Here is a 115,343-nt window from a genome sequence, read left to right as displayed (position 1 = left end):
GGCTGCGAATGCCGATGCCACAAACATTGTCTACCTCTCTTAAAACCGGCCGGACGCCCTTGAGCGGCCGGCCACGCACGCGAATGGCGCGCTTAGGTGAAGAGGAGGAGCAGAGCGATGAGCAGCGAGAAGATGCCGAGTGCTTCCGTCACGGCGAAGCCGAAGATCAGGCGGCCGAACTGACCGTCTGCTGCCGACGGGTTGCGCAGTGCGCCCGAGAGGTAGCTGCCGAAGATGTTGCCGAGGCCGAGTGCTGCACCAGCCATGCCGAGACAGGCGATACCGGCGCCAATAGCCTTTGCTGCTTCTACTTCCATTTTGAAACTCCTTGTAATCGCGGATTTGCGTGTTTTCTTCAGACTTGGCGGAAGACCGCCGGTGAAACCTGTTTTCCTCTACCCGCCCTTTCAGGGCCGGAACGAAGCCAGTCGTTGGAACCTCTTGATCAGTGGCCGGGATGGACGGCGTCGTTCAGATACATGCAGGTCAGGACGGCAAAGACGTAGGCCTGCATGAAGGCGACGAGGAACTCGAGGCCGGTAATCGCAACCGTCATGATGAGCGGCAGCACGGCACCGGCGGCTCCGGCAACGCCGAACGCACTCAACGAAGTGACGAAGCCGGCGAATACCTTGAGCGTGATGTGACCGGCCAGCATGTTGGCGAACAGACGAACCGAAAGGCTGACGGGGCGCGAAAGGAACGAGACAATCTCGATCAGCACCACCAGCGGAACGACAACAGCGGGAACCCCCTGTGGCACGAACAGCTTGAGGAAGCCGAAACCGTGTTTCAGGAAGCCGTATACGACCACGGTGCCGATCACCAGAAGCGCAAGCGCAAAGGTGACGATGATGTGGCTGGTCACGGTGAAGAAATATGGGAACAGGCCAAGCAGGTTGGCCATCAGGACGAACATGAAGATGGAGAACACGAACGGGAAGAACCGCATCCCGTGCGATCCTGCCGAATCTCTCAACATGGACGCCACGAATTCGTAGGACATCTCCGAGATCGACTGCAGCCGGCCGGGCACCAGGCCGCGGCTGGAGGTCGTCAGGAAGAGAAATGCGCCGGCGGCAACCACCGTCGCAACCATGAAGGCGGAGGAGTTGGTAAAGGAGAAATCCAGTCCGCCGACCTCAATCGGAATCCATTTGGAGATCTGGAACTGATGGATCGGATCGTTGGCCACCTGGACCCCCTCGCTTCTATAATGGCGCTCTTGCGCCGTTCACTTCTTCTCGGGATTCTGCCCGCTCTGCGACGAGCGAACCCCGAATTCAGCAATTTGTCCTGACGAACGCAGGACATTAAGAACCCCTGCCCCAAAACCGAGGAGCAGGAAAATGATAAGCCCCCAGGGCGACGTTCCGGCAAAATGGTCGATGCCCCATCCAAGAGCAGCGCCGACACCAACGCCGGCAATGAACTCGCTGGATAGTCTGAGCGCCTGTCCGACGCCCGCCATATCGCCCTTCGTCTTCCCCTCGTCGCCGTCCCGCGATTCCGGCCGTTTTTCTGCGAGTGCCTTCTCCAGATCCGCGCGCCGGCGTTCCAATTCGTCCGGCTGATCCTTGTTGGCCACCGCAATCTCCGTACCGGGTTTGCTGGTCAGCGGCTATCCGCTTGAAAGTCGCGCGCAACATAGTGAGCGCCCTCGCCCCAGTCAAGCCGCTGTTGCAGCCATTCACAAAGGCGAAAAGGCATTCAAAAACAATGCGATGATTTGCTGCGACAATGCGCGCAGCGCCAAATGGCGCGCTGAGAACGGGAATCGCGGCGGGTCATCGGTAAATTCCGCCCGCCGCGCGACCCCGTTTGAAAGGCCGGATCAGTTCCAGCCGCCGCCATAAGTGCGGTAGAAAATGTGCTGCCCGATCTTTTTCATGCGCTGCATCGCGCCCGCCCAGCGGGGGTGCACATAGGTCGCGTGGTAATGGGTGGAGGAGCCAACCTCCGGCAGCCAGATCTTGCCGGCCGTCGTCGCCATCGCCACGTCCTGCGCGGTCTTGAAGTGGCCCGGGCTCTTCACCCGGTCACGAATGCCGTCGCAGGCGAAGGAAAACTGGCAGCGATTGCGCCATTTCTCGTTCTGATAGACAACGCCACAAATGCTGTTCGGATAGGTGGGATTGCGCACGCGGTTCAAGATGACCTGCGCAACGGCGGCCTGTCCCTCGACCGATTCTCCGCGCGCCTCGAAATAGATGCCGGCAGCCAGACACTGCTGCTCGCGGTCCGAAAACACTTCGGCAGGCAGCGGGCTGCGCGCCCATGGATGATCCTTGGCGCTGACCGGCGGAATGAAGCGGCCACCCTGCGGCTCTTCCTCACGCAGAATGCTGGCGAAGGGCGAGGCCTTCGCATAGTCCGGCTCCGGCGGCGCGTAGGCGGTCGCCAGAATGTCGGCGCGGTCATTGTTGACCAGCGCCGCAATCGCCCGCGGCATGTCCGGATCGGCCTTCCTGTCGCGCTTCATGTAAAAGGCGGAGGCGATGCGCACCTCTTCGCCCTGAATGTCCGGCTTCACGAAGGCCATCAGCTTCTGGTCGGCCTTCGGCTGCTCCAGAAGGAAGCTGGTTTTCTCAAAAATCGTGCCCGCCTCGAACAGGCGCGGCGGCTGAACCGGCATCACCTGCACCAGACGGCCGGTCTTGTCGGCGCGGTTGATGCGCGCCTCGTCCGGCGTCGTGCCGGTGAACCCCTTCTTGCCGCGAAACGCCACCGCGCCAATGCCAGGTGCAGCGATGCCCGAGCCGGAAATACTGCCCGTCTTCAGATCGCCGTCAATGAAAGGCATCTCGGCCTGATGAATGGAACCGGCTACCGATTTCTCCAGATAGGCGGCCCAGCGCGGCGCCGCACTCTCCTCTCCAGAAACCAGCCCGGCTATGTCCTGATGTGCGACCACGCCCGGAAAGCCGATCCAGAACCCTAGCGCCACCACTGCCGGCGCGAGAAGCGAACGTGATTCTCCATCCGCTTTACGCGGTACATTTCCTGTCCGACGAAGCACCCACACTCTCCGCTACGCAACTCGACCCAATTGCAAAAACCATAATTGGTTAACCTTGATCACTGGTTAACGCGGTCGAATGCGTGCCCGCAGGCAGACACAGGCAGCCAAGAAAAAACGGGCCCTGCCATGCAGAGCCCGTTCAAAAACCTTGTGATGTGGCGTCACACCGCTCTCAGCGACGCTTCTTCGCCCGCCCCGCATAGGGGTTGTCGGAGGTGCGCAGCGCCATGCGGATCGGCACGCCATGGAGGTTGAAGGTCTCGCGCAGACCATTCACCAGATAGCGCACATAGGATTGCGGCATCGCCTCTGGACGCGAGCACGAGACCACAAAGCCCGGCGGACGCGTCTTGATCTGCGTGATGTACTTCACCTTCAGGCGGCGGCCTGCAACGGCCGGCGGCGGGTGCTGCGTGGTCGCGCCTTCGAGCCAGCGGTTGAGCCGGCCGGTGGAGATGCGGCTGTTCCAGGTGCGGTGCGTCTTCTCGACGGCTTCCATCAGCTTGTCGAAGCCACGCCCCGTCTCTGCCGAGATCGGCACGGCCTGAAGCCCGCGCACCTGCGGCAACAGCCGCTCGGTCTTTTCGCGCAGTTCGGCCAGCGTTTCCTGCCGGTCCTCGATCAGGTCCCACTTGTTGAACGCGATGACCGGCGCACGGCCCTCACGCATGATCAGGTCGGCGATCTGCAAATCCTGCTTCTCGAAGGGAATGGTCGCGTCGAACACCACGATCACCACTTCGGCGAAGCGCACGGCCCGCAGACCATCAGCGACGGAGAGCTTTTCCAGCTTTTCCTGCACGCGCGCCTTGCGGCGCATGCCTGCCGTATCGAACAGCTTGATCTTGCGGTCGCGCCACTGCCAGTCGACAGAGATCGAATCGCGCGTGATGCCGGCTTCCGGCCCCGTCAGCATGCGATCTTCGCCCAGAAGTGCGTTGATGAGGGTCGACTTGCCCACATTGGGTCGGCCGACAATGGCGATCCGCAGCGGCTTGGAGGTGTCGTAATGCGCCTCCTCTTCCGAATCGGGCTCGATGTCCTCGCCGACCGCAATTTCGTCCGTCGTGACGATGATGTCTTCCGGCTCTTCAGCCAGCGCCACGTCTTCGCCAAGCCCCTCAACGATGGCGTCGCGCAGGTCGGACATGCCCAGACCATGCTCCGCCGAAATCTCGACCGGATCGCCAAGCCCGAGTTCCCAGGAATCGAGAACGCCGCTGCGGGCGGCATTCACGTCCATCTTGTTGGCGACCAGCACCACCGGTTTGCCGCGGCGGCGCAGAAGATTGGCGAAGGTCGCATCGTCCGGCATCACGCCGACGCGCGCATCGATCATGAACAGCGCAATGTCTGCTTCCTCGATCGCCTGCTCCGTCTGAACGCGCATGCGCCCTTCGAGTGTCGGCGCGGCGGCGCTCTCCAGCCCCGCCGTATCGATCACTTCGAAACGAAGATCCTGCAGGCGCGCAGGATGCGAACGCCGGTCGCGCGTGACGCCAGGCGTGTCATCGACAATGGCCAGACGACGCCCGGCGAGCCGGTTGAACAGCGTCGACTTGCCGACATTGGGTCGGCCGATGATTGCAAGCTTGAAAGCCATAGAGTTACACCGGTTACGGCTATTCAGCCGGGCCTGAGCCGAGAATCAGTTCCACCATCATTTCGGCGCGCTGACGCGTGTTGCGCGGCGCGGCTGCATCGCCCGAAATCTGCTGGAAAAGCGTCAGCGCATCGTCGCGCTTGCCTTCCTTCCAGGCTGCCAGACCGAGCGCCTCGCGCGCCGTGTGGCGCAGCGCGTTGCCGTCGGCCGTCAGCGTCTCGACGCGGGCTGCAACATCCGCATAGGAACCATGGTCAACCAGAATCAGGCCGGCCCGCAGCCTTGCCGTATCGGCAATGACGTCGGTCACCGACTTGTCGGCGGCAATCTCGTCGAATGCGGCGACCGCACCATCGGCGTCGCCGTCAGCCGCCAGAACCGTGGCTGCGCGCATGCGCGCCAGAAGCGGATAGGAGCCATAGCCGCTTCCCTCGAGTTCTTCGAATGCGGCCAGCGCCTCTGCGGTTTCACCCTGACGTGCCAGATCGAGCGCCTGCGAGAACGCGTCACCCGATGCATTGGCCTGCGAAGAGGTCCAGCGCTCATAGCCCACATAGCCGGCGGTAGCGACCACGAGCAACACGGCCGCACCAATGGCGACCGGGCCAAATCGACGCCAAAGCGACTTGAACTGATCCTGGCGGAGCTCTTCGTTGACTTCGCGAATAAAACTGTCGTCGGACATATGCGACCCATGTTTAGCGGGATGTCCCGCAATGTTCCCGGTTTCGGGCTTTTTAGACTAAATTTGTCGCCATGGAAGGGGGCGAGCGCGATTCCACCTCATTCTGTTGATTTCCGGCCTTTTCATGGCGTCTTGTTTCAACAGGTCTTTGCCTTCCAAACTCGGCCATATTTGTTCGCTACCGCTGCGTCGACTTTGCATTCTGGATATTGAGATCATGCTCAAATTACTCTGCGCCGGGGCGTCCGCGCTGGCGCTGACAAGCTCTTGTTTCGCCGACGATGCCGCACCAACTGACAAGTCTCAGACCGCCAGGCCGCAATATGTGATCATTTCGTTCGATGGCGCGCTCCATCTGGAGCAGTGGCAGCGCAGCCGCGCAATCGCCGAAAAGACCGGTGCGCGCTTTACCTATTTCCTCTCCTGCGTCTACCTGCTCTCGCCGGAGACCCGCAAAACCTATCAAGCGCCGGGCATGTCACGCGGGCGCTCGAATGTGGGCAGCGGTTACAGCCGTGAGGATGTCGAGGGCCGGCTCGGCCAGATCTGGACCGCGCGTTCCGAGGGGCACGAAATCGCCAGCCATGGCTGCGGACATTTCGACGGCAAGGACTGGAGCGCGGCCGACTGGGGCCAGGAGTTCGACGAATTCAGCAATATCGTCGCCAATGCCTGGAAGCTCAACGAGATCGAAGGCGAGCCGAAAGAGTGGCAGGATTTCGCCCGCAACGAAATCCACGGCTTCCGCGCGCCCTACCTCTCCACCAACAAGGGCCTGTTCCAGACTCTCGCTCAAAAGGGTTTTGCCTATGACGCCAGCACCGTGTCGCGCGGGCCTGCCCTGCCGAAAGCGCGTGGCGGCGTCGTGCGCTTTTCGCTTCCGCTGATCCCGGAGGGGCCACGCGAGAGGCAGGTCATCGCCATGGACTACAATCTTTATGTCCGCCATTCCGGCGGCAAGGAGAAGCCCGAGGCGGCCCCGGCCTTCGAGAAGCGCACCCATGATGCATTCATGGCGTCCTTCAAGAAGGAGTATGATGGACGCCGCACGCCCCTCCAGCTCGGCTTCCACTTCACCCTCATGAATGACGGCGCGTACTGGGATGCACTTGAGCGTTTCGCCGGCGACGTTTGCGGCATGGATGACGTGAAATGCGTGAGCTACCGCGATTATCTGGCGGCCACCCAAAAGGCCGAAGCCCCGCCCGCACAGGGCGGCACCTGATTGCAGAACCAGAAAGGCCCCGGCGCTTGGCGCCGGTGCCTTTTCGTGTCCTTCAGATGCTTACCAAATCAGGCGGCGACGGGCGTTCTGACCTTTTCGTTGCGGATGAAATATCGCGAACCCTCCTTCTTGGAAGACTTGCTAAAGCCAATTTCAACGTCTCGATCGAGTTTCACCATGATCTCCAGAAGCTTCTCCAGGGAGAAGCCTCGCAGCTTTCCGTTCTTGAGTGCGGAGATCTTCGGTTGTGGCAGCCCCAGGAGCTCGGAGGCCTGGACTTGAGTCAGATGGCGATGGAGCAGGATCGAATTGATCTGGCCAACAATGGCGGCTTTCAGCTTCAGCTCGGGTGCATCTTCAAGGCCGAGATCGGCGAAGACGTTGCCACTTCCGACCTCAACCTCCAATGGGGACTGATCTTCGATCATCTCTTTTTCCTTTCCACTTTCTCTGCCGCAGCGAGTTCCTGCTTCACCCTGCTCAGTCTGGCTTTGATCAAATCGATGTCGGGCTTCGGTGTCTTGATCCCGGTCTTCGATTTCTTCTGAAACGAATGCAGGACATAGATGTCCTCTCCAAGCTTCACGGCGTATACGGAACGATAGGTGTCGCCATCATGGTCCGCTACAATCTCGAAAACACCTGCACCCAGTCCGCTCATGGACTTGGTGTAGTCTGCCTTCCGGCCCATCTGCGCCTCGCTCAATGCGTATCCAACCTGCGTTCGAACATCCGTGGGGAAATCGAGCAGGCGCTTCTTCGAGTCGTAGAGCCACTTGATGGATCGTTCCTGCTTCCGCGCCAATCTCCCACCCCTCCATTTATACCAAAATAGGTATACCTTTTTTGTCTGTCAAAACCTTTCTGCGCAACCGCATCCCTTGGATAGAAAACACGTCGACCTGTTTAGCGAGATCATTGGCCACTTCGCCCCAAAAACGAAACCCGGAGTGCTCCTTGTTGCCTCAGCATAAACTGCGGGAAGTTCGAACTTCCTACAGAACGGGGACCCAAATGGATGACCGGACGCGCGCACTACGTCACAAAAAGGCCCCGGCGCTTCGCACCGGGGCCTTCTCTTAAGGCGAAGACCGAAATTTAGTTCCCGGCCGCCCGCTCGCTCATCAGCGCCTTGTAGGTCGCATAAAGCATGACCACGAGCAGGATCGCGAACGGGAAACCGGTCGCAATTGCGCCCGCCTGAAGCGCGGCCAGCCCGCCGCCGAGCAACAGCACGATCGCCACCAGCCCTTCAAACAGCGCCCAGAAGACACGCTGCGCCACCGGCGCGTCGATCTTGCCGCCGGCAGTGATCGTGTCGATCACCAGCGACCCCGAATCCGAAGACGTTACGAAGAAGACGATCACCAGAATGATGCCGATCAGCGAGCTGATGCTGGCCAGCGGCAGATCAGCCAGCATCGCGAACAGCGAAAGCTCCGGCACATAGTCCACCACCGTCTGCTGAACGCCCGTATAGCCTTCTGCAAGAAACTGGTTCATGGCCGTGCCGCCGAACGTGGTCATCCAGAGGATGGAAACCAGTGTCGGAATGATCAGCACGCAGACGATGAACTCACGCACCGTGCGCCCCTTCGAGACGCGGGCGATGAACATGCCCACAAAAGGCGACCAGGAAATCCACCACGCCCAGTAGAACGTGGTCCAGCCATGCATGAAGCCGGTGTCTTCACGGCCGATCCAGTTCGAAAGCTGCGGCAGCTCCTTCACATAGGACCATGTGTTGGAGAAGAAGCCGGTGATGATCGCCAGCGTCGGGCCGAAGATGATGACGAAGCCCAGAAGAAGGATGGCGAGCACCATGTTGATCTCGGAGAGGCGCTTCACGCCCGCATCGAGCCCCGCCACCACGGACACCAGCGCCACGCCGGTAATGCACATTATGAGCAGAACCTTGACCGTGTCGGTGTTGGGAACGCCGTAAAGCTCGTTGAGGCCGGCCAGCGCCTGCGACGCACCGAACCCCAGCGATGTGGCCAGGCCGAACAGCGTGGCGAACACCGCCATAATGTCGATCAGATGCCCCGCCCAGCCGCGCACGCGCTCCCCGAGGATCGGGAAAAAGGCCGAGCGAATGGAGAGCGGCAGACCCTTGTTATAGGCGGCAAGCGAAAGCGAAAGCGCCAGAACCGCGTAGATCGCCCAGGGGTGAAGCCCCCAGTGGAAGATGGTCGCCGCCATGCCCATTTCGCGGGCGGCCGGAACCGCTTCCGCAACCAGCTGTCCGTCGACAACGGGCGGGGTGAGGCCGAGCGGCGGATTGTTGAAATGATACATCGGCTCAAGCACGCCGAAGAACATCAGGCCGATACCCATGCCGGCGGCAAACAGCATCGCGAACCAGCCGGAATAGGAATATTCGGGCACGGCGTCCTTGCCGCCCAGCCTGACCTTTCCGAGCGGCGTCAACGCCACCACAATGCAGAACAGAACAAACAGATTGGCCGACAGCATGAAGACCCAGTCAAAGGTCGAGGTCAGCCAGACCCTGAGACCGCCAAGCGCTTCGCCGGCGATATCGCGGAAAATCAGCGTGACGATCACAAATGCGACGATCAGCACGGCGGAAATGAAGAATACGGGATTGTGAACATCAAGACCAAGCAGACGGACATTGTCTTGCCCCGGCTCGAGTCCGTGGTCCTCCTCAATGACTTGATTTGACATGTTTCACTCCATCTCTGTCCGAGGGCTGGAAGCAAACGACAGTATGGCCGCCCACCACCGGAGCGCTCCTCCACAGGAGAAAATTTGGCCCAAAAGCGCCATCGCACATGGTCTGTATGCGACCTCAACGGTGTGGATTGAGACCAGAATCAGTCAAATAGTCGGCTAGCGGAACACGGCAAGTTCAACAAAAGGGGTGATTCTCGCCCAAATGCCTGTTTCGCCTTCGGAACCACCTCCGTTTGAACGGGGGAATTCACAGAATTAGGATTTAAATCGTCACAAACTATGCTTGTGATACCGAGTTTTGCCGGATTTCATGTGCATGGTATACGGCGATAGGGACATTGTTATATCAGACAGCTTCAAGCGGAACCAAATTGGCTTTCGAAGCTTATGATCAAGAAAAGAGTTGGAGAGGTTTTATGAAAAAGTCACTGCTTATCGTTCCGGCGCTGCTTCTGGGCGTTGCGGCCTGCACCCCCACCCAGCAGGGCGCAGCCTTCGGCGGCGCCAGCGGCGCAGCCATCGGCGCGCTCGCTTCCGGCAACAAGGTTGAAGGCGCGCTCATCGGCGGCGCAGTCGGCACCGTGGCCGGCGCTCTGGTCGGTCGTTCGCAGGAAAACAGAAACGTCTGCGTCTACCGCGACGAGTATGGCCGCCGCTACGAAGCGCGCTGCCCGCAGGGTTACTGATCTGACTGGCAGCGCCCCGCGCTGCCCCTTAAAATCTGCAAAGGCCGGGATGCACATGCATCCCGGCCTTTCTCTTGTCCGGATCACCCGATCCGTCATGCCTGCCCGTCATGACTACAAGACCCGCTTCCCCATGGTTCGCGCTTCTTCCCGGCGACGAATTGACTTTTGTCAATCACCATGAATAATGTCGAAAGGAGGCGCGGAATGGCTTATCGTCCGGCAGAACAGATCATACACAAGGCCGCCTGGCTTTATTACACGCACGGCCTGCGTCAGGACGAGGTTGCGCAGCGGCTGAACATTTCGCGCGCGTCCGTGGCGCTTTATCTGCGCAAGGCGCGCGAAGCCGGCATCGTCAACATCTCCACCTCCACGCATCTCTTCAGCGGCGAGCGTCTTGCCCGCCAGATGGAAGACGCGTTCGGCCTTGAGACCGTCTGGCTCGTCGGCGAGGACGCGCTTTCGCCCTCTCCCGCTTCCGAGATCCCCACGCTTGCTGCCAATGTGTTTCTGGAGATGGTCGAGAACGGCAATCAGGTCTGCGTTGCCTGGGGCCGCACCGTCTACGACATCGCCGATGCGATGAGCTACGCCGACCGTGAGGGCGTCACGGTGGTGGAGATGTGCGGCAATCTCGGCTCGCCCTATGCCTACCGTCCCGACCAGTGCACCATGGAGATTGCCCGCCGGCTGAACGCCAAGGGTCTGAATTTCTACGCCCCGCTGGTGCTCAGCACCGAGGAGCTGGCGCGCGCCCTGCGCGAGGAGCCGGTCATCCGCGAGCAGCTCGACGGGATCAGCGCCTGCGACATGGCGCTCTTCACGGTCGGCGCGCTGGACGCCGACAGCCACGTTATCAAATGCGGCGCGCTCAGCCTTGAAGAGCTTGAACGGCTGAAAACAATGGGCGCGACCGGCGTCATTGCCGGGCAGATCATCACCGCCGACGGCACCCTGCTCGACTGCGATTACAACCGGCGCATGATCTCTGCCGATTTCGACGCCATCCGCGCCATTCCCCGGCGGCTCATGGTGGTGCAGGAGGACGAGAAGTTCGAGCCCCTGCAGGCCGCCATCGCCGGCCGTTTCTTCACCCATCTGGTGACCACGTCATCCATGGCGACGAAGCTTCTGAAGCACCACACCGCCAGTGAACCCACGCCGGCCTGATCAACGCCAGCCTGACCCACCCCGGCCTGATTGACGCCGGCAAGCGCAACCCTTCAAGACACGTACAGGACAGACATGCAGAACCTCTGGAAAGACAGCGAAGCCGAAAAGCTTGTCGAGCACTATGCGCAGAAGGGCGTCGCACGCGACCTGGCGCTGCGCGTCTACACGACCCGTCTTCTGGGCGGCGAGCCACGCCTCGTGCTGCATGGCGGCGGCAACACCTCGCTGAAGAGCCGCGCCACCGACATTCTGGGCCGCGAATATGATGTTCTGTGCGTCAAGGGCAGCGGCTGGGACATGGGCGTGATCGAGCCACAGGGCCTGCCTGCCGTGAAGATGGACGCGCTTCTGGCCGCCCGCGAACTGCCCTCCCTGTCGGATGAAGACATGGTGGCGATGCAGCGTGCAAACCTCATCGATCCGGGTTCTCCCAACCCGTCCATCGAAACGCTTCTGCACGCCTTCCTGCCGCACAAATTCGTCGACCACACCCATTCCACCGCGATCCTCGCACTGGTTGACCAGGAAGATTCCGAAGCGCTCTGCAAGAAGGTCTTCGGCGACCGGCTCGGCTTCGTGCCCTACATCAAGCCGGGCTTCGACCTCGCCAAGGAAGCCGCCGACATCTATGACGCAAACCCGTCCGTCGAGGGCCTGATCCTCGACAAGCACGGCATCTTCACCTTCGCCGAGGACGCCAAGACGGCCTACGATCTCATGATCGAGTTCGTCACCATGGCCGAGGATTATGTCGCCGGGCACGGCAAGACGCCGTTCAACCCGGTGGCGCTGCCGAAGGAACTCGCCACCCCGTCGCAGATCATGCCCTATCTGCGTGGCGCGATCGCCATCGATGAGGGCGAAGGCAAATATGGCCGCATGGTCTGCGACTTCCGCACCTCGCCAAAGATCCTCGACTATGTGAACGCCGACACCGCCGAAGAGCTCGCCACCCGCGGCGTCTCCACGCCGGATCTTTCGATCCGCATCAAGACCGGCCCCATGGTTCTGCCCGCCCCCGAGGCCGGCAAGCTCGACGCCTATGGCAAGATCATCCGCGAAAAGGTCGCCGCGTTCTCGGACCGCTACAAGGACTATTTCGAGACCAACAACGCCGCCAACGATGTGGAGCGCACCATGCTCGACACCATGCCACGCCTGACGCTGGTGCGCGGTCTCGGTCTCATCGGCCATGGCCGCAGCATGAAGGAAGCGAAGATCGCCGCCGATGTGGGCGAAATGCTGGTGGAAGCCGTCACCGGCGCCGAGGCCATCGGCTCTTTCCATCCGCTGGCGCTCTCCGACCTCTTCGAGCTTGAATACTGGTCTCTCGAACAGGCCAAGCTCGCGTCCAACAAGCCCAAGCCGCTGTCCGGCCAGGTCACGCTGGTAACCGGCGGCGCCGGTGCAATCGGCGCAGCCACGGCGAAGCTGTTTGCCTCGCAGGGCGCGCATGTGGTCGTCGTCGACATGCATGCCGACAAGGCCAGGGATGTGGCCAAATCCATTGGCAATGGCGCAATCGGCATCGGCGCGGACGTGACCGACGCGACTGCCGTGCGCGCCGCCTTCGACAGGGCGCGTGATGTGTTCGGCGGCGTCGACATCGTGGTCTCCAACGCGGGTGCGGCCTGGGAAGGCAAGATCGGTGAGCTGGAAGACGCCACGCTGCGCCAGAGCTTTGAGCTCAACTTCTTCGCCCATCAGAGCGTGGCGCAGAACGCGGTGCGCCTCTTCAAACAGCAGGGCACCGGCGGCGTTCTGCTCTTCAACACCTCCAAACAGGCAGTCAATCCGGGAGCGAATTTCGGCGCTTACGGCCTGCCCAAGGCGGCAACGCTGTTCCTTTCGCGGCAATATGCGCTGGATTACGGCTCCATCGGTGTGCGTTCCAACGCGGTCAACGCCGACCGCATCCGCTCCGGCCTCCTCACCAACGAGATGATCGCCAACCGCTCCACCGCGCGCGGCGTCTCGGAGAGGGACTATATGGGCGGCAATCTTCTCGGCCTTGAAGTGCGCGCCGAAGACGTGGCGCAGGCTTTCCTGAACCACGCCCTTGCCGAACGCACCACCGCCGACGTCACCACCGTCGACGGCGGCAACATCGCAGCCGCCCTGCGATAAGGACGCCGGCATACGGGCATTGGCCGTCCCGGCATGGCCCCTCGGGTCAAAGCCCGAGGGTGACGAATGGCAGGAGTGGTGGCGTCAATCGCGGATGCCGACGATCTGCATCCTCCCGCCCCACCCATTCGTCATGCCCGGCCCCCGAGCCGGGTATCCATGCCTGAACGGCAGAACAAGAAGCGCAGCCCAAAAGCCGCGCTTTCCTTCTCCCCGCCAGCGGGGAGAAGGTACCGGCAGGCGGATGAGGGGCGAGCGCCAACGCTCACAACCTCGCACCCGCCATCCCGCCCTCGCCCTTCGACAAGCTCAGGATGAGGGCTTGCGTTGCTGTGTCATCACAAAACATTCCCGCACACTTCAAGCCGCCATACGCCTCCCTGCCCTTTCCCTCATCCTGAGCCTGTCGAAGGGCGTGGGAAAGGGCACGCACCATCATCTCCGCGCAAACAACAATGGCGGCCTGAAAGCCGCCCTCACCGATCCATTCTCGCGCGACATTGGGCCCGCGCAACATCGCACCCGCCCTGCGATAAGGACGCCGGCATACGGGCATTGGCCGTCCCGGCATGGCCCCTCGGGTCAAAGCCCGAGGGTGACGAATGGCAGGAGTGGTGGCGTCAATCTCGGATGCCGACGAGCTGCATCATCCCGCCCCCCATTCGTCATGCCCGGCCCCCGAGCCGGGTATCCATGCCTGAAGGGCAAATCAAAAGGGCAGCCCAAGAGCCGCGCTTTCCTTCTCCCCGCCAGCGGGGAGAAGGTGCCGGCAGGCGGATGAGGGGCGCACGCCAACGCTCACAAGATCGCACCCGCCATCCCGCCCTCGCCCTTCGACGCGCTCAGGATGAGGGCTTGCGTTGTCATATCATCGCGAAATATGCCTCCCGGCTTCCAGCCGCACCCCGTATCCCTGCCCTTTCCCTCATCCTGAGCTTGTCGAAGGGCGAGGGAAAGGGCACGCACCACCATCTCCGCGCAAACAAAAAGGGCGGCCCGCAAGCCGCCCTTTCCATTCCACCCAACGCACTGCCTCAGTCGCGCGCAGGCAGCGGCATCCAGTCCGGCACCGCCACATCGGCATGGGCAAACTGCGGCATCTTCGCCGACAGATCGTCCATGTTCTTGATGTCGCCATCGTTGAGCGCCTGCTGCGTGATCAGCGTCGGCGGAACGATGACGCTCTTGCCCGGCTCCTCGCCGGCCAGAAGCATGGCGAGCGCGCGCACCGAAACCTCGCCCACAACGGCAGGGTTCGTGGCGGCGGTGGCGACCCAGGCGCTGCCCGGCTCACGCATGGCCGAAATATCGGCCGTCGAAACGTCAGCCGAATAGATCTTGATGCCATCGGAAAGGCCGGCCTCGTCTACGGCGATCTTCACGCCCTTGGCGAACTCGTCATAGGGCGCGAACATGACCTGGATGTCCGGATTTGCCGTCACCACCGAGCGCGCCTGGTTGGCGACCGAGTTGGCGATCGGATTGTCGAGCGTGCCGAACTGCGCCACTTCCTCGATGCCCGGATATTTTTCCTTGAATTCGCGCCAGGTCTCGTCGCGGCGATCGAGCGGTGCAATGCCGGCCACATAAACATAGCCTGCCTTCCACGCTTCGCCATTGTCGGCAACGGCCTGCTCAAGCGCCAGACGCGCCAGATCCCGGTCGGACTGCTCGATCTGCGGGATCGCATCATTTTCGACATTCACGTCGAAGGCCACGACCTTGATGCCCGCATCGACGGCGCGCTGGGCAGCCTCCTTCATGGATTCGGTCAGGCCGTGCTGGATGATGATGCCATCAACGCCAAGCGCAATCGCCTGATCCACCATGTCGGCCTGAAGCGCGGCGTCCTGGCGGCTGTCGAGCACGCGCAGGTTCACACCCAGCGCCTCGGACTGCTTTTCCACGCCCGAAAGATAAGCCTGGAAGAAGTCGCCCGTGGAAAGATAGCGCACCAGCGCAATCTCCACATCACCCGGATTGTCGAACGGCGCGGGCTTGTCCTGTGCGCCGGCGGCTGCCGGCAGAAGCATGGTCGCGCCGGCCAGCGCCACGGCCATCTTGCCCAGAAGTCTGCGTGAAATTTCCATACTCTTTCTCCTCCACTGCCTGTTTGCTTTTGAACGGGCGCTACCGGGCATTCCTCCCAAGCAGCGCAAAGGTGAAGATCAGAGCGATGACGAGCACCGCGCCCTTGACGAAATCCTGCGTGTAATACGGCACGTTCATCATGGTGAGCCCCTGCAGGAGCACGCCCACGAACAGCGCCCCGATGGCCGTGCCGAACGCATTCGGCTTGGCTGCACCCAGCACCGCAAAACCGATCAGCGCCGCCGCCACCGCATCCAGAAGCAGATTGTTGCCCGATGCGATGTCGCCGCGCCCAAGGCGCGCGGCCAGAAGAATGCCGCCGATGGAGGCGAAGACGCCCGAGATCACATAGGCCCAGATGCGGTAGGCCTTGACCGGCGCGCCGGCAAACTCCGCAGCGCGCGCATTCGATCCCACCGCATACATCATGCGGCCAAACCGCGTGTATTCGAGGAAGAACCAGATCAGGATCGCCAGCACGATCAGCACCACCACCGAGGCCGGCACGAGGTTCTCCATGAAGAGATCGAACCGGTGCCGCCCGAGCGCCAGAAAGGCCTGGCTGAACGTGCCCTCGGCGGTCGAGCCGTCGGGCAGCGTCATGCCGGTTGCGATGGAGCGCCCTTCGGTCGGAATGCGCTGCAGACCGATCAGCAGGAACATCATGCCGAGCGTCGCCAGAAGATCGGGCACGCGCATATAGCAGATGATCAAACCGTTGATCAGCCCGACCAGCGCGCCGATGGCAAGACACACCAGAACCGCCACCAGTGCGTTCTGCTCCAGCACCACCATCACATAGGCCGCCGCCATCATGGAGCTTGTGGCGATGGAGCCGATGGAAAGGTCGAAACCGCCCACCACCAGCGTCGCCGTCACGCCGAGCGCCAGAATGCCGGTGATCGAAACGGATTGCAGGATGAAGACCGCCGCCTGCGGCGAGGTGAAGCCGCGCGTCGCAAGCGAGAAGAAAATGATCAGCCCCACAAGCAGGCTCAAAAAGCCATAGCGGATTGCCAGCTCGCGCAGCGAGCGGCCGTCTTTCGGCTGCGCCAGCGCCTCAGCCGGGGTTTCAACCGGGGTCTTGTCCGCCGTACGGCTGTCCATTCTCTAAACGCTCCCTGCGGGTTCCAGACGCTGGCCGGCAACTTCGGCCAGCAGTCGGTCCATATCCACGTCGGCATTGCGATGCTCGCCGACAATCGTGTTTTCGGACATGACGAGGATACGGTCCGCCGTCTCCAGCGCCTCGTCCAGTTCGGTCAGAAAGACCAGTGTTGCGCGGTCGCGGGCGCTTTCGCGCAGCTTGGCCGCAATGTCATGGCGCGCGGCAATGTCGACGCCCTGAAACGGCTCGTCCAGGATCAGAAGCCGCGAGGGCTGTGTCAGCCAGCGCGCCACCGTCACCTTCTGCTGGTTGCCGCCCGAAAGGGTCGCAAGATCGTCGCGCTCGGAGCGGCACACGATCTTGAGGTCCGCAATCTGCTCGCGCGCGGTCTGCCGTTCGGCCCGCCGCCGCGTCACGCTCATGTTCGAGAAGCGCGGCAGAAACGGCAGGCTCATATTCTCGTAGATGTTGAATTCCGGCACGATGCCCGTGGAGGCGCGGTCCTTGGCGACAAGAAACACGCCGTCCCTGATCGCGCTGGCCGGCGTTCTGGGCGCATAGGCCCGGCCATCGAGCTGCATGGAGCCGGCAAGCGGTACATGAATGCCGAACAGCGTTTCGGCAAGCCGCGTCTTGCCGACGCCCACAAGCCCCGTTACCGCCACCACCTCGCCCGCGCCCAGTTCCATGGAAAGCGGCTTTGCGCCCGGTGCGATGCGCAGATCGCGGACCGAGAAAACCGGCGCCCCGGCAGCGCGCGCATCAATGCTGTGCAGGCCCAGATTCTGGCCCAGCATCGCATTGACCGCGCCCTCATAGTCGAGCGGCTTTTCATCGAACTGCCCGACAATGGCCCCGTCGCGCAGGCTGACAATCCGGTCGGCCAGACGCCGGATATCCGACATGCGGTGTGAAATGTAGAGAATGGCGACGCCGCGCGCCCTGAGTCGGTCGATCAGCGCAAAGAGCCGTTCTGCCTCATTGCTTGAAAGCGAAGAGGTGGGCTCGTCGAGGATCATCACCTGCGGTTCATGCGCCATGGCGCGCGCAATGGCCACCATCTGGCGGTCGGCGAGCGGCAGGTCGGTCACCTCGGCGCTGAGGTCGATCCCGAGCCCCATGCGATCGGCCACCTCACGCGCTTCGCGCCGCACCTTTCGCGGGTTGAAGAAGAAGCCGCTGCCCGCGCCATTCAACCGGTCGAGCACCAGATTGCTGGCCACGTCGAGCGCACCCACCACACCGTCATTGATGTTTTGATGCACCGTCACCACGCCGGCGCGCATCGCTTCTGCCGGGGTGGCAGGAGAGAAGGGCCTGTCGCCCAGCATCATCACGCCACGGTCGGCGCGGTGAACGCCGCTCATGACCTTCACGAGCGTCGACTTGCCGGCACCGTTGGCGCCCATCAGAACCGTTACCTCGCCGGCGCGCAGGTCGAGCCCCACTCCACGCAACACGGCGTTGGGTCCGAACGCCTTGGTCAGGCCGGCTATGCGAAAAATCGCGGTGTCGCCCATGCTCTCCTCCCAAGGTGACGCTAACAGGTAACAAGCATTTGTCAACATGATTGACAAATGACAGAGCCTTGGTAGCGTGACGTCAGAACCGGTGGTGCAAACATGAAGACCATCGCCCTTCTCGCCCGCGTGCGGGAGAAGGCGCTGGCGGGCGGATGAGGAGCGAACGCCATGATTTGCGCGCACCGGCGCGAACGGGAGGAGACAGAGACATGAAAGAGAACGCCTTTGAGGCCCTGACGGTGGAAACCCTGCCGGCGCGCCTGGGCAGCATCCCGGAAATCGCCGACCGGCTTGGCGGTGCGCCCACGGACTGGGAGGTCCGCGAGGTGGGCGACGGAAATCTCAATCTCGTCTTCATCGTCGAGGGCGGCAGCGAAACGCTCATCATCAAGCAAGCGCTTCCCTATGTGCGGCTCGTCGGCGACAGCTGGCCCCTGCCGCTGAAACGCTCCTTCTTCGAATATCACGCGCTCACCCGCCAGGAGCAGCGCGCGCCCGGCACCGTGCCCGCCATCCATTATTTCGATGAGACGCAGGCGCTGATCGCCATGGAGTTCCTGTCGCCGCACATCATCCTGCGCCGCGCCCTCATCGAAGGCCAGGAGCTGCCGAAGATCGGCCGGGATCTCGGCCTGTTCATGGCCCGCACCCTGTTCCGCGGCTCCGACCTTTCCATGAAGGCATCGGAACGCAAGGCCGACCTCGCGCTCTTCTCCGACAATGTCGAACTCTGCGACATCACCGAAAACCTCGTTTTCTCCGATCCCTATTTCGAAGCGCCGATGAACCGGCACACGCCGGGTCTCGACGCGGTGGTGAAAGAGCTTCGCGCCGACCGCGACCTGAAAGTCGAGGCCCAGCGCATGAAGCACGCCTTCGCCTCGCGGGCGGAGACCATGGTGCATGGCGACCTGCATTCCGGCTCCGTCATGGTGACACCCGACGACACGCGCATCATCGATCCGGAATTCGCCTTTTACGGTCCCATGGCCTTCGACGTGGGCATGCTGATCGCCAATTACTGGATGGCCTATTTCTCGCAGCGCGGGCACGAGCAGAATGGCAGCCGCGCCTCCATGCGCGCCTATCTCCTGCGCGTCATCGACGAGACATGGAACACGTTCCGCGACGAGTTCGCCCATCTCTGGCGCACGGAACGCGGCGGCATGCTTTATCAGGCCGCCCTCTATGAAGATCAGGAGGATGGGCTCGCCGCCGAACAGGCGCTCAACCATGTCATCCACGATCTGTGGACCGACATGCTGGGCTTTGCCGGCATCGAGATGCACCGCCGCATTCTGGGCCTTGCCCACAATGCCGATTTCGAGGACATCGCCGACGAAGATCTGCGCGCCTCCTGCGAGACGGCAGCGCTCAAATTCGGCCGGCACATCGTCGTCAACCGCAACAGAATTCAATCGCTGGCCGAACTTGATCGGCTGGCCGAGGCACTGGACCAGGGGAAACTGTCATGAAGGTCGCAGACAAGCACTACCGCACCATCTGGGTGAACGAGGATGGCTGGTCCGTCGACCTCATCGACCAGCGCTGGCTGCCCCATGAGCTGCGCGTGGAAACCGTCAGCACCGTTGACGGCATCGCCACCGCGATCCGCGACATGTGGGTGCGCGGCGCACCACTGATCGGCGTCACCGCCGCCTATGGCGTCGCCCTGCGCATGCGCGAGGACGCATCCGACGCGGCCCTTGATGCGGTCTGGGAAACGCTGCACGAAACGCGGCCCACGGCCATCAACCTGCGCTGGGCGCTGGACGAGATGCGCGGCCTTCTGGGCAAACTGCCCGAGAGCGAACGCGCTGAAGCCGCCTACAAACGCGCAGCCGAGATCGCCAACGAGGACGTCGAGCTCAACCGCAGCATCGGCCGCCACGGGCTCGAAATCATTCGCGAAATCGCCGCGCGCAAGAAGCCCGGCGAAACGGTCAACATCCTCACCCACTGCAATGCCGGCTGGCTCGCCACCGTCGATTTCGGCACCGCCACCTCGCCCATCTACCACGCGGTGGAAGAAGGCATTCCGGTGCATGTCTATGTGGACGAAACACGCCCGCGCAATCAGGGCGCACAGCTCACCGCCTGGGAGATGGCCGGCCACGGCGTTCCGCACACGCTGGTGGTGGACAATGCCGGCGGACATCTGATGCAGCATGGCATGGTCGACATGGTGATCGTCGGCACCGACCGCACCACCGCCGATGGCGATGTTTGCAACAAGATCGGCACTTATCTGAAGGCGCTGGCGGCAAGCGACAATGGCGTCCCCTTCTATGTCGCGCTGCCCTCGCCCACCATCGACTGGACCGTGCGCGACGGGGTGAAGGAGATCCCCATCGAGGAACGCTCGGGCGACGAAGTCTCGCTTGTCTGGGGCAAGGACGAGAGCGGCCAGGTGCGCCAGGTGCGCATTTCGCCGGACGCGACGCCCGCCGGCAACCCGGCCTTCGACGTGACGCCGGCGCGGCTTGTCAGCGGCCTGATAACCGAGCGCGGCATTGCCGACGCCTCACCCGAAGGGCTCGCCAAACTCTTCCCTGAACGGGCGAATGCAGACGCTGCGTGAATTTCAGAAAACGATTCAGAAATGGCCTGAAATGCGCTGATTTTGAATCGTTTTCCGCCAAACCGGACCAAAACAAACAAAAAGGCTGACCTCACGGTCAGCCCCAGTCTGGCATCAAACGAGCGTACACTCCGTCAGGCCTGCATCTCGCGAATTTTGTAAGCGACCTCGGTTCTGTTGGTCGCGTTCAGCTTCTTCATGATGTTGCGAATGTGCACCTTCACGGTGCTCTCGCAGAGCTGAAGTTCATAGGCGATGATCTTGTTTGCCTTGCCGCGCCGGAGCGCTTCCGCCACTTCGGCTTCGCGGGCAGTGAACAGATTGCCAAGCCCGACAACACGACTGCTGTTCGAGTTGATGACATCGCGCATGGCAAGCACACCGCTCGCCGGCACGAACACACCGCCTGCCCGGGCCAGAAGGATCGCCTCGGCGGCGACATCGACCCCGACATTGCTCGGAATATAGCCTTTCGCGCCGGCTTCCAGCGCCTTGAGGATCTGTCCCAGATCATCCGTATCGGCGATCACGATCACCGGCTGTTCTTCGAATTCCTCGGCCAGGTCATGAATTTCCGCGCAGATCCCCTGTTCGGAAATCTTGCGGCTCCCGACAATCAGGAGAACGGCCTCGGGATGACGTCCTCCGGAGGCCTTGTGCCATTCTTCCGAAGAACCGACTGCAACAATTTCAAGAGAAGGATTTTGAGTTTCCAGGCTGCGGGCCAGGCATTCCCGGTCCAGCACCCGGGGATCGATCAAAAGAACAAGTTCGCGATCAGCGTCCTTGTCCGCTGCGTCCCAGTCCTTTCGTGACGATGCCGCAAGTGCACCGCCGGACGCATTCATGATCCCATGTAAATCACTGCTATGTCCTACCTTTGCCTGTTCCATTTCAAATGCTCCCCAACACTCACTCAAACCAAGCCCCAGTGACATCGGAAAAGCGCTATATTTATTGTTTGCACACCCCGCCCGCCCCGCCGATGAACTATCGGCAGAATGAAACCTCCCCAAGAGGCTTCCATCAGGACTATCACTTGGAGATTTATTATCCTCACAATTGGGGATAATTTGCATTAACATGGATCAATGCATTTAAAGAATCATTCAAAATGATTATACTTGCAGAATAGATACTTAAAGTTGCAATCAGATGATAAATTCGCGAATTTGGTTCTCTTCATTTCATAACCACTGCGCTCCGCACAGGGCATATGGCGCATACATCTGAAGTCTAATACTGATTATATCAAATGCGCTTCGCATTGCGGCAATCACGATTATGGGAGCCGCGCGAATACCCCTTCCGTGAGTGCCCGAGGGGTCAATTATCCACAGGCGCGGCATCCGCATCGGAAAGAGCCAGATAGGCATCGTCGAAGCCGGTGGCCGTGATCAGGCCGGCGCGGTTCTGAAACGTCACCACCCCGCCCCGGAAGGAGACATACCCGCCCTCGCGCAATTTGCGCAGAACGCGATTGACGTGAACCACCGAAAGGCCGAGCGCATCGCCCAGATCGACCTGGGTAAGCGGACAGGCGAAGGAACTGGCTCCCTGCCCCTCATAGAGGCCGACACGGAAGGACAGTTCGAGCAGAAGATGCGCAACCCGCTCGAATGCGCCACGGCGGCTGATATTCACGAAATGCTCGGCCGCACGGGCGTACCGCCGGGCCATTCCCTTGAGAACGAACTCGCGCACATGCCGGGGATAGCTGGAAAGGTTTTCGTAGATCGCACCGGGAAATTCGAACAGCGTCACCGATGTCAGCGCCCGCACTTCCTCACGCGACCACTCGGTTGATCCCACGGTGATCACGTCACCGGTCAGCGAGAAATCGACCACGGTTCTGGAGCCGTCTTCCAGCTCCTTCCCGTTTGCCACCCAGCCCGAAACGACCAGAAGAACGGCGCGCTTTTGCCCATCCATGTCGGCAATCGTGTCGCCACTCGCGTAAAGACGCTTTCGCAGAGCCGAGCCGTTTGCCTTGCCAGCGCCCATTCCAAACAGGCCCCGCGCCGTCTCAGCCTCCAGGTAATGCAGTATTTCTCTATAATTATCGGAGCCCCGAGCCCGCATACTTCCCCGCTCTTTGCGCCACTTCTGGCCACCAGGCTGACCGGTATGTCGACCAGAGGCAGTCATGTGGCTTCTAACCACGAACTAAACGCCCTGTTCGCAAACCCGGTTCCATAAAACTGCTTTCGCAGTCGCAGACCCCGCCCCACGATCAGGAGACACGCGGATAAGTCTCTAATTAACATGGTATTCTGCCCTAATCACAAATATGTCAGCCAGCCCCAATTTCACCGAATAATGATTATTTCTTCGATTGAGGGCCGGATTGACCAATTCGCACGCCGATTTACAGCGAAGCATCACGCTGAAGCGCGATCCGCGGCGGGCGCCGGCATCTTCATGTCGCGCGTGAGTCTGAGGATCGCTCCCCGTGCTCCGGCAACGCAAAGACGGTGTGTTTCTGGGTCGATCCCCTGTTCCAGCGCCGCCAGCACGCGCTTCGCGATGGCTGCTTCATCTTCTTGGTGCGCTGAAACGAAGAAGGGTTCACGGGCGGTGAGCCGGAAGAAGCCCTTCACCTTCTGATCCCATCCAAGCCCCACGGCAGGAATGCCCAGTGCATAGGTCGTGATGCAGGCATGCAGTCGATGGGCCACGAGCCCGTCGAGACTGCCGATAAGGGCAATCAGTTCGTCGGGAGATGATGGCCGCGCGACAACACCGCACCGCCCCGTCATGCGCCCGTCGGTCTCGGGAAGGTCAATCCGGACCCGCTCCAGAAAAGCCTGATCCTCCAGCGCTCCATTGGTGAAGAGCACCACATCGCAGCCCGCGTTCAAAAGTTGCCCGGACAGCGCCCGGTAGCTGGCGACCGAAGCCAGCGGAATGGCGTGCGTCCCGCCGCTTGCATGCCGGTGCAGAACGACCGGATGGGTGACGCACAGGCCGACCAGCGGGCGGACCCGGCGAACATGCCCATGCGCATGTTCCGCCCGCTCCACCGTCAATGCGGGGTCGGGCGCGAGGCTCGCATCCCGCCAGTCGGAAAAATGCGCCTGCCAGTTCTGCAAAGCGCCCGCATCGCGCACCGATGCATGAAAGACCCGGCACTCCCGCAGGCGACCGAACAGCGTCGCCGCGCGCGGCGACCAGTGGCTGCTGACGCCCACGGCAAAGACGCCCACCGGCGTGTCCGTCTCCCGGCAGAGGTCCAGCACCTGCCCGACCTTCAGCGGAAAATTGAGATCGTCGTCCTGAAAGAGATTGCCGCCGCCGATGACAACGAAATCTGCGCTCTCGATCCTGCGTTTCCAGACCGGGCGCAGCGCCGCCAGACGGCGGCCAAGCACGCGCTCCACGACCATGCGGCGCACCGGCCCGGGCATCGCCCCCAACAGGCGCAGAACACCGAAGCGCCGGCTGTCCGCAGCGCCATAAGCGTCGCGCCCGGCAAGATCCACCGTCTCGACCTCAGCGCCAGGCAGGGTCTTTGCAAGCTCGCGCTCAAGGCATTCGGCCAGAATGCCGTCCCCCAGATTGGGGCTGTAGCGCACATTGAAGACCACGACCCTCACGAGACCGTCTCCAGACGGGTCCTGCTGCCGGCTCCGGCCGCCACCGGCTCGCTGCGCAGGGCGGCGGCAGATCCGGCAAGGATGAAGAATAAAAGCCCCAGATCGTAGACGGTGCCTGAAATCATGGCCTCGCAGAGACCGGCAAACACGCCGGCCTTTGCCGCCCGCGTGGCGGCCCGCTCATAGCGCCCGGCATCGCTGCGCAGCATCAGCGTGTTGCCGACAAACAGCGCAAACAGGATCGCGCCGATGAGACCTACATTGGACAGGAGAACCAGCGCATAGCTGGAAGCGCGCGCGCTGCCGAGCCCCGCACCCCAGCCCCAGGTATCGAGGAAGACCTGAAACGCAACCGCATTCCACTGCATGCGCTCCCGCGCCGACTGGCTGCTGAGCTTGGAATAGAGTGTCTCGTCGAGGAACGACTGAACGCCATCGGCAAATCCCGGCGCGAAGACCAGAACAAGCATGAAGCAGAGTGGAACGCTGAGGAGAGCGAGCGCTATCGCCGCCGGTCGACCGGTGACGCCATGGGGTCCGGTTGCCGGCAGCGCGCGCCATGACAGGAAGACCATGACGGCGGCAAGGCTCACCAGCGCCGTGGTCGAGGTCGACAGAAGAAGCGCCAGGAGGAGAAGACCCGCAATGACGCCCGTTGTCATGGAGCGCATGCGGTCGAGCCACAGGCTGGCGGTGAAGGCGAAGAGAACGATGGTGTAGCCCGCAAAGGCCGATGCTTCGGGAAAGGTGCCCGAAATGCGCTTGAAGCCCGCTTTTTCCGAACCGGTCAGGAGCGCGTAATTCGCCGTGCGGATGAAATCAAAGAGATAGGCCGTGCCCGTGCGATAGGTGACGACATCGAGCAGCGCAAAGACGAGATTGGCGACCGCCAGAACCAGCATCGCATTCACCACATCCCGCGCCGTGCCGCCGCGTTTCAGATAGGCATAGGTGAAGGCGAAGCAGAAAAGACCGCCCAGCGCATAGACCGTTTGGGTGATGTTGTTGCTGGAGAACGACAATGGCGTGAGATCGATGATCCGGTGCCCTGCGGAGGAGCGCAGCACGATCATCGTTTCGGTGACGCCCTCAAGAACACGCGGGAAGAAAAGCGCGGAAAAGACACCATAGACCGTGAGCAGAAGCAGCCAGATGCCGGGCGAAGATGAGGAGACGGCTGCGAAGACCGGTCGCTCGCCATGCGCCATGAAGAGACGCAGGCAGAAAAAGGCCAGAAGCAGGCTCGGCACGAGCACCGAAGCGCCGCCCAGACCCGGCACGCCAAAGGCTGCCGCAGCGCCAAAAAGCGTGGAAAGGACGATGACGTAGAATGCCATGCGCGGCGGCGCCAGAAGGACCACCCCACCGAGAACAAGCGACAATAAACCCAGTAATTCGATGCGCATGGCGCGCCTCGCCCTTTAGCCGCACAAGCGGCGTAAACCCGGTTGAGGATACCACGCATGCAATGGAGCGTCCCTGTTTCAGGGATACCTCTTATGGACAGTGGGACCGCGATTGGCTGAATTCCGGGATTGGCAGATGCAGTGATAATCTGCCTTCCGGGAGGTTGCCGCATTGCCGTTTTCCTCAGATACATCACGCGCTTCTGGCGCATCACGGATCTCGGCGAAACGCCGGTTCCTTGTGTTCGGGTTTGCCACGGTCCTCACGCTCGGCATGCTCAAGGCCAGCGCCAATGACGAACCGGGCACAGAAGCCGACCGGCTGGACATTAACGCCATGCGCCTGTCGTTCGACGAGGATTTCACAAGTCTCGACGTTTCGGCCTGGGGACCGGGCACACGCTGGATCGCGCATACGCCCTGGTCGGGCGATTTCGGCGGTGCGCGCTTTGCCGATCCCGGTCAACGCACGCCTTTCAGCATCGAAGACGGGATGCTGAAGATCGAGGCAAAACGCGACCCGGAGGGCGACTGGCAATCCGGCCTGCTCGCCTCGATGGACCCCAAGGGCAACGGCTTTGCCCAGCAATACGGCTATTTCGAAATGCGCGCGCAACTGCCCGACGGCCCCGGCGTGTGGCCGGCCTTCTGGCTGATCGGCAAGGACCGCTCGCAATCCACCGCAGAGATCGACGTGATCGAATTCTACGGCGACAAGCCGGATGGCTATTCATCGGTCGTGCATGTCTGGCACCGCGACGGACGCCATTATTCGCGCTTTCACCGCAACAATGTCTTCGAGGATGCGCGACCGGGCGACTTCCACACCTATGGCGTCAAGATCGACCGCGACTGGATTCGCTTCTATTTCGACCGCACATTCGTCTGGAAGACCGAAACGCAGGAAGAGCATCGCCAGCCGCTCTACATCCTGCTCAATCTGGCTCTGGTCGACGGACCGACGAAGGACGAGGCCCCCGACCCCTCGCACATGATCGTCGACTATGTGCGGGCCTACCGCCTTGATTGACGGGCGGCCAATGCCCTTCCAGAGCCGCCAATGCCCCCTCAGAGCCCCGGAGCTTAATGCTTTGGGATAGGCCTTCCCCCCCTCCCGCAGGACCCATCGCCGAATGACCTAGATGGGTAAAAACCTAAGACCTCCGGTCGGCGCGGGGCTCATCCAGATGGCCATCTGTTTCTTTGGCCGCCCACGTGGAAGTCTTGGCGTTGAAGGCATGAGAACCAATTTTTCTCCCGCGCCACAACTATAAACAGTGAGCATTTCCAGATGCTTGAAATATAGGCGCGGGCTTTTTCGGGCGGGGCGTCTACATGCATCGAAACCAGAACGACACCGAGCTGTCCATTTCCGGAACGGCCGTTTCTTCCACTCCTCATTCAGGGCACGCATCAGAACGCGGGTATGACCGCGACGCAACGGTTCACGAAACCGTGGCGGCGCTGGCGCGCCAGCGCCCCGATGCGATTGCGGTCGGCTTCGACGACGAGCGCCTGACCTATGCGGAACTCGACCGGCTGGCCGCAAAACTCGCCGCCCGCCTCACCGCGATGGGCGTGCGCAGGGGCGACATAGTGGGCCTGCTTCTGCCACGCGCGCTGAAGACGCTGGTTGCCAAGCTGGCGATCCTCAAGGCGGGCGCTGCCTATGCGCCGTTCGATCCGGCCTATCCTCTGGAACACCTTTCCTACATGACGCAGGATTGCGCGCCGCGCGCCCTGATGATCGACGCCGAAAGCGCGGATCTTACAGCCAGACTTCCCATAAGTGCAGAGCGCCTCATCGACATTGACGCGGCCATGGCCGGGCTGGCTGAGGACAATGCGCCGACCGGCAGCGCCGTGGCCGTTTCGGGCGGTGACGCTGCCTATGTCATGTACACGTCGGGCTCGACCGGGCGGCCCAAGGGCGTGGTCATTCCGCATCGCGGCATTGTGCGGCTGGTGCGCGCGCAGAACTATGTCGACTTCCGCCCGGACGATGTGGTGCTGCACACGGCGACGATCTCTTTCGACGCCGCCACATTCGAGATCTGGGGCGCGCTGCTCAACGGGGCGCGGCTCGCCGGCATTGGCGACCGCACGCTTTCCATGCAGCGCATCGCGAAAACGATTGATGACGAGCGCGTCTCGGTGATGCTGCTCACCACGGGGCTGTTCAACCTTCTGGTCGATCATCCGGGCGGCAGGCTCACCTCGCTTCGGCATGTGTTTTTCGGCGGTGAAGTGGCGTCAGCGGATCATGCGCGGCGGTTTCTCGCCGCTCACCCCACATGCCGCCTGACCAACGCCTATGGGCCGACCGAGGTGACCGTCATCGCCTCGACTTTTGAGGTTCCGGCCGAGTTCCGGGACGACGCGATGCCGATCGGCCACTCCATCGCGCATAGCGGCGTTCACATTCTTGATGATGATCTTCGCGCGCTGCCGCCCGGCCAGGAAGGACAGCTTGCGGTTTCCGGCGACGGGCTCGCCATCGGCTATCTGAACCGGCCGGAGCTGACGCAGGAGCGTTTCGTGACGATCCGCACCGCAGACGGCGAAAGCCTGCGCGTCTATCTGACCGGCGACATGGCGGTGATGGAGGCGGACGGGCTCCTGCATTTTCGCGGTCGCCGCGACCGGCAGGTCAAGATCGACGGCAAGCGCATCGAGCTGGACGAGATCGAGACGGCGCTGCGCCGTGACGAACACCTGGCCGACGCCGTGGTGCAGTGTCATCAGGCTGGAACGGCCAAACGGCTGGTCGCCTATCTGCGCCCGCGCCCGGAGGGCGGAGCCATAAACGGTTATGACGAGTTGGGCTTTGCCGCATCGGTTCTCGGGCGGCTGAAGGGCGTCCTTCCGGCCCATATGGTGCCGGGGCGAGCCATCGTACTGAACGAATTCCCCATGAACCGCGCCGGCAAGGTGGATCGCGCGCGCCTGCCGAACCCGGCTGATGCGCCCGCTTCCGCACCGGCTGCGGCAACGCCCCCTGCAGAGGGCATGGAGGCCGTCGTCGCGCGTCACTGGCGCAGCGTTCTTGGAACCGACGCCATCGGCCCGGATCAGAACTTCTTCGACCTCGGAGGCACGTCGATGCAGCTGATGCGCATTCACGCAGCACTCGAACAGGAGCTTGGCCGCAGCATCGATGTGGTGACCCTCTTCGAGCACCCGAAAATCCGCATCCTCGCGCGCTTTCTCGAGAAGCAGGCGGCGGACGGCCCGCAGACCGCCGCCGCCCAGAGCCGCGCCGCGAGGCAGAGACAGGTCATGTCGCAATTCCGCCGGAGCAGAGCATGAACGGGCAGAGCATGAACGAGCACACGACGCCGAACGAACACGCACCGATGGCGGAAGACGATGCGGGCATTGGCAGCATCGCCATCATCGGCATGGCCGGGCGTTTTCCCGGTGCGCCCTCGGTCGATGCGCTGTGGCAGATGGCGCGCGAGGGGCGGCATGCCTTCCGCACCTTTGCGCCCGACGAGATCGAAGACGCCTATGACGACGCCACCCGCGCGTCGCCCGACTATGTGCCCTCGCGGCCCTGTCTGGACGATGTGGGCATGTTCGATGCGGAGTTCTTCGGCATGTATCCGCGCGAAGCGGCGGTGCTCGACCCGCAGTTCCGCCTGTTTCTGGAGCTTTGCTGGGAAGCGCTGGAGAGTGCGGGCTGCGATCCCTTCGCAGCAAAGGACGCCATCGGCGTTTTCGCCGGATCGTCGCTGAGCACCTATCTCATCAACAACATCCTGTCCGACCGAAAGAAGGCGGAGGCCTTCACCTCCGGCTATCAGGTGGACATGTTCAACGAGCTGGTGGGCGCGATCAACGACACGCTGGCGACGCGCGTGGCCTACAAGCTCGACCTGAAAGGGCCTGCTTTCACCATCCAGTCGGCCTGCTCCACATCGCTTCTGGCGGTGACACAGGCCTGCCAGAACCTCCTGACCTATGGATGCGACATGGCGCTGGCCGGTGGCGTGTCGATCTCGGTGCCGCAGAAGCGCGGCTACATCCACATGGAAGGCGGCATGGTTTCGCCGGACGGGTTCTGCCGCCCCTTCGATGCGCAGGCGGGCGGCACGGTGTTCGGCAATGGCGGCGGGGTGGTGCTTCTGAAACGGCTGGAAGACGCCATCGCGGATGGCGACACGATCCACGCCGTCATTCGTGGCTATGGCGCCAACAATGATGGCGCGGACAAGGTGGGCTACACCGCGCCCAGCGTTTCCGGCCAGGCGGAAGCGATTGCGATGGCGCTTGCAAGTGCGGGCGTCGATCCGGCGAGCGTTGGCTATATGGAGTGCCACGGCACCGCCACGCCACTCGGCGATCCCATCGAGTTCAACGGCCTGATGAACGCCTTTGGCAGCGCCGGCCCCGAAGGGCACTGCGCGCTGGGCTCCGTCAAAGGCAATATCGGCCATCTGGATGCGGGCGCGGGCGTGACCGGGCTCATCAAGGCGGCGCTCGTGGTGCGCGATGGTGAAATCCCGCCGGTGGCGAATTTCGTGTCGCCCAACCCCCACATGGCGCTCAAAGGCAGCCCCTTCCGCATCCCGACAGGACTAACGCCATGGAAGGCGCAAGGCGCGACACGCCGCGCCGGCGTCAGCTCCTTCGGGGTTGGCGGCACCAATGCGCATGTGGTTCTGGAACAGGCTCCAGAAACCAGCACGCTGGAAGACCACACCGCCCGGCCGCTCATCCTGCCGCTTTCCGCGCGCAATGAAGCAGCACTCGCCGCCATGCGTCAGAACCTGGCCGATGCGCTGCGCAAAGGCGCACAGCCGCTTGCCGCCGTGGCGCACACGCTTCAGGAAGGAAGGCACGCTTTTGCCCATCGCTCAGCGGTCGTCGCACGCACCCGCGATGAAGCGATTGCCGGGCTGGAGGCCGAACGCCCGATCAGGGGCGAAGCAGCACCGGAAGCCCCGCCCGTGGTCTTCATGTTTCCGGGCCAGGGCGCGCAGCATGTGGGCATGGGCGGCGCGCTCTATGAAAGTGAGCCTGCCTTTGCCGAATGGATCGACCGGGGCGCCGCACTTCTGGAACCGCTGATCGGCTGCGACATCCGCGATTTCATCCGCCTGCCCCAGAACGACACAGCGGAAGGGCTTGCCGAAGCGCTGCGTGACACGCAGATCGCGCAGCCTGCGCTCTTCCTCGTTGAATATGCGACGGCGAAACTCTGGATGAGCCGTGGGCTGATGCCCGACGCCATGATCGGCCATAGCGTTGGCGAATTCGTCGCCGCGACGCTTTCAGGCACGATGCGGTTTGAGGACGCGCTGCGTCTGGTGGCTGCGCGCGGAAGGCTGATGCAGGACCAGCCCAGGGGGGCCATGGTCTCGGTGCGCGCTGACGCCGAAACGGCTGCCGCACATCTGACCGACGGGGTGGAGATCGCCGCCGTCAACGCGCCCAGTCTCAGCGTTATCTCCGGCACGTTCGAGGCCATGGATGAAACATGCGCCGCGCTCGATGCCGCGGGCATTGCCTACAGCCGGCTGCACACCTCGCACGCCTTCCACTCGGCCATGATGGACGAGGCGGCGCAAGCGCTGGAAGAGGAGACGGCGAAGGTTGAATATGGTCCGGCGACCATCCCTTACATTTCCTGCGTCAGTGGCGACTGGCAGACCGATGCGCAGGGCGCGTCACCAGCCTACTGGGCGCGCCACTGCCGCGACGCCGTGCGCTTTGCCGATGGCATTCAGGCCATCGCGCGCGACCGCCAGCCGGTGTTCATCGAAAGCGGCCCCGGCCGTACACTTTCGGTCTTCACTGCGCAGACGCTGAAGCGCGACGCCATTGCCGCCATCATCCAGTCCCTGCCCGAACACGACCGCGCATCCTTCGGTGAAGAAGCCTTCGCCGGGGCGCATGCGCGGTCGTGGATCGCCGGCTGCGCGCTGGACTGGCCGGCCCTGCCGGAAACGGCGCGGCGGAAGATCCCGCTGCCAACCTATCCATTCCAGCGCCAGATGCACTGGATCGACGCACCGAAGCCGGAAAACCGGGCGAGCGCCGCGACCGATGCGCCGCAGGCAGTCCCTCAGCCCGTGGCCCCTCAGCCCGTGGCCCAGACCCAAGCCCCGGCCCAGAGCCAGACAACCATGACAGACGGAACGAGCCCAATGACCGCTGCACCTTCGACAACCGACCGGCCAGCCATGCTGGAAAGCGCCCTGATTGCCCTTCTTGCCGACCTTTCGGGCGAGGAGATGCCTGACGACGCGGCCGGCGCGACCTTCCTCGAGCTTGGCTTCGATTCACTCTTCATCGGCCAGTTCGCGCAGAAGGTGGAGAAGGAATATCGGATCAAGCTCTCCTTCCGCGAATTGCTCGGCAACATTCCGACCATTCATGACTTGGCGCGACACCTGGATGCCGAACTGCCGGCAGATGCCTTGCAGACGGCGTCTCCCCCTCCGGTGAAACAGGTCCCCCCCACGCCGGACGTCGCGCCCGCTGCGCCATCTACCTCGGTGAATGGAACCCCACAGCCGCCTCTCGGGCTCGAGGCGCTGTTCCAGTCTCAGTTGCAGATGGCGCAGCAACTTTTTGCGCAGCAGATGCAGACCATCCAGTCGCTGGGCGGCACGGCGGCAGCGGCAATGCCGCCCCCCGCCGCACAGGAGGCCGCGCCCCCTGCGCCAGCGCCGTCCCCTGCCCCGACACCCGAGACAACCGGTGATGAAAGCGAAATCGGCGGCAGCCGCATCCGTGTCTACAAGCCCGGCGCACAGGCCGGCGATCAGACGCTTTCGCCCGAAAAACGCGCCTTCATCGACGATCTGGTGACGCGTTATTGTAAGAAGAACGCAGGCTCCAGGGCGTTCACGCAAAAGCACCGGCCGCATCTGGCCGATCCGCGCGCAGCCTCGGGCTTCCGCTCCGACTGGAAGGAAATGGTGTTTCCCGTCGTCTCCGACCGGTCAAAGGGATCGCGCATCTGGGACATAGACGGCAACGAATATATCGACCTCGTGAACGGTATGGGCCAGACGGCCTTCGGCCATGCCCCAGATTTCGTGACCGAGGCGATCCGCGCGCAGGTGGACAAAGGCTTTGCCATCGGGCCGCAGACGCCGCTTGCCGGCGAGGTGGCCCATCTCATCAGCGAGCTGACCGGGCACCAGCGCGTGACCTTCTGCAACACCGGTTCCGAAGCGGTGATGGCCGCGATGCGGGTTGCCCGCACGGTGACGGGCCGCGACCGCATCGTCGTATTCGGCAATGATTATCACGGCCAGTTCGACGAGGTTCTGGTGAAGGGGCGCAGCCGCGCGGGACAGCACCGGACGCTGCCGATTGCGGCAGGCATTCCCTCGGATTCGCTCTCGAACATGACCGTTCTGCCCTATGGCGCAGCGGAGAGCCTCGACTGGATCCGCGCCAATGCGGAGGACATCGCCGCCGTCATCATCGAGCCGGTGCAGAGCCGGCATCCCGAATTGCAGCCCGTCGAGTTCGTGCGCGCGCTGCGCGCGGTGGCGACGGAACGCGATTTCGCGCTGGTCTTCGACGAGGTGGTAACCGGCTTCCGCGTCGACCCCGGCGGCATTCAGGCCCTGTGGGGCATTCGCGGAGACCTGGCGACCTATGGCAAAGTGCTGGGCGGCGGCATGCCCATCGGCGTTCTGGCCGGCGACAGCCGCTATATGGATGCGCTGGATGGCGGCCGCTGGGACTATGGCGATGACAGCGTGCCCATGGTCGCGCCGACCTTCTTCGCCGGCACCTTTGTGCGGCATCCGGTGGTGCTGGCTGCAACCCGCGCCGTTTTGCAGCACATCAAGGGCGAAGGCCGCGCGCTTTATGACCGGGTGGCCGGTCGCACGGAGCAGCTGGTCACACAGCTGAACACCCAGCTTTCCGAGCGTGGCATCGCCATGCCGATCCACGGCTACAAGAGCTGGTTCGTGACCGATTTCGGCAATGCCGATCCACTCGGCTCACTGTTCTACCCCCATGCGCGCCTTCAGGGCCTGCATGTGCAGGACGGCTATCCCTGTTTCCTGACGACCGCGCATTCGGAGGAGGATTTTCAGCGCATTGCCGCCGTGTTCGCAAACACGCTCGATGCCATGCAGGGGGCCGGCATTCTTCGTGGTGAAGATGCGCAGAGCGCCCCTCTTTCAAAGCCCGCGCCGGAAGTGACGAAAACGGAAACCCCGCCCGCTCCCGCGCAGGCCCCGCTGACCGAAGCGCAGAAGGAAATCTGGCTTGCCGCGCAGGCGGGCGATCAAGCCTCGTGCTCGTTCAACGAATCCTTCAATCTCATGCTCGACGGCGCGCTGGACGAAGCCGCTTTCCGTCGGGCGCTCGACCTGGTGGTGGCGCGGCACAATGCGCTCCACATCAGATTTGCGCGCACCGGCGAGCATTTCGAGGTGATGCCCGATTTCCGCATTGAAATGCCGCTGACCGGGCTTCCCGATGAAGCGGCGCTGACGGCGATCATGGACCGCGAGGCCCGCACCGCCTTCGACCTGGTCAATGGACCGCTGGCGCGCGCGGAACTCGTGAAGCTTTCGGCAGACCGGCACGTGCTTGTGTTCACCGCACACCACATTGTGTGCGATGGCTGGTCGGTGAATGTGCTGGTGGAAGAACTGGCCGAAGCCTATTCGGCGCTGGTGAAGGGCGCGACGCCCGACCTGCCTCCGGCGCTGGCCTTCTCGGCCTATGCGCAGGACCGGGCGAACCGGCCCGGGGCGAGCAGCGAGACGGAACAGTTCTGGCTTTCGCAGTTTGAGACCGTGCCGGATCTGCCAGACATGCCCACCGACCGGCCACGGCCGGAACGGCGCAGCTTTGCCGGCGGCACCTGCACCGCGCATATCGGTGAGGACACCTACAAGCGGCTGAAGAAGGCCGGTGCAAAGAGCGGCGCGACGCTGTTCTCGACCCTGCTGTCAGCGCTGCAGGTGATGGTGTCGCGCCTTTCCGGCAGCAACGACATCGTGATCGCCGTGCCTTCTGCGGGCCAGAGCCTTGTCGGCGAAGAAACGCTGGTCGGCCATTGCGTGAACCTCTTGCCGCTGCGCCAGACGCTTGACGAGGACCGCGCCTTCTCCGCCCATCTGAAGGACACACAGACGCTCGTTCTGCAGGCCTTCGAGCATCAGGACTACACCTATGGAACGCTGGTGCGGAAACTCGGGCTGAAGCGTGACCCGAGCCGCCTGCCGCTCACCGAAATCCAGTTCAACCTGGAGCGCATGAGCAAGGGGCTCGACTTTGGCGGACTGTCGGCGAACGTGACGCCCAATCCCAAGGCGTTTTCCAATTTCGACATGTTCCTCAACATGATCGAGAGCAGCGACGGTATCCGCATTGATGTCGATTACAATGGCGATGTGTTCGACCCGGAGACCATTGAGCGCTGGCTCGGTCACTTCGCCACGCTGGCGGCGGCGCTGGCCGACGACATCGATGCGCGGATCGAACGCCTGCCGCTTCTCTCGAATGATGAGGCGGCATGGCTGACCCATGGTCTGAACCAGACCGAGACGCCCTGTGAAAGCGAGCGCTTCGCCTTCGAACTTTTCGGCGACCGGGCTGCTGAGACACCTGACGCCATCGCAGCCATGCATGGCGATGAAACGATCACCTATGGCGAACTGGATGCGCGAAGCTGGCAGCTTGCCCGCCTGCTTCAGGAAAAGCTCTTCATCCCCGGCCGTCGCATCGCGGTGGCGCTGGACCGGTCCATCGACATGCTGGTCACGCTGCTGGCGATCATGAAGGCGGATCACATCTATGTGCCGCTCGACACGGATCATCCCGAAGCGCGTCTCAGCCAGACCATGGACGCAGCCCATATCGCCGCCGTGATCTGCCGGGATGAACGCATTGCCGCGCTTGCAGGCCACGATGTGCTGCCGATCCGGCTGGATCAAGAACGTGCGGCCATTGCCGCACAGGATGCCGCGCCGCTTCAGATCCGCGCACATGGCACATCGCAGGCGGCCTATATCATCTTCACATCCGGCTCGACCGGTGTGCCCAAAGGGGTGGAAGTGCCCCACAGCGCGCTGGTGAACTTCCTCACCTCCATGGCGAAGGAACCCGGCTTCACGGCGCAGGATACGCTTCTGGCCGTCACCACCATCTCCTTCGACATTGCTGCACTCGAACTCTATCTGCCGCTCATCTGCGGCGGGCGGGTGGTGATCGCCGACCGGCTGCAGGTGCAGGACGGGTTCCAGCTCGTGCGCCTTCTGAACGCCTGCGGGGCGAGCGTGCTCCAGGCGACGCCGACGCTCTGGCAGATGCTTATCGAGGCGGGGCTTGGCGAACGTCCGGCGCTCAAAATGCTGTGCGGCGGCGAGCCCCTGCCACCGGCGCTGGCGCGCAGCCTGATCGAAACCGGCGGCGAATTGTGGAACATGTACGGGCCGACGGAAACGACGATCTGGTCGTCCGTGGCGCGCATCGATGATGCGGATGCGCCCATCACCATCGGCCATCCGATCGCCAACACGCAGCTTCACATTCTCGATGCGCGTGGCCGGATCGCGCCGGTGGGCGTGACGGGCGAGCTGAACATTGGCGGCGACGGCCTCGCCATCGGCTATTTCGAGAATGGCGAACAGACCCATGCGGCCTTCCGCAACGTCTCCATTGGCGGCGTTCCGCAACGGCTCTATAAAACGGGCGATGTGGGGCGGCGCATGCCAGACGGCTCGCTCCAGCTTCTGGGCCGCCGCGACAACCAGATCAAGCTGCGCGGTTTCCGCATCGAACTTGGCGACATCGAGGCGGTGGTTTCGGCGGCGGAGGGCGTGCGGCAGTGCGCCGTGGCCGCACCCGTGAACCGCAATGGTGATCGGCAGCTTGTCTGTCATGTGGTGCCCGATGATCCAGCGAACCCGCCACGCCCGGATGCGCTGAGCGCGCATGCAAAGGCGCATCTTCCGGGCCACATGGTCCCCGCCTTCTGGGTCGAGGCCGAAGCGCTTCCGCAGACGGCCAATGGCAAACTCGACCGCAAGACGCTGGAACAACAGGGCATTCCGCGTCAGGAAGCGGCCATCATCCGAACCGCGCCGCGCACACCGATGGAGGAAAAGCTCTCGGCCATCTGGCGCGACGTGCTGAACATTCCCGAGATTGGCGTCGAGGAAAACCTCTACGCGCTGGGCGCGGATTCGCTCAGCATCTTCCGCATCGCCGCAAGGATGATCGACGCCGGCCTGCCGCTGGAGGCGCGGCATCTTCTTCAGCACCCGACCATCGGCGAACTGGCGCTGATCGCCGAGGAAGCGGGCGATGAGCCGGTCAATGGTGTGCAGCCGCATGTGCCCTCGCTCAAGGATTTCCGGCATGGCGCACGCCGCCGCATGGAGGCGCACTGATGACCGACACGGAGCACCGCCCGCTTGCCGAGGGGGCAGACGAGATCATCGGCGAATTCCCCTGCACGCAGACGCAATTGCGCTGCTGGTTTCTGGACCGCTTGAGCCCGGGAAACCCGGCGCTCAACGTGGCGGTGCGCTGGGAAATCCGGGGTGATTTCAAGACCGAGAGCATCGAAACGGCCTTTCGGCAGATCATCGACAGGCACGAGATCCTGAGAACGCGCTTTATCGAAATGGGCGGGCAGCCCGTGCAGCAGGTGGTGCGGGCGGTCTCGTTTCGCATGCCGGTGATTGATCTGCGCCATGTGCCGGCCGACCAGCGCGAGGCGCGCGTCCAGTCGATCAGCAGGGAGACGGCGGCGGCACCCTTCGATCTTGGCCAGGCGGGGCTCTTCCGCGTCACGCTTTTGATGGTGGAGAACCGGCGCGGCTTCATCCTGATCACCGCGCATCAGTCCTGCTTCGATGGCTGGTCGATCCGGGTTCTGGGGCGCGAGCTTGGCGAACTGGCTGCCGCCATCGACGCCGGACGCCCGGCGCAGCTGCCGGAACTTGCGCTGCAATATGGCGACTTCGCGCTCTGGCAGGACGAGTACCGCAACAGCTACGGTTTCGAGACCGAGAAGACCTATTGGCGCGAGCAGCTGCGCGATGCGCCCTATTTCGAGATCCCGCCCGACCGGCCGCGCGGACGCGTGAAGACCAGCCGTGGCGAAATCCTCTCCGCCGTGCTTCCGATGGAGCTCGGCGAGCGGATCGAGGCGGCGGCGCGGGCGCAGCATGTTTCGCTGTTCAGCTATGGCGCGGCGGTGATCAGCGCAGCGCTGCATCACTATTCCGGCAGCCGCGAAATCCTGTTCGGAACGCAGATCGCCGGGCGCGAGGATGTGGATCTGGAAAGCCTGATCGGCGTCTTCATCAACAATCTTGTGCTGCGCTTCGACATTGCCGACGATCTGAGCTTCGCCGATCACCTGGCGCGGGTGAGCGCCACGGTGGGGGCCGCGCTCAATCATCAGAAAATGCCGTTCAACAATCTGGTGGAGCTGGTCAATCCGGCACGCGATCCCTCGCGCAATCCGCTGGTTTCGCTGAACTTCAACCAGCAGAAGGCGTTTCTGGAAGACACGCGCTATGGCGATTTCGAGCTGATCAGCGCGCCCTCGCAGTCGCCGGGCGTCATCTACGATCTGAACTTCATCATGATTGGCCGACCGACCGGCTGGCGCATGTCGGTGGAATACAACACCGATCTGTTCGATGAGGCGACGGCGCAGGAACTGCTCGACCTCTGGCAGAAGGCCTATGCCTTCGCGCTGGCCGACCCGCAGGCGAAGATCGGCGACATGAAAGGCCCCGTGCGCGCACCCGCTTCACCGCAGGAGACGCGCGCAGAACCGGCTTCGCGGGTGGAAGCCCTGCTTCTTGCCCATCGTGACGTGGCCGATGCGGCGGTCAGGCGCGATGCCTCCGGTGCGTCTCACGCCTATGCGGCGCCGGCCGCCGGCCTTGCCACACCGCTTGAAACGCTGCCGGCGCATCTCACCGCCTATCTGGCAGAACGGCTGCCTGACGACGATATGCCGGCGGGCATCAGCATTCTGCTTGCCCTGCCGCGCCGGGCTGACGGCGCGCTTGATGATGCAGCACTTCCCATGCCCGACCCCATGCCTGCGCCCGTCGCTCCGCCAGCAGCACGCAAGGTATCGCCACCAGCGGATCGGGAGGCGGAGCTTGGCCGGGTGTGGGCGCGCGTTCTCGCTGTGCCGCAGGTGCAGGGAAGCGATGATTTCTTTGCGCTCGGCGGCCATTCGCTTCTGGCGCTGCGCATGTTCTCGGCAATGCGCGAGACCTTCGGCGTGCAGCCGGACCTGGCGGTGCTTTTCAAGGAGCCGACGCTTTCAGGCTTTGCCCGCGCGGTCTTCGGTGAGGCGGAAGCACCGGTCGCAGACCATGCACCCGCTGCGCCGCCTGATGTGGAAACGGCGGAGCAGAACCCGGCGATCATCGACTGGGAAACCACCATCTACCGGCAGGGCAGCGGCGATTGCGCGATCTACACGCTCAACCATCCTTTCCTCTATTACCGGATGGCCAAAACGCTTCCCGGCCACGCCTCGGTCGTGAACCTGCACATGTTCAACGCCCGGATCGATGCGGAAACGGAAAACCTGTCGCTGGAGCAGATCGCCGGCGATGCGGTGGACGCCATGCAGCTTGGCGACCGGCCCAAAACGGTGGCGCTGGTGGGCCTTTGCGTGAACGGCATTCTGGCGGCGGAGATGACGCGGCAGATCCGCCTCAAAGGCCACGATGTGAGCTTTGTGGCGCTGATCGACAGCTGGGCTCCGGGCTATGTGCGCTCGCAGCCACGCTTCACCCGCTGGCGCTGGAACACCGAGAAACGCGCCAAGCGCCTGCTCTACTTCACCGGCAAGCTGATCCGCGGCCGCATTTCGATGATGACCTATCTGAAAGAGTTCAGCTTTTCGCTGAAGCTGGTGGAGCGCTTTGCGCCAGACCGGGCGCTGAACCCCGAGGAAGAGGCAAACGAGGCGGTTACGCAGTTTCTGGTGCGGGCAGCGCGGCGCTACACCCCGCGCGCGCTCGATGGCGAAACCGTGCTCCTGTTCCGCAGCCAGGCGAACCATCCGCGCGCCAAGCCGCTCCTGTTTGGCTGGCGCGGTTTCGTGCCGGATGATTCACCCGTGTTCGACCTGCGTGGCTGGCATGAGGATTCGCTCAGCGACAGCGGCATCGACAAGCTCTCGACCGTGCTCGGCGAGCGCCTTGAACTGGGAGGCGGCTCTGAACGCTAAGGGAAAACCGGCCAGCAACAGGAAGCCGCAGGCGCGTCCCCTGCGGATCGGGATTGCGCGCGCCATCGGGCAGACCTTCGAAAACTGGGAACTGCTTTTGATCGAGCGCCTGCTCTCGGACCGGCGCTTCAGGCTGGTCGCGTTCCTCACCGATCCCGCTCCACACCATGCGGCCCGACCCGGCCTTCTGGCCAGAACGGTGGCGCGGCTCGACAATTCGCTTTTCGCACGCCAGCCCGCCTATCGCGCACGCCGCTTCGAGCGCGCGCGCAGTTCCATCGTGAGCATTCCGCTGGACGAAACCGGAGAGAACAGCGACCGCCACAGGCTGGAGCTCGATCTGGTGCTGCGCCATTGCGAGGGCGCACTGCCGGAAACGCTGACCGAAAACCTTCGCTTCGGCGTCTGGTCGCTCAGCCATGTCTTCACCCAGTCCGGACCCGTCAACTGGGAGGGCATGGGCGATGTGGCCGAAGGCGCGCCGACGAGCCATCTCTCGCTTTTCGTCGAGACTGCGCGCCAGCCGGAACGGCGTGCAATTGCGGAGGCCGAGTTCAATGTGAAGTTCAGCGCCGCGCGCAACAACGCCTTCATGAAGGAGAAATCGGTTCTGCTTCTGGTTCGGGAACTGCGGCGGCTGGCCGAGACCCGGAAACTGCCGAAACCACTGAAAGCGGCTGACAGTGTTCAACCGGCCCCACCGCCCGGCCTTCTGACGACCGGTCGCTATGCGGCAGCACTTGCGAAGAACGTGACGCAGCGGGCGCTGAAATCCGTGCGCCGCGCCTCCCATCAGGATACGGCCGTGTGGACGCTCTACAGCGGGCGCGGGTCCATTGATGATTTTGATCCGAGCGAGGCTACGGAAATCCCGCCAACGGACACGGCCATCAAGGCCGATCCCTTTCTCTTTCACCATCAGGGAAAGACCTATCTGTTCTACGAGAATTACGGGCGCGGCGACACGAAGGCGCACATCGCGGTCGGCGAGATCACGCGGCGCGGCTTCGAGCCCATCGGCATTGCGCTTGGCGGTGAGGAACACCTCTCGTTTCCCTTCGTTTTCAAGCATGGCGACGAGATTTTCATGATGCCGGAAACGCATCAGCGAAAGCGCATCGAAATCTGGCGCGCGGTCAGCTTTCCGCTGATCTGGGAGCCCTATTCGCGGGCGCTCGAAGGCTGGTCGGCCGCTGACAGCACGCTGTTCCACCATCGCGGCCAGTGGTGGCTTTTCACCAATCTGTCAGAGCATCACGCTTTCGAAGATCATTGCTCGGCGCTCTACGCTTTCCAGGTCGATGGCCCGGAACTCAACCGGCTTGTGTCGCACCGGCGCAACCCGGTGGTGATCGGCAGCGCCACGGCGCGCAATGGTGGCCGCATCTTCTCGCGCCATCGCCGCCTCTACCGGCCCGCGCAATACAATGCCCATGGCATTTACGGATACGGTCTCAACATCATGGAGATCGAGCATCTGGACATGGAAGACTATCGGGAAACCTGCGTGCGGCGCATCCTGCCCGACTTCAAGCCGGGCCTGAGCGGCTGCCACCATTTCGATGCCAGCGGCTCCCGCTACATTCTGGATGCACGCCTCAACGCCTGAGAGCGCTCAAGGCGAGCGCCCGGATGCCAGGCGCCGCGCGTTTCGCGCCCCGGAGCCGGTTGCCGGCGACCGCGATAGTTGAGCGCAACGGCGTTGCCGGCCGTCATCGCGGCCACCGCACCGACATAGCCGCGCGGCAGCGCAAGGTTGGCAAGCCGCCACTGGGCCGGTGCATCGGCAACGCCATCCAGCCTCAGAAGCCGCGGCTGACCTTCCGGGTCGATGGTGACATCGAAGGATTCAAGCGGCAGCGAAAGCCCTGCCCCGTGCGCCTTCACGAAGGCTTCCTTGCGGGTCCAGCAGCGGAAGAACGCTCCCAGATAATCCTGCGAGGGAACGGCGGCGAGCGCCTCGTTCTCTGCCGGCGAAAAGAAATGCGCGGCCAGGTTCTCCCGAAACGGCAGAACCCGCTCGATGTCGATGCCCAGCCGGTAGCGGTCCGATACGGCGAGCACCGCCATGCCACCGCTATGGCTCAGGTTGAAGTGAAGCGGTGGTTCGCCGCGTCCGGCCAGCCGTGGTTTGCCAAAGGCATTGTAACTGAAGGAAAGACGCCTTGCGGGAACACCGAGATACGCCCCCAGAATGGCCCGCAGCCGGCCCCGCCCGGCGATGAAACGCAGGCGGTGTCTCTCATGCACGAAGCGGCCTGCACGTGCGAATTCCGCCTCATCGAGAGCGGAGACGAGCTGCGGCAGCGCATCTAGGGGAACATCGAGCGACCATTGCCAGACATCGATCGTGCTGGCGCCAATACCGATCGGTTTAAGATGCATAGGACAACCGCCTTTCCTGTGAACTCTGGCCAGCCATGCGGCGGGCAAGATAGGCCATGAGCGCCGTCGGATAGTTCTCGCCAAGGCTGATGCGGCAGGTGCGCTTGAGAATGTCGAGCGAGCGGGCGCACATGTCCGGCCCGTAATCCACGCTGGCCTTTGCCCAGCCATAGGGGTTCATGGCCGGATGGAAGGCGCGCTTTTCAAGGATCGGCGTCCAGTGGGTGCAGACATGACGGCTGGAATCGAAGACCCGATACACGCCGCGCCTGTGTTTTGCGGCAAACGTCTTCGCCTCCTCTTCGGTTTCGAAAAGAAGGTGAAGGCCAACCGCATTCTGCGGATCATTGTGCGGCCCCAGCCGGAAGGCGTCGCAGCCCGACAGGATGCGCGCCATGACCTGATGCCGCTGGCGCATCCGCTTCAGCATCGGGTCGAGTTTCGCGAGCTGCACATTCAGCATCGCGCCCTGGATCTGGCTTGCCTTGAAGTTCACGCCAAAGAAACTGGGCTCGTTGTAATTGTCGAGATGGCCGCGAAAGAGCTCGCCCACATCGTGATACATGCGCGCGCGGGCAAAGAAGCGGTCGCTCTGCGAGGCCACCGCCCCGCCCTCGCCGATATTGATGTTCTTGAACTGGTTGAAGCTGAACGCGCCAATGTCGCCAATGGTGCCCACGCGCCGGTCGCGATAGGTGACACCGACCGCCTGGCACGCATCCTCAATGACAAGCAGGCCATGCTTTCGCGCCAGCGCCATGATCGCTTCCATGTCGCAGACCATGTTGGCCATGTGCACGGGCAGGATCGCGCGGGTGCGCGGCGTGATCCGGCGCTCGATGTCGTCGGGGTCCATGGTCAGCGTTTCGTCGATGTCGACAATCACCGGCACGGCCCCAACCGCAAGCACGGCGGCGGCGGTGGCGATCCACGTATAGGCGGGCACCAGAACCTCATCGCCCGGCCCCACGCCTGAAGCTGCAAGGCCGCTGATCAGCGCCCCGGTGCCGCTGCTGACGGTGAGCACATGCCTGATGTCGAACTGTTGCGAAAACGCCTTCTCGAACCGGTCGAGCGGCCCTTCGCCCGGTCCCCCATAACGCGCCAGACGACCAGAGGCGATGACCCTTCCGATGGCCAGCCACTCACGCAAACCAACCTTTGCCATAGTGTTTTCCCGCTTTGCCGGCGGGCGGCTTCATGCCCGGTCTGCGCGGTGCGCAGAAGGGGCACGTCGCTTGCGCCGCGGCGCCCCATTTACGCTTCGAGCCTATGCCGCGCCCAAGGGGTTTTCAAATAATCCAATCATCCGAAACAGGGGCGCTGCGGCCCTACCCGGCCATGGCCAAAACCCTTAGCAAGTAGCCCCTTCTATGCAATTTGGATGAATTCGGCCTGGGCCGTGTTTTTGCTAGCCTTGCTGCGGGGTTTTCACAGCGCGGCAAGCCGTTTTGTCCATGGCTGAGCCGCCCTCTCAGGTGGCAATGTGTCCGATACAGACTTGCGAACCATGCCTTCCGGCACTCAGTTCGAAGCCGATCTCGCCCTTGTGGGCGCGGGACCGGCAGGGCTGGCGATTGCCCGCGAGTTTGCCGACACGCCCGTAAAGGTTCTGCTGATCGAAAGCGGCGGCACGGATTTCGACCCGGACGCGCAGACACTGAACCGGGTGGAAAATGTGGGCGATCCGAATGCGCGGGACGCCATGCCGCTCCAGCGCGGCTATACGGGCGATCTCGCCTGGCTCAACGACATTCCCGCCTTCGAACTGCGCAACCGGCTGGTCGGCGGCAGCACCCACACCTGGGTGGGCAAATGCGCCGCCTTCGATGACATCGATTTCGACATGCGCAAATGGGTTCCCGGCTCCGGCTGGCCCTTTCCGCGCCGCGATCTCGCCGGCGAGCTGGACCGTGCGGCGGAACTGCTCAATCTCGGCCCCAACATCTATGACAGGGCGCTTTATCACCGGCTGGTCTCGCCGCCGGCAGAAATAGATCTGAACGACGATCTGGTGCGCACCTTCTTCTGGCAGTTCAGCCACAGGGCGGGCAGCAGCGAGCCGCTGCGTTTTGCCGACATCGCGGCCAAGCTGACGGCGAAGAACATCGACATTCTCACCCATGCGACGGTCACCCGCATCGGCCTTTCCGAGAATGGGCGGCGGATCGAGACGCTCGACCTGAAGAGTCTTTCGGGCACCGAGGCGAGCGTGCGGGCGCGCAAGGTGGTTCTGTGCTGCGGCGGCATCGAGAATGCGCGGCTTCTGCTTGCCTCGAACGACGTGGCGAAACAGGGCATCGGCAATGAGCGCGACTGCGTGGGGCGGTATCTTGCCGATCATCCGCGCACCGTGATCGCGCGGTTCGGCAGGGACACGCTGCAGGACGTGGCCGAGCATTTCGGCTTTTACGGCCTGACGCACAATCACCGCACGCATTTCTATCTGCGCGGACTGGCGCTGAGCCCGCGTCTTCAGGCCCGCGAAGGGCTGCTCAACTGCGCCACCTATCCGGTACAGATGCTTGCACCGACCGACCCGTGGGTGGCGCTCAAGCGCTTTTATGCAGGCAGGCAGCGGTTTCGGCTCAGCGATCTGCGCACGGCCCTTGCCGCGCCCGGCGGGCTGGCGGCTGGCCTGCACCGCCGGCTCATCATGAAACGCGGCCTGCCGCGCCAGATGACGGAACTGCGCTTCGACGCGATGGTCGAGCAGCGGCCCAACCGCGAAAGCCGGGTGACGCTTTCATCGCGGCGCGATCCGCTTGGCATCCCCATGCCGCGCGTCAACTGGAAGATAGGCTGGGCGGAAACGGCCAGCGTGGCGCGGCTTGCCGAGCTGATCTCGGCGGAGTTCTGGCGGGTGGGCCTGCCGCAGCCAGGTCTTGAACAATGGGTTCTGGACGAAGACTTCAAACACGCGCCCTTTGCCGACATGGCGCATCCCGCCTGCACCACCCGCATGGGCGAAGACCCGTCGTCCAGCGTGGTCGACCGCAATGCGCAAATTCATGGCGTCGAAGGGCTTTATGTGGCGGGTAGCTCCGTCTTTCCAACGCCCGGCCATGCGAACCCGACGCTGATGATCCTCGCGCTGACCCTGCGGCTGGCAGACCACCTGAAAGCACGGCTCTTGCGCTGAAAACCCCTGCCGGGGTTTCCTCTAGCCTTCGGACTTCAGCCAGCCGGTCCATTTCCAGCTTGCATAGAGAACGCTCAGATAGATCAGTGCGCCGACGAGCACCTGAACGGCCATCTGCGAATAGCTGGGCAGATGCGCTTCGGCGGGCCAGTGCGCAAGCGACGAGACACCCACGAACATGACCGCAGCAGCGAGCCCGATCAGACCGCTATTGGCCGCGATGCGGGACCAGTCGAGCCGGCCATAGCGCGCCTGATACCAGATCGAGAGCCCGCCGGCGAAGACAGCCGCCACGCATTGACCGAGCGCCGCATAGACAAGCCCGAAAGGCGCAAGCGCAACCATCATGCCGATGGAGGTGACACTGATCATCAGCGAGAGCGGCCAGAGCCGGCTCACCTCGCCACGCACCGAAAGCAGCGGTTCGGTCACATAACCCTGGAACATGAGCAATTGCCGAACGGCGAGGATCTTCACCACCAGCGCCACCGGCGCCCAGCCGCTGCCAAGCGCGATATCCACCAGATTGGTCGCCACCAGAAGAAGGCCGACATAGACAGGGGCAGCCACGGCGAAAAGCACCGGCAGGAAGACGTTGCCCGCCCGCGTGATCGCATCGTCACCCGTCCCTGCATCCTGATTGCCGGCACGGCGGAAGATCACCCAGGCGAGAAGACGCGCCGGCTCGCCGACGAGTTCGGAAAAGGCAGCGACGATGCGCTCGGCCGCCCGGTAATAGCCAGCATCGGCAAGGCCAAGCAGGCTGCCCACAAGCAGCGTTCCCGAATAGGCGCGGCCGAAAACGATGAGCCGCACGCTCACAATGTAGCGCGCGAAGTGGATCACTTCGGCCAGAACGCTGCGGTCCGGCAAGCGTGGGGCGATCCAGCCCAGCACCCAGATGCCGCCAAGGACATTGAGGAGGTTCGTGACAAGACGACCGATTACCAGCGCGACGATGTTCCAGCCCGCCCAGAGGCCGAACAGCGCCACCACCAGACCGCCCGCCTCGCTGATCATGCGGATGATCGCCTGACGGTTGAGCATATGGCGATGAACGAGCGTGCCATCATAGACCGTGTTGAGCGCGGCGGGCACGAACCACAGTGTGAAGAGCGCGAACAGCCAGGATTGCCACACCGGGAACCAGAGCCCTCCGACGATCAGAACGCTCCAGAGGCCAAGCAGCGTGAAGCCGCTGCCGCTCAGGAGTGCGATTGCCGCAAGCTCGGGAAGCCTTTGCTCGCCATGTTCGGAGCGCATGATGAACTCGGCCCACCCGCCTTCGCTGACCACGACCAGCAGAAACGCGATGGCCGAGACGAAGGCGAAGAGGCCGAATTCGGCCGGTTCCAGCACATGGGCGGCAGCCACGAAAACGGCAAGCTGCGCCACCTGCGCGAACAGCCGGGCCACCATGACCCAGACCCCGCCGCCCAGCAATGTGGAGAGCGGCAGACCGAGAAAGCCGGCGGGCTGTGTGTCATCCTGCCGAGGTTTGTGATCCGGTTTCACCAGCCGTTCCCCCCGCCGCTATTCACCTGCGCGGGCGCATCAGCTACGCTTTCCTTGAAATGACCGATGATTCGCCGTCTCTGGCGGTGCATAAATCGGAAGTGCGGTTGCATGGATTTCGATGCCCGATCTCGGTGCGGCCCGGCGTTGAGACAGGGGCTGCAGATGGTTGCGGTTCCTCGTGAGCGGTTACAGCTTTGGTGCTTTTCGGCGAACAACGAGCAGACAGTGCGAGACGCGAGTAAAGAAGACCAGATGAACCAGGGTTTCCTGGCCCGGCCCTTCAAGGCGATCAGCGCAAAGATCGCCACGCGTTGGATTGTTATTGCCTTCTGTCTTGTCGTCTGGCTGGCCGTTGTCTTTCTCTACCTCCTCTAGAATTCCCGTGTGCGCTCTGCTCTGCGCCAGAGCAATTCCAGGAAAAGCGGGAACCCGTTTTCCGTCCGGAATTGCGCAGGAAACGCCCTAACAACCATTGTGATCGAACAGGAACACGCCGACCGTGCGCCAGACGATCTTGAGATCGAGCCAGGTCGTGCGGTTCTGGAAATAGTGGACATCGAGCCCGACGCGCTGGTCGTAAGACGTGTCGTTGCGCCCTGAAACCTGCCACAGCCCGGTGATGCCCGGCTTCATCAGCAGATAATCATTGATGCGTTCGCCATAGCGCACCATCTCGTCTTCCACGATCGGGCGCGGCCCGACGACGCTCATCTCGCCTTTCAGCACGTTGACGAACTGCGGCAGCTCATCGAGGCTCGAAACCCGAAGGAAACGGCCAATGGGATGGATGCGCGGGTCGTCGCGCAGTTTCTGGCAGGCGCGCCATTCCTGAAGAAGCACCGGATTCTTGTCCAGAAGCTCCTTGAGCAGCCGGTCGGCGTCGCGCCGCATCGTGCGGAACTTGAGACAGTCGAAAACGCGCCCGTCGCGACCGATGCGCTTCTGCCGATAGAAGACCGGCCTTCCGTCGCTGATAAGGATGCACAGGGAGATCGCGGCGAAAGCCGGCAAAAGAAAAAAGAGAACAAGAATACTGAAGACGATGTCGAATGTTCTCTTGAAAACAAAATAGGAGCGGAAATGTCTTACTTTCCGCAGCTCCAATTCCTGTTTTACGGAACTATCGTATGCGTACAGCATGAACCCGCCCCTGGGTGTTGTTCTGTGTGCCTCGCCGTCGATCATTATAAAGCCGCGCAAACCGCGTGATATAACTCCATCGGGGTAGTGGACGGCGCTATTTAGGTGCAATCCACCGAACAATCGGACCATCCCTACCCCCGCAAAGCCGCCGGTCTAATCGGCATCATTTGAGTTGCTGGGCGGCTGGCCAAAAGCATTAGCGCTCCAGACTTGTGCGATGGAGGGAACGCCCTGTTTCGGTTGCGGCGGCCTTTGCACGCGTGGCCCGCAGAATGCGGCGTCCGTGCTCTGCACTGGCGCGCTCCAGCACGCTGCCATAAAGCGCAAGCAGCGCTGAAAGCCATGTCTGCGCCGTGTTGGCGATGAGCGGCGCGACGGCAAGCGCATCGTCGCTCATCGCCGCGACCAGCCCGTCATCATCGGCAAGCCGGCGCAGTGTGGCGGCCAGCGCCTCGATGCCGCCGGTCGGGAAGGTGAAGGCCGCGCCCGCCTGCGTCAGCTCCCGACCCAGAAGCGCGTGGCCGGGCAGCACGACCGGAATGCCGCTGCCCACCGCTTCGAGCGCCGCCAGCCCGAACGGCTCGGGCACACGCGAGGAAATGACCACGCAGCGCGCAGTGCGCATCAGCTCCGCGATGCGGGCGCGGTTGCACCAGCCGTGCAGCGTGACTTCCGGATAGCGGTTTTCAAGAACGGTGCGCCCTGCCCCTTCGCCGATGACGTGAAACGGGACGCCGGCCAGACGGGCAGCCTGTGCCGCGTCTTCAAAGCCCTTTTCCGGTTCCAGCCGCCCGACAAAGAAGAAATCACGCATCGCCTGCGGCCGCGCGCCCGACCGCAGGAAGGGCTCGACCGGGTTGCGGATGGTCACCATGAGGCTGTCGTCGATGCCCGAACGGGCAAAGTAATCCCGCATCGCCTCATGCACGAGAACGATATTGGCCGGCTGGCTGTGAAGCGCGAAGAAGCGTTGCATCATCATATGCCGTGCCGAGCGCCAGGCCTTTTGATGAAAGCCGCGCTTGTCGCATTGCGTGGTCAGGCAGCGCAGCGACATGGGCGCAAGCTTGCATACCGACGCCATCGGGTAGTTGATGAAGCCGCCATTCGGGCAGGCCAGAAAATAGTCATGCGCATGCAGCACGACACGCCCGCGCACCGGCATCAGCGCGCGGAAAATGGAGGGTGACAGGATCTTCGACCACCCATGCACGTGATAGATGGTCGAGGGTCGGTCGTGTGCCTCGATCCAGCCTCTGAGTGCGGCATGGGCGTTGCGGTTGTAGAGCCCGCCGGCAAAGGCCGCGATCCGCCCGCGCTCCACGAGCGGCCTGTCGCCCAGATGCACCGCGTCTGGCTGGCCTGCCTGCGCAGGACTGTCGCCGGCAAAGAAGGTGACCGGCACGCCGGCCTCGCGCAACAGGCGCGCGGACAGGCACGAAAGGTTGGATGCGCCGCCGATCTCGGCTGACCTGTCATTGATGATGACGACACGTCCCGGACGCATGGCTGGCTCCTATTCCAGAACGGTGACGTTTTGCGGCGCAAGCCGGCCACGCACGAGATCCGCCAGCGCGCGCATATTGCCCGAGAGCCGGCCACGCCGGTCCACCCAGGGTTCTGGCCGGAAGATCTTCACCGTGTTGGCGACAAGATTGCGCATGATCTGCGGCGCGGCATGGCGCGGGCTCATGGTCTTCTTGCGCATCAGATAGACAGGGTTGGCGATCTGCGAATAGCCAAGCCGGATGCCCGATGTGCGCCCCGTCTTGGTGCCCAGATGCACCCCGCGCAGCCTTTGTGAGCGCACGATGCGCCCATGGCGCGCAAGCTGCCGGCTGAAATCCACATCCTCCAGCCAGCCATAAAGCGGCAGGTTTTCATCAAACCGCAGCCCGTAGCCACGCACCGTCGACATGCGAACGGCCATGTTGCAGCCATAGCCGTTATAGACCGGCTGCTCGCCGCCGCGCGGCGGCGCGTCCGACCGGGTGCGGATGATCCGCAGCCCGTCTTCCAGCGGGATTCCCGGCCCCAGAATGCCGTCGGCATCCACCGTTCCCGTGCTCATGACCACATCCGGATATTCCCGGAAGATGCGCACAGTCTCTTCCACATAGGAGGGGGCGACGAGGAAATCGTCATCCAGAAAGAGCAGAATGTCGGCCTTACCGACGCATTCAAGAATGCGGTTTCGCTGCCGGCAGAGCCCGCGCTCCGAGAACACCACGCGGGTTCGCCCGGAAAGTGCGCCAAGCGCGCCAAGTGCGGCGGGATCGACGTCATCATCGGCAGCCGCGCAAATGACGATCTCGTCGACCGGCTGCGACTGGTGCAGAAGATGCGGCAGGACAGAATGAAGGATCGGCCGTCGGCCAGTGGTCGCAATGCCCACGGCCACCCGATAGTGCATGTGTCGATGAAACCGTTCAAACGCCATGACGCTCTCCCGCTCCAACCGTGTTTCTGCTGGAAGGTCGCCACCACTGCCCCGATTTGCGCTTGTTGAAGACCACGCCCAGAATGCCGACGCGCGACTTGCCGAAGGTGGAAAGCGCATTCGCAAGCCACTCCACCGTCATGTTGCGGCGATTGCCGAGCACGAGAAGAATGCCGTCGACATAGGCGCTCGCCGCGCGCGCATCGGCAGACGTTGCGAAGGTCGAGAGGTCGACGATGATCACGTCATAGTCGTGCCTGAGCTCTTCCAGCTTCTTCTTCAGCGCCGGCAGATGGCCGAAGCGGTGCCCCGGATGCGCGGCCTTTCGGATCTGATCGACGGTCAGGACGGGAAGGATCGGCGCTTCATCGTGACGGACCTGCTTGTCGCCCTTGCGCTTGCCGTCGGCAGGCGTGTCCAATTCCAGATCGTCGCTAAAGATCGCAAGCCCTGCTTTCGGGCCTGCACTGGCGGCCTGAATGCTGAGATAGGGCTTTTTGAAATTGGCGTCGACCAGCACCACCCGCAGCCCTTCATTGGCGTAGAGCTGGCCGAGATTGGCCGCGATGGTGCTCTTGCCCTCGCCGCCACCGACCGATGTGAGGCCGACGACGATCGGCCCACCTGCAGGAAAGGCCGCGTCAATGGAGCTTTTCACGCCGCGCAGCGCCTCGGAGAAACCCGAATAGGGCGCATCCAGAACGAAGCGCAGCGCGCCCTTGCTGCCGGGGGCCTGGAACCGCGTGAAGGGCACATAGCCGAGCGTGGGCAGGCCCAGTTCGCGCCCCAGCCGCTCGCCGGAGCTGATGCGACGGTCGAGCACGTCGCGCAGCCCCGCAAGCCCCAGCCCGCCGGCAAAGCCAAGCATCAGCGCCATCGGCATGATGAGGGTCGTCTTCGGCCAGTTCTTCGCGAGCGGCGGCGTGGCCGCCGTCACCATGCGCGCATCACCAATCGGGAAGGACTGTTTCTGCAATGTGCTGATGAGCTGCTGGAGAACGCTTTCATACATGCGGCGATAGGTGGTCGCGCGGCTTTCAAGCTCCGTCAGCTCGACCCGTGCGAGGTTCTTTTCCGACACATTGCCCTTGATCGCATCGAGCTGCTTCTGAAGAAGCTGTTCGCGCGCCTCAGCCGTGTCGAGATTGGACTTGTAGACCCCCTGAATGCGCACCAGCTCGGTGGTGATGAGACCTTCAAGACGCGCGATCTCGGCCTTCGCCGCAAGCGTCGGCTCACTTTCTGCGCCATAGCGTGTCTGCTGCGCCTCAAGCCGGGTGCGGGCGGCGCCTAATTCGCTGCGCAGCCGGTTGATCTCGGTGTTGTTCAACGCCTCGCCGACATAGCTGTCCGGCAGTTCACCGGCGAGCATGCGGTTGATCGTGGCAAGCCGCGCGGCCTCACCCGCTTTTGCCGCCTGTGCGGACAGCAACTGGCTGCTGATCTCGGTGAGCTGCTGCTGATCGAGACCGGACGCGCCCACCTGTGCGATGTCGTTGCGGTTTCTGTATTCCTCGGCGCTGAGTGCGGCCTCATGCGCCTGCTGGCCGACCTCGACCAGCCGGTCCTCGATCCATTGCGCGCCCCGCGCGATGATCTGCGATTTCGCGTCGAGGCTCGACTGCATATAGGTGTTGGCAATGGCGTTGGCCGCCCGCGCCGCCTTGACCGGATCGGTGGAGGTGTAGCCGATCTCAAGCACATAGGACTGACCCACACGCCGAACCGAAACGCGCCCGAGGAAACCCGCCATGGTGCGGCGCATGATGTCTTCTTCATCGGGTTCGCCCGCGGCCGCAGCGCCTTCATCCCCCTGATCGAACACCGATAACAGGGAGGAGATCGCACCGCGCACCGCAGACCGCCATGAAGAGCTGGTCTGTATCTCCGGATCTTCGGTCAGGTTGAGCTGCTTGATCACCGAGCGGGCGATGGCCTCCGACTTGACGATCTCCACCTCGCTGGCGATTTCCGCCGTCTCGATGATGATGGTGCCGGTGGAAGCATCCTGCGACGCGATGCGGGCCTGTTCGCGGTCGATCACGATGCGCGCGATGGAGGTGTAGGTGGGCTGGGTCTTGGCGATGTAGAGCGCACCAAGCGCAAGCCCCGCCGCCGAGGCCAGCGCGAGGATGAAGAAATGCCGGCGCAGAAACGCCCATATGTCGCGGAATGAAATGTAGTCCTGTTGCTGCCGGCTTTCCCTGGACGCCATGTCCGTCCCGGTCAGCTTTCTGATTTCCTGCACCACCATGTCCTGTCCCGCCCCGTCTTGTAGCGCCGCCTGAAGGCACGGCGATCTAGCGCGACTGCGCCTGCATGATTCCGTTTTCCAGCGAAGCGCGCGGCGTTGCGGCGCGCAGCAGATCGAGCTGCACGTCAAGAACGTCGCCCGGCTCCAGACGCGTCGTCTCGCTTGCCTCGACCCGCATTGCCTGATCACCGCCACGCAGCACGCTGAAGCGCAGCGGCTGCTGTTCCACCGCGCGCTCACCGCGCCGCAGGAGCGAAGCGCCCGTTGCCTGAAGAAGCTGCTCCGTTACCCCGCGACGCAGTTCCAGATCGTCGATTTCCAGATTGACCTTCTGCAGTTCCGCGCCGATTTCGGTGCGCCGCACGCCTTCAAGGCTGAGCGCGTCGCGCTCGGTCTCGCTCAGCCGCTGCTGCGCGCGCATCGAGGCGACCGCCAGATCAAGGCGGCTTGCCTGCAGATCCGCCACGATGCGTTCAAGCCCGGTTTCGCGCGATTTCGTGACCGTGCCCTTCTTGACGAGCTGGGCCACATTGCCGAGTTCGTCCTGGGCGATCTGGATCTGCCGGTCCTGCGCGACCATCTTCTCGTCGAGGATTTTGATCTCCTCGCGGAAGAGCGTTCCAAGCTCCGAAAGCGAATTGTGTTGACGCTGATAGGCGTTGCGCCGGGCCTCGAAGATGGCCTGCTCGTCCCGCACGAACTGGGCTGCATGACCCGCCAGCGGACGGCCCTGCAACGCCGTCTCGAAATCGACCTCGGCGTTCTCGACCAGCTCCGCCTCAAGGCGCGCACGGCGTGTTGAAAGCTGGAGAAGCTGAAGATCGATGCGGCCGATCTCGCCGGCGTAACGGATCTGTTCAAGCTCCGAATAGCCGCCGGACTGGTCGGATCTGCGCACCCGCCCGCCCGCCATGGCGAGCGCCTGCAGCACGCTGAGCCCCGGTTTGAACTCGAACTCGCCCGGCCGCTCCACGCTGCCGGTGACGAACACGGATGGATACCGCACCACCTCCACCGTGGTGTCGGGCGGCGCGAGAAGACCGGTCTTTTCCTGAAGCGCCGCCGCAATCTCTCCGGCCAGCGCCTGCGGTGTCCGGCCTTCGGCCTCCATCGGACCGACCAGCGGCAGCGCAATGCGGCCCGAAGGCGAAATCGCATATTCGCCATTGAGCGCCGTCCATTCGCGATATTCGCCCTGCGCCTCCACCCACTCGACCACCGCAATCTTCACCCGCGTCTGCGGCAGGAGCCGAAACTCCTCGGAAGCGCGGGAAGGAGTGCCCGGCACGAGAAGCAGAAGGGAAGCGAGGAGAAGCATGAGGGCCGCGATTGTGCGCCCCGACAGATGGTCGGTGGAGACTGTGCACTTGATGCTGCGCTGCTTCATCCTGCCCGTTCCGAATAGATGCGGTTCTGGATTGATACGGTTCCGGGGAAGACGCGAGACCTCCTCCCCCGCCGTCGATCATCGGGCGAAACGGCGTCAGGTAAATTCGGTTGAAATGCTGTGCGGCTAGTTCCTTTCGGCTAGGGCGTCTAAGCCCATTGGGCTTTTGAGGCAGAGCGGGCAGCCTCGCCCCTTTGCAACCGTCCGATCGGATGATGACCTAGCCCGTTTGCGCGTGGCGCTCCCTCGTTCAGACATGCCTTAAACCGTATTGTCGGCGTGCCCGCGCGCGCGCTTTCACAGCAATATCCCGGAAGACAAATCCGGGAGGAGCACCGTGCGCGTCGCCATTGTCCATTACTGGCTGGTCTCCATGCGTGGAGGCGAAAAGGTCGTCGAAGCCCTGTGCGACATGTACCCCGATGCGGACATTTTCACGCTGGTCTATGACGAGAGCCGGGTTTCGGAGAAGATCCGGCGGCACCGGGTCATCCCCTCGTTTTTGCAGAAAATCCCGGGCTCGCGTCGCCACTACCAGTCGCTTCTGCCGCTGATGCCCTTTGCGCTGGAGAGCCTTGATGTGTCCGGCTACGATCTGGTGATTTCCAGTGAATCCGGCCCGGCCAAGGGCATCACGCCGGGGCCGCAGGCTACCCATGTCTGCTATTGTCACTCGCCCATGCGCTATGTGTGGGATCACTATCATTTCTACCGCGCCAATGCCGGGCCGCTGGCCCGCCTCATGATGCCGTGGATCGCGCCGGCGCTGCGCACCTGGGATGTCACCACCGCCGCGCGCGTGGACGCATTTGTCGCCAATTCGCGCCATGTGGCCGACCGGATCGGGAAATACTATCGGCGCCGCGCAACCGTGCTCAATCCACCGGTGAGCGTCGATGATTTCGCGCCGGCTGCAAATCTTGGCGATCACTATCTCGTTGCCGGCCAGCTCGTCGGCTACAAGCGGGTGGATCTGGCCGTGCGCGCCTTCACCACGATGGGGCGCAAGCTCGTCGTCATCGGCGAAGGGCCGGAGACAGAGGCGCTGAAACGGCTTGCCGGTCCCACGATCACATTCCTCGGCCGCGCCCCCTTCCCGCAACTGAAGGAGATGCTGGCGACCTGTCGGGCGCTCGTTTTTCCCGGCACCGAGGATTTCGGCATCGTGCCCGTGGAAGCGATGGCGAGCGGCAGACCCGTGATCGCCCATGCCAGTGGCGGCGTGCTCGATTCCATCGTGCCCGACCGCACCGGCCTTCTGTTCGAAGAACAGTCCGAGGCCGGGCTGATCGACGCCGTGCATCGTTTCGAAGCGATGGAGAGCGCATTCCGGCCAGACCTGATCCGCCAGCATGCCGAACGCTTCAGCGACACGCATTTCAAGGCGCGCCTCCAGCAGATCATCGATGACGAGATCGCACGGCGAAAGCCCGCGCCCGTTTCGCCGATGCCGGCGCGACGCCCGCGCACACCGCTGCACCCAAGGCTTGCCGGCGTGAAGATGCAACGGGACACCCATTTGAGAAACGGAGCGTGACGGGACCATGTTTTCAGCTCTGCGCATACGCAACACAGAGCCCGACCGGGACAGCGATGCGGCGCGGTTCGCGCAGCTTCTTGCAAACCTCGAGGAACTCGAGGCGGCTTTGCGGCACGAGCGACAGGGCCTCAAGGAACGCTGCGAGCGCGTGGCGGCCACTGCCGCCTTTGCGCAGGAGCGTTTCGAGGACCACCCCCGTGAGGCACGGCTCTCCACGCAGATCGATGACATGACCTGCGCTATGAAAACCTACACGCGGCGCATGGCGGCGCTGCAACGCCAGATCGGCCTTGTCGGGCAGCTTCGGCTGATGGCGCAGAGCTTTGTCGCCGACCATGACGAGACACCGTCCTACACGCTGACGCGCCCAGAACTGCGCCACTGAACCGGCGCCAAAGCCATGCCTTTCAAAATGATTAGAGGAGAACCGCCGATACGCTGACAAGATGAAAGGCATAAGACCTAAGCGCAGGGGATTTGCACCAACGTTCTATCTGCACGGCGCGCGCGGGCTTTTATGATTTCAGGCAGTTGCAGGCATTGCACAACACAAGTCATTGGGTGTTAAGCCACCGCCTTCATTGAGGTTTTCAGGGAGGCTTTCAGGCTTGACGCATTAGATAAACGAGGCTCCGGATCGTCACGCCGAGGCAATGGCGAGGGATGTCTCCCGGTTCAAACGGAGAGGAGCGAACCGGGGGAGTGGGAGGATATGCGAAACGATGGCAGTGAGCCGGTGTCGGCCAACCAGGCACCGGACGGCGGACCAGGAAAGGTCGGTGAACCGGGCAGAATTCTCATGACAAGCAGTGGCAGTTCAGAACGCGCAACTCAACAAACCGACACAGCCGACATGCTCGCGCTCATCGAAGAGAACATTCGCACCTTCGAGCTGAGCCTGTCGGGAATGCGCGTTGTGGTTCCCGTCGACAACGGGCTTCTGGCCGCCACCGCCACCATCGCACTCATGGCCGGGGCGAGCGCCGTCACCGCCATCACCCCGCCCGCCACGCGGTTCCAGCCCGCAGAAGAAGCAGCCGACGCAACGCGTGCGCTGGCCGAAGCAGCCGGACTTGCAGACGCCCTCTCCATTGAAGAGCGCATTGACGACGAGACCTGTCGAACCACCAACATTCTGGTGAACGGCCCATCCATTCGCCCCATCACAAGGTCCCTGATCGAGCGCATGCACGAACACTCGGTCGTGGCGCTTCTCCACGAAGCATGGATGACGCTGACCGGCGAGGTGGATGTGGAAGCCTGTCTGGAACACGAGGTGCTCATTTCCGCCGTCAATGAATCCCACCCCCTCGTGGGCGGCAGGGAATACCAGAGCGCGCTTTGCCAGGCGCTTTTCAGGGATGCCGAAATTCCGCTGGAGGATGCGGACATCGTGCTCATCTGTGACAATCCCCTCTCCGACAATCTGGAACAGGGCCTGCGCCGGGCCGGTGCGCAGGTGGCTGTCGTGGCCCACGCCAACCAGATATTCGAACACAGCTGGGACGCCATCCTTCTTGCCAAGCGGCCGCATGACGAACCCCGGCTGGGCATTCAGGATCTCGGCTGGATCGCCAAGAGCGCTCCCAATGCAACGGTGATCCAGTATTGGGGCGATGTGGACCGGAAGGCGGCGCGCTACTTCGAACTGAAGGTCTGGCCGCAGCGCACGCCTGGCAAGGGACAATGGGGCCTGCCGCTTGATACGCTCGGCCCCAGTCCGATGCTGCGGCGCATCACAGGTGGCCTGAAAGCGGCCCAGACCGTGCTCGCCGGCCAACCGATCGCACCGGGTGATCTGGCGCAAACCCTTACATCTACCGACATTTTCAATGGCGATTGACATTCGCCAATCTGCGCCTCACGCCTTCGCAACTGCGAAAAACTGTGTCATATCCCTGTCGCTATCGCACGGATGCGACCCTTTCCGGATCGTCTGGCGAAAGCGAAGGGAGGAGTATATTGAGCGCCACCGCAAGAATTGCGGCTCTCACGCCGCCTGACATTCTGGCGAGAAAGGGGGGCGAACCGCTCGTCTGCCTCACCGCCTACACCACGCCCCTCGCCCGCATCGTGGACCGGCATTGCGACATCGTCCTTGTCGGCGACAGCGTGGGCATGGTTCTTCACGGTCTGCCAAGCACGCTCGGTGTCACTCTCGACATGATGATCATGCACGGGAAGGCCGTGCGGCGGGGCGTGGAACGCGCTCTGCTCGTGGTCGACATGCCCTTCGGCTCCTACGAGGAGTCGCCGGAGCAGGCCTTTCGCAATGCCGCCCGCATCATGGCCGAAACGGGCTGTTCCGCCGTCAAGCTGGAGGGCGGTGAGACGATGGAAAGGACCATCCGCTTCCTCACCCGCCACGGCATTCCCGTCATGGGGCATATCGGCCTGACCCCGCAGGCGGTGAACAGTTTCGGCGGCTACAAGGTGCAGGGGCGCGGCGATGACGCCTTCCACATTCTGCGTGACGCGGAAGCCGTGGCGGACGCCGGCGCGTTTTCCGTGGTGCTGGAGAAGGTCCCGGCCGCACTTGCCGACCGGATCACCGCCACCACCCCCATCCCCACGATCGGTATCGGCGCATCCGCGTCCTGCGACGGCCAGATCCTCGTCGTCGACGACATGCTCGGGATGTTCGATACGTTCCGGCCGAAATTCGTGAAGCGGTTCGCAGAGCTCGGCCAGACGGCGGATGAAGCCATTGCCGACTATGCGCGCGATGTGCGCGCAAGGCGCTTCCCCGCCGCCGAACATGTTTTCTCCGACACCGTCCCGGCGCTCCACAAGGGAAAGACCGAATGAGCCTCAGCATTCTCCGCACCGTTGCCGATCTGCGCGACCGGGTTCAGACGTGGCGGCGCGCCGGCGAGCGCGTAGCGGTGGTGCCCACCATGGGGGCGCTGCACGAAGGCCATCTGAGCCTGGTGCGGGCCGGCAGGGAGCGCGCGGAACGCGTGATCGTGACGCTCTTCGTCAATCCCAAACAGTTCAACAACGCATCGGATCTGGCAGCCTATCCGCGCACCGAGGCTGACGACGCGGCGAAGCTTGCGCCGTTCGGCGTCGATGTTCTGTTCGCGCCCGGCGTTGAGGAAATGTATGGCAACGGCTTCGCCACTACCGTTTCGGTCTCCGGCGTCAGCGAGGGCCTGTGCGGTGCGCACCGCCCCGGACATTTCGACGGCGTCGCCACCGTGGTCAGCAAGCTTCTGCTGCAAAGCGGCGCGGACTGCGCGCTCTTCGGCGAAAAGGATTTTCAGCAGCTTCTGGTGGTGCGCCGGCTTGTCGCCGACCTCAACATCCCGACAGAGATAATCGGCTGCCCGACCGTGCGCGAGGCCGACGGGCTTGCCCTCTCGTCGCGCAATGTGCGCCTGACGCCGGAAGAACGCCGCACGGCCCCCGCCATCGCCAATGTCCTGCGGGAGACCGCCGAACGTCTCGCCTCGGGCATGGCGGCCGCGCCGGTTCTTGAGGAGGCGCGTTCGGCACTGGAAGCTGCCGGTTTCGACCGTGTCGAATATTTCGACCTGAGGGACGCCGAAACCCTGCTTCCGATCGAGCGCGTCGATCAACCCGCAAGGCTGCTCGCCGCCGCCTGGCTGGGTGAAACACGCCTCATCGACAATCTGCCGGTGATACCTCTGGGGAATTGAAGACCGGCTTTTGCTGATACGGATTTTGCAACAGCGATTCCGTCACAGCTGCGTGATTTTCAATCCCAACCACTTGATTTCACAGTGATCGCCCGCCCTGCGATACTCCGCGCTTCGGCAAGCGTAAGATCGCGTCGAAGTCCGTAAAAATCACCATCTACAGGGAGGTCGTTATGAAAACCCTCATTCTGACGGCATTGGCAACGCTGTTTCTCGCCGCACCTTCAGTCGCCGTGGAACCGATCAAGGGAAGCCTGAATTACGAAACCAGCATGTCAACGCTGGACAACACCCCTATCGGCTCGGTGACCTTCAATGACTTCTACAACAGGGGTACCCACTACCGTGAAATCTACATCGTCGGTCCGGACCGTCGCCTGAACCTGGTCAACCGCACGGTGGTCAGCGATTGATGCAACATTGTCTGTTTCCCAGCTAAAACGGCCCTGACATTCAGGGCCGTTTTTTTGTGCGCCTTGCCCGCCTTTTCCTGTCCGCCTCGTCTTCATCCTTGAGACGATGGGAGAGGATGGCGGTGGCGACGGTGGTGGCCGTGGCAACGAAGACACCGAGGCCAATCAGCACATAGACGATGGTGAACATCTTGCCTGCAAAGGTTTGCGGGGAGAAGTCTCCATAGCCCACGGTCGAGATGGTGATGACCGAGAAATAGACTGCATCCAGAAAAGACCAGTCTTCAGCCCAGGAATAGAAGATCGCGGCACACAGAACGATGGTGCATGTGAAAGCCATCAGGCTCAGAACATTCCTGTCGGAAAAGGCCGCACGCACCCCCCGCCAGAGTTCCGCGATCATCCTCATTTTTCTTCGCCGTTTTGCAGCACCGCCTGCACGTCTTCGGCAAGAAGGAGTGCAATCGGCCGCGTGCCCTCGAAGTTTGCCAGAATGATTGCAAACATCGAAGTGAGCGGAATGGCCAGAATGGCGCCCGGAATGCCCCACAGGGACGACCAGAGCGCAAGTGACACAAGCACCACGAAAGGCGACATGTTGATCCGCCGCCCGATCATTCGCGGCTCCAGAGAATTGCCGACCCACATCTGCGCACCCGTGAGCAGGATCGCAACAACAACCGTCGTCTGGATCGAACCGAACTGCGCAAGCGTCAGAAGCACGGGGAAGACCACGCCAAGCAGCGACCCCACATAGGGGATGTAGTTCAAGAGGCCGATAAGCACCGCCCAGAACAGCGCAAAATCGACGCCAAACAGCTTGAGGACCGTAAAGGACATGACGCCCAGAATGACGTTCACAAGCGTTTTGACGGTAAGGTATTCGCCGATATTGCGGTTGATGTCGCGCACCATCATATGCGCCTGGCTGGCCCGCTCCTGAGGCAGGACAGCAGCGATCTTGCGCGCAAAGCCGCCACGCTCGGCCATCAGAAAGGTGGAATAGATCACGGCCATGAAGATCACGCCGGCCAGCGAGCCGACCGAGCCGATGCCGACAGCCGCAATCCGCTGCAGGTTGATCCGCCCCCAGAGCGTCTCGATCAGCGTGCTGAGATTGGGAATTTCTTCAATCTCGAAGCGGGCCGATATGCTCTCCAGCATATCCGTCAGGTTCTTCTGGTAGACGGGCAGGCGCGCCATCACCTGCTCTGCCGTGCCGACCAGAACGCTCGCCAGAAGCAGCAGCACCAGAACGAAAATCGCCAGCACAACGCCCCTGAGCGCCCATTCCGGCAACAGGCCGATCAGCGGCACCCGGGCAAGCGCCGCTGTCGCGGTGAGCAGGACATAGACGGAAATGATCGCGATGAAGATCGGCATCAGAACCGATTTCCCGACCACAAGTATCCACCCGATCAGGACCGCCAGTACGACGGCCATGACCAGTGTGGTGAAGGCACGAAGCGGATCAGCCTTTTGGAGCATGTTGTCTCAGACGCAGCGACAGAAGCACGAGTGCAGCGCCGCTTGCGAGCAGTTCGAGTGCAACGATCAGCCCGAAATTGAGGCTGAGGCCCATGAGCACGATCAGGCCGAGAACGGCCGATACGCCGCCCGCCACAAGCAGCGCGGGGAAAACCGTGTCACCGCGCAGGCTGCGCCCCATCCACACCTTGCCGAGGCCCGACGCGAGCAGGAACACACCCAGCAGGACGCGCAGTATGCTGCCATCGCCAAACGGTCCGAACAGAAGCGACACGCCGAGAAAAAGCGCGGCTGCCGCCAGCAACCCTGCGCCGGTCATCGTGCGAACGTCCTTCGCCTTGTAGGCTGCCCAGCCCTGAAGGGCGCCGACGATGACCAGCGCCCAGCCACCCAGCGTGATCGTCAGGTTCGAGGCCGAGTTCAGGTTGAACAGGGCAGCCAGGCCACCGACCAGCGCCACAACGCCGGCCAGGAGCCACAACATCCAGTGCTTCATTTTATCTCTCTCACACTGCCGGGCTTTTGCGGGAAAGCGCCAGCACAATCAGGGACACGCCATTGGAGATCAGTTCCACGGCGAGGAAAATGCCCAGAACGACCAGCGCCGACTGCGGGAAGTTCGCGAGAATCATGCCACCGAGCACCAGCGAGACGATGCCGGCCAGGATCATGATCCAGCGCAGACGCGAATCCGATGCGCCAATGCCCAGGAAAATGCGCATTACGCCCATGGCCAGAAGCATCGCAGCGACCACGAAGGTCAGCGAGACCATGCCGCCGAGCGGGTTCGCGATCAGGCTCACGCCAACGAAAAGCAGCGCCAGCCCCAGCAGGATGGACAGAAGCCGTCCGCCCCACCCCTGATCGTTGAACACCGACAGGATCGTCAGAATGCCCACAACGATAAACACCCAGCCGGCCAGAAGCTCGGCCGTGAGCGTTGCGGCCAATGGATTGGCCAGCGCGATAAAACCACCGACAAGCGAGATAATGCCCGCGAGCAACCACCAGAACCAGTTCTTCATTTTACTCTCCTTGAGGCCGCCTAGAGCAGCCATTCCACCGGCAACCAGCCGATAACAACTGTAGCAATCTGCTGGAACCATGTAGCGCCAGGTTCTTCCTGATAGATTACCGGATCGCCCTGCCGCTTCTCCTCTACCCAGATCATCTTGTTTTCCGGTGTGAGTTCAGGCTGATAGCTTACCAGATCGAGCGGACCATCAAAGCCGGCGCTCACCTGCTGCGCCATGGACGGACTGTCGATCAGGAAACCCATCTCGCAATTCAGCATCGCCGAGCGCGGATCGAAGTTGAACGACCCGATAAAGATGCGCTCGCCATCCATCGAGAAGGTCTTCGCGTGCAGGCTCGCGCCCGAAAGCCCCAGCGGCTTCAACTGGATCGCCGATTCAGGCGTCACCCCGCCACGCAGCTTCAGCTCATAAAGATTGACGCCGGCCTCCAGAAGCTCGCGCCGGTATTTGGCATAGCCGCTGTGAACGAGAAGCACATCCGTGGTGTTGAGCGCGTTGGTCAGGATGTTCACCTGCCTGTCGGTGCGCGCCAGATCCCCGAAATAGGCGGCCCCGATCTTTCCCGGCACGAAATAGGCCGAGATCAGATCAAGCCGCTCGCGCGTTTCGCCGAGAAGCGCGCCCAGCCGCATGATCATGAGTTGATCGCGCGTGGCGATGCCCTGCCCCTTGACTGGATCGTCGGCCACGAGCTGCACATTGGTCCATTCAAGCGCCTCGCCGCCCCCGGCATAACGCGCCGCACTGCTTTCCAGTTCGGCCAGAACCGCGCGGGCTTCCTCGCTGCCCTCCACCTCCGCGACACGCGTCTCGAAGCCGGCCATGTCGCCCGAACCATTGATGACCGTCTCGACGCCGAACACGGAAGCGCTGTTCCAGTATTGATCGAACACGGCCGCCGTCTGCGGCAGCACATGGCCCGTCGCCAGCACGTCCATGTCCACATAGAAGGCGTCGCCGATCTGGAAATATTCATCGCCGATGTTGCGGCCGCCGATAATCGCCGCCGCACCGTCCGCGATCAGTGCCTTGTTGTGCATGCGCCGGTTCATGCGGAAAAAGTCGAACGTATATCCGAAGAGCTTTGGCCGGCGCACCGTGGAAGGATTGAACAGCCGGATATCGAAATTCGGCAGCGTGTTCAGCGCGGCCATGTAGCCGTCGAGCCCCGGCACGCCATTGTCGTCGAGCAGGAGGCGCACCCGCACACCGCGGTCGGCGGCCTCTTTCAGAGCCGCCAGAAGCAGGATGCCGGACGTATCGTCATGCCAGATGTAATATTGCGCATCGATGGAGACTTCGGCCCGCTCGATCAGCGCGAGCCGGCTCGCCAGCGCATCCTTGCCATCGGCCAGCGGAAGAACGCCGGTTTTGCCGGGGTGGCTTGAGGCCCCCTGCGCCATCAACCGCCCCAGCGGTGTGGCGGGATCGACCGCAATCGTCTTTTCCGGCGCGCGATTGGAAATGTCTGGAAGCGGGAACAGCAGGCGCAGAATGATCACCGCCACGGTGGCCGCGATCGCGATGGAAATCAGCGTGAGTATCACCCGCTTCATGCGCAAGGAGCTCCCGGCCGCGTGGATAGAAGCCCCAATGTATCCCAACTATATGAAGAATTGGCAAGAAACCGGCTTTGCGTGTCGAGAAACGGAATGAAAAAGGGGCTCTCGCCGGTGCGGGAGCCCCTCGTCTTTCTCACCGGTGCGCCTTCGTTCAGGAGGCGAAGGCGGTCTCGTAGATTTCGGGCTTGAAGCCAAGGATGCGCTGATCGCCGAGATCCAGAACCGGGCGCTTGATCATGCTGGGCTGCTCCAGCATCAGCTTGACGGCCTTGTCGGCGTCGAGATCCGCCTTGTCCGCATCGGACAGTTTGCGGAACGTCGTGCCGGCGCGGTTGAGAACCTTTTCCCAGCCCAGCTCGCGGACCCAGGCTTCCAGCCGCTCACGGTCGATGCCGGCGGTCTTGTAGTCGTGAAACGCATGCGCAACGTCATGCGCCTCAAGCCAGGACCGCGCCTTCTTCATCGTGTCGCAGTTCTTGATGCCGTAGATCACGACAGGGTTCGAAGCGTTCATGGCCGGATCACTCCCACTCGATGGTGCCAGGCGGCTTGGACGTCACGTCGTAAACGACGCGGTTGATGCCCTTCACCTCGTTGATGATGCGGGTCGCCGCGCGGCCGAGGAATTCCATGTCGTAATGGTAGAAATCGGCGGTCATGCCGTCGACCGACGTTACCGCGCGCAGCGCGCAGACGAACTCATAGGTGCGTCCATCGCCCATAACGCCCACGGTCTGCACCGGCAGAAGCACGGCAAAAGCCTGCCAGATCGCGTCGTAGAGACCGGCCTTGCGGATTTCGTCCAGATAGATCGCATCGGCGGAGCGCAGGATCTCGAGCTTCTCGCGGGTCACGCCGCCGGGGCAGCGGATGGCGAGGCCCGGTCCCGGGAAGGGATGGCGGCCGATGAAGCTGTCGGGCAGGCCGAGCTCCTTGCCGAGCACGCGCACCTCGTCCTTGAAGAGCTCGCGCAGCGGCTCCACCAGGCTCATGTTCATGCGCTCGGGCAGACCGCCTACATTGTGGTGCGACTTGATGGTGACCGAGGGACCACCGGTGAACGAGACGCTCTCGATCACGTCGGGATAAAGCGTGCCCTGCACCAGGAAGTCGGCGCCGCCGAGCTTCTTGGCCTCTTCCTCGAACACTTCGATGAACAGGCGGCCAATGGTCTTGCGCTTCGTCTCCGGGTCGCTCTCGCCTTCCAGAGCGCCGATGAAGCGGTCGGAGGCGTCCACCAGGATGAGCGGGAGATTGTAGTGCTCGCGGAACATGGCGACGACTTCCGCCGCCTCGTTCTTACGCATCAGACCGTGATCGACCAGAATGCAGGTGAGCTGATCGCCAATGGCTTCATGGGTGAGCAGCGCGGCCACGGAGGAATCGACGCCGCCGGAAAGCGCGCAGATCACCTTGCCGTCGCCAACCTGCTTGCGGATGGCGTCGACGGCCTGCTCGCGATAGGCGGCCATCGTCCAGTCGCCCTGAAGGCCGGCAATGTTGTTCACGAAATTCGAAAGAAGCTTCGCGCCATCCGGCGTGTGCACCACTTCGGGGTGGAACTGCACGCCGTAATATTTGCGCTCCTCATTGGCAATGGCCGCGAAGGGCGCGCCCGTGGAGGTGCCGACAACGCGGAAGCCGGGCGGAATGGCCGTCACGCGGTCGCCATGGCTCATCCAAACCTGATGGCGCGTGCCCTTGGCCCAGATGCCTTCGAACAGCGGGCAATCGTCCTCGATTTCGAGGAAGGCGCGACCGAATTCACGGTGATCGCTGCCTTCGACCTTGCCGCCGAGCTGGGCGCACATGGTCTGCTCGCCATAGCAGATGCCGAGCACCGGAAGACCGGAATCGAAGATCACCTGCGGCGCGCGCGGGCTGCCGATATCGACCGTCGAGGCCGGGCTGCCGGAGAGGATGACCGCCTTGGGCGCAAGGCGCTCAAACGCCTCTTCCGCCGACTGGAACGGTGCGATTTCGCAATAGACTCCGGCTTCGCGCACCCGCCGCGCAATGAGCTGCGTGACCTGGCTGCCGAAATCAACGATGAGAACTGTGTCGGGATGGGATGTCGTTTTCATGGCGAGCCTTTAGAGAAAGATACGGGTGGGCGCAAGCGGGCGGGCAAAGTTTTCCCGGTGCCGAAACGCCGCATCCGGGCCTGAAGCGGCTGGTCTGTTTGTACTGAAAATCATGCAGTGCGCCATCACAAAAGCCCCTTGGTGAGGGCTTCTTCCAACTGATCCACGGCCGATGCGAGCTTCTCGTCGATGACGTGCAGATACTCCGTCCAGTCGGCCACGTGCTGCAGTTCGGCAGCGCCATCGGAGATGCCGCGCAGCGCCACCAGACCGAGACCGAAGCGCTGGCAGGCGCGCAGCGCCGCAAACGTCTCCATGTCCACCATCTCGGCGTCGATGGCGTCATAGGCCGCGCCCGAAACGATATTCGCGCCGGTCGAAAGCGTTGCCTCGCGAATGCCGGGAATGCGATGCGGCAGGGGCATGACCGCCGGATGATCGAGGAACGGCGTCACGCCCTTCTCGAAACCGAGCGGCGAGGCATCCATGTCGCGGTAGGACACGGCGGTCGCCTGATAAACCTCGGTCTGCTCCAGCGAGCGGCTGCCGGCCGAGCCAAGCGACACGAGCAGGTCGGGCAACTGCCCTTCCGCGTCAAGCAGCGCAAGCTCGGCGCCCAGAACAACGCCGGCCTCGACCGGGCCGATGCCGGTCATCAGCGGTGTGAAGCGCTTCTTGAGATGCGGGCCATATTCGGCATCCGCCGCCATCACGAAGAGAACGCGCTTGCCGGAGAGGATGGCCGGTTCCACGGGAGCCCGCGTCATCCTTCCAGCCCTTCCCGTCCGACGATGGTCATCATGGTTCCGGTCATGGTGGCGATCAACTTGGCATCTCCTTCAGAAGAATAGGCATAGGCCTGGCCGTCAGCGACAATGATGGTGCGGCCGGGCTTGGTGACCTCGCCGCGAAACAGAAAGCGCTCTCCGCGCCCCGGCGCAAGCAGATTGACCTTGAATTCGATGGTCAGCACCGCAGCATCCACCGGCATCAGCGAAAAGGCGGCATAACCGCAGGCAGAATCGAGCGCTGTCGAAATCACGCCCGCATGCAGAAAGCCGTGCTGCTGGGTCAGCCCTTCGGCATGAGGCATCTCGATCTCGACAATGCCCGGCGTCACGAGCGTCAGCTCCGCGCCGATGGTCTGCATCATCTTCTGGCGGGCAAAGCTTGCGCGCACCCGCGCTTCGACATCCGTGGGATTGGTCTCGTTGGGATTGGTCCCGTTCATAAGCAGACCTCCTGTGCCGCGGTTCCGGCCTCTCTCAGACGCGCTCCAGAGCGGCGAAGTGGAAACCGTCCGTTGCAGTGCGGTGGGGCGAAAGCGCGATGCCGGTCGCCTGGTCTATTCTTGCCCTGGCCGCCTTGCCGGGGAAGTGCCTTTCCCAGAGCGCCTCATGGTCCACCGGGCGAAACGCCGGATTTGCCTCGATGAAGGCCCGGACCTGATCTTCGTTCTCTTCGGCAAAAACCGAGCATGTAATGTAGGCGAGACGACCGCCGGGACGCACGAAACGCGCGGCCTTGGCGAGAATTTCGGCCTGCTCGGCCTGACGCTGTTCCAGCTGTTTCTCGCCCAGCCGCCATTTAGCGTCGGGCCTGCGCCGCCAGGTGCCGGCCCCGGTGCAGGGCGCATCGACCACGACCAGATCGAGCCGTCCCTCGAAGGGCGCAAGGGCAGCCTCATCCGCCACCGCCTGCACATTGCGGCACCCTGCCCGCTTCAGCCGGTCGATGATGGGGGCAAGCCGTTTCCTGTCTGCATCAAATGCATGGATCTGGCCGGTATTGCCCATGGCTGCGGACATGGCGAGCGACTTGCCGCCAGCGCCGGCGCAGAAATCGAGCACCTGCATGCCCGGCGTCGCATCCGTCAGCTCTGCAACGATCTGCGACCCCTCGTCCTGCACTTCGAACCAGCCATCGCGGAAAGCCTGCTCGGACTGCACATTGGGATGCCGCCCCTGCCCTTCGATGGCCGGAACGCGCAGGCCCTGAGGCGCGAGATCGCAGGGCAGCGCACCGGCGCTGGCAAGCGCCTTTGCAACCTGATCACGCGTCGCCCGGAGCGTGTTGGTTCGCATGTCGAGCGGCGGGCGTTCCGAAAGCGCTGCGGCTTCCGCCACCCAGTCGTCACCCCAGGTGCGTTTCAGAAGCGGCTCGCACCATTCAGGGCTTTCCGCACGCACGCCATCGGGCGCGGCATCAAGCGGGTGATCCGCAATGCGGGCAATTTCATCGGTGGAGAGCAGCGGCGGCGCGAAACTGTCTTCCGCCAGCGCGGCGTTGAGCATGTCCGGCGTGCACTCGCCCTGCAAGAGCAGAGCGCCGAAGGCCAGCGCGCGTGGCGTTTCTTCCTGAAAAATCCAGCCGGCAGAGCGTTTGCGGCGCAGCGCATCGTAAACGATGTTGCCGATGGCGGCGCGATCCTTGGAGCCAGCGAAACGGTGGGACAGTCCCCAGTCTCTCAGCGCATCCGCTGCCGGCCTGTATCGCCGGTCGATATCGTCCAGAATCTCAATGGCCGCAGCCAGCCGTCCGCCAAGTCGCATGTCTTACCTTTGCCGGTTACCCGAATGGCGAACAGCTAGCCGCTACAGGCCATTTGCACAAGTGAAACGGGCGTGGATCGCTCCACGCCCGTCACTTATCCCCGGTACTGATCCGAGCCTTTTGCCGGTTTTCTATTCCGCAGCGTGCTGCGGTGTCTTGCCGGTCACCGGAACCGCATTGGCCTCATAGCCGTGCGCTTCCTTCAGCGCCTTGCGCACGCCGTTCCCGTAATCGGGATGCACCTTGTCGAAATGCGCGAGCTGGCGCTCGATGATTTCGCCTGGCACCCCGCCCATGGCGGCGGCGATGTTGGAGAACAGCCGGTTTTTCTCGCCCTCGTCGAAGAGGTTGAAGAGCGCGCGCGGCTGGCCGTAATCATCATTGCCGATGCGGTGGTTATAGCGATCCGCATCGCCCGAGATCCTGAGCGGCGGCTCCTTCGCAGCCGGGCTTTCCACCGGACCGCCAAAGGAATTGGGCTCATAGAATGCATCCGGATTGCCGGTCTTGATGCCGCCGAACGTGTTCATCTCGCCATCACGGTGATAGTGGTGAACCGGGCATTTCGGCTGGTTTACCGGGATCGTCTCATAATGCGTGCCCAGCCGGTAACGGTGCGCATCGGCGTAGGAGAAGATGCGCGCCTGCAGCATCTTGTCCGGCGAGTAGCTGATACCCGGCACGATGTTGGAGGGCGAGAACGCCGCGTTCTCGATCTCGGTGAAGTAGTTGTCCGGGTTGCGGTTCAGCTCCATCACACCGATGTCGATGGGCGGATAGTCCGCGTGCGGCCATACCTTGGTGAGATCGAACGGATTGTACTCGGTCTTCTCCGCATCGGCCTCGGGCATGATCTGCACCTGCACCTTCCACTTGGGGAATTCGCCGCGCTCAATCGTGCCGAACAGAGCTTCCTGATAGCTTTCGCGGGTCTTCCCGACCACCTCTTCAGCCTCGGCATTGGTGTAATGCTTGTGGCCCTGCATGGTCTTGAAGTGGAATTTCACCCAGAAGCGCTCACCCTTGTCGTTCCACAGCGAATAGGTGTGTGAGCCGTAGCCGTTCATGTACATCGGCGCGACCGGCAGGCCGCGGTCGGACATGAGGATGGTCACCTGATGCAGGCTTTCCGGCGACAGCGACCAGAAATCCCACATCGCCGTGGGCGACCGCAGATTGGTGCGCGGGTGACGCTTCTGCGTGTGAATGAAGTCCGGGAATTTCAGCGCATCGCGGACGAAAAAGACGGGCGTGTTGTTGCCCACCAGATCCCAGTTGCCGTCCTCGGTGTAGAATTTGAGTGCAAAGCCGCGCACGTCGCGCTCGGCGTCGGCTGCGCCCGCCTCGCCCGCAACGGTGGAGAAGCGCGCCAGCATCGGCGTTTCAGCGCCCGGCTGCAGCGCCTTGGCGATGGTGTATTTCGAAATGTCGCCGGTGATCTTCAGCACGCCATGCGCGCCCCAGCCCTTGGCGTGCACCACGCGCTCGGGAATGCGTTCGCGGTTCTGGTGCGCAAGCTTTTCGATGAGCTGGTAGTCCTGAAGGAGAACCGGTCCGCGCTCACCCGCAGTCACGGAATTCTGGTTGTCGCTGACGGGGGCGCCAGCGGACGTGGTCATCGTGGGTTTGTCTGCCATGAAAGATACTCCCTTGCTTGCTCTCCGGTGCCTGACCGGTTGCCGGTTGGACTGCGGCATGGCTTGGAACAAATTGAAGGTAGTCACGCCGCCTCATAAATTCCAATTGTCTTTCATATTCGATGCGATAATCTGAAGTTATGATACGCCTCACCATCAGACAGATGCAGTATTTCGAGCGACTGGCCGAAACGCTTCATTTCGGACGCGCGGCCACGAGCTGCGGCGTGACCCAGCCTGCCCTTTCGGCGCAGATTTCTGAAATGGAGGCGCAGCTCGGTTTCAAGCTGTTCGAACGCGGCAGCGGGGCCGTGCGCCTGACCGCCGAGGCTCATACGCTGCTTCCGCGCGTGGTGCGCATTCTCTCCGAGATCCGGGAGCTGGAGGGCGAGGCCCGGCGCGAGCGCCAGGCGCTTGAAGGCCGTTTCCGCCTTGGTGTCATCCCTACGATTGCGCCTTACCTGCTGCCCGAGCTTCTGCCGCTTCTCAAACAGCGGTTTCCCAAACTGCGGCTGGAGGTGCGCGAGGCGGTTACCGAGACGCTGGCCGAGGACACGGCGACCGGCAGGCTCGATGCCATGATCGCGGCGCGGCCCATCAATGACAACCGGTTGCTGCCCGAAGCGCTTTTTGACGACCCCTTCTATCTCGCCGTGCCGAGCGAAGACGCCGAACGCCTTGCCCCGCCCGTGGCGCAGGAGAGCATGGCGCTCGAACGGCTGATGCTTCTGGAAGACGGGCACTGCATGCGCGGACAGGCGCTGGAAATCTGCGGCAAGGTGAAACCGGTCACCATGGAGACCTTTGGCGCAACCAGCCTGACGACGCTTTTGCACATGGTGTCGCATGGGATGGGCGTGACCCTCATACCGCAAATGGCGCGCGCTTCGGCAAAGCTCCTGCCCTCCGTCAGCGTGCTGCCGTTTCTCGCCCCCGGCCCTTCCCGCAGCATATGCCTGGCCGGGCGAAAGTCCAATCCGCGCAAGGCCGATTTCGCGGCCCTGCACGAGGCGATCCTGCAGGCTCACACGGCGCTTCTCGCGCGCGGCTGAACCTCAGATCGCCAGCCGCAGGGCGAGCAGAAGCCACATTGCGCCAAGCGCGAAAAACCCCAGCACAAACAGCGGCTGGCGGTGGCGTATCCTGTTCGACGTAACATGCACATAAGCATGACCACAGCGCGACAGAACGAAGACCCAGGCCAGCGAGACCGCCGCCACGCCGGCGCCCCCGGTCACGAAAAGCGCCAGGCAGACCGCATAAAAGAGCACCGGCAGCTCGAACTGATTGGCCAGATTGTTGCGCACATAGAGGCTTTCCGCCGGCTCATCGCGGTTTTCGCGAAACTGCGAGACCGTGGCGCTGCCGCTTTCCACCGCCTTCTTCCGCCGCATGCCGATCAGCAGATAAACCGCATAGACCAGCGCCACCTGCGCGATCATCGGCCAGAAAATGGCGGTCTGGGACATGGTCTTCCCCCTGTGTGAACTGTGAATCCTGATTTCCCCATCAGCTCCTAAATCCAGAGCCTTTGCAAGGTTGCCCACATTGCAAGGATCGAATCATGAAAGCTTATGCCGCCGAGTGTTTCGGCACGTTCTGCCTCGTCTTTCTGGGCTGTGCGAGCATCATCGCCGGGGGATTCGGCAATCTTCTGCCGCTGGGCGGCATCGGCATCGCCCTGTCATTCGGCGTTGCCGTCATTGCCATGGCCTATGCCATTGGCCCCGTTTCCGGCGCGCATATGAACCCGGCAGTCACCGCCGGCGTTTTTCTTTCGGGGCGCATGCCGGCCCGCGACGTGCTTCCCTACATTCTGGCGCAGATTGTCGGCGGAACGCTCGCCGCAGCAGCCCTCTGGGGCATTGCGCAGGGCAACAACGCGGTCGCTCCCGTTTCACGCGCCGCAAACGGCTGGGAATCCGCCGGACTTTACCCCACACCCACCGCCTTCGCGCTTGAAGCGCTCGGCACCTTCATTTTCGTGACGGTCATTCTGGGGGTAACCGCGAAGAAACACCGCACCGCGCTTTCCGGCATGGTGATCGGACTGACGCTCGCGGTCCTTCACCTGTGCCTCATCCCGGTGACGGGCACGTCCATCAATCCCGCGCGCTCAATCGGCCCCGCCCTGTTTGCCGGCGCGCGCGAGATGAACCAGCTCTGGCTGTTCATCGCCGCACCGCTTACCGGGGCGATCCTCGCCGGCATTCTGGGAAGAACAGGATACCTGGAGCGCGCCTGACGCAATAAAAAAGGGCCTGAGCGGCCCTTTTCCAAACGCGTAGATGCCTGAAGCGCTCACACGCCGCCCGGATAATTCGGGCTTTCACGGGTGATCGTGACGTCATGCGCGTGGCTTTCACGCAGGCCCGCACCGGAGATGCGCACAAAGGTCGCCTTGCGGCGGAACTCTTCCAGATTGGCCGCGCCGACATAACCCATGGCCGCCTTCAGGCCACCGGTGAGCTGGTGCAGAACACCGCCAGCCGGTCCCTTGTAGGGCACCTGGCCTTCAATACCCTCAGGCACGAGCTTCAGCGTATCACGCACTTCCGCCTGGAAGTAACGATCCGCCGACCCGCGCGCCATCGCGCCAACCGAACCCATGCCGCGATATGCCTTGTAGGAACGGCCCTGGTGCAGATAAACCTCGCCCGGGCTTTCATCCGTGCCGGCGAGCAGCGAACCAACCATTGCCGCCGATGCACCGGCGGCAAGCGCCTTGGCGAGATCGCCGGAGAACTTGATGCCGCCATCGGCGATCAGCGAAACGCCCGCCTTGTCCGCCACTTCCACCGCCGACATGATGGCCGAGAGCTGCGGCACGCCCACACCGGCAACGATGCGCGTGGTGCAGATGGAGCCCGGCCCGATGCCGATCTTCACGCCATCCGCACCGGCGTCGATGAGCGCCTGTGTGCCTTCGGCGGTTGCGACGTTACCGGCAATGATGCGCACATTGCTGGAGAGCTTCTTGGCCCGCGCCACTGCGTCGAGCACGCGCTGGGAGTGGCCGTGGGCGGTGTCGATCACCAGAAGGTCGACGCCGGCATCGATCAGGCGCTCGGCGCGCTCGAAACCATCCTCGCCGACACTGGTTGCGGCGGCGGCGCGAAGGCGGCCCTGCGCATCCTTGGAAGCATGGGGGTTGAGCTGCGACTTCTCGATGTCCTTGACGGTGATGAGGCCGACGCAGTTGGACGCGTCATCAACCACGAGAAGTTTTTCGATGCGGTGCTGGTGGAGAAGGCGCTTGGCCTCGTCCTGAGCCACGCCTTCCTGCACGGTGACGAGATCCTGATGCGTCATCAGCTCGCGCACACGCTGCTCGGGATCGGAAGCGAAACGCACGTCGCGGTTTGTCAGGATACCGGCAAGACGACCCGTTGTGTGACCGCCAGCGCCGCCATTCTCGACAACCGGAATGCCCGAAATTCCATGGGCGCGCATCAGCGCCTGCGCCTCGGCCAGCGTTGCGTCAGGGCCGATTGTGATGGGGTTCACCACCATGCCCGACTCGAACTTCTTGACCTGGCGCACTTCCTCGGCCTGCTCGATGGGCGAGAGGTTGCGGTGAATGACGCCGATGCCGCCGGCCTGCGCCATGGCGATGGCGAGGCGCGCTTCCGTCACCGTGTCCATGGCGGCGGAAAGGATCGGAATGTTGAGATCGATGTCGCCGGCAATGCGCGTGCGCACGTCCGTCTGGCCGGGCATCACTTCCGAGTGGCCGGGCTGCAGGAGCACGTCGTCGAAAGTAAGCGCCTCGGCGCCGGTTGCAGTCTCGATGATTTTAGCCATGGCCGACCCTTTGGAATAAGAGGACACGCGACCTCGCCACTCAAAAGCAAGGCCTCGTCTGTGTGATTCCCTTTCAGGATTGGCGCTGGCTGGTACCACGTCAGCGCCGACTTGAAAAGGTGGTGCTTTGTAAGCGTAACAATTGTTGTCCACATGACATGACAGCACCAACACAGCTCCGCCACTGCCACAGGACAGGCCGCACGCGCCGTGCTAAAGCCTCCAACGCTGATCCGGTCTGCCCACAATTCCCCCTCTCCGCGGCCCCTTCCCGCGACAGACCGGCACAGGAACATAAAGCCTTGAACCGCACACTGCCGCTCATACTCGCCGTCGCGCTCTTCATGGAGCAGATGGATTCCACCGTCATCGCCACCTCGCTGCCGGCCATCGCTGCCGACCTCGACACCAGCCCGGTCACGCTGAAACTCGCGCTGACCAGCTATCTCGTCTCGCTGGCGATTTTCATTCCCATCAGCGGCTTCATGGCCGACCGCTACGGCGCAAAGCGGGTCTTCCGCATCGCCATTGGCGTGTTCGTGATCGGCTCCATCGCCTGCGCCTTTTCCAATTCGCTGGCTTCGTTCGTTATGGCGCGCTTCCTGCAGGGCATGGGCGGCGCAATGATGACGCCCGTCGCACGGCTGGTGCTGGTGCGCGCCGTGCCGCGCGAAAAGCTCGTCAGCGCCATGGCGTGGCTCGCCGCCCCCGCGCTGATCGGCCCCGTGGCCGGCCCGCCGCTGGGCGGCTTCATCACCACCTATTTTTCCTGGCACTGGATCTTTCTGATCAATGTGCCCATCGGCCTTCTGGGCATCTATGTCTCGGGCCGCGTGCTGCCGGAGTTTCCCAAACAGGAGACCGGCCGGCTGGACACGATCGGCTTCATGCTCTCAAGCATCGCCGCCTCCGGTCTGGTGTTCGGCCTTTCGGTCATCAGCCTGCCCGCCCTGCCGCCGATCGTGGGTGTCTGCACCGTGCTCATCGGCGCGCTTGCAGCCGTGCTTTACGTGCGTCATGCACGGCGCACCTCGCATCCGGTTCTCAATCTCGGCCTGTTCGCCAACCGCGCCTTCCGCTCGTCGATCATCGGCGGCTCGCTGTTTCGCATCGGCGTCGGCGCAGTGCCGTTCCTGCTGCCGCTGATGTTCCAGGTCGTGTTCGGGCTCACGCCCTTCCAGTCCGGCCTTTTGACCTTCGCTTCGGCCTTCGGGGCCATTGCCATGAAGTTCATCGCCAGCACGGCGCTGCGCCTTGGCGGCTTCCGCGTCGTTTTGGTCACCGCATCCCTGCTGGGTGCGGCCAGCATCGGCGTCAACGCCTTCTTCACGCCGCAGACATCGCACTGGACCATCATCACGGTTCTGGTGTTTTCAGGCCTTCTGCGCTCGCTCTTCTTCACGTCGTCCAACGCGCTCACATTCTCAGAGCTCGGCGACCGGGAGGCCAGTCAGGCCGCCACGCTTTCTGCGGCTTTCCAGCAGGTGAGCATTGCAATGGGCGTGGCCGTGGGCGGCGGCATTCTTGAGGCAACCGCGCTTGTCACCGGCACCGCTCTGGGCATCGATGCGTTCTTCAACGCCTTCCTGATCGTGGCTGGTCTTTCAGCACTGGCGGCAATTCCGTTCCTCAGCCTCCCGCCAGAGACGGGCAGCAGGGTGTCGGGCCACAAACGCCGCAGGAGCGCCGCATCCGCGACGCCGGCTCCCGCAGCAGAGTAAGGCGTTTTGCGCCTTACGCTTCGTCTTCGGGTTCTTCCTTCTTGCGGCCCTTGAAGCCCTTGGCGAGCAGATAAAGCTCCACCGATTCCGCCCGCGAGGCCTGCGGCTTCACATGATGAACCGACTTGAAGTTGCGCTTCAGCTGATCGAGCAGGCCGGTTTCCGCACCGCCCTGAAAGGCCTTGCACAGGAAGTGGCCGCCGGGCTTGAGCACTGACAGGGCGAAATCCGCCGCCGTCTCGCACAGATGCATGGTGCGCAGATGATCTGTCTGACGGTGCCCGGTTGTCGGCGCGGCCATGTCGGAGATCACCAGATCCGGCTCTGCGCCAAGCGTCTCCATCAGGCGCTCCGGCGCATCATCATCCAGAAAGTCCATTTCCAGAACGATGGCGCCCGGCACCGCATCCATGCCCAGATAATCGATGCCGACCACCAGCGGGTTCTCCGGCGTCGAGTTGACGCGCTCGGCCGCCACCTGACACCAGCCACCGGGAGCCGCCCCCAGGTCGATGACCCGCGCGCCCGGAAACAGGAGCTTGTGGCGGTCATCGATCTCGGTCAGCTTGTAAGCCGCGCGCGAACGCATGCCCTCGGCCTGCGCCTTGTGCACATAGGGATCGTTCAGATGGCGTTCGAGCCAGCGGCGCGACGAATTCTTGAGCTTGGTCTTCTTGATACGCGTCTTGAGCGCGCGTGCGCCACCGCTCTTGCCTGCCGGTTTCTTGGTCATGCACTCCGTCCCGTCCGCCGCCGGCGACGCCAAGCGCCATCGGCCGCCATCATTTCACTCAACATGCCTTCGCGCAGGCCCCGGTCGGCCACTCTCAACCGTTCCGATGGCCAGCGGCGGCGTATCGCCTCAAGGATCGCGCAGCCGCCAAGCACCAGATCCGCCCGGTCCGCACCGATGCAGGGATTGGCCTTGCGCTGCTCGAAATCCCACGAAAGCAGCGTGTCGATCATGCGGTCCACATTGTCCCGCTCCATCCAAAGACCGTCGACCTGACGGCGGTCATAGCGCGCCAGCCCCAGATGAACGCCCGCCAGCGTCGTCACCGTTCCGGACGTGCCGATCAGGTGGAAGCGCCCGCCGGCAGCGACCTGCGCCAGCCGCCCGCCATCATCGAACCGGTCGAGCATCTCGCTCACCGCATCGACCATCGCAGCAAAGCTCTCGGGCGTCACATGGTGTCCGCCAAAGCGTTCGGCAAGCGACACCACGCCCACCGGCAGCGATGTCCAGGCGACGATGTGATCGGCGAGCCGTGGCGTGCGGTGGCGCGAAATGTCCACCAGCGCGATTTCCGACGAGCCTCCGCCAATGTCGAACAGGACCACGCCTTCCGTGCCGCGCTCGACCAGCGTGCTGCAACCGGCCACCGCCAGGCGGGCCTCGGTCTGCCGGTCGATGATTTCGAGCCTGAGCCCGGTTTCCTTCTTCACGCGCTCAATGAAGGCCGCGCCATTCTGCGCCGAGCGACAGGCTTCCGTCGCGATCAGCCGCATGCGCTTGGGCCGGCGATTGCCGAGCTTGTCGGCGCAGACGCTGAGCGCCGAGACCGCGCGATCCATCGCAGCGTCGCTCAGGCGGCCTTCGATCGAAAGCCCCTCGCCCAGGCGAACGATTCGCGAAAAGGCGTCGACGACACGAAAATATCCCGGCCGCGTGGGCGTCGCCACGAGAAGCCGGCAATTGTTCGTGCCCAGATCGAGCGCCGCATAGGAGGCGCGCTGGCTTTCCTGCGATGATTCGCGTCGACGGGCCTGTTGCGGGCGTTTTGCCTTTTTGGGTTCGCTTTGGGGCGCTTCCTGTGCGGCAGCACCTTCCTGCGCATCACGCACGAAAGCCCGGCGTTTCCGCCGTTTTCTGCGCTTCCGCTTGCGCACGGGCTCATCGCCATCGCGCACATCCGCGCTGCCGGATGATGCAGACGCACCATCCCTGCATGCAGAGGGGCCGGCCGACCGATCGTCGAAGCCGAGGGTTGATCCCCCATCCGACGCGGCATCCCGGACGACCCTCTCAACCGGCGAAACATCGCCGTGGTCGTGGTTTTCCACCGCTATTCCTTCGCCGCCGCGCAAGCCTCGGGGGCGCGTCAGGCAGCTTATTTCGTTTAGTTGCCGCCAACGTATCAGCCGGCGTCGATTTCACCAATAGCGGTGTTTGCCTGAAACGCACTGTTCGATGATTACGAAGAAAATTGCGCAATCGCGAAATTGAATACGCATGTGCCCTTGACTATGAAATTCAGCTTGTTAAATAGCGTGTCGAAAGCGGCCACCGCCGCCCGCTGGGGAATAGGTTAACGGTAGACCCACGGACTCTGACTCCGTTAGTCCTGGTTCGAATCCAGGTTCCCCAGCCAAATCTCTCTCTGAAATTTTCAGACATTAGATACGCGCTCTGATTGGCGCAGCGTTTCGGCGACTTGAGAGATCGAGACGATTTCCTCCGCCCAAACCACGGAATGCAGCGTGCATTGCCTCACGAGACAGGCGCAGCTGAGCACGAGCCGGGAAACGGCAGTGCGCGCCCTCTTTTCGTTCACTTGCCGGGTTCCTCTCTTTCCTGAAAACCGGGCATTCATCGGAGCACAAAACCGGGATGCCATATGCAAGGCAGCATGGTGGAACCGCGTGTGGTTTCAGGTGCAGACCTGTGGCATGTAGCAGACATGGAACAACTGCACCGATCAATCAGGCTGCTCTATGCCGGTCGAAGCCAGCGCGCGCAGCGATTTCGCTATGGGCTGATCGTTTTCGATCTGCTGACAATCATCTATTTCATCGTCGCAGAATCTCTGCCAGCAACGCCGGCTCTCGCCGTACTGAACGTCACTCTTGGCGTGCTGATCCTTCTTGACCTCGCCGCCCGGCTATGGATTTCGGAAAACCGGCGCAAGGAGATAATGCGCGTCTACACGCTGGCGGATCTGGTCGTGGTGTCATCCCTGCTGCTGGCGCCGCTTCTCGCCGCCAACCTCGCCTTCCTGCGCGTCCTGCGGGGCCTGCGATTGATTCACGCCTACCACCTCTTGCGTGATCTTCGGCGCGAGAGCCTGTTCTTTCGGCGCCACGAGGACGCAATCCTCGCTGCGGTGAACCTGTTCGTCTTCATTTTCGTGACAACATCGCTCGTCTTCGTGCTGGCCTTCGATGATCAAGCCGGCATTACGGGCTATGTCGATGCACTCTATTTCACGGTTGCGACATTGACCACGACCGGCTTTGGCGACATCACCATGACGACCACAGGCGGAAAGCTGTTGTCCGTCTTCATCATGGTCGTGGGCGTGGCGCTCTTTGTGCAATTGGCACGCGCAATCTTCCAGCCATCAAGGATCAAGTACACCTGTCCGGAATGCGGCCTCAACCGTCACGAACCGGATGCGATCCACTGCAAGCATTGCGGGGAGCTGTTGAAGATCGAGACAGATGGCGCTGTCTGATCACGAACACGGCCGCTCCCGCGCCCTACCCCCGAAGTATCCCCGTATCAACGCCGACCCGCCGATAGGCCGCGCCGGCGACGAAGCCGCCATCGATCAGGAAATCCTCGCCTGTCACGAACCGCGAGGCGTCCGAGGCGAGATAGAGCACGAGCTGCGCAACCTCCTCCGCCTCACCGGAGCGCCCGGCAGGGGTCAGGTCGATCATCGGGCGCAGATGCGGTGACTCGCGGTTCAGTCCCGTCACGATCAGGCCGGGGCAGACCGCATTCACGCGAATGCCATCTGCGGAAAACTCGTTCGCCGCCGACCGTGTCAAGCCGCGAAGCCCCCATTTGCTGGCCGTGTAGGCCGGATCCGCATGGCCGGAGAATGCGGAATTGGAGGAGATGTTGATGATGCTGCCGCCGCCGCTCTCTACCATCAGGGGAGCTGCGGCGCGGATGCCGAGAAACGCGCCCGTCAGGTTCACATCGAGAAGCCTGCGCCAGGCTTCGGGCTCCGTCGACGCGATCAGCGTGCGATTGATGATCCCCGCATTGTTGACGAGGATATCGAGCCTGCCAGCCCAGTCGCGCATCGCCGCGACCGTATTTCCCCAGGCTTCCGCATCGGTCACGTCCAGCTGACGAAAGCACGCGCGCTCGCCGAGCTCTGCCGCCAGCGCCGTTCCTTCATCCACAAGCACATCGCAGATCATGACCTGCGCGCCGCACTCGGCCAGAAGGCGCGCTTCCGCCTCCCCCTGACCGCGCGCGCCCCCGGTGACGATTGCCGCCTTGCCGGAGAGATCCGTCATCTGCGCCCGCCATTCGGCAGCCGTGCTCACGCCTGCACCATCGTCTGACGCTGCTCACCGAGACCGGAAATGCCAAGCCGCACGACCTGCCCTTCCCTCAGGAAGGTTGGCGGCTTCATGCCAAGGCCGACGCCGGGCGGCGTGCCCGACGAGATGACATCGCCCGGCTCCAGCGTCATGAACTGGGAGAGATAGCTGACGAGTTCCGCCACACCGAAAATCATCGTGCTGGTGTTGCCGGTCTGCCGTCGCTCGTCATCGACATCCAGCCACATATCGAGATTCTGCACATCGGCAATCTCGTCCCGCGTCACAAGCCAGGGGCCAATCGGGCCAAACGTGTCGTGGCTCTTGCCCTTCGTCCACTGCCCGCCTCGCTCCGACTGGAAACGGCGCTCGGACAGGTCATTGATGAGACAGAAACCGGCGACATGATCCATCGCCTCGGCTTCGGAGATGTATTTCGCCCGCGAGCCGATCACCACGCCCATCTCGACTTCCCAGTCGGTGCGGTCCGAGCCACGCGGAATTTCGACATCGTCATTGGGTCCGCAGATCGCGGAGACGGCCTTGGCAAAGACAACGGGTTCGCTCGGAGGCTCCTTGCCCGTCTCGCGCGCGTGGTCGGCGAAGTTCAGTCCGATGCAGAGAAACTTGCCGACCCGACCGACGCAGGGGCCAATCCGTGGCGAGCCTTCAACAGGCGGAAGGGAAGCGATATCCAGCGCAGCAATCGCCGCGAGCCCTGCGGGAGAAAGAGCATCGCCGGCAATGTCGGGAACATGTTGCGACAGGTCACGGATCTGACCCTCCGCATCGACCAGACCGGGCTTTTCCTGCCCTTTCGGCCCATAGCGCAGCAACTTCATCTGTGTTTCTCCTCCTTGAACGGGTCGGGCTTGGATGGATCGGGCATTTCGTCGGCGATCACGCTGATCGACGAACTCAGCCCCGATAAACGGGAACGCGGCGCGGACGCGCTGCCGCGATGGGTGCGGTGGCGGCAAATTTGCTGGCGCGCAGAATGCCGTGCTCGATTTCAGACGCGATGTGGCGGATCTCCTGTGCCAGCGCATCACGCTCGAGACTGTTGAAGTGTTCGATGGCCAGGACGAAGACGACGCTTCCCAGAACGCGCTCCTCACCGTCGCGGATCGGCGCGGCTATTCCGACGAGACCGTCGACCACCTCGCCCTGGGTGATCGTCACGCCTGCACTGCGGATTTCCGCCATGCGCGCGAGGAACGCTTCCAGCGTTTCGCCAAGACCACTCTCGCGAATGCGCTCGGCGTTCCACGAATGGATGCTCTTCAGCTGCGAAGGCGAGAGATTGGCCAGAATGACCTTCGCCATAGCACCCTTGAAAATCGGCATGGAACGGCCGGGCTTGTAGATCTCCGGGATGCTGTGGTCGGGCCATGCATTGTCCGCGCAGAGCACCTTGTCGCCATAATAGCTGCACAGCATGATGTTCATGCCCATGCAATCGGCATAGTAGCGAATCAGATAACGTGCCGCGCGCAGGAGCGGATCGTTCTCCCGCTTCAGCATTTCCAGCTCGATCACGCGCGAACCGATCACATAGCTGCCGCCGCTCGCGGGCGTCAGCAGGCCCGACCGCGTCAGCGCCTGCAGATACCGATAGGCGCTTGCACGGGACGAACCCGACAGTTCCGCCGCCTGGGCGACATCGATCATCAGATTGTCTTCGTTGAACCCGTTCAGAACGGACAGCATCTTGTCGAGGCTGTTCATCTTGCCTTCGGTTTCGTCTTCCAACGGAGCCATGACGTGTCCCTAATTTCCAGAAATGAAGTTCGCCGGTACCATAACGATATCGGGGAACAGGATAAGCAGAACAAGCACGGCAATCTGCGCCAGGATAAACGGTCCCACGCCCTGAATGACCCGTGCGAGCGGTATCCGGGCCACGCCGGCCACGACGTTGAGCACGCTGCCGACCGGCGGCGTGAGCAGGCCAACCGCCGCCGCAACCATGAAGATCACTGCAAAATAGACCGGATCGATCCCTGCCGCCTTGATGGTTGGCATCAGGACCGGGACGAGGATCAGGATGATCGGCACCATGTCCATTGCACAGCCAATCACCACGACCAGCCCCACCACTGCCGCCATCAGAAGAATGGGATTGTCGGCAAAGGGCGCAACCAGCGCCGAAATCTGCGCGGTCAGGCCGGCAATCGTGATCATCCAGCTGGAAACCAGAGCGGCAGCCACGAGGAACATGACCATGGAAGTGGTCTTGGCCGCGCCAAGAAACACGTCGAAGAGTTGGGCGACGCTCAGTTCCCGATAGATCACCATTGAGACAAACAGCGCGTAGACGGCGGCGATCACACCGGCCTCGGTCGGCGTGAAGACGCCAAAACGCAGGCCGACGAGAATGATCACGGGCAGCATCAGCGCCCAGATGCCCGACCACGCTTCTTTCATGACAACCGAGAATGGCACGCGCTCACGCGTCACCGTCTCTTCACGCCGCGACACCAGGAACCAGGTCGCCGTCAGCGCAAGCGCCATGACGAGGCCGGGCACGATGCCGGCGATGAAGATGCGCGTGATCGAGATATTGCCCACCACGCCGATCAGAATGAAGCCAATGGACGGCGGAATGACGAGGGCGGAAATGCCCGCCGATGCGATAAGCCCCGCCGAGCGCCCCTGATCGTGCCCCGCCTTCACCATCATCGGCACGAGGATGGCCGCAAGCGCTGCGGCGTCGGCCGCAGCCGAACCAGAGAGACTTGCAAGGATCAGGGCCGCGAGGATTGCCACATAACCAAGCCCGCCGCGCACATGGCCAACGGCTGCAACCGAGAGATTGACGATCCGGCGCGACAGGCCGCCCGCATTCATCACTTCGCCGGCGAGCATGAAGAAGGGAACCGCCATGAGCGGAAAGCTGTCCGCGCCGTTCAAAAGGTTCTGCGCGATCACCTGGGCGTCGAAGAAACCCAGATACCACATCAGCGCGATACCGGTCATGATCAGCGCATAGGCGATGGGCATGCCGATCGCCATGCTGCCGAGCAGGCTGACGAGAAAGACACCAAGCGTCATCTCACTTCACCCCGCTCTGCTGGAGAGCCTGCAGCTCTTCATCGAAGGTCACGACGCGGTCGAGCCTGCCGACAACGATCAGATAGAGCCGCCAGACCAGAATGGCGCCGGTCGACACGCCAAAGATCAGCCCGACGCCCACGAGGAACGAGATCGGCAATCCGGTCGCCGGCGCATAGGTGTGCATGTTGAGAAGAAACTGCGTGTAGCTGCCGGAGATGATCAGCCATGTGGCAAAGATCATCAGCACATGGGCAAGGCCGAGGCAGATCCTGCGGAGCGGGCGCGGCAGGCTGTTGACCACGAATTCCAGCCCCAGATGGCCATTTTCCCGGAGAACGACAATCGCCCCCAGAAACACCATCCAGACGAAGAGCCAGCGCGAGAACTCCTCGGACTCCGTAATGCCCGAGTTGAAGGCGTAGCGCAGCACCACATTGCCGAAAACCAGCAGAACCATGCCCGCAAGGCAAACCACAATCAGTATTTTCAGCAGTCTGAAATAGGCTTCGATCACCTTGGACATTGGTCCTCCCCCTCCAGGATCATGAATGTCACGCGCGCCCCTCTTTCCGGGGGCGCTGCGCTTGGTCGCTTATGCGGGACGACGATAGCCTTCCAGATCGCTGTCGGGAACGTCTGGCAGGTTGACCACGATATTGTCCGGCGTCCGGCAGGTCAGCCAGACCAGCTCCTCGGTCGTGCTCATGTTCACTTCCACATGCGGCATGTGCGGCGGCACGAACACGAAGTCGCCGGGCATCATGTCCACATAGTCGCGGTAGCCTTCGCCGAAATAGATGCGGCCGTGGCCGGAGAGAACGTAGCCGCCCGTCTCTGCTTCGCCATGATGGTGCGGCGGCGAGCGAAAGCCCGGTTCGTTGGAAACCTGGCCAAACCAGATCTTCGTTGCCGGCGTGTGCTGCGGGCTGACCCCCGAGCGGCGAACGCAATCGCCGGACTGGCCGGTCTTGTCGCTCAGCTCATTGGCGCGGGTAACGACGGGGACAACGGGTCCACTCATCACAATCTCCTGTTGGATTGATGTTGAAGTCGGTGAGACGGCAATCGCCGCCTCAGTTCATGTGCATGCCGCCATTCACATCGACGGCAGAGCCGGTCATGTAGGACGACAGGTCGGATGCGAGGAAAAGGCAGGTGTTCGCCACATCCTGCGGCGCTCCAAAGCGACCGATCGGGATCTGCGGCAGAACCCGCGCCGTCTGCACATCATCATAGAAATCACGCGTCATGCTCGACATGATGACGCCGGGGTTCACCGCATTGATACGAATGCCGTCCGGAGAGATTTCGCGCGCGACCGACTTCACAAGCGACAGCACGGCTCCCTTGGAGGCGGCATAGTGAGCGCCGCCCATCAGGCCACCGCCACGCTGGCCGGCAATGGATGCGATGCAGATGATCGATGCGCCGCTTTCCATCATTCCCAGCGCGCCCTGGGTCATCATCACCGTGCCGCGCAGATTGATGTCCATGATGGCGTCGTAATCGGCAGCGGTGATTTCGGTGAATTTGCGCGGCTGGGTGATCCCGGCATTGTTCACCAGAACATCGAGGCGGCCGAAACGCTCGCGCGTCACATCGAAAACTCGCCGGCAGGCTGCCTCGTCACGCAGGTCTGCCGCAACACCGACAGCCCGTTCGCCGAGCGCCTTTACGGCCTGGTCGACGGCTCGCTCGTCACGGTCCACGACCACGACGGATGCACCCTCGGCCACAAAGGTCTGCGCAACGGAAAACCCGATGCCTTCAGGGTTGCCAGCGCCCGTGACCAGCGCAATCTTGTCTTTCAAAAGCAATGACTTCTCCCACGCACGAGAAACGCAGCACAAGGCTGCCCATCCTGCCGCGCGGCCGAGCCACGCGGCAGGACAGCCAATCTCAGTTGGCGCTCTTCGAAGCTTCGATCTCGGCCATGAACTCCGTCACGATCTCCTGATCGAGCTGTGCGCTCACTTCCTCGACCACCGGCTTGACGGCATCGCGGAAGGCCTGAAGGTTCTCGGCCGAGATCGTGTCGATCTGCATGCCCTTCTCCTTCAGGAATTCGAGCGTTTCGCCGCTCGAGGCGTTGATGATCTCACGATTGTAGTCGGAGCTCTCCGCACAGGCGGCGCGGACCGCATCCTGCTGGGACGCATCCAGTCCATCCCAGAACTTCTTGCTGGCATAGACAACCGAGATGGTGGTGAAGTGCTGGGTCTCGGTCAGGTAGTCCTGAACCTCATAGAAAGATGTCGAGCGGGTGACATCGTTGGCGATCTCATTGCCGTCGATCGCGCCGGTCTCCAGAGCCGTAAACGTCTCCGGGAAAGGCAGCGGCGTCGGGTTCATGCCCATGGCTGAAAGCGCGTCGATATAGACCTTGTTCTGGATCGTGCGGATGCGCAGCCCCTGCACATCGTCGAGGCTGGTCACGGGACGCTTGTTGTTGGTGATGTTGCGGAAGCCGTAATCCCAGAAGCACAGACCGACGAGGTTGTTCGGCTCCATCTTGTCCAGAATTTTCTGCGACACCGGGCTGCGGGAAACCTTGTCCAGCTGCTCGTAGCTACCGAACATGAAGGGAAGCTGGAAGACGTTGAATTCCGGCACCATGGCGGCCAGGCCTGCAGTCGTGGTCACCGCCATTTCGACGATGCCGCCCTGCGCCGAGGAGATCGACTGGATCTCGTTACCGATCTGCGCCTGCGGGAACTGGCGCACCGTGACGGCCCCGCCGGTCTTCTCCTCCACAAGCTCTGCAAACTTCGTGACGGTCTGCCCCATCGTGCTGTCCTGGGCGACGGGGTAGCTGAACTTGATCTCTGCGGCGGACACGGCGCCCGCGCTGAGTGCGGCAACCGAAACGGAAAGAGCGGCGGCTTTAAGCAGTTTCATGAATTCCTCCCAAAAAACACATCTTGGCGATGGCGCAATTTTCGTAACATCACCATGCGATACCTGTCAAAGTTTTTTGACCCTTTTTGAATTACAATTCTCACAATATGATTTTTATATGAGCTTTCACCTATACGAGGGACGCTGCTTCAGCGCCGCATCTCCCTTCGCAACCAAAGGGTTGAGCCACAGAACGTCGTTTTCCCCGAAAACCTGAACGACCGACGCCGGGACATGCTTGAGATTGGCGATTGCCGGTGACATGTTCGTGTCCAGAGGAAACGCATTGATCAAAATTCTGCACACCGCCGACATTCACCTCGACTCCCCGCTCAAATCGCTCGCCCTGCGCGATGTGACGCTGCGTGAAAAGGTGGAAACCGCCAGCCGCGCCGCCTTTTCGCGGATCATCGACACCGCGCTCTCGGAAGAGGTTTCGGCGCTGCTGATCTCGGGCGATCTCTTCGATGGCAAGGAGCGCAGTGCGCGCACCGCCGCCTTCCTCACCGGACAGCTCGATCGCCTGCGCGCGGCGGGTGCCCGGGTCTTCTACATCAAGGGCAACCACGATGCCGAAAACCCCATAACCGGTACGCTCGACCTGCCCGATCATGTGCATGTCTTCGACGCACGGGGCGGAAAGGTGCAGCTTGCGGAGAATATCTGGGTGCACGGCGTCAGCTTTGCAGATCGACACGCGCCCGACAGCCTCCTGCCGCGCTTTTCGGCCCCCGTGGCCGGTGCGGTGAACATCGCCATGCTGCACACATCGCTTGCCGGGGCGGCGGGGCATGACACCTACGCCCCCTGCACTGTCAGTGAATTGTCAGGGATGGGCTTCGATTACTGGGCGCTCGGCCATGTCCACAAGAGACAGGTCCATTCGCAGGCGCCATGGGTGGTCATGCCCGGCATCCCGCAGGGGCGTGACATCGGAGAGGCAGGCCCGAAATCGGCGACGCTTCTGAGCGTCAACGACGGTGGCATTCGCGTCGACGAAATCCCCACATCGGCGCTGGAGTTCACCAATTCCGCGCTCGACATCACGGCGGCGCAGAGCGACGAGGCGCTGCGCACCCTCCTGCGCGATCACCTGCGCACGACCGCCGGTGAGCTGACGGCAGATGCCGGCGTTCTGCGCCTCACCCTGCAGGGCGCGCCGGAACGCCACTGGCATTTCCTGCGCGACCGCGATTACTGGGGCGAGCAGATCAGCGAGTTGGCGCGGGAGACCGACCGCCTCTGGATCGAGAAGCTGGACTTCAGCCTCGACGCGCCGGCACAGCACGACGGCGCGCTTAGCGCCACCGACGAGCTGGCCGCAACGATCACCGCAATCCAGGCGGAACAGGGCTTTGCGAGCGCGGCCCAGACCGAAATCGATGAGGTTCTGATGGATCTGCCGCCGGCCATTCGCGCGCGGCTCGTGCCCGATGAGGCCGCAGCGGAAAGGCTCACCCAAAGCCTTGCCGAAGCCGGAAGCGAGCGTGTTCTGGCGCGGCTGAAGGGTGCTGAAAACTGATGCGTCTGCGCAAACTCTCCATGGACCGTTTCGGCCATTTCACGGGCCGTCAGTTCGACTTCGGCGAAGCCGGAGAGAAACCCGATTTCCACATCATCTACGGGCCCAACGAGGCGGGCAAGACGACCACGATGGAGGCGGCGCTGCGCCTCTTCTATGGCTTCCCGAACCGCGAGGGCTACGCCTTCAAACACCAGCGCAGCAATCTGCAGGTGTCCGGGCAACTGGAAATCGACGGCGACCTGCGCTGGTTCACCCGCCTTCCCACACGCAGCGGCGCGCTGGTGGATGAGGCAGGCGCGCCCCTGCCCGAGACCGCCATATCGGCCCTTCTGGCCGGTCTTTCCGAAGAGGATTACCGCCACCTTCTGTGCCTTGACGACGAAACCATCGAGCGCGGCGGCGAAGAAATCGCGCAGGCGCGCGGCGATATCGGGCGGCTTCTCTTCTCCGCAGCCGCCGGCGTGGCGGATCTGAGCACCGTTCTGGACAAGGTGCGTGAAGAAGCGGACGAAATCTGGCGCAAAAGGGCCAGCAAGACGCGCATCGCCATTCTCAAGCGTGAGCTGGCGCAGCTTGAAAAGGACATTCGCGAGCGCGACGTTTCAGCAAGCGCATGGCGCAGCCTCAAGAAAGAGCTGACCGATGCGCGCAAGGCGGAAGGCGAAGCCAGAACCGCGCGCGATGGGCTGCTTGAGAATGCAGCCCGGATTGCCGCCAGACGCCGCGCCGTGCCCATGCTGGCCGAAATCGAGGCGCTCGCAGCCCGCATCGCCCCCTTCACATCCTTTCCCGAAAGGCTGGATTTCGAACCGGAAAGTCTGGTCACACTGCTTGCCGAGGAAAGCCGGACACGGGCGGACATCGAGCGCCTGACCATGGAGATCGAAGAGGCGAGCGCGGCGCGCGATGGCCTGAGCCGCGCGCCGGAACTGGCGGCCCTCTCCGAGACGCTGGACGCACTGGATGATCTGCGCGCGCGTGACGTGACCGCGGGGCTTGATCTTGAACGCCGGCGCGCAAATGTCTTTGAAGCCGAGAGCGCCATGCTGCGCGCAGCCAGAGACCTTGGCGCTGACGAGACCACCGATCCGCGAAGCCTTGTGCTGACGCCCGCCCAGATTGCCAGCCTTGAACGCGCGCGCGATGAATTGCGCAGCGCCGAGCAGACGCTTTTGGCCGAAACCCGGGAGATCGAGGATCTGGCGGCGCGTTTCGAGCAGGCGGAAACGGCACATGAAGCGGCGGCAGCGAAGATCCCGGCCGCGTGCGGGATCGGCGAGATACTCGCCCGCCATGATGTGGAGCGCCTTGTTCCCCTTATCGCACGGGCCGAGCAGGCGATTGATGCGGCGGCCGCTGACGAGCGCCTTGCGCGCGAAGGCCTCACGGTCGGCGCTGTCCGTTTCGAGACACTGCCGGACTGCCCGACAAGCCCCCTGAAGGCGCAGGACTGGGCCGAGGCCCACGCGGAACTTACGCGGCAGATCGCCCAGGCCGAAGAAGCGCTTTCGCAGCATCGTGAGGATTTGGCCGCCCGCCGCGCGCAGGCCGCCCAGCTCGCCTCCGACACAAGCCTTGTTTCAGATGGCGAGGCAAACACCCTCAAGACCGAGCGGGACCGGCTTTGGCAAAAACACCGCGCGGAATTGAACGACGGGACCGCACAGACCTTCGAACATGCGCTTCACGCGCTTGATGCGGCGATGCAGTCGCGCGTCCTGCAGGCGCGCGATCTCGGGCAGCTGCGCCAGATCGAACAGGCCGGTGCTGAGTTGCAGGCGCGCGCCGGTCAGGCACAGGCGCGACTGACAGCGCTTCGCGAAAAACAGGCCGCGCTTGAAAGCACCGTGAACGATGCCGCCGCATCCGTGGGCCTTCCGCGCCCGCTGTCGCCGGCGCAGTGGCTTGACTGGGTGAAACGCCACGAGGCGGCGGCAGAGGCCTCTGTGAGAACCGCGCGCCTGCGCGAAACGCATCGCCCGACGCTGGCGCGGGCGGCGCATCTGCTTGATGCGCTCCTCCCCCATCTGAACCTCGAGAACCCGGATCTGGACAGCGCTCTTGCCACAGCCCGCACTCTGGCCGAGGCGGAAAGCGAGGCGATTGCCGCCGCAGCACAGGCTCATGAGGCGCGCCGCACGATTGACGAAGAGCTGCGCCGCAGAACGAAAAGGCAGGAAGCTGCAAAGGAAAAGGCCACGCAGGCGAAAGCCGCCTGGCGCGATCTGGTCCGCGATCTTTTAAGCAATGCAGTGAATGAGGAGAGCCTTCTGGCGACACTCGATCCGCTGCGGGCTCTGCGCGACGGCGAAGAAAAACGCGCCGACGCCGCGCAGCGCGTCGCGACCATGGAGGCCGATCAGGCGCTTTTCGAAAGCAGGGTCACGGCGCTCGCCGCCACCCACGATATTCCCGTGGCCAAAACCGCAGCTGCAACATTCTCGCTGCTGCGTGAACGCTCCGAAGCGGCGCGCGCTGCGGAATCACGCGCGGCGGAGCTGAGCGCAAATCTCGACCGGGCCAGCACCCGGCTGACGGAGAAAGAGAAGCGGCTGAAAGACATTGACCGCGAGGTCGAAGTGATGGGGCGGATTTTCCCCGAAGACGCGCCGGTCGACACGCTCGACGCCCTGCGCCGCACCGCGACACAGGCCCAACAAGTCATCGCCGAGCGACAGGAAAAGGCCAGGCTTGAACGCACGGTTCTCTCCGAACTGGGCCTGGAAAGCATGAAGTGCGCCCGCGATATGCTGCAAGGCGTCACAGCTGCCGCCCTTGAAGCCGAGGCGGAAAGCCTGAAAGCTGACGCGACGGAGGCCGAACGCCAGTTGACCGCAACGACCGAGAAGCGCGTGACGGCAGAGCAGGCGCTGCTTCGCGTGACCGGCGACGCCGACATTGCCGCCATGACGGAGCGCAAGGCCACGCTTGAATTGGAGTTGGAAGAGGCTGCCCGCGATCATCTGGAGCTTTCGCTGGGCTACCGGCTGGCCGACGAGGCGATCCGCCGCTACCGGGACACCCATCGCAGCGGCATGATGGCCGCCACCGAAAGCTGCTTCTCAACGCTGACGCAGGGCGCTTATGAACGCCTGACGACACAGCCCGATGGCAATGACGAAACGCTTCTGGCGGTCGATCGCGAGGGAACGGCCAAGCGGGTGGCTGAGCTTTCCAAGGGAACACGCTTCCAGCTTTATCTTGCGCTGCGCGCCGCCGCCCACGAGCAGCTCATCGCGCAGGGCACCCGCCTGCCCTTCTTCTGCGACGACATTTTCGAGACGTTCGACGAAAACCGCACCAGCGCCGCGTGCCGGGTGATGGAACAGATCGGCCGCCGCGGCCAGGCCATCTACCTGACCCACCACCGCCACGTGATCGACCTGGCACAAAAAGTCTGCGACACCCCGCCCCGCGTTCATGAGATTTGAGCTTGATCAAGAGGCTCTTCGGCCCGTTTCGGATCGGATCTCAAAATGACTCCCGCGCCACCGCTCGTTGAGAGCGCGCCGCCGGGGTCACGGGATAATTCGCAGCCCAGTAAATCGTTATATCGAGCGGAGGTTGATTTTCGTAAGTTGGATTTGTAACAGTTTTGTGACACTTTTTTGAAACGGAGCTACGCCGTGCGAACCGTGATCACATTCGGAACGTTTGATGTGTTCCACATAGGCCATCTCAATATTCTGAAGCGTGCACGCGATCTCGGAGATAAACTGGTCGTCGGAGTTTCAACGGATGCGTTGAACTTCAAGAAAAAGAACCGCTACCCGATCTACCGGGAAGAGGACAGGCTCGCGATCATAGCTGGACTGAGCTGCGTTGACGGCGTCTTTCGAGAAGAAAGTCTCGAATGGAAAGGCCAGTACATCCGTGAACAAAAAGCGGATATCCTGGTGATGGGAGATGATTGGGCCGGAAAGTTCGACGTCTTCAAAGAACTTTGCGAGGTCGTCTACCTGCCACGTACAGCCGACATCTCCACGACGGAACTTCTGGCCGGAATACGTGCGGCCTCCTGAATGCGACCCATTTCCAAAAGCTACCGCCTTCTGAACTTCTTGAACAGAAGACACTCCGCCCCTGTCAAAGGAACAGTCTCGGGAGCATCTTGGGCGCTCGCTGCGGTGTCCAGCAACTCCTTCACACTTGCCAATCATGTCCGCTCGAAAATTGCTGCCGATGACTTCAAGACGGGGCTGAGGCAGCTCCACTGGATCACAAGGCGAAGCCCGTTTCGGCTTTCGCTTCTGAATGACCGTTTTTTTGACCCTACCGACGGCATGGAGTTGACGGAACTTCAGGCGTTTCATCGCTATCTGGATCGAATAGGCGGCAAGCGTTCCCCGTTTGATGACGCCACGGACAGGCTGTATGCGCTGGCTCGTGAAGCGCACCTGCACCTGACGCAAGGCGACCAAGCCAAGTTTGAGCAGACACTGCAAACCTACCGGCGTTGTTTCAGGGAAGCCGAAGAGCTGCTGAAAGATATCAAACCAGCGCCCAGACAGGGGAAGCCCAAACATGGCGAAAACGAAAACGTTTTCTCCAAATCAGATGCGCGACACGCGCTATCGGATTTTGCTGCTCTTGCGGCTCAGAACGGTTCTCCCTGGTACGTGATATCGGGAACTTTCCTGGGACTGATCCGTGAGGGCGGATGGCTGGATCACGATTACGACGTCGACATCGGGGTGCATGCGGAAGAGTTCGACCTTCAGCAGATGAAAACGGCACTCCAGGAGTGTCCTGCTTTTGAGATACGGAAGATCGACAATCAGATACGCATTGCCCGGCAGGGCGATCGCTATGTGATCGAAAACCTTCCCACCATGATCAAGGTGATCCACAAGAGCGGGATAAACATCGACTTGTTCGTTCACTACCTGGAGGATGGCGTGCGATGGCATGGCTCAATCTTACATCGGTGGGACAACCACGATTTTGAGCTGGTGGATTATGAACTCGATGGTGTTGCCGTGAAAGGTCCGAAGAATGCCGACCAGTATCTAACGGAGAACTACGGCGACTGGAAAACACCTGTGACCGAGTTCAATTGCACAACCGGAACTCCAAACCTGGCGATCGTCAGCAATCTCTTTTCGCCAGCCCTTTTCCTAAAACGCGTAGGCGCACTGTATGAAGAGGGGAATTATGAACAGGCAGAGAAACTCAAGAAAAGTCTCTCGGGGCACCCGCTGATCGAGGGATAATTTCGATCAGCGGAAGAAAACAAAAACGCCTTTTTTTTACTTGCTGCCGTTCGCCCACTCTTCAACGGAAAGCAGGCTCCTCAGCTTCCCCTTTTCCAAATGCAAAACCTTGTTACAGCTCTTCTGGATAAGGTTCTTATTATGGCTGGCCAGCACGATAATTCCCGCCTCTTCCGTAATCTCCTGCATACGTGCCTTGGCCTTTTCCTGGAATTCAGGATCCCCAGCGCCGATCCACTCATCCATCAGCAGGACTTCGGGTTCCGTTGCAGTGGCGACCGCAAAAGCCAAGCGGGCGGCCATCCCCTGACTGTAGGACTTTAGCGGAAGATCAATAAAATCCCCCAGCTCGGAAAACTCGACGATTTCATCAATCCTGTCTGAGATCTGCTCCGGCGTCCACCCGTTGATCAGACAACGAAGTTCGATGTTCCGCCGTCCGCTTGCCCCTGCACGAAACCCCAGACGGATATTGAAGAGCGCATCAACACGCCCCTCCACGTCAACGGTTCCGGAGGTCGGCTCGTAAATCCCGTAGAGCACCTTGAGAAGCGTGGTCTTGCCTGCACCATTGGAACCCACAAGCCCCAGGCGATCCCCCGCCTTCAGCGAAAAACTGATGCCATCCAGAGCCTGCACATAGGCAGAGCCCCCCTCGCGCATGATCGCGCCGCCCGTGGCCTTCGCCTGCTGACGACCAGGGGCAAGTGAAAACCTCTTCTGCAGGCGATACCGCAGCCCGAGATCTTTTACATCAACAGAAACCATTACAAGACAAACACGACTTTCTTGCGAAGACTTCCCAACAGCCACATAGCAACAATCCAGCAGCAAAGACCGATCATCAAGGTGATGTTAAAAGCGACCAAGGGAAAGCCCCCTTCTATGATAGGCGCACGCACGACATGCAGGACCCAAGTGAACGGGTTATACATATAGATGTAATCACGCAGACTATCGCCACCTCCATAACTCCAGAAAATTGGTGTTAAAAAGAGGCCGAGCCTGAGAAGATTTGAAACAATAAACTGCAGATCAGGGAACCAGGCGCCAGCCATTGCCAATACAATAACAACAGCTGGTGTAATTGCAGCGATCAAGGCAATTCCCAAGACCGCATAACCGATATCCATCAGGCTTGGAGAGACATCAGAAAAAAGAAGCAGAAGAAGGCACCCGGCCCCGGAGTAGCAGGCACGGATAAATGCCTGCATGCACAAGCGCATTACGTAGACAGTTATCGGTAATGGGGTTCCGAGAATAAGGCTCTCTTCGCGTTTGAACAGTGTCACGGAGCGCGAAATGAGCTCCGAGCAGTAAAACCAGACAAAAAGCCCGATAGCAACGTAAGCCACGTGATGCCCAACATCTTCACCGCGACCGAAGACGACGATGAAGGCCCCTGCAAGGAGGAGATAGTTCAATAGCATCCACAGCGGGCCAAGGGTGGTTCGACGATGCTGATCATCCAGATCTTCGCGCGCCAAAGCCGCCCAAACGTAATAGCGTTTCAGGCCAGCGCATATATCCGAGACAGCCTCACCGAAAACCGAAGCCAAAGTCGATCGTCCCTTTTACCATTCGTCTGCCCATAGATCGCCCCGACTTGTCCCGTCCGAAATCAGAACAGGCAATCAGGACAACGCTCTATACCGTTTGGATAGACCGAATACCAGAAAAGAGTCTTTCTAGACTGAATGCTTCTTTGAACTGTATCCGCGCACTGGTTCTCGCCCCGCCGCTTCAGGCGCACATGGCCCTGAGGGCGGCTTCGTCGACCACTTCCACCGTGCGCGTGTTGGCCAGGCGGACGAGGCCCTTGCTCTTGAACTTCGAGAAAGTGCGCGAAACCGTTTCGATGGTCAGGCCCAGATAATCGCCAATATCGGTGCGCGACATGGGAAGCTGCACCTCGCGGGCATTGTCCTGGCGCTCCATCATGTCGAGAAGGAAGGCAGCGACGCGTTCGGCGGCGTTCTGCCGGCCGATCACCAGAAGATGCTCCTGCGCACGAACGAGCGCACCCAGAGCGGCGTCCAGCGTCTGACGCCAGTTGCCTTCATTGGCAGGCTGACGGAACACGCGAATGCCGGCCGGGCCAACGGCTTCAGCAAAGAAATGATGATGGCCGTCGGCTTCGAAACCGAACACTTCGCCCGCCACATGGAAGGCGCTGATCTGACGGCGACCGTCCGACAGGAGGCGATAGAGGCGAACCGCACCGAACTCGACCTGATAGAGCGCATTGGCGCGCTCGCCCTGCGCATAGACCTCTTCATTGGCCTCGAAGAAGGCAATCTGGTGCGGCTGGTCGGGAGAAAACGACGCAGGCGCCGGACGCGCCTCGGCAAGACGCTGATGCCCCCGGAAAGGAGCTGTCGGTGCGTGTGCGGTTGCGGCCTGTGCAAACATGGGTGCCTCCGTCGTTTGGATGCTCCATTACTGCCGCAATGCCCGCACGCGCGAAATTCGGTTTTGTCCCTACGGGATTCTACGTAGCGCCTCTCAGATCGCGATGCCGGGCCTGCTCCAGAAGGTCGTGAACCGCGTTGACGACGGCGCTCCCAAGGAGCGGTTTTTCTATGGTTCTTATGTGCCCGGCCTGCGGCATCTCATCCAGCGTATCGGCCAGAAGAACGAGTGGCCCGGCCCCGCCAAGCAGCCGTTCAAGCGGCACCTTCATGTCGGCAAGGACTTCATGATCCACAATCGTGCAGGCAGCCGTGCGGCGCAGCCGTTCAACCTCTTCCAGATTGCGCGGCACGACAACGTCGTACCCCTCCGATTCAAGCATGAATCGCAGTGACAATCGAAAGGCTGAATCGGGCGCCACCACGAGAATCATTGCATGCACATCCCGGCATCTCCTCACTGCCGGGCAACGCAAATCAGTCACCGCAGCAGTGTACAATCTCTGCCGTCGGTCGCCATCGTGCTTTGCGTTGGATCAAAACGCCCAGTGAAAGGCGAAATCAGCCGACCGGATCACCGGCCTGCAGGACCATGCGAACCAGTTCCGGCAGGTTTCTGGCCTGCATCTTGGACATCACATTGGCCCGGTGAACCTCGACCGTGCGCGGGGAAATATCGAGTTCAAAGGCGATCGTCTTGTTGGGCATGCCCGCCACGATCCGGCGCATCACCTGCTGTTCGCGCTCCGAAAGCTGCTCCACCCGGCCCCGCACCAGCGCCGCATCGGCGGCGGCCGGTGGCCGCTTGTCGAGTTCGCAGATCGCGCGGGAAAGCGCCTCCATGAGCGTGTCGTCGGAGAACGGCTTCTCGATGAAGTCGAGCGCGCCCGCCTTCATCGCCTCGACCGCCATCGGCACGTCGCCATGGCCGGTGATGACGATGGCCGGCAGCATGGCGCCGTGCTCGTTCAGCCGCTGCAGAAGCTCGACGCCGCTCATGTCCGGCATTCTCAGATCGGTGATCAGGCAGGCATTCTGCAGCCCGGGCGCAACCTTGAGAAAGGCCGTTGCCGATTCATGCACCCGCGCCACATGCCCGGACATGGTGAGCAGAAAAGCCAGCGATTTGCGCACCGGCTCTTCATCATCAACGATATGGATCACCACATCATCAGGCATTCTGCAATTCCTGCTCTTCCATTGCGGGCAGCGTGAAACGGAATGTCGTCCCCTCGCCCGAACTCACGATCAGTTTCAACATGCCGCCATGGGCCTCGGCAATCCGCTTTGAGATCGCAAGCCCCACGCCCATGCCGCCCCTCTTGGATGAAACGAACGGCTTGAAAAGGTTCTCGGCGATCTCCTCGGGAACTCCCGTTCCCGTATCGGACACGTCAATGTCTATGGCATCGCCTTCCTCGTTGAAAGCCACGGTCACCTTGAGTTCGCGACCGTCACTCTCGCGCATCGCCTCCATGGCATTGCGCATGAGATTGATCAAGATCTGCTGGATCTGCACCCGGTCCACGAAAACCCTGCCAAGCCCGGCTTCGAACTCGAAGACGGTGTGCACGCCGAGCTCGCGTGAGCCCATCAGGGCGAGTGCGGCGGCCTCCTCGACCAGTTTTTGCAGGTCTTCCGGGTGCTTCTCGCTCTCACCACGCGAGACGAATTCACGCAGATGACGGATGATCTGTCCGGCATGAAGCGACTGCCGCGCCGTCTCTTCCAGCGCATCGCGCATGCGCTCGGCCACGGGGTCATCCAGATCGTTCAGGAGCCGCTTGCAGCCCTGCACATAGTTGGAGACGGCCGAAAGCGGCTGATTGAGTTCATGCGCCAGGGTCGAGGCCATTTCCCCCAGCTCGTTGAGGCGGGCAAGACGCGCCAGTTCCGCCTGCACCTCTTCCATCTGCGCTTCGGTTTCCGCACGCTCGGTCAGGTCACGGATGAAACCGGTGAAGAAGGTGCGCCCGCCACTCTTCATCTCGCCAACAGCGAGCTTCATGGGAAAGGTGGAGCCATCCTTGCGCTGACCGACCACCACGCGGTCGATGCCGATGATGCGGCGTTCACCCGTGGTCTTGTAGCGCTCGATATAGCCGTCATGCTGCCCGCGATAGGGCTCGGGCATCAGCATTTTCACATTGTTGCCGCGCGCCTCGTCTTCCGTATAGCCGAACTGGCGCACTGCTGCGCGGTTGAACGACACCATCGTTCCCTTGTGGTCGATGACCACGGTGGCGTCCGGAACCGTGTCGAGAATGGAGTTCAGATGCGCGTCGCGCGCCGCAAGCTGCTGGCGCACCAGCTTTCCCGCATCTTCGGCGTTGAAATAGGCAGCGCCCACATGGGCGATAAGGATGAGAAAGGCGATGAGCGCGGCAAACACGGGAAGCGAGAGCGGCAGCGTGTCCACGACGCCGACCAGCGCCACGGCTCCGGCAACCAGCGCCACCGCGACAATTCCGGCAACACGCCCGCCAAGGATCGCGGCGTAAAGGGCCGTGAGCGATGCAAGGAAAATGATCCAGATGCCGCTGAACGCCGGCCCCATCCACAGGCGGGCGGCCAGAAGGATCAGACTGCCGCCCATGGCAACGACATAGCCCGGCACCCCGGTGCGGCGCGCCGGTTCAGCAATATCGAAATCGTGACCCAAGATTGCCCCTTCCGCAACGGGTTCGTTTGTGGTGCGCATTATTTCCGCACGTGCGTGTCACTGCAAGCCTCGGCCATGGCACAATTGCCAACTGTTTGATCCAGCGCAAAGCGCACTGTATCGTAACGGGTGATAGTCTCCGATTAATGTTTGGAGTCGGAAATGAAACGCTTGTCCCAGAAAATTGAAACGCATGCCAAATTGATGGGCAAGATGATGGACCGCTGCGATGTGGATTTGCAGCGGCTCGCTGCCGATCGCCTTGGCCTGACGCTCGCCTCGGCCGTTCGCACCTGCGCCCGCTGCCGCAATGCCGATTCCTGTCAGGGCTGGCTGGCGGCAACTGCCGGAGAAACAAAACGCCAGCCGCCGTCCTTCTGCCCGAACGCAGTTCTCTTCGATAAAATGACGCGCCTTGAGGAAGAGCCTCAGGACGAACGCCTCGCCCTGAGCAGCGCCGGGCTGTAGAGCAGCGCAAACCCGAGAAACGCGATCATCCAGGCCGTTCCGGAAATGTGAACCCAGGCCAGTCCCGGCTCGAAAGCAGCCCAGACGCGCACGATTGCGGCCACGCAGACAGCACCGAAGATCACGCCTCCCGCCAGTCCGGCCTTCAGCATGCGCCCGGTGTGCCCCAGCGTCGCGCGCATCATGACCGCCAGCGTCATCGCGCCAATGGCGCCGCCGCCGAGCGCATGAAACCCGGCGGCCTGCGGCACGCTCTCGGGCAACAGCGCCGAGAGCGCCAGCAGCCCGAGACCGAAGGGCACGAAGGCATAGGCGATGTGCAGCATGAGCACCAGCGCGTCCCGCACGGTGCGCTCACCGGCCCAGCGCGTCAGGCGAACGGCCTGCGAGACTGCGGCGATTGCAAGCAGAACGCCCGTCAGCAGCGCCTCGGGCAGAAACACCCACAGAGTAAGCGCCGCCGTTGAAACGACGAGCGACGCGACGTCATATTGCCCGAACGGCACGGGTAGACGCCCGGGATTTTCGCGCACCAGCCAGTTGCGGGTGAAGCTCGGAATGATGCGCCCGCCGATGATCATGATCAGGACAATGGCTGCGCCAAGGCCAAGCCGGCGGCTCACATCGGAGATCCCTGCCGTCTGCACCTCGACATGAAACAGGATGTTGGCGAGCAGAAGAACCGCAAGCGGCATCAGCACCTTGAGATTGCGCCAGTTGCGGCCGGCAACGATTTCGCGCACAGCCGCCAGCGTCAGCGCCACGAGAAACGCATTGTCGATGATGGCGGCCTGCCACCATCCAAGCGATGCGGAATAGTAGATGGCCACCCGCCCCGCGATCCACAGCGCGACCAGAACCGCGAGCGGCGTTCCCTGCACGGGCAGCCGCCCGGTCCAGTTGGGAATGGCGGTGAGCAGAAAGCCGGCGACGACAGCCGCCAGAAAGCCGAACAGCATCTCGTGCACATGCCAGTCGACCGGCAGGAAAAGACTGCGCGTTTCAAGAAGCCCCATATAGATGGGCAACCAGGCGAGAATGGAGAGGCCCGAATAGGCTGCGCCCAGAAGGAAGAAGGGCCGAAACCCATAGGACAACACCGCCGGCCCCTCATAGGCCCGCAATCTCGGTACAGCCATCGCCAACTCCTGAAAAGCTAGGGCCGGACGGATGCTTCCCCCATTCCGTCCGGCCGGCTGCTGCGTCGACGCTACCGGACTGGCCGGTGCGCACCGCCGCTGGTTGTCGCAGCAGCATCTCATGAAGAGCCGTTGGATATCCTTTTGGGTGGCTCTCTGAGTGTTTTTCTAGCGGCTTTCGCGCCGCGAGAATTTGCGCTAGCGCAAAGACGGTCTAAAAAAAGCGCGATTTTGAACGCGGAGTTGCAAATGCCGGGCCTCGACCCTTCGCTGATTGCCGATCTGCCCAGCTTTTCGGGGCTGGAGCGCCGGGAGCTGGAGACGCTTCTGGGCTATGCCCAGCCCCTGCGCTATTCCGAAGGCGCGACAGTCTTCGCCCAGGGCGATGAAGCGGAATCGTTTTACGTCCTGCTCGATGGCCACATTCGCGTGGTTCGCTCAACGCCCGAGGGGCAACAGGTGATCGTGCGCTATATCAGCGTCGGCGAACTGTTCGGCATCGCAGCCGCCCTTGGCCGCAGCACCTATCCGGCGTCCGCTGTCGCCGCAGCAGAATGCGTGGCGCTCGCCTGGCCCAACGCGAAATGGGACGAACTGACCGCACGCTTCCCTTCACTTGGCGCGAACACCTACAAGACCGTCGGCGGCCGTCTGCAGGACGCGCATACGCGCGTTGTCGAAATGTCGACCGAGCAGGTCGAGCAGCGGGTGGCCCATGCTCTCCTGCGCCTCGTCAAGCAGACCGGACGCAAGACCGCCGAAGGGGTGGAGATCGACTTTCCGATCACCCGGCAGGACATCGCGGAGATGACCGGCGCGACGCTGCACACGGTCAGCCGCGTCCTTCAGGCATGGGAGAAGGACGGCATCGTTCGCGGTGGCCGCAAGCGCGTCGTGGTGATCAGCCCGCACCGCCTGCTCCTGAAAGCCGAGGCCCGCAAGGAGAGCTAGGGTCCTGACCCTGGGGTCAGAATCCGTCAGCCCTCCGTGATTGCCAGTTCCAGCTCACGCCTGAACGCCTTTTCATCGATGCCATGTTCCTGGCAGGCGTCGCTCACCGAATGAAACGCGGTAATCGGGCACCCCACGCACAGCATGTGATGGCTCAGCATCACCGCGACCGTGTCCGGCCAGCGCTCCATGATCTCCTCAAGCGTCATCCCGGCACGCAAATGCGTCTGTCGCATCGTCGCCTCCTCCAGACCGAAACATCCTCCACTCAGGCATTCAGCTCGATGGCTTCGACACGCAGGATAGCGGCCTTCGGGCCACGGTTCATTGCGCTGACGCAACAAGCCGCGCGTCGGTCACACGGCAGCAGAGTGGCGCGCGCCGCCACGCTTCAGATACTGGTCGAACAGCGCAGCCGTCGAACGCACCAGCGGCCGCGCCTCGTCACGCAGGCTGAAGGTGCCGCCATCTTCCACCAGTCCGGCCTCTTCGTCCGCCTGACGCGCCTCGCTCACGATCCGCCGCCCGCATTCGCCGAATAGCCGGATTGCCTCTTCGCCCGAAAAGGCGAAGTCGCACATGAGCCGCTCGATCACCCAGGCCCGCGCCTGATCCTCTTCGCTGAGCGCGATGCCCCGCGCCGTGGCCAGACCGCCTTCGCTGACGATGCGCTCGTAATTCGCAGTCGCCGGCGTGTTCTGCGCATAGCCCTGCGGCAGGCGCGACACCGATGAAGGCCCGAGCCCGATCAGCGTCCGGCAGGCATCTTCCGTATAGCCCTGGAAATTGCGGAACAGCCGCCCTTCCCGCGCAGCCACCGCCAGCGGATCGTCCGGCTTTGCGAAATGATCGAGCCCGATGGTCTGATATCCCGCCTCGCGGATGATGCGCGCCGTTTCCTGCTGCTGCGCAAAGCGCTCTTCCGGCCCCGGAAGAAACGCCTCGTCGATCATCGTCTGGTGCTTCTTGAACCAGGGCACATGCGCATAGCCGAAAAGCGCGATGCGATCCGGCGAAAGCGTCAGCGCCTGCCTGATCGTATCGGCCACGCTTTCAAGCGTCTGGTGCGGCAGGCCGTAGAGCAGGTCCAGATTGACCGAGTGCACGCCGCGCGCGCGAACGCCATCCACAACGCCCCTGGTCTGTTCAAAGGTCTGCTCGCGATTGATGGCCGTCTGCACCTTCGGGTCGAAATCCTGCACGCCAAGGCTGGCGCGCGTCATGCCGATTGCCGCAAACGCGTCGAACCGCGCATCGTCCATATCGTTGGGATCGAGTTCGACACTGATCTCCGCATCATCGGCGAAGTTGAAGGCGTCTTTCAGCGCCGCGCCCAGCCGCAGCACGTCTTCGGGCCGGAGCATGGTAGGCGAGCCGCCGCCGAAATGGAGCGCGCGGATGCGCCCATTGCCATCCAGCACGTTTCCCACAGTCTTTATTTCACTAAGGAGCGCGTCCAGAAACGCCGCGACCGGCTCGTAACGGCGGGTCATTTTCGTGTGGCAGGCGCAGAACCAGCACAGCCGATCACAAAAAGGGATGTGTACATAGAGCGACACGTCGTCGCTGCTGCCCGTCTGTTGCAGCCATCCACGGAAGGTTTCTGCGCCGATTCCTGCATGGAAATGCGGGGCCGTCGGATAGCTCGTATAGCGCGGAACCGCTTCTGAATAACGGGTTGCCGGCACTGTCCCGGTGATCTGTTCGCCTGCGCGCTGCATGTTGACCATCCCTCATAATGAACGGAAACTGTTTTTCATGGCTGGGGGCGCGCAGCTTTGACGCAGATCAAGGCAGTTCGGTTCCCGTTAAGAGATGCGTTGAATGTGGGAATCGGGGAACGGATTCCCGCGAGCTTTTCTGGATTGGGGAAACAGCAATGAGATTTGGCACCGAGATCGTATTGGTCGGCCTGGCTGCTTTTGCAGCTCTGGCCGCTGCGGGTCTGGCGCAGGATTCAGCTTTTCAGGCCCATATGTGGGTTCTGTTCTTTGTCCTGCTGGGATCGGCGATCGTGTTGATGCGCAACACCAGCTTTGCGCCCGAGGGCGCGGCATCGATACCGCTCAAGGCCGACACCGACGGCTATATGGACGGTCCGATACGGTACGGCGTCATCGCAACGACATTCTGGGGCGTTGTCGGCTTTCTGGTTGGCGTCATCGTGGCGCTCCAGCTTGCCTACCCGGATTTGAACATCGAACCGTGGTTCAACTTCGGCCGCACCCGGCCGCTGCACACCTCGGCCGTTATCTTCGCCTTCGGCGGCAACGCGCTGATCGCCACCTCGTTCTACGTGGTGCAGCGCACGAGCCGGGCGCGCCTGTTTGGCGGCAACCTGGCCTGGTTCGTGTTCTGGGGCTATCAGCTCTTCATCGTCATGGCGGCAACCGGCTATCTTCTGGGCATCACCCAGAGCCGTGAATACGCCGAGCCGGAATGGTATGTGGACCTGTTCCTCACCATTGTCTGGGTGGCGTATTTCATCGTCTTCTTCGGCACGATCATGAGGCGCAAGGAGCCACATATCTATGTGGCCAACTGGTTCTACCTGTCCTTCATCGTGACCATCGCGATGCTGCACATCGTGAACAACCTTGCTGTTCCCGTTTCGCCCTTCGGTTCCAAGAGCTACTCGCTCTTTGCCGGCGTTCAGGACGCACTGACCCAGTGGTGGTACGGCCACAACGCGGTGGGCTTCTTCCTGACCGCCGGCTTCCTCGGCATGATGTATTACTTCATTCCGAAGCAGGCCGACCGTCCGGTTTACTCCTACCGTCTGTCGATCATTCACTTCTGGGCGCTGATCTTCCTGTACATCTGGGCCGGTCCGCACCACCTGCACTACACCGCCCTGCCCGACTGGGCGCAGACGCTGGGCATGGTCTTCTCGATCATGCTGTGGATGCCGTCCTGGGGTGGCATGATCAACGGTCTGATGACGCTTTCGGGCGCATGGGACAAGCTGCGCACCGACCCGATCATCCGCATGATGGTTCTGGCCGTTGCCTTCTACGGCATGTCCACCTTCGAAGGTCCGCTGATGTCCATCAAGGCCGTCAACTCGCTGTCGCACTACACTGACTGGACCATCGGTCACGTGCATTCCGGTGCGCTCGGCTGGGTCGGCATGATCACCTTCGGCGCACTCTACTATCTGGTTCCGAAGCTGTGGCACCGCGAGCGTCTCTACTCGCTGCGGCTCGTCACCTGGCACTTCTGGCTCGCCACCCTCGGCATCGTGGTCTATGCGGCCGTGATGTGGGTCTCCGGCATCCAGCAGGGTCTGATGTGGCGCGAGTACGACTCTCAGGGCTTCCTGGTCTACTCCTTCGCCGAAACCGTGGCTGCAATGCACCCCTACTACGTGCTGCGCGCACTCGGCGGCGTGCTCTTCCTGCTCGGTGGCATCGTCATGGCCTACAACCTGGCCATGACCATCCTCGGCCACCAGCGCGAGGAAGAGCCGATCGGCGGCACTGTCGTACAGCCCGCAGCCACCATTCAAAACGCCGGTTAAGGAGCCCACACGATGGCATTGCTGGACAAACACAAGATCATCGAAAAGAACGCCACACTGCTCCTGGTGGGATCGTTCCTCGTGGTTACCGTCGGCGGCATCGTCGAGATCGTGCCTCTCTTCTATCTGGAGAACACGATCGAGAAGGTGGAGGGCATGCGCCCTTACTCGCCGCTGGAGCTGGCCGGACGCAACATCTATGTCCGTGAAGGGTGCTACACCTGTCACAGCCAGATGATCCGTCCGTTCCGCGACGAGGTGGAGCGTTACGGCCATTACAGCCTGGCGGCGGAATCGATGTACGATCACTCCTTCCAGTGGGGATCGAAGCGCACGGGCCCGGATCTGGCCCGTGTGGGTGGCCGCTACTCCAACGAGTGGCACGTCGACCATCTGATCGAGCCGCGCTCCGTGGTGCCGGAATCGATCATGCCGAGCTACGCCTTCCTCAAGGACACCCCGCTCGAGATCAACGATTTCTCGACCGAGCTCATCGCCAATCAGCGCGTGGGTGTGCCCTACACGGAAGAAATGGTGCTCAACGCCAATGCGGACATTCGCGCCCAGGCTGATCCGAATGCGGATACGTCCGGGCTCGAAGAACGCTATCCCAAGGCCGTTCTGGGTGATTTCGACGGAAACCCCAACGCGCTGACGGAGATGGACGCGCTGATCGCCTATCTGCAGATGCTCGGCACGCTGGTTGATTTCTCGACCTACGACGAAACGGCCGGATATCGGTGAGGAGGATAAATCATGGAAGCCTATACAGCGCTCCGACAGTTCGCAGATAGCTGGGGCCTACTGGCCATGACCGTCTTCTTCATCGGCGTGGTCATCTTCGCCTTCCGTCCCGGAAGCAAGAAGAGCGCCGAAGAAGCCGCACGCATCCCGCTTAAGGACGATTGAGATGAGTGAGAAGAAAGATATCGACGAGGTTTCCGGCGTCTCGACCACCGGCCATGAGTGGGACGGCATCAAGGAACTCGACAACCCCATGCCCCGCTGGTGGGTCTGGACCTTTTACGCCACCATCGTGTGGGCGATCGGCTACACCGTCGCCTACCCGGCATGGCCGCTGGTCAGCTCCGCCACCCAGGGCGTTCTGGGCTATTCGAGCCGCAGCGAGTTCTCCACCACCATGGACGTGGTCTCTGCACAGCAGGCCGATCTGCGTCAGGCCATCGCCGACAAGTCGCTTGAAGAGATTCTCGCCGACGAGACGCTGCGCCGCTTTGCGACCGCAGCAGGCGACGCCGCGTTCAAGGTCAACTGCTCGCAGTGCCATGGCTCGGGCGCGCAGGGTTCTGCCGGTTATCCGAACCTCAATGACGATGACTGGCTGTGGGGCGGAGACATCGAATCGATTCACCAGACCATCGCGCACGGCGTGCGCTTTGCTGGCGACGACGACACCCGCTTCGGCGAAATGCCGGCCTTCGGCGACATCCTGAGCGCTGACGAGATCCGTCAGGTGGCCGCCCATGTGGTGTCCTTCACCGGAACGCCGTCCGACCCGGCGCTGGCCGAGGCCGGTGCACAGGTCTTCGCCGACAACTGCGCTTCCTGCCACGGCGACAATGGCCAGGGCGACATCACCTTCGGTGCGCCGAACCTGGCCGATGCGATCTGGCTCTACGGTTCCAGCGAGCGGGAAATCGCCGCGCAGGTGCGTCAGCCGAAGCACGGCGTCATGCCAGCCTGGCAGGCCCGCCTTGGCGATCCGACGGTCAAGCAACTGTCCGTCTACGTCTACTCCCTTGGTGGCGGCCAGTAGCCGCAGCGCCATACGGAAAGCAAAAACCCGGCCATCTGGCCGGGTTTTTTGTCGCAGCGACGTAACGTCGACTTTCCCTGCGCGCAAAAAGGGCTTTGATCGGGATCAATGCACTGGTGCACCCTGAGAGACTAGAAATTTCAATACCGAGCAGTCTGCGAGCCGCCGAATGACCCTTGTTACGAACAATGCAGCCAGCAACGACGTCGAACGACTTGATGCCGAAGCTGTAAACTCCGCCGGCAAGCGGCAATCGCTTTACGCCGCGCGCAAGAAGATTTTCCCCAAGCGCGCCTCCGGGCAGTTCCGGCGGTTCAAGTGGCTGATCATGCTGGTCACGCTGGGCATCTATTACCTGACGCCCTGGATTCGCTGGGATCGCGGCCCCTACGCACCCGATCAGGCCGTGCTCGTGGATCTGGCCAACCGGCGCTTCTACTTCTTCTTCATTGAGATCTGGCCGCAGGAATTCTTCTATGTCGCGGGCTTGCTCGTCATGGCTGGCATCGGGCTCTTCCTGATCACCTCCACGGTGGGACGCGCATGGTGCGGCTACACCTGCCCGCAGACGGTCTGGGTCGACCTCTTCCTCGTGGTGGAGCGCGCCATTGAGGGCGACCGCAATGCGCGCATCAAACTTGATGGCGCGCCCATGTCGGTCAACAAGCTCGGCAAGCGCTTTTCCAAGCACCTGATATGGCTTCTGATCGCGGTGGCGACAGGCGGTGCCTGGGTGTTCTACTTCGCCGACGCCCCTGCTCTGCTCATCGACCTCGTGACCGGTCAGGCGGCCCCCGTCGCCTACATCACCATCGCCGTTCTGACCGCCACCACCTATGTGTTCGGCGGCCTGATGCGCGAACAGGTCTGCACCTATATGTGCCCGTGGCCGCGCATTCAGGCGGCCATGCTCGACGAAAACTCGCTGACCGTCACCTACAATGACTGGCGCGGCGAACCCCGCACCCGCCATGCCAAGAAGGCTGCGGCAGCCGGTCAGACTGTTGGCGACTGCGTCGACTGTAACGCCTGTGTGGCGGTCTGCCCGATGGGCATCGACATTCGCGACGGCCAGCAGCTCGAGTGCATCACCTGCGCCCTGTGCATCGACGCCTGTGACGGCGTGATGGACAAGCTCGGTCGCGACCGCGGTCTCATCTCCTATGCGACCCTCTCCGACTACAATGCCAACATGGCGCTCGCCACCGCCGGCGGCACCGACGCGATCAACCCCGACCGCGTGCGCAACGAAAACGGTCGCCTGACCGACAAGGTCGCGCATTTCCGCTGGAAGAAGATCTTCCGCCCGCGCACCTTCGTCTATTTCGGCGCGTGGTCGCTGGTCGGTCTCGCCATGCTCTACGCCCTCCTGACCCGTGACCGGCTGGAAGTGAACGTCCTGCACGACCGCAATCCGCAATATGTGCTTCTGTCCGACGGCTCCGTGCGCAACGGCTACACGGTCAAGCTCCTGAACATGATCCCGGAACCGCGTGTAATCGTGCTGTCGCTCGACGGCCTGCCGGGTGCTACAATGAACGTGGTCGGCCTCGATCAGGCGGAAGGCCGCTCGGCCTCCGTGCCCGTGGAGCCGGATCGCTTGCGTGAAGTGCGCATTTTCGTCACCCTGCCTGCGGACCGTCTCGACGAGGCCGGCGAAAGGTTCAGCTTTGTTGTTGAAGACAAGGCCAGCTTCGAGAGCGACGTTTACCGGGCCAGCTTCAACATTCCGGAGGCCTCACGATGAGCAGCGCACAAAAGCAGAAAGTCTTCACCGGGTGGCACATGCTCGCCATCATGATCGCTTTCTTCGGCGTCATCATCGCGGTGAACCTGACCATGGCCTTCTACGCCAATTCGAGCTGGACCGGCCTTATCGTCAAGAACAGCTATGTGGCGAGCCAGACCTTCAACGAGCGTGCGGCAGAGGGCCGCGCGCAGGCCGCACTCGGCTGGAACGGCGACCTCATCGTTGAGGACGGCGCGATCACCTATCGCCTGACCGATGCCAGCGGCAGCCTGATCCCGCTCGACGGCGTCAAGCTGATCATGCACCGTCCCGTGACGGCGGACGAAGACACGACGCTCGAGCTTGAGCGCCGCCCCGATGGCGCTTTCGGCGTCGACCATGGTCCCGGTGACGGCACCTGGGTCGTCAGCATCACCGCCGAAGCCGGTCTCGACCATCCCTATCGCGACGTACGTCGCATCGTCATCAAGGACGGAGCACTGAGATGAGCTGTTGCGCCCCCGGCACCGAAATGGCGCTGGAAGCGGAACAGGCCCGCGATGCCGGGCCGCGTTCGGAAGAAATCCTTCTCGCCAGCCGCACCGTCGGCGAAGGCGTGAAGCAAACGGATCTTTCCGTGCCCGGCGTCCATTGCGGTGCTTGCATTCAGACAATCGAGAGCGCGCTCAGCAAGCTTGACGGCGTTGTCGGCGCGCGTGTCAATCTCTCCACCAAGCGCGTCAGCGTGAAGTGGCGCGATGGCGAACTGCCGCCCATCATCGATACGCTGAACCGGCTGGGCTACGCCGCCCACCTGTTCGACAGCGTCGAATCCGGCAAGGACCCCGTCCTGTCGCAGCTGATCCGCGCCGTGGCTATCTCCGGCTTTGCCGCCAGCAACATCATGCTTCTGTCCGTGTCGGTCTGGTCCGGCGCGGAAGACAGCACGCGCGATCTCTTTCACTGGCTCTCCGCGCTGATCGCCCTGCCCGCGCTCGTCTTTGCCGGCGGCATCTTCTACAGCTCCGCCTGGAACGCGCTGCGCCACGGGCGCATGAACATGGATGTGCCCATCGCGCTCGGCGTATCGCTTGCCTACGGGCTCAGCATCTATGAGACCATCAACAGCGGCCAGCACGCCTATTTCGACGCCTCGGTCTCGCTCCTCTTCTTCCTTCTGATCGGACGCACGCTCGACCACGTGATGCGCGAACGCGCCCGCACCGCCGTGAAGGGGCTTGCCCGCCTTGCTCCACGCGGCGCGCTGGTCGTCGCCGAGGATGGCGGTCGCGATTATCTTCCGCTGCAGGAAGTCACGCCCGGCATGAAGCTGGTCGTCGCCGCTGGTGAACGCATTCCCGTCGACGGCGTGGTCATGACCGGCGCTTCGGAGCTGGATTGCTCCATGGCCACCGGCGAAAGCGCGCCCCAGCCGGTCAAGCCCGGCTCGGATGTGCGCGCCGGCATGCTCAACCTCACCCAGCCGCTGGTGATGGAATCGACCGCCACCGCCGACACCTCCTTCCTTGCCGAAATGATGCGCCTCATGGAGGCGGCCGAAGGTGGCCGCGCGCATTATCGCCGGCTGGCAGACCGCGCCTCTGCACTGTACTCGCCGGTGGTCCACGCCACCGCCTTCATCACCTTTCTGGGCTGGATGGCGGCCAGCGGCGACTGGCATCGCGCAATTACCATCGCCATTGCCGTTCTCATCATCACCTGCCCCTGTGCGCTTGGCCTTGCCGTGCCGATCGTTCAGGTCGTCGCCGCCCGCCGGCTGTTTGAAAACGGCATCATGGTGAAGGACGGCGCGGCCATGGAGCGCTTCGCCCAGATCGACACCGCCGTGTTCGACAAGACCGGCACGCTCACGCTCGGCATTCCCGAATTGCGCAATCTGGCAGACATCGACCCGCAGGTTCTCGCCATCGCCGCTTCCGTGGCCTCCCACTCGCGCCACCCCTTCTCCCGCGCCATTCTGCGCGCTGCGGGTTCCGCCCGCGCAACCACCGCCTTCGACAGTGTCGAGGAGGTGCCGGGCCTTGGCATCGAGGCGCGCTCCGGCGGCACCGTCTGGCGGCTTGGCCGCGCAGGCTGGTCGCTTGGCCGCGAAGATGCGCATGAGAATGACGCCGGCGGCACCGTCCTTTCGCGCAATGGCGAAGAGCTGGCCGCCTTCCGTTTCGAAGACCGGCTGCGGCCCGACGCGAAGAAGGCCGTCGCCTTCCTCCAGAAGAATGGCGTCAGCATCGAGATCATCTCCGGCGACAGCGAAGAACAGGTCCGCGACATTGCCGAGAAACTCGGCGTCGAGCGTTTTCAGGCGGGCGTCCTGCCCGGCGAGAAGCTTGACCGGATGCGCGCGCTCGCAGCCGAAGGCCGCAAGGTTCTGATGGTTGGCGACGGGCTGAACGATGCGCCCGCACTTGCTGCGGCACACGTCTCCATGGCTCCGGCCACGGCAGCCGACATTGGCCGCAACGCCGCCGATTTCGTGTTTCTGCGCGACAACATGCTGGCCGTGCCGCTCGCCCGCGACGTATCGCGCCGCGCCGGCCGTCTGATCCGTCAGAATTTCGGCCTGGCCATCATCTACAACCTGCTGGCCGTTCCGATCGCCGTGCTTGGCTATGTCACGCCACTCGTGGCGGCGGTCGCCATGTCGCTGTCGTCGCTGATCGTCATCGGCAATGCGCTGCGCCTGCGCACCGACAGGCGTCTGGTCGGACCGGCGGAAGCCAAGGCCCCGACACAGGGCCACAACGCGCCCCTCGCCGAGGCTGCGGCATGACCAATCTCGTCATTCTCATTCCGATTGCCCTCTTCCTTGGCGCAGTCGGCCTTGCCGCCTTCCTCTGGTCGCTCAAGAGCGGCCAGTACGAAGACCTCGACGGAGCAGCGGAACGCATCCTGTTCGATGATGACGACAGCCCGGACGATCCCCCGAACGACCCGCCGAACAACGCGAAAGACGGGAAGAAACGCTGATCCCGGCAAGACAGGCAGACACAAAAAAACGGCCGCGCTCCCTCAGGAAGCACGGCCGTTTTCTTTGAGTTCGATTACCGGCTCGGCAATTGCAAAAAACGCTAGCGCACCACCAGAACCGAAATGGAGGCATGCCGCACAACGCGCGCGGCATTCGGCCCGATGAGGTAATCCTCCGGGCTTGGGCGCGAAGCCGACAGCACGATCAGATCCGCCTTCACTTCACCCGCATAGCGCAGGATCTCGCGATAGATCGATCCATGGCCGACAATGTGCCGATGCTTGATTTCGTCGGGCACATATTTCTTCGTGAACTCATGCAGCGCCTCATTGGCGTGCTGGATCGCGTCATGCTCATGCCCCTTGGGAAAGAAACCGCCGACGATGGACATGCCGTAATCGGGCACGACCGTCATCACATGCAGGCGGCTACCGAAGGTGCGGGCGTAATCGACCGCTGTTTCCAGCGTGCGCACCTCCCCCTCGGCATGCCCCAGATCGATGGAAACGAGAATGTCCTTATACATGGATCCTAATCCTTTCAGGCTTCTGCCGAACGCGGCGCACCGGCTTTCGGATTGCCGGTCAGCGTGCCCCCGCGGCGGCGCTGCAGGAACATGACCAGCGCCAGCAGAAGAGCGGCCGGAAGATAGAAGATCTCGCGCGGCATGCGCCCCTCGTCGCTCACCTCGACTGAAGTGATCTGAACCGGCTCGTCGGCGTAGAAATCGAGGCTCGCAAGCGTCTTGCCGGCGAGGCTGTTCATGTCGAACGGCTCTTCCAGAAGCACCCGCTCCCCGTCGATCTGTGCAACCAGCCCGGTCGCTGCCTCGAAGCGGGCTTCACCCGGCTCGCCCGCAGCCCCCAGATTGAACGCCATGGTGCGCTCGTCGATCTCGTCGGGATTGTCGAAGTTCGGCCCGCGGATCGTGAAGCGGATTTCCGCATCATCGGGCTCCTCGGCAACCGCCTCGAAGATCTTAGTCGGTTCGGTTTCGATATAGGGCGGCTGAACCAGATCCAGGAAGAAACCCGGACGCAGCAGCATGAAGGTGACGAGCAGCAGCGCCGCCGACTCCCAAAGCCTGTTGCGCGCCATGAAGAAGCCCTGCGTCGCAGCCGCAAAGATCAACATGGCGACGGTCGCCTGAATGGTCACCCAGATCGCGCCCGCCCAGCTCACATCGATCAGAAGCAGATCGGTGTTGAACACGAAGATGAAGGGCAGCAGCACCGTGCGCAGCGAATAGAAGAACGCCGTGAAGCCGGTCTTGATCGGATCGCCGCCCGAAACGGCCGCAGCCGCAAAGGAAGCTAGCCCCACCGGTGGCGTCACATCCGCCATGATGCCGAAGTAGAACACGAACATGTGCGCGGCGATGAGCGGGATCAGAACGCCATTGGCGGCGCCCAGCTCCACGATCACCGGAGCCATCAGCGAGGAGACCACGATGTAGTTCGCCGTGGTCGGCAGGCCCATGCCCAGCACCAGACTGATCAGCGCCGTGAAGACGAGGATCAGCAGAATGTTGCCGCCCGACAGGAACTCGACGAACTCGGCCATCACCTGACCAATACCCGTCAGCGTGACCGTGCCGACGATGACGCCGGCTGCCGCCGTGGCGCAGGCGATGCCGATCATGTTGCGCGCGCCGAGAATGAGGCCGACCACCAGATCGTCGAAGCCTTCCTTGAAGGCCGCCCGCTGGTCTGCGCTCTGCAGACCACGGAACAGCGCCTTCAACGGTTTCTGCGTGACGATGATGACGATCAGCAGCAGCACCGCATAGAAGGCCGAGAGACCGGGCGACTTGCGCTCGACCATCAGCGACCAGACGAGCACGAACAGCGGCAGAAGGTAATGCAGACCGGTGCGGATAACCTCGCCCGGCAGCGGCAGTTCCACCACCGGCGCATTCGGGTCGTCCATCTCCAGATCCGGCGATTTGGCCGCATACCAGATGAGCGCCACATAGGCGATCAGGAGGGCTGCCATCAGCACCGGCGCCGAGAGGTTCGGCAGCATGAACTTGATGAAGTTGATCGCGTAGTAGATCACGCCAATCAGAATGACGATGGACGAAATGACGATGCCCGAGCGCATCAGGGCCACCAGGGCCGGGTGCGACTGGCGCTTCTCAAGCACCGGCATGTCTTTCTTCACGGCTTCCAGATGCACCAGATAGAGCAGCGCAATGTAGGAGACCACGGCCGGCAGGAACGCGTGCTTGATCACCTGCAAATAGGGAATGCCGACATATTCGACCATCAGGAACGCGGCCGCGCCCATGACGGGCGGCATGATCTGTCCGTTGACCGAACTCGCCACCTCGACGGAGCCCGCCTTTTCCGGCGAGAAGCCGACGCGCTTCATGAGCGGAATGGTGAAGGTGCCCGTCGTCACCACATTGGCGATGGAGGAACCCGAAATCAGACCGGTCATCATCGAGGCCAGAACCGCCGCCTTGGCCGGTCCGCCACGCAGATGGCCAAGCAGCGCAAAGGCGAGCTTGATGAAGAAATTGCCCGCGCCCGCCCGGTCCAGCATCGAGCCGAACAGCACGAACAGGAACACGAAGGCCGACGAAACGCCCAGCGCCACGCCGAACACGCCGTTCGGCGAGAGCCACATCTGGTCCATGGCGCGGCTGAACGAAGCGCCGCCCCAGCGGATGATGTCTGGCACGAAGGTCGACGAGCCGAAGAAGACGTAGAGCAGGAAGACAATGGCGACCACGGCGAGCGGTGGCCCGAGCGCGCGGCGCGTCGCTTCCAGCAACAGCACCATGCCGATGCCCGCCACCACCAGATCCTGTGTGATCGGGAGGCCGGGCCGCTGCGAGAGGTCGCGGTAGAAAACGAAGATGTAGAGCGCACAGCTTGCCGCCACGATGGCGAGCACCCAGTCGCTTACGGGAATGCGGTTTCGCGGGCTGGAGGCCAGCGCCGGAAACGCCATGAATGCGAGAAACAGGCCGAATGCCAGATGGATCGCGCGCGACTGCGCATCGTTTAACACCAGCGGCAGGCCGGTCATGCTGGTCAGTGTGAAAGGCAGGGGCGACGCGATGTAGAGCTGGAAAAGCGACCAGCAAAGCGCAACACCGGCAATGATATAGCCGGCAGTGCCTTCGGGATCGCGCGCTCCGGTATCGGATGACGCAACAAGATCCTGAAGTTCGTCGTCATTCAGTGGCGCTGAATTCTTGCCAGCGGTTTCAGGTTTCGTCGCCATGCGCCATCCCCTCTTGATGCGTTTTCTTCATTGGGAAAAGAAGGGCGCCCGCATGGCGGGCGCCCCTTTTTTAAACCGGCTTATTTGAGCCAGCCTTTTTCCTTGTAGTAGGCTTCTGCGCCCGGATGCATCGGGGCGGAGTTGCCCTGATTGACCATGCTCTCAGGCGTCAGGTTGGCAAGTGCCGGATGCAGTGCCTTGAAGGCGTCGAAGTCCTTGAACACGGCGTCCACGAAAGCAGCCACAACGTCATCGGGAACATCAGCCGAGGTCACGACGGTCGCGCCAACACCGAAGGTGTTCACGTCATTGTCGGTGCCGCGGTACATGCCGCCCGGGATCGTCGCCTTGAAGTAGTAGGGGTTGTCGGCAACGAGCTTGTCGACTGCCTCACCCTCGACAGCCACGATCACGCTGTCACAGGTCGTGGTGGCTTCCTGAATGGCGCCAGCCGGGTGACCGACCGTGTAGGCGAACGCATCGATGTTGTTGTCGCACAGTGCGGAGCTCTGTTCGGCCGGGGCCAGCTCTGCAGCAACGGCGAAGTCCGAGTTCGTCCAGCCCTTTTCAGCGATCAGCAGGTCCATGAGGGCGCGCTGGCCCGAACCCGGATTGCCGATGTTCACGCGCTTGCCCTTGAGGTCGTCAAAGGATGCAATGCCTGCTTCCTTGCGCGCCACCAGGGTCAGCGGCTCGGCATGCAGCGAGAAGACCGAACGCAGCTTGTCGTGTGCGCCGCCGTCGGCGAAATTGGCTTCGCCCTTGTTGGCATTGTACTGAACGTCAGACTGCACGACGCCGAATTCCAGGTCGCCGCCCTTGATGGCGTTGACGTTGAAGACGGAACCACCGGTCGACTCGACCGAGCAGCGAATGCCCGTCTCGCGACGGTTCTGGTTCATCAGGCGGCAGATCGCGCCACCAACCGGATAGTAAACGCCCGTCACGCCGCCAGTGCCGACGGAAACGAAGCGCTGCTCCTGGGCGCTGGCCGTCCCGGTCGCCAGCGAGCCGAGCATCGCGGCCGCGAGGCCAAAACCGAGAATGCGATGAGGTTTCATAGTGCGTCTCCCTAATGAAATGATGCTTTACGCATACGTGCACGTCGAAAGATGCTGTGGTCGGTCCGGACCGAACAACCGCAGCCGGGCATTGCGTGCGAGATGCCCGGCAAAGCGCGGCCCGCAAAGACCTGACGTGAAGCGTTAAACGCCCCCCGTCGCGAGTCAATGGCTCGGACGCGCAATTTGCAATTTGCTATGACTGAAATCTGTGTCAACGCCATTAGCGCGCAAAACACAAACTTCTGTTTTTCCTGCGGATTATTTCTTCCTCCTCCGTTTACGTAAAATTACCCTGTAGCCGCGTCGACCGCCTCTCCGAGCCGCTCGACAATCGTGTCCGCGACGGCCCTGTCGATGATGAAGGGCGGAGCCAGCAACACGTGGTCGCCGCGCGTTCCGTCGATCGTGCCGCCGGACGGGTAGACCATGAGGCCGCGTTTCATCGCTTCTTTCTTGACCGCTGCATGGACCTTGCGCGCCGGATCGAACGGCTCCTTCGTCCCGCGGTCGGCCACCAGTTCGAGACCGAGGAACAGGCCCCGCCCGCGAATGTCGCCCACATGGGCGTGGTTGCCGAAACGCGCTTCAAGGCGCTCGCGCAGATAAGCGCCCATCTCGCGCACATTGGCGAGAAGCCCGTCGCGCTCGATCACGTCCTGAACGGCCAGCGCGGCGGCGCACGCCATCGGGTGGCAGATATAGGTGTGGCCATGCTGGAACAGGCCCGACCCTTCCGCGAAGGCATCGAAGATATGCTGCCCCAGAAGCACCGCGCCGATGGGCTGATAGCCGCCGCCGAGTCCCTTGGCGATGGTCAGCATGTCCGGTGCAATCCCGTCCTGCTCGCAGGCATGCATGGTGCCCGTGCGTCCCATGCCGCACATCACCTCGTCAAGAATGAGCAGGACGCCATAACGGTCGCAGAT

At 62.5% G+C, this 115,343-nt stretch carries 98 protein-coding genes and 1 tRNA gene (2 of these 99 cut by a window edge); 38 read left to right on the top strand and 61 right to left on the bottom strand.

Annotated features, from left to right (window positions below; all coding sequences use genetic code 11):
• The 7 genes from JYP46_RS03000 to JYP46_RS02970 all read right to left on the bottom strand — a co-directional run.
• Positions 1–27, bottom strand: the 5' portion of a protein-coding gene (locus JYP46_RS03000) for a F0F1 ATP synthase subunit B (RefSeq protein ID WP_113154482.1). 555 nt of this gene lie to the left of the window's left edge; the window shows 27 of its 582 coding nt (coding positions 1–27); it begins with the start codon at positions 25–27; its stop codon lies off the left edge, out of view.
• 65 nt (positions 28–92) lie between these two features.
• Positions 93–317, bottom strand: a complete 225-nt coding sequence (locus tag JYP46_RS02995; RefSeq protein WP_009451405.1) for a F0F1 ATP synthase subunit C — start codon at positions 315–317, stop codon at positions 93–95.
• Between the two features lie 128 nt (positions 318–445).
• Positions 446–1,195: a F0F1 ATP synthase subunit A gene (locus tag JYP46_RS02990; RefSeq protein WP_113154481.1), complete on the bottom strand. Its 750-nt coding sequence runs from the start codon at positions 1,193–1,195 to the stop codon at positions 446–448.
• Between the two features lie 39 nt (positions 1,196–1,234).
• The gene (locus JYP46_RS02985) at positions 1,235–1,588 is read right to left on the bottom strand and encodes an AtpZ/AtpI family protein (RefSeq protein ID WP_206547225.1); all 354 of its coding nucleotides are present in this window, start codon (positions 1,586–1,588) and stop codon (positions 1,235–1,237) included.
• Positions 1,589–1,834: 246 nt separating this feature from the next.
• On the bottom strand, positions 1,835–3,019 hold the full coding sequence (locus JYP46_RS02980; protein WP_206545817.1) for a cell wall hydrolase: 1,185 nt from the start codon (positions 3,017–3,019) through the stop codon (positions 1,835–1,837).
• A gap of 175 nt (positions 3,020–3,194) precedes the next feature.
• On the bottom strand, positions 3,195–4,625 hold the full coding sequence (gene der / locus JYP46_RS02975; RefSeq protein ID WP_113154478.1) for a ribosome biogenesis GTPase Der: 1,431 nt from the start codon (positions 4,623–4,625) through the stop codon (positions 3,195–3,197).
• Between the two features lie 19 nt (positions 4,626–4,644).
• Entirely contained in the window at positions 4,645–5,310 is a 666-nt protein-coding gene (locus JYP46_RS02970) for a tetratricopeptide repeat protein (RefSeq protein ID WP_206545816.1), read from the bottom strand.
• Between the two features lie 217 nt (positions 5,311–5,527).
• Here JYP46_RS02970 and JYP46_RS02965 point away from each other — a divergent pair, with 217 nt between their 5' ends.
• Positions 5,528–6,535, top strand: coding sequence for a polysaccharide deacetylase family protein (locus JYP46_RS02965; protein ID WP_222473836.1), 1,008 nt, complete (start codon positions 5,528–5,530; stop codon positions 6,533–6,535).
• A 68-nt stretch (positions 6,536–6,603) separates the two neighbouring features.
• Here the strand turns inward: JYP46_RS02965 and JYP46_RS02960 are convergent, their stop codons facing one another.
• The 3 genes from JYP46_RS02960 to JYP46_RS02950 all read right to left on the bottom strand — a co-directional run bounded on the left by JYP46_RS02960 (position 6,604) and on the right by JYP46_RS02950 (position 9,223).
• Entirely contained in the window at positions 6,604–6,963 is a 360-nt protein-coding gene (locus JYP46_RS02960; RefSeq protein WP_206547224.1) for a helix-turn-helix domain-containing protein, read from the bottom strand.
• Positions 6,960–7,340 carry a type II toxin-antitoxin system RelE/ParE family toxin gene (locus tag JYP46_RS02955; protein ID WP_206547223.1) on the bottom strand — a complete coding sequence of 127 codons (381 nt, stop codon included), beginning with the start codon at positions 7,338–7,340 and terminating at the stop codon, positions 6,960–6,962. The genes JYP46_RS02960 and JYP46_RS02955 overlap by 4 nt, the downstream gene beginning before the upstream one ends.
• Before the next feature lie 293 nt (positions 7,341–7,633).
• Entirely contained in the window at positions 7,634–9,223 is a 1,590-nt protein-coding gene (locus JYP46_RS02950; RefSeq protein ID WP_206547222.1) for a BCCT family transporter, read from the bottom strand.
• A gap of 425 nt (positions 9,224–9,648) precedes the next feature.
• Here JYP46_RS02950 and JYP46_RS02945 point away from each other — a divergent pair, with 425 nt between their 5' ends.
• From JYP46_RS02945 to JYP46_RS02935, 3 genes are all read left to right on the top strand, one after another.
• Positions 9,649–9,918, top strand: coding sequence for a YMGG-like glycine zipper-containing protein (locus tag JYP46_RS02945; protein ID WP_113154475.1), 270 nt, complete (start codon positions 9,649–9,651; stop codon positions 9,916–9,918).
• Positions 9,919–10,125: 207 nt separating this feature from the next.
• A complete protein-coding gene (locus tag JYP46_RS02940; protein ID WP_206547221.1) occupies positions 10,126–11,091 on the top strand; it encodes a sugar-binding transcriptional regulator in 966 nt (321 codons plus the stop codon).
• A 75-nt stretch (positions 11,092–11,166) separates the two neighbouring features.
• Entirely contained in the window at positions 11,167–13,221 is a 2,055-nt protein-coding gene (locus tag JYP46_RS02935; RefSeq protein WP_206547220.1) for a bifunctional aldolase/short-chain dehydrogenase, read from the top strand.
• A gap of 1,034 nt (positions 13,222–14,255) precedes the next feature.
• On the opposite strand, the gene JYP46_RS02930 is transcribed toward JYP46_RS02935, so the two are convergent.
• The 3 genes from JYP46_RS02930 to JYP46_RS02920 are packed head-to-tail and all read right to left on the bottom strand — an operon-like array spanning position 14,256 to position 17,940.
• The gene (locus JYP46_RS02930; RefSeq protein WP_113154472.1) at positions 14,256–15,311 is read right to left on the bottom strand and encodes a substrate-binding domain-containing protein; all 1,056 of its coding nucleotides are present in this window, start codon (positions 15,309–15,311) and stop codon (positions 14,256–14,258) included.
• A gap of 40 nt (positions 15,312–15,351) precedes the next feature.
• A complete protein-coding gene (locus JYP46_RS02925; protein WP_222473835.1) occupies positions 15,352–16,419 on the bottom strand; it encodes an ABC transporter permease in 1,068 nt (355 codons plus the stop codon).
• A 3-nt stretch (positions 16,420–16,422) separates the two neighbouring features.
• On the bottom strand, positions 16,423–17,940 hold the full coding sequence (locus JYP46_RS02920; RefSeq protein ID WP_206547219.1) for a sugar ABC transporter ATP-binding protein: 1,518 nt from the start codon (positions 17,938–17,940) through the stop codon (positions 16,423–16,425).
• A 212-nt stretch (positions 17,941–18,152) separates the two neighbouring features.
• Here JYP46_RS02920 and mtnK point away from each other — a divergent pair, with 212 nt between their 5' ends.
• Positions 18,153–19,418, top strand: a complete 1,266-nt coding sequence (gene mtnK, locus JYP46_RS02915) for an S-methyl-5-thioribose kinase (RefSeq protein WP_206547218.1) — start codon at positions 18,153–18,155, stop codon at positions 19,416–19,418.
• Positions 19,415–20,524 carry an S-methyl-5-thioribose-1-phosphate isomerase gene (gene mtnA / locus JYP46_RS02910; RefSeq protein WP_206547217.1) on the top strand — a complete coding sequence of 370 codons (1,110 nt, stop codon included), beginning with the start codon at positions 19,415–19,417 and terminating at the stop codon, positions 20,522–20,524. The genes mtnK and mtnA overlap by 4 nt, the downstream gene beginning before the upstream one ends.
• 134 nt (positions 20,525–20,658) lie before the next feature.
• Here the strand turns inward: mtnA and JYP46_RS02905 are convergent, their stop codons facing one another.
• From JYP46_RS02905 to JYP46_RS02890, 4 genes are all read right to left on the bottom strand, one after another.
• The gene (locus JYP46_RS02905; RefSeq protein WP_113154468.1) at positions 20,659–21,417 is read right to left on the bottom strand and encodes a response regulator transcription factor; all 759 of its coding nucleotides are present in this window, start codon (positions 21,415–21,417) and stop codon (positions 20,659–20,661) included.
• Positions 21,418–21,850: 433 nt separating this feature from the next.
• Positions 21,851–22,528 carry a Crp/Fnr family transcriptional regulator gene (locus JYP46_RS02900; protein WP_222473833.1) on the bottom strand — a complete coding sequence of 226 codons (678 nt, stop codon included), beginning with the start codon at positions 22,526–22,528 and terminating at the stop codon, positions 21,851–21,853.
• Between the two features lie 377 nt (positions 22,529–22,905).
• Complete coding sequence (locus JYP46_RS02895) at positions 22,906–24,120, bottom strand: polysaccharide pyruvyl transferase family protein (RefSeq protein WP_206547215.1); 1,215 nt, start codon at positions 24,118–24,120, stop codon at positions 22,906–22,908.
• Entirely contained in the window at positions 24,117–25,526 is a 1,410-nt protein-coding gene (locus JYP46_RS02890; protein ID WP_222473832.1) for a hypothetical protein, read from the bottom strand. Before JYP46_RS02890 ends, JYP46_RS02895 begins: the two co-directional genes overlap by 4 nt.
• Before the next feature lie 274 nt (positions 25,527–25,800).
• Here JYP46_RS02890 and JYP46_RS02885 point away from each other — a divergent pair, with 274 nt between their 5' ends.
• The 5 genes from JYP46_RS02885 to JYP46_RS02865 all read left to right on the top strand — a co-directional run bounded on the left by JYP46_RS02885 (position 25,801) and on the right by JYP46_RS02865 (position 41,338).
• A complete protein-coding gene (locus JYP46_RS02885) occupies positions 25,801–26,556 on the top strand; it encodes a glycoside hydrolase family 16 protein (RefSeq protein WP_206547430.1) in 756 nt (251 codons plus the stop codon).
• A 305-nt stretch (positions 26,557–26,861) separates the two neighbouring features.
• Complete coding sequence (locus JYP46_RS02880) at positions 26,862–28,835, top strand: non-ribosomal peptide synthetase (RefSeq protein WP_206547214.1); 1,974 nt, start codon at positions 26,862–26,864, stop codon at positions 28,833–28,835.
• Positions 28,832–36,907 carry a hybrid non-ribosomal peptide synthetase/type I polyketide synthase gene (locus JYP46_RS02875; RefSeq protein WP_222473830.1) on the top strand — a complete coding sequence of 2,692 codons (8,076 nt, stop codon included), beginning with the start codon at positions 28,832–28,834 and terminating at the stop codon, positions 36,905–36,907. The genes JYP46_RS02880 and JYP46_RS02875 overlap by 4 nt, the downstream gene beginning before the upstream one ends.
• The gene (locus JYP46_RS02870) at positions 36,907–39,729 is read left to right on the top strand and encodes a condensation domain-containing protein (protein WP_206547213.1); all 2,823 of its coding nucleotides are present in this window, start codon (positions 36,907–36,909) and stop codon (positions 39,727–39,729) included. The genes JYP46_RS02875 and JYP46_RS02870 overlap by 1 nt, the downstream gene beginning before the upstream one ends.
• Positions 39,701–41,338: a glucosamine inositolphosphorylceramide transferase family protein gene (locus JYP46_RS02865; protein WP_222473829.1), complete on the top strand. Its 1,638-nt coding sequence runs from the start codon at positions 39,701–39,703 to the stop codon at positions 41,336–41,338. Before JYP46_RS02870 ends, JYP46_RS02865 begins: the two co-directional genes overlap by 29 nt.
• Here the strand turns inward: JYP46_RS02865 and JYP46_RS02860 are convergent.
• On the bottom strand, positions 41,308–42,114 hold the full coding sequence (locus JYP46_RS02860) for a 4'-phosphopantetheinyl transferase family protein (protein WP_206547212.1): 807 nt from the start codon (positions 42,112–42,114) through the stop codon (positions 41,308–41,310). The genes JYP46_RS02865 and JYP46_RS02860 overlap by 31 nt on opposite strands.
• The gene (locus JYP46_RS02855; RefSeq protein ID WP_206545803.1) at positions 42,104–43,282 is read right to left on the bottom strand and encodes a DegT/DnrJ/EryC1/StrS family aminotransferase; all 1,179 of its coding nucleotides are present in this window, start codon (positions 43,280–43,282) and stop codon (positions 42,104–42,106) included. Before JYP46_RS02855 ends, JYP46_RS02860 begins: the two co-directional genes overlap by 11 nt.
• A 342-nt stretch (positions 43,283–43,624) precedes the next feature.
• On the opposite strand from JYP46_RS02855, the gene JYP46_RS02850 reads away from it, so the two are divergent.
• Positions 43,625–45,256 carry a GMC oxidoreductase gene (locus JYP46_RS02850; protein WP_210346552.1) on the top strand — a complete coding sequence of 544 codons (1,632 nt, stop codon included), beginning with the start codon at positions 43,625–43,627 and terminating at the stop codon, positions 45,254–45,256.
• Positions 45,257–45,277: 21 nt separating this feature from the next.
• Here the strand turns inward: JYP46_RS02850 and JYP46_RS02845 are convergent, their stop codons facing one another.
• The gene (locus JYP46_RS02845; RefSeq protein ID WP_206547210.1) at positions 45,278–46,771 is read right to left on the bottom strand and encodes an oligosaccharide flippase family protein; all 1,494 of its coding nucleotides are present in this window, start codon (positions 46,769–46,771) and stop codon (positions 45,278–45,280) included.
• Positions 46,772–46,882: 111 nt separating this feature from the next.
• On the opposite strand from JYP46_RS02845, the gene JYP46_RS02840 reads away from it, so the two are divergent.
• Positions 46,883–47,149 carry a hypothetical protein gene (locus tag JYP46_RS02840; RefSeq protein ID WP_206545800.1) on the top strand — a complete coding sequence of 89 codons (267 nt, stop codon included), beginning with the start codon at positions 46,883–46,885 and terminating at the stop codon, positions 47,147–47,149.
• 87 nt (positions 47,150–47,236) lie between these two features.
• Here JYP46_RS02840 and JYP46_RS02835 read toward each other — a convergent pair whose 3' ends face one another.
• From JYP46_RS02835 to JYP46_RS02815, 5 genes are all read right to left on the bottom strand, one after another.
• Positions 47,237–47,914, bottom strand: coding sequence for a sugar transferase (locus JYP46_RS02835; RefSeq protein ID WP_206547209.1), 678 nt, complete (start codon positions 47,912–47,914; stop codon positions 47,237–47,239).
• A 199-nt stretch (positions 47,915–48,113) separates the two neighbouring features.
• Positions 48,114–49,424 (bottom strand): glycosyltransferase family 4 protein, encoded by a 1,311-nt coding sequence (locus JYP46_RS02830; RefSeq protein WP_206547208.1) that lies wholly within the window; start codon positions 49,422–49,424, stop codon positions 48,114–48,116.
• Between the two features lie 9 nt (positions 49,425–49,433).
• Positions 49,434–50,357, bottom strand: a complete 924-nt coding sequence (locus JYP46_RS02825) for a glycosyltransferase family 2 protein (RefSeq protein WP_206547207.1) — start codon at positions 50,355–50,357, stop codon at positions 49,434–49,436.
• Positions 50,347–52,611 (bottom strand): GumC family protein, encoded by a 2,265-nt coding sequence (locus tag JYP46_RS02820; protein WP_206547206.1) that lies wholly within the window; start codon positions 52,609–52,611, stop codon positions 50,347–50,349. Before JYP46_RS02820 ends, JYP46_RS02825 begins: the two co-directional genes overlap by 11 nt.
• 46 nt (positions 52,612–52,657) lie before the next feature.
• Positions 52,658–53,998, bottom strand: coding sequence for a polysaccharide biosynthesis/export family protein (locus JYP46_RS02815; protein ID WP_222473828.1), 1,341 nt, complete (start codon positions 53,996–53,998; stop codon positions 52,658–52,660).
• 337 nt (positions 53,999–54,335) lie between these two features.
• Between JYP46_RS02815 and JYP46_RS02810 the strand changes: the two genes are divergently transcribed.
• The 6 genes from JYP46_RS02810 (at position 54,336) to JYP46_RS02785 (ending at position 59,613) form a co-directional block, all read left to right on the top strand.
• A complete protein-coding gene (locus JYP46_RS02810) occupies positions 54,336–55,535 on the top strand; it encodes a glycosyltransferase (protein ID WP_206547205.1) in 1,200 nt (399 codons plus the stop codon).
• A gap of 7 nt (positions 55,536–55,542) precedes the next feature.
• The gene (locus tag JYP46_RS02805; RefSeq protein ID WP_206547204.1) at positions 55,543–55,923 is read left to right on the top strand and encodes a hypothetical protein; all 381 of its coding nucleotides are present in this window, start codon (positions 55,543–55,545) and stop codon (positions 55,921–55,923) included.
• A 468-nt stretch (positions 55,924–56,391) separates the two neighbouring features.
• The gene (locus JYP46_RS02800) at positions 56,392–57,381 is read left to right on the top strand and encodes a hypothetical protein (protein ID WP_206547203.1); all 990 of its coding nucleotides are present in this window, start codon (positions 56,392–56,394) and stop codon (positions 57,379–57,381) included.
• A 119-nt stretch (positions 57,382–57,500) separates the two neighbouring features.
• Positions 57,501–58,346 (top strand): 3-methyl-2-oxobutanoate hydroxymethyltransferase, encoded by an 846-nt coding sequence (gene panB, locus JYP46_RS02795; RefSeq protein ID WP_206547202.1) that lies wholly within the window; start codon positions 57,501–57,503, stop codon positions 58,344–58,346.
• The gene (panC, locus tag JYP46_RS02790; RefSeq protein ID WP_206547201.1) at positions 58,343–59,200 is read left to right on the top strand and encodes a pantoate--beta-alanine ligase; all 858 of its coding nucleotides are present in this window, start codon (positions 58,343–58,345) and stop codon (positions 59,198–59,200) included. Before panB ends, panC begins: the two co-directional genes overlap by 4 nt.
• Before the next feature lie 173 nt (positions 59,201–59,373).
• Positions 59,374–59,613 (top strand): hypothetical protein, encoded by a 240-nt coding sequence (locus tag JYP46_RS02785; protein ID WP_206545789.1) that lies wholly within the window; start codon positions 59,374–59,376, stop codon positions 59,611–59,613.
• A 40-nt stretch (positions 59,614–59,653) separates the two neighbouring features.
• Here the strand turns inward: JYP46_RS02785 and JYP46_RS02780 are convergent, their stop codons facing one another.
• From JYP46_RS02780 to katA, 11 genes are all read right to left on the bottom strand, one after another.
• Positions 59,654–60,016 carry a potassium channel family protein gene (locus JYP46_RS02780; protein WP_206547200.1) on the bottom strand — a complete coding sequence of 121 codons (363 nt, stop codon included), beginning with the start codon at positions 60,014–60,016 and terminating at the stop codon, positions 59,654–59,656.
• Positions 60,017–60,018: 2 nt separating this feature from the next.
• Entirely contained in the window at positions 60,019–61,101 is a 1,083-nt protein-coding gene (locus JYP46_RS02775) for an AI-2E family transporter (RefSeq protein ID WP_206545788.1), read from the bottom strand.
• On the bottom strand, positions 61,085–61,597 hold the full coding sequence (locus JYP46_RS02770; RefSeq protein WP_113154446.1) for an HdeD family acid-resistance protein: 513 nt from the start codon (positions 61,595–61,597) through the stop codon (positions 61,085–61,087). Before JYP46_RS02770 ends, JYP46_RS02775 begins: the two co-directional genes overlap by 17 nt.
• 10 nt (positions 61,598–61,607) lie before the next feature.
• The gene (locus tag JYP46_RS02765) at positions 61,608–62,126 is read right to left on the bottom strand and encodes an HdeD family acid-resistance protein (protein ID WP_222473826.1); all 519 of its coding nucleotides are present in this window, start codon (positions 62,124–62,126) and stop codon (positions 61,608–61,610) included.
• 20 nt (positions 62,127–62,146) lie between these two features.
• Entirely contained in the window at positions 62,147–63,694 is a 1,548-nt protein-coding gene (locus JYP46_RS02760) for a phospholipase D family protein (RefSeq protein WP_210346551.1), read from the bottom strand.
• Between the two features lie 157 nt (positions 63,695–63,851).
• Positions 63,852–64,214, bottom strand: a complete 363-nt coding sequence (locus JYP46_RS02755) for an ArsC family reductase (protein ID WP_206547198.1) — start codon at positions 64,212–64,214, stop codon at positions 63,852–63,854.
• A gap of 7 nt (positions 64,215–64,221) precedes the next feature.
• Positions 64,222–65,784, bottom strand: coding sequence for a glutamine-hydrolyzing GMP synthase (gene guaA / locus JYP46_RS02750; RefSeq protein WP_206545786.1), 1,563 nt, complete (start codon positions 65,782–65,784; stop codon positions 64,222–64,224).
• A gap of 125 nt (positions 65,785–65,909) precedes the next feature.
• The gene (locus JYP46_RS02745; RefSeq protein ID WP_206547197.1) at positions 65,910–66,551 is read right to left on the bottom strand and encodes a 5'-methylthioadenosine/S-adenosylhomocysteine nucleosidase; all 642 of its coding nucleotides are present in this window, start codon (positions 66,549–66,551) and stop codon (positions 65,910–65,912) included.
• Positions 66,548–67,015 (bottom strand): PaaI family thioesterase, encoded by a 468-nt coding sequence (locus tag JYP46_RS02740; RefSeq protein WP_113154440.1) that lies wholly within the window; start codon positions 67,013–67,015, stop codon positions 66,548–66,550. Before JYP46_RS02740 ends, JYP46_RS02745 begins: the two co-directional genes overlap by 4 nt.
• 34 nt (positions 67,016–67,049) lie before the next feature.
• On the bottom strand, positions 67,050–68,336 hold the full coding sequence (locus JYP46_RS02735; RefSeq protein WP_206547196.1) for an RsmB/NOP family class I SAM-dependent RNA methyltransferase: 1,287 nt from the start codon (positions 68,334–68,336) through the stop codon (positions 67,050–67,052).
• 132 nt (positions 68,337–68,468) lie between these two features.
• The gene (katA, locus tag JYP46_RS02730) at positions 68,469–69,974 is read right to left on the bottom strand and encodes a catalase KatA (RefSeq protein WP_206547195.1); all 1,506 of its coding nucleotides are present in this window, start codon (positions 69,972–69,974) and stop codon (positions 68,469–68,471) included.
• A 140-nt stretch (positions 69,975–70,114) separates the two neighbouring features.
• Between katA and JYP46_RS02725 the strand changes: the two genes are divergently transcribed.
• Complete coding sequence (locus JYP46_RS02725; protein WP_113154437.1) at positions 70,115–71,026, top strand: hydrogen peroxide-inducible genes activator; 912 nt, start codon at positions 70,115–70,117, stop codon at positions 71,024–71,026.
• Positions 71,027–71,029: 3 nt separating this feature from the next.
• Here the strand turns inward: JYP46_RS02725 and JYP46_RS02720 are convergent, their stop codons facing one another.
• On the bottom strand, positions 71,030–71,443 hold the full coding sequence (locus JYP46_RS02720; protein WP_113154436.1) for an MAPEG family protein: 414 nt from the start codon (positions 71,441–71,443) through the stop codon (positions 71,030–71,032).
• A gap of 95 nt (positions 71,444–71,538) precedes the next feature.
• On the opposite strand from JYP46_RS02720, the gene JYP46_RS02715 reads away from it, so the two are divergent.
• Complete coding sequence (locus JYP46_RS02715) at positions 71,539–72,219, top strand: MIP/aquaporin family protein (RefSeq protein WP_206545781.1); 681 nt, start codon at positions 71,539–71,541, stop codon at positions 72,217–72,219.
• Between the two features lie 56 nt (positions 72,220–72,275).
• Here JYP46_RS02715 and guaB read toward each other — a convergent pair whose 3' ends face one another.
• Positions 72,276–73,778, bottom strand: coding sequence for an IMP dehydrogenase (gene guaB, locus JYP46_RS02710; RefSeq protein ID WP_206547194.1), 1,503 nt, complete (start codon positions 73,776–73,778; stop codon positions 72,276–72,278).
• A 302-nt stretch (positions 73,779–74,080) separates the two neighbouring features.
• Between guaB and JYP46_RS02705 the strand changes: the two genes are divergently transcribed.
• A complete protein-coding gene (locus tag JYP46_RS02705) occupies positions 74,081–75,499 on the top strand; it encodes a DHA2 family efflux MFS transporter permease subunit (protein ID WP_206547193.1) in 1,419 nt (472 codons plus the stop codon).
• Between the two features lie 13 nt (positions 75,500–75,512).
• Here JYP46_RS02705 and JYP46_RS02700 read toward each other — a convergent pair whose 3' ends face one another.
• The gene (locus JYP46_RS02700) at positions 75,513–76,232 is read right to left on the bottom strand and encodes an RlmE family RNA methyltransferase (protein WP_113154432.1); all 720 of its coding nucleotides are present in this window, start codon (positions 76,230–76,232) and stop codon (positions 75,513–75,515) included.
• Complete coding sequence (locus tag JYP46_RS02695; protein ID WP_206547192.1) at positions 76,229–77,563, bottom strand: Ppx/GppA phosphatase family protein; 1,335 nt, start codon at positions 77,561–77,563, stop codon at positions 76,229–76,231. Before JYP46_RS02695 ends, JYP46_RS02700 begins: the two co-directional genes overlap by 4 nt.
• Before the next feature lie 234 nt (positions 77,564–77,797).
• Between JYP46_RS02695 and JYP46_RS02690 the strand changes: the two genes are divergently transcribed.
• Positions 77,798–77,871, top strand: a tRNA-Gln gene (locus tag JYP46_RS02690).
• A gap of 246 nt (positions 77,872–78,117) precedes the next feature.
• Positions 78,118–78,954 (top strand): ion channel, encoded by an 837-nt coding sequence (locus tag JYP46_RS02685; RefSeq protein ID WP_244974825.1) that lies wholly within the window; start codon positions 78,118–78,120, stop codon positions 78,952–78,954.
• 25 nt (positions 78,955–78,979) lie between these two features.
• Here JYP46_RS02685 and JYP46_RS02680 read toward each other — a convergent pair whose 3' ends face one another.
• The 8 genes from JYP46_RS02680 to dctP all read right to left on the bottom strand — a co-directional run bounded on the left by JYP46_RS02680 (position 78,980) and on the right by dctP (position 85,735).
• On the bottom strand, positions 78,980–79,783 hold the full coding sequence (locus JYP46_RS02680; protein WP_297558332.1) for an SDR family NAD(P)-dependent oxidoreductase: 804 nt from the start codon (positions 79,781–79,783) through the stop codon (positions 78,980–78,982).
• Positions 79,780–80,622: a fumarylacetoacetate hydrolase family protein gene (locus JYP46_RS02675; protein ID WP_206547191.1), complete on the bottom strand. Its 843-nt coding sequence runs from the start codon at positions 80,620–80,622 to the stop codon at positions 79,780–79,782. Before JYP46_RS02675 ends, JYP46_RS02680 begins: the two co-directional genes overlap by 4 nt.
• A 76-nt stretch (positions 80,623–80,698) precedes the next feature.
• Positions 80,699–81,541: an IclR family transcriptional regulator gene (locus tag JYP46_RS02670; protein ID WP_206547190.1), complete on the bottom strand. Its 843-nt coding sequence runs from the start codon at positions 81,539–81,541 to the stop codon at positions 80,699–80,701.
• 9 nt (positions 81,542–81,550) lie between these two features.
• On the bottom strand, positions 81,551–82,834 hold the full coding sequence (locus JYP46_RS02665; RefSeq protein WP_206547189.1) for a TRAP transporter large permease: 1,284 nt from the start codon (positions 82,832–82,834) through the stop codon (positions 81,551–81,553).
• Between the two features lies 1 nt (position 82,835).
• Positions 82,836–83,360, bottom strand: a complete 525-nt coding sequence (locus JYP46_RS02660; protein WP_206544764.1) for a TRAP transporter small permease — start codon at positions 83,358–83,360, stop codon at positions 82,836–82,838.
• A gap of 69 nt (positions 83,361–83,429) precedes the next feature.
• Complete coding sequence (locus JYP46_RS02655; protein WP_113154384.1) at positions 83,430–83,858, bottom strand: cupin domain-containing protein; 429 nt, start codon at positions 83,856–83,858, stop codon at positions 83,430–83,432.
• Positions 83,859–83,910: 52 nt separating this feature from the next.
• The gene (locus tag JYP46_RS02650) at positions 83,911–84,648 is read right to left on the bottom strand and encodes an SDR family NAD(P)-dependent oxidoreductase (RefSeq protein WP_206547188.1); all 738 of its coding nucleotides are present in this window, start codon (positions 84,646–84,648) and stop codon (positions 83,911–83,913) included.
• Positions 84,649–84,736: 88 nt separating this feature from the next.
• A complete protein-coding gene (gene dctP / locus JYP46_RS02645) occupies positions 84,737–85,735 on the bottom strand; it encodes a TRAP transporter substrate-binding protein DctP (RefSeq protein ID WP_206544762.1) in 999 nt (332 codons plus the stop codon).
• A gap of 286 nt (positions 85,736–86,021) precedes the next feature.
• Between dctP and JYP46_RS02640 the strand changes: the two genes are divergently transcribed.
• From JYP46_RS02640 to JYP46_RS02625, 4 genes are all read left to right on the top strand, one after another.
• A complete protein-coding gene (locus JYP46_RS02640; RefSeq protein ID WP_206547187.1) occupies positions 86,022–87,257 on the top strand; it encodes a metallophosphoesterase family protein in 1,236 nt (411 codons plus the stop codon).
• Positions 87,257–90,691 (top strand): YhaN family protein, encoded by a 3,435-nt coding sequence (locus tag JYP46_RS02635; protein ID WP_206547186.1) that lies wholly within the window; start codon positions 87,257–87,259, stop codon positions 90,689–90,691. Before JYP46_RS02640 ends, JYP46_RS02635 begins: the two co-directional genes overlap by 1 nt.
• Positions 90,692–90,886: 195 nt before the next feature.
• Positions 90,887–91,282: an FAD synthase family protein gene (locus JYP46_RS02630; RefSeq protein WP_206547185.1), complete on the top strand. Its 396-nt coding sequence runs from the start codon at positions 90,887–90,889 to the stop codon at positions 91,280–91,282.
• Between the two features lie 105 nt (positions 91,283–91,387).
• Positions 91,388–92,473 carry a LicD family protein gene (locus JYP46_RS02625; RefSeq protein ID WP_206547184.1) on the top strand — a complete coding sequence of 362 codons (1,086 nt, stop codon included), beginning with the start codon at positions 91,388–91,390 and terminating at the stop codon, positions 92,471–92,473.
• 36 nt (positions 92,474–92,509) lie between these two features.
• Here JYP46_RS02625 and JYP46_RS02620 read toward each other — a convergent pair whose 3' ends face one another.
• The 6 genes from JYP46_RS02620 to JYP46_RS02595 all read right to left on the bottom strand — a co-directional run bounded on the left by JYP46_RS02620 (position 92,510) and on the right by JYP46_RS02595 (position 97,480).
• Entirely contained in the window at positions 92,510–93,241 is a 732-nt protein-coding gene (locus tag JYP46_RS02620; RefSeq protein ID WP_206547183.1) for an ABC transporter ATP-binding protein, read from the bottom strand.
• Positions 93,241–94,032 (bottom strand): ABC transporter permease, encoded by a 792-nt coding sequence (locus tag JYP46_RS02615; protein WP_222473823.1) that lies wholly within the window; start codon positions 94,030–94,032, stop codon positions 93,241–93,243. Before JYP46_RS02615 ends, JYP46_RS02620 begins: the two co-directional genes overlap by 1 nt.
• Before the next feature lie 184 nt (positions 94,033–94,216).
• Entirely contained in the window at positions 94,217–94,885 is a 669-nt protein-coding gene (locus JYP46_RS02610; RefSeq protein ID WP_113154379.1) for a helix-turn-helix domain-containing protein, read from the bottom strand.
• A gap of 79 nt (positions 94,886–94,964) precedes the next feature.
• Positions 94,965–95,267, bottom strand: coding sequence for a hypothetical protein (locus JYP46_RS02605; protein WP_222473822.1), 303 nt, complete (start codon positions 95,265–95,267; stop codon positions 94,965–94,967).
• A 178-nt stretch (positions 95,268–95,445) separates the two neighbouring features.
• Positions 95,446–96,063 (bottom strand): response regulator FixJ, encoded by a 618-nt coding sequence (fixJ, locus tag JYP46_RS02600; protein WP_113154377.1) that lies wholly within the window; start codon positions 96,061–96,063, stop codon positions 95,446–95,448.
• Complete coding sequence (locus tag JYP46_RS02595; RefSeq protein WP_390881194.1) at positions 96,056–97,480, bottom strand: PAS domain-containing sensor histidine kinase; 1,425 nt, start codon at positions 97,478–97,480, stop codon at positions 96,056–96,058. Before JYP46_RS02595 ends, fixJ begins: the two co-directional genes overlap by 8 nt.
• A gap of 216 nt (positions 97,481–97,696) precedes the next feature.
• On the opposite strand from JYP46_RS02595, the gene JYP46_RS02590 reads away from it, so the two are divergent.
• Complete coding sequence (locus JYP46_RS02590) at positions 97,697–98,014, top strand: DUF6455 family protein (protein ID WP_206544758.1); 318 nt, start codon at positions 97,697–97,699, stop codon at positions 98,012–98,014.
• Here the strand turns inward: JYP46_RS02590 and JYP46_RS02585 are convergent.
• A complete protein-coding gene (locus tag JYP46_RS02585) occupies positions 97,975–99,153 on the bottom strand; it encodes an NnrS family protein (RefSeq protein WP_206547181.1) in 1,179 nt (392 codons plus the stop codon). The genes JYP46_RS02590 and JYP46_RS02585 overlap by 40 nt on opposite strands.
• Positions 99,154–99,402: 249 nt before the next feature.
• Here JYP46_RS02585 and JYP46_RS02580 point away from each other — a divergent pair, with 249 nt between their 5' ends.
• A complete protein-coding gene (locus JYP46_RS02580) occupies positions 99,403–100,104 on the top strand; it encodes a Crp/Fnr family transcriptional regulator (RefSeq protein ID WP_206544756.1) in 702 nt (233 codons plus the stop codon).
• A gap of 26 nt (positions 100,105–100,130) precedes the next feature.
• On the opposite strand, the gene JYP46_RS02575 is transcribed toward JYP46_RS02580, so the two are convergent.
• Together JYP46_RS02575 and hemN are read right to left on the bottom strand one after the other, a co-directional pair.
• The gene (locus tag JYP46_RS02575) at positions 100,131–100,340 is read right to left on the bottom strand and encodes a DUF1858 domain-containing protein (protein WP_206547180.1); all 210 of its coding nucleotides are present in this window, start codon (positions 100,338–100,340) and stop codon (positions 100,131–100,133) included.
• Positions 100,341–100,460: 120 nt separating this feature from the next.
• Positions 100,461–101,825 (bottom strand): oxygen-independent coproporphyrinogen III oxidase, encoded by a 1,365-nt coding sequence (gene hemN / locus JYP46_RS02570; protein ID WP_206547179.1) that lies wholly within the window; start codon positions 101,823–101,825, stop codon positions 100,461–100,463.
• 158 nt (positions 101,826–101,983) lie between these two features.
• Between hemN and ccoN the strand changes: the two genes are divergently transcribed.
• From ccoN to ccoS, 8 genes are all read left to right on the top strand, one after another.
• Positions 101,984–103,624, top strand: a complete 1,641-nt coding sequence (ccoN, locus tag JYP46_RS02565; RefSeq protein WP_113154373.1) for a cytochrome-c oxidase, cbb3-type subunit I — start codon at positions 101,984–101,986, stop codon at positions 103,622–103,624.
• A gap of 12 nt (positions 103,625–103,636) precedes the next feature.
• Positions 103,637–104,368 carry a cytochrome-c oxidase, cbb3-type subunit II gene (gene ccoO / locus JYP46_RS02560; protein ID WP_113154372.1) on the top strand — a complete coding sequence of 244 codons (732 nt, stop codon included), beginning with the start codon at positions 103,637–103,639 and terminating at the stop codon, positions 104,366–104,368.
• Positions 104,369–104,380: 12 nt separating this feature from the next.
• Complete coding sequence (locus JYP46_RS02555; RefSeq protein ID WP_113154371.1) at positions 104,381–104,533, top strand: cbb3-type cytochrome c oxidase subunit 3; 153 nt, start codon at positions 104,381–104,383, stop codon at positions 104,531–104,533.
• A gap of 1 nt (position 104,534) precedes the next feature.
• A complete protein-coding gene (gene ccoP, locus JYP46_RS02550; RefSeq protein ID WP_206544753.1) occupies positions 104,535–105,401 on the top strand; it encodes a cytochrome-c oxidase, cbb3-type subunit III in 867 nt (288 codons plus the stop codon).
• Between the two features lie 169 nt (positions 105,402–105,570).
• A complete protein-coding gene (gene ccoG / locus JYP46_RS02545) occupies positions 105,571–107,148 on the top strand; it encodes a cytochrome c oxidase accessory protein CcoG (protein WP_206547178.1) in 1,578 nt (525 codons plus the stop codon).
• The gene (locus tag JYP46_RS02540) at positions 107,145–107,639 is read left to right on the top strand and encodes a FixH family protein (protein WP_113154368.1); all 495 of its coding nucleotides are present in this window, start codon (positions 107,145–107,147) and stop codon (positions 107,637–107,639) included. Before ccoG ends, JYP46_RS02540 begins: the two co-directional genes overlap by 4 nt.
• Complete coding sequence (locus JYP46_RS02535) at positions 107,636–109,921, top strand: cation-translocating P-type ATPase (protein WP_206547177.1); 2,286 nt, start codon at positions 107,636–107,638, stop codon at positions 109,919–109,921. Before JYP46_RS02540 ends, JYP46_RS02535 begins: the two co-directional genes overlap by 4 nt.
• Positions 109,918–110,118 (top strand): cbb3-type cytochrome oxidase assembly protein CcoS, encoded by a 201-nt coding sequence (gene ccoS, locus JYP46_RS02530; protein ID WP_206547176.1) that lies wholly within the window; start codon positions 109,918–109,920, stop codon positions 110,116–110,118. The genes JYP46_RS02535 and ccoS overlap by 4 nt, the downstream gene beginning before the upstream one ends.
• 101 nt (positions 110,119–110,219) lie before the next feature.
• On the opposite strand, the gene JYP46_RS02525 is transcribed toward ccoS, so the two are convergent.
• The 4 genes from JYP46_RS02525 to JYP46_RS02510 all read right to left on the bottom strand — a co-directional run.
• Positions 110,220–110,645: a universal stress protein gene (locus tag JYP46_RS02525; RefSeq protein WP_206544749.1), complete on the bottom strand. Its 426-nt coding sequence runs from the start codon at positions 110,643–110,645 to the stop codon at positions 110,220–110,222.
• 14 nt (positions 110,646–110,659) lie between these two features.
• Positions 110,660–113,353, bottom strand: coding sequence for a TRAP transporter permease (locus JYP46_RS02520; protein WP_206544748.1), 2,694 nt, complete (start codon positions 113,351–113,353; stop codon positions 110,660–110,662).
• A gap of 80 nt (positions 113,354–113,433) precedes the next feature.
• Complete coding sequence (locus JYP46_RS02515; protein WP_206547175.1) at positions 113,434–114,414, bottom strand: TAXI family TRAP transporter solute-binding subunit; 981 nt, start codon at positions 114,412–114,414, stop codon at positions 113,434–113,436.
• A gap of 290 nt (positions 114,415–114,704) precedes the next feature.
• A protein-coding gene (locus tag JYP46_RS02510; RefSeq protein ID WP_206544746.1) for an aspartate aminotransferase family protein crosses the window boundary here: on the bottom strand, positions 114,705–115,343 show its final stretch. Its footprint extends 684 nt past the window's final position; the window shows 639 of its 1,323 coding nt (coding positions 685–1,323); the start codon falls outside the window, past its right edge — the gene reads right to left on this strand; the stop codon is at positions 114,705–114,707.

It is taken from the genome of Nitratireductor aquimarinus, from assembly GCF_017255295.1.
Taxonomy (GTDB): domain Bacteria; phylum Pseudomonadota; class Alphaproteobacteria; order Rhizobiales; family Rhizobiaceae; genus Nitratireductor; species Nitratireductor aquimarinus.
The sequence above is the reverse complement of the archived record's forward strand: the minus strand, read 5'-3'. Positions and strand labels throughout refer to the sequence as shown.

Excerpts from the sequence above, each read along its gene's own strand:
- JYP46_RS02995 (WP_009451405.1), bottom strand. The coding sequence starts at position 317 with ATGGAAGTAGAAGCAGCAAAGGCTATTGGCGCCGGTATCGCCTGTCTC.
- der (WP_113154478.1), bottom strand. The coding sequence starts at position 4,625 with ATGGCTTTCAAGCTTGCAATCATCGGCCGACCCAATGTCGGCAAGTCG.
- JYP46_RS02970 (WP_206545816.1), bottom strand. The coding sequence starts at position 5,310 with ATGTCCGACGACAGTTTTATTCGCGAAGTCAACGAAGAGCTCCGCCAG.
- JYP46_RS02965 (WP_222473836.1), top strand. The coding sequence starts at position 5,528 with ATGCTCAAATTACTCTGCGCCGGGGCGTCCGCGCTGGCGCTGACAAGC.
- JYP46_RS02960 (WP_206547224.1), bottom strand. The coding sequence starts at position 6,963 with ATGATCGAAGATCAGTCCCCATTGGAGGTTGAGGTCGGAAGTGGCAAC.
- JYP46_RS02950 (WP_206547222.1), bottom strand. The coding sequence starts at position 9,223 with ATGTCAAATCAAGTCATTGAGGAGGACCACGGACTCGAGCCGGGGCAA.
- JYP46_RS02945 (WP_113154475.1), top strand. The coding sequence starts at position 9,649 with ATGAAAAAGTCACTGCTTATCGTTCCGGCGCTGCTTCTGGGCGTTGCG.
- JYP46_RS02940 (WP_206547221.1), top strand. The coding sequence starts at position 10,126 with ATGGCTTATCGTCCGGCAGAACAGATCATACACAAGGCCGCCTGGCTT.
- JYP46_RS02935 (WP_206547220.1), top strand. The coding sequence starts at position 11,167 with ATGCAGAACCTCTGGAAAGACAGCGAAGCCGAAAAGCTTGTCGAGCAC.
- JYP46_RS02930 (WP_113154472.1), bottom strand. The coding sequence starts at position 15,311 with ATGGAAATTTCACGCAGACTTCTGGGCAAGATGGCCGTGGCGCTGGCC.
- JYP46_RS02925 (WP_222473835.1), bottom strand. The coding sequence starts at position 16,419 with ATGGACAGCCGTACGGCGGACAAGACCCCGGTTGAAACCCCGGCTGAG.
- JYP46_RS02920 (WP_206547219.1), bottom strand. The coding sequence starts at position 17,940 with ATGGGCGACACCGCGATTTTTCGCATAGCCGGCCTGACCAAGGCGTTC.
- mtnK (WP_206547218.1), top strand. The coding sequence starts at position 18,153 with ATGAAAGAGAACGCCTTTGAGGCCCTGACGGTGGAAACCCTGCCGGCG.
- mtnA (WP_206547217.1), top strand. The coding sequence starts at position 19,415 with ATGAAGGTCGCAGACAAGCACTACCGCACCATCTGGGTGAACGAGGAT.
- JYP46_RS02905 (WP_113154468.1), bottom strand. The coding sequence starts at position 21,417 with ATGGAACAGGCAAAGGTAGGACATAGCAGTGATTTACATGGGATCATG.
- JYP46_RS02900 (WP_222473833.1), bottom strand. The coding sequence starts at position 22,528 with ATGGGCGCTGGCAAGGCAAACGGCTCGGCTCTGCGAAAGCGTCTTTAC.
- JYP46_RS02890 (WP_222473832.1), bottom strand. The coding sequence starts at position 25,526 with ATGCGCATCGAATTACTGGGTTTATTGTCGCTTGTTCTCGGTGGGGTG.
- JYP46_RS02885 (WP_206547430.1), top strand. The coding sequence starts at position 25,801 with ATGCTCAAGGCCAGCGCCAATGACGAACCGGGCACAGAAGCCGACCGG.
- JYP46_RS02880 (WP_206547214.1), top strand. The coding sequence starts at position 26,862 with ATGCATCGAAACCAGAACGACACCGAGCTGTCCATTTCCGGAACGGCC.
- JYP46_RS02875 (WP_222473830.1), top strand. The coding sequence starts at position 28,832 with ATGAACGGGCAGAGCATGAACGAGCACACGACGCCGAACGAACACGCA.
- JYP46_RS02870 (WP_206547213.1), top strand. The coding sequence starts at position 36,907 with ATGACCGACACGGAGCACCGCCCGCTTGCCGAGGGGGCAGACGAGATC.
- JYP46_RS02860 (WP_206547212.1), bottom strand. The coding sequence starts at position 42,114 with ATGCATCTTAAACCGATCGGTATTGGCGCCAGCACGATCGATGTCTGG.
- JYP46_RS02855 (WP_206545803.1), bottom strand. The coding sequence starts at position 43,282 with ATGGCAAAGGTTGGTTTGCGTGAGTGGCTGGCCATCGGAAGGGTCATC.
- JYP46_RS02850 (WP_210346552.1), top strand. The coding sequence starts at position 43,625 with ATGCCTTCCGGCACTCAGTTCGAAGCCGATCTCGCCCTTGTGGGCGCG.
- JYP46_RS02840 (WP_206545800.1), top strand. The coding sequence starts at position 46,883 with ATGGATTTCGATGCCCGATCTCGGTGCGGCCCGGCGTTGAGACAGGGG.
- JYP46_RS02835 (WP_206547209.1), bottom strand. The coding sequence starts at position 47,914 with ATGCTGTACGCATACGATAGTTCCGTAAAACAGGAATTGGAGCTGCGG.
- JYP46_RS02830 (WP_206547208.1), bottom strand. The coding sequence starts at position 49,424 with ATGCGTCCGGGACGTGTCGTCATCATCAATGACAGGTCAGCCGAGATC.
- JYP46_RS02825 (WP_206547207.1), bottom strand. The coding sequence starts at position 50,357 with ATGGCGTTTGAACGGTTTCATCGACACATGCACTATCGGGTGGCCGTG.
- JYP46_RS02820 (WP_206547206.1), bottom strand. The coding sequence starts at position 52,611 with ATGGTGGTGCAGGAAATCAGAAAGCTGACCGGGACGGACATGGCGTCC.
- JYP46_RS02815 (WP_222473828.1), bottom strand. The coding sequence starts at position 53,998 with ATGAAGCAGCGCAGCATCAAGTGCACAGTCTCCACCGACCATCTGTCG.
- JYP46_RS02805 (WP_206547204.1), top strand. The coding sequence starts at position 55,543 with ATGTTTTCAGCTCTGCGCATACGCAACACAGAGCCCGACCGGGACAGC.
- JYP46_RS02800 (WP_206547203.1), top strand. The coding sequence starts at position 56,392 with ATGCTCGCGCTCATCGAAGAGAACATTCGCACCTTCGAGCTGAGCCTG.
- panC (WP_206547201.1), top strand. The coding sequence starts at position 58,343 with ATGAGCCTCAGCATTCTCCGCACCGTTGCCGATCTGCGCGACCGGGTT.
- JYP46_RS02785 (WP_206545789.1), top strand. The coding sequence starts at position 59,374 with ATGAAAACCCTCATTCTGACGGCATTGGCAACGCTGTTTCTCGCCGCA.
- JYP46_RS02780 (WP_206547200.1), bottom strand. The coding sequence starts at position 60,016 with ATGATCGCGGAACTCTGGCGGGGGGTGCGTGCGGCCTTTTCCGACAGG.
- JYP46_RS02775 (WP_206545788.1), bottom strand. The coding sequence starts at position 61,101 with ATGCTCCAAAAGGCTGATCCGCTTCGTGCCTTCACCACACTGGTCATG.
- JYP46_RS02770 (WP_113154446.1), bottom strand. The coding sequence starts at position 61,597 with ATGAAGCACTGGATGTTGTGGCTCCTGGCCGGCGTTGTGGCGCTGGTC.
- JYP46_RS02765 (WP_222473826.1), bottom strand. The coding sequence starts at position 62,126 with ATGAAGAACTGGTTCTGGTGGTTGCTCGCGGGCATTATCTCGCTTGTC.
- JYP46_RS02760 (WP_210346551.1), bottom strand. The coding sequence starts at position 63,694 with ATGAAGCGGGTGATACTCACGCTGATTTCCATCGCGATCGCGGCCACC.
- JYP46_RS02755 (WP_206547198.1), bottom strand. The coding sequence starts at position 64,214 with ATGAACGCTTCGAACCCTGTCGTGATCTACGGCATCAAGAACTGCGAC.
- guaA (WP_206545786.1), bottom strand. The coding sequence starts at position 65,784 with ATGAAAACGACATCCCATCCCGACACAGTTCTCATCGTTGATTTCGGC.
- JYP46_RS02745 (WP_206547197.1), bottom strand. The coding sequence starts at position 66,551 with ATGACGCGGGCTCCCGTGGAACCGGCCATCCTCTCCGGCAAGCGCGTT.
- JYP46_RS02740 (WP_113154440.1), bottom strand. The coding sequence starts at position 67,015 with ATGAACGGGACCAATCCCAACGAGACCAATCCCACGGATGTCGAAGCG.
- JYP46_RS02735 (WP_206547196.1), bottom strand. The coding sequence starts at position 68,336 with ATGCGACTTGGCGGACGGCTGGCTGCGGCCATTGAGATTCTGGACGAT.
- katA (WP_206547195.1), bottom strand. The coding sequence starts at position 69,974 with ATGGCAGACAAACCCACGATGACCACGTCCGCTGGCGCCCCCGTCAGC.
- JYP46_RS02725 (WP_113154437.1), top strand. The coding sequence starts at position 70,115 with ATGATACGCCTCACCATCAGACAGATGCAGTATTTCGAGCGACTGGCC.
- JYP46_RS02720 (WP_113154436.1), bottom strand. The coding sequence starts at position 71,443 with ATGTCCCAGACCGCCATTTTCTGGCCGATGATCGCGCAGGTGGCGCTG.
- JYP46_RS02715 (WP_206545781.1), top strand. The coding sequence starts at position 71,539 with ATGAAAGCTTATGCCGCCGAGTGTTTCGGCACGTTCTGCCTCGTCTTT.
- guaB (WP_206547194.1), bottom strand. The coding sequence starts at position 73,778 with ATGGCTAAAATCATCGAGACTGCAACCGGCGCCGAGGCGCTTACTTTC.
- JYP46_RS02700 (WP_113154432.1), bottom strand. The coding sequence starts at position 76,232 with ATGACCAAGAAACCGGCAGGCAAGAGCGGTGGCGCACGCGCGCTCAAG.
- JYP46_RS02685 (WP_244974825.1), top strand. The coding sequence starts at position 78,118 with ATGCAAGGCAGCATGGTGGAACCGCGTGTGGTTTCAGGTGCAGACCTG.
- JYP46_RS02675 (WP_206547191.1), bottom strand. The coding sequence starts at position 80,622 with ATGAAGTTGCTGCGCTATGGGCCGAAAGGGCAGGAAAAGCCCGGTCTG.
- JYP46_RS02670 (WP_206547190.1), bottom strand. The coding sequence starts at position 81,541 with ATGGCTCCGTTGGAAGACGAAACCGAAGGCAAGATGAACAGCCTCGAC.
- JYP46_RS02665 (WP_206547189.1), bottom strand. The coding sequence starts at position 82,834 with ATGACGCTTGGTGTCTTTCTCGTCAGCCTGCTCGGCAGCATGGCGATC.
- JYP46_RS02660 (WP_206544764.1), bottom strand. The coding sequence starts at position 83,360 with ATGTCCAAGGTGATCGAAGCCTATTTCAGACTGCTGAAAATACTGATT.
- JYP46_RS02655 (WP_113154384.1), bottom strand. The coding sequence starts at position 83,858 with ATGAGTGGACCCGTTGTCCCCGTCGTTACCCGCGCCAATGAGCTGAGC.
- dctP (WP_206544762.1), bottom strand. The coding sequence starts at position 85,735 with ATGAAACTGCTTAAAGCCGCCGCTCTTTCCGTTTCGGTTGCCGCACTC.
- JYP46_RS02635 (WP_206547186.1), top strand. The coding sequence starts at position 87,257 with ATGCGTCTGCGCAAACTCTCCATGGACCGTTTCGGCCATTTCACGGGC.
- JYP46_RS02620 (WP_206547183.1), bottom strand. The coding sequence starts at position 93,241 with ATGGTTTCTGTTGATGTAAAAGATCTCGGGCTGCGGTATCGCCTGCAG.
- JYP46_RS02610 (WP_113154379.1), bottom strand. The coding sequence starts at position 94,885 with ATGTTTGCACAGGCCGCAACCGCACACGCACCGACAGCTCCTTTCCGG.
- JYP46_RS02605 (WP_222473822.1), bottom strand. The coding sequence starts at position 95,267 with ATGCTTGAATCGGAGGGGTACGACGTTGTCGTGCCGCGCAATCTGGAA.
- fixJ (WP_113154377.1), bottom strand. The coding sequence starts at position 96,063 with ATGCCTGATGATGTGGTGATCCATATCGTTGATGATGAAGAGCCGGTG.
- JYP46_RS02595 (WP_390881194.1), bottom strand. The coding sequence starts at position 97,480 with ATGGGCGGCAGTCTGATCCTTCTGGCCGCCCGCCTGTGGATGGGGCCG.
- JYP46_RS02585 (WP_206547181.1), bottom strand. The coding sequence starts at position 99,153 with ATGGCTGTACCGAGATTGCGGGCCTATGAGGGGCCGGCGGTGTTGTCC.
- JYP46_RS02580 (WP_206544756.1), top strand. The coding sequence starts at position 99,403 with ATGCCGGGCCTCGACCCTTCGCTGATTGCCGATCTGCCCAGCTTTTCG.
- JYP46_RS02575 (WP_206547180.1), bottom strand. The coding sequence starts at position 100,340 with ATGCGACAGACGCATTTGCGTGCCGGGATGACGCTTGAGGAGATCATG.
- hemN (WP_206547179.1), bottom strand. The coding sequence starts at position 101,825 with ATGCAGCGCGCAGGCGAACAGATCACCGGGACAGTGCCGGCAACCCGT.
- ccoN (WP_113154373.1), top strand. The coding sequence starts at position 101,984 with ATGAGATTTGGCACCGAGATCGTATTGGTCGGCCTGGCTGCTTTTGCA.
- ccoO (WP_113154372.1), top strand. The coding sequence starts at position 103,637 with ATGGCATTGCTGGACAAACACAAGATCATCGAAAAGAACGCCACACTG.
- JYP46_RS02555 (WP_113154371.1), top strand. The coding sequence starts at position 104,381 with ATGGAAGCCTATACAGCGCTCCGACAGTTCGCAGATAGCTGGGGCCTA.
- ccoP (WP_206544753.1), top strand. The coding sequence starts at position 104,535 with ATGAGTGAGAAGAAAGATATCGACGAGGTTTCCGGCGTCTCGACCACC.
- ccoG (WP_206547178.1), top strand. The coding sequence starts at position 105,571 with ATGACCCTTGTTACGAACAATGCAGCCAGCAACGACGTCGAACGACTT.
- JYP46_RS02540 (WP_113154368.1), top strand. The coding sequence starts at position 107,145 with ATGAGCAGCGCACAAAAGCAGAAAGTCTTCACCGGGTGGCACATGCTC.
- JYP46_RS02535 (WP_206547177.1), top strand. The coding sequence starts at position 107,636 with ATGAGCTGTTGCGCCCCCGGCACCGAAATGGCGCTGGAAGCGGAACAG.
- ccoS (WP_206547176.1), top strand. The coding sequence starts at position 109,918 with ATGACCAATCTCGTCATTCTCATTCCGATTGCCCTCTTCCTTGGCGCA.
- JYP46_RS02525 (WP_206544749.1), bottom strand. The coding sequence starts at position 110,645 with ATGTATAAGGACATTCTCGTTTCCATCGATCTGGGGCATGCCGAGGGG.
- JYP46_RS02520 (WP_206544748.1), bottom strand. The coding sequence starts at position 113,353 with ATGGCGACGAAACCTGAAACCGCTGGCAAGAATTCAGCGCCACTGAAT.
- JYP46_RS02515 (WP_206547175.1), bottom strand. The coding sequence starts at position 114,414 with ATGAAACCTCATCGCATTCTCGGTTTTGGCCTCGCGGCCGCGATGCTC.